Genomic DNA, 112,009 nt, shown 5'->3' with positions numbered 1-112,009 from the left:
GCAGCGCCGGCACCTGGGAGGCGATGCCGCCCATGAAGCCCTGCATCACGCTGCGGCCAGCCGGGGTGAGCAAGCGGGCGTCGCGCTCGGCAGGACCCTTCCAGTCCGGGATCATGCTCGTGACGGCGCTCAGCTGCGCGCGCAGCGGACCGAGGCTGGACCGGATGCCGGCCATGAAGCCGCCGATGATGCGCTGTCCGGCTCCGTAGAGCAGGTTCCCGATGTCGCCGAGCGCGGCCAGGATCTGGCTGGGAAGGCCCTGGAAGTAGGAGGCGGCGCGGTTGACCGCCTGCAGTACGCCGTCGACGAGGTAGTTGCGGATCTTGTTCACCCGGTCGACTACGGCGACCAGAAGCACGCTCATGATGGTGGTCACGGTGCGCTTGAAGTTTTCCCAGCTGGACAGCGCGTGCCGGACGAAAGCGGTGATCGCCTTCGTTGCCTGCCCGAGGGACTGCACGAAGTCGCTCTCGAAGATCTTCCGCAGCCAGGTGACCACCGGGATGACCACGTTCTGCAGGACCCAGTGCACGGCGCGCAGGGCGATCACGAGGACCTGGAGCAGCGTGGTGGTGAGAAGGATCGCGAAGGGCAGCTGCTCCTCCAGGATCTTCGCGATGTCCACGAGGACCGGGCCGAGCTCCTGGATGACGGGGATGAGCTCGGGGCCGATCTTCTCAATGAACTCCCTGACAACCGGCGCCAGCGCCTCGATGACCGGGGCGAGCTGGCGGAACGCCTCCAGCAGCAGCGGCAGGATCGCATCCACCAGAGTGCCAGCCGTCATCGACAGCTGATTGAGGATCGACTGGAATTCCTTGCTGGCCGTCAGCCGCATGAACGCTGCGCTGATCTTCTCCAGGATGTCGAACAGGCCGCCGCCATCCTGCGTAATGCCGGAGAAGATGTTCCTGACGCCCCTGGCGAAGTTACCGACGACGCGCAGCAGCTGCCCGACCGCCCTGATGGCCTCCTCAATGGCCCGCTGCATCGCACCGGACTCGAACGCCTTCTGCATCTTGTCGGCGAACTTGTCGAACGCTTTCCCTGCCGCGCCTGTCAGCTTCGCGAACGACGGGCCAGCCGCAGCGCCAATCTGAACGAGACCCTGCACGATCTGACCCGGAATCCGGGACAAGTTGAACAGCCCCTGGTTGGCCCAAGAAATGGCCGTGCCGAGTGTCCCGGACTTAGACAGGCCAACAGCGGTGTTGCCGACGTTCTTCGCCATCAGGTTCAGCGCACCAGACGCGTTCACGAGCCCATTGCGGAGAACAGGCAGCGTGGTCTTACCCATGTCCTTCAGGACCCCGTCGAGGCCCTTGAACAGACGCTCCTGAACGTCCTGCTGAAGCCGCTTGAACTCGGGCGCGAGGGCCTTTACCTGCTTCGCGAACGCCTGCGCCGACGGGGACAGCTTCTTCAGCGCCTCGTTGAACTCCTTGGTCTTCGACGGGTCCAGCGCAGCCGTCACCGCGTCCTCAACACCGACCATGCCCAGCTTCAAAGCGACCGCGGCCAGGCGCACTGCGATCAGGCCGGAAACCGCGACCCCCGCAGCTGGCCCGATCTCCGCCACAGCCGCAGCCACGCCGGCGGCTCCCTGCAGCACGCCGCCGAGGGCAGCACTGATCTTGGTGAAGTTGGCCAGGATCTTGCCCAGCCCGACCGCCCCGCCGCCGATCTTCCTCCAGTCGATCCTGCTCCAGGCTCGCTCAACCCGGTCGGCAACCCGCTCCAGCGTGCTGCCCATCCGCCGCGCAGCCGCCTGCACCGCACGCACCCGGCCCCGCAGCGTCCGCGACTGGGCATGCGCCACGCTGTCGAAGACGGTCGTGATCCGGGTGCCCTCACGCTCGGCCTCCGTGAACCCGTCCGCGAGCGCCCGGCCCATCACCTGCGCCTCGTCGACGAACCGGCCGCTGATGTCGCGGAGCCGGCCGTCGACGCCAAGCTGGAAGCCCTCCATACTCAGCTGGGAGCGCGCCAGGTTGCGCTCGAAGTCGGAGCCGTCGGCGCGGATGTAGCCGACGAGGTCGCCGATCGTGAGCGACATCCGGGCCTCCTACAGGGTCAGAGGGACCGCAGAGCGGCCCGGATCAGGTCGGGGTCGTCGACGACGGAGAGCTCGTCACCGGCGACGTGCCGGAACACGGACTCCGGCGAGAGGCCGTTGAGGAGGACCCAGAACCGGCGCCGGCTCAGGCCCGCGATGTCCTGCGGGCCGAGCCGGTACTCGCGCGCGAAGTCGGCTTCGACCGCCCACCAGTGCTCTTCGACTGCCCTCTGCGCTCGGCTCGGTTCTGCGGGGTCTGCGGAAACGCTTTTCCCAGGTCGCCGCTGGTGATCGCCTCGTAGGCCTGCTGAAACGTGATCGCGTTGCCGCTCGCGCGCGCCATGCCCCACGTCAGAATCGTCAGCATGCCGATCTGGCCCACGCCCGCTTCGGTGAGCTGGTCGAAAGTGTCGGGGCCGAACAGGACCGCGACGAGTTCTTCGACGTCCTCCTGCTCGGCGGAATCGGTGAGTTCGGCGAGGCGCTGCTCGAACCCGAACGGCACGTCGGCGGGGACGCGCACCTCGACGCCCTCGATGGTCTCCGTGCGGGCGCCGAAGACCTCGCGCTTGAAGTCGTCCCAGGAGCTGTTCGTCACGCGATCGCCACCGACGTCGACGGGCCGGAACGGGTCACGGTGACGGACCACGACGCCTTGTCGTTGTTGCCGCCGCCGGTGTCGCCGAGCTGGAAGTGGGCGTCGGCCCACACGGTCCAGTCGGTGTCCCCGGGCGCGGCGAAGCGGAAGCCGGTCAGGGAGTCGTTGCCGAGCCGGGCGGCCTGCAGCTCAGCCAGACTCTGGGCAGCGTCGAGGGCGCCGGTGGAAGGGTCCTTCAGCCGGAACCCCTCCAGGGTGATCGACATGCCTTCCTGCATGTTCTGCGACTCGGCGCGCCCGTTGCTGCCGAACGTGGTGGTGTCGGTCGTCTCGTACTCGTACGACAGGGTGAAGGTGTTGATGCCGCCCTCGGTGGACCCGTTCAGGGCCGTGCGGAACTCGGTCCAGGTGCCGGGATTGAGGAAGTCCTCGATCTGGAACCGGCAGTCTCGGGCGTTGTATTTCTGAGCGGGCATGTCTCCTCCGGAGCATGACGAAGGGGCCCGCGCCGGTCGGTGGGCGGGCTGAGCTGGGTGGGGTGAGTCAGGGGCGGTGCAGGCTGGTCTGCCGGATCTCCATGCGGAAGTTGCAGACGTGCTCGTGCCGCTGGTTGTTGTCGACACCCATCGACGCGGGCGCGGCCTGAATGGAGACCGACAAGATCAGGTGGGTGCCGTCCGGCAGAATCACCGGGCCGAGGCCGTGCAGATGGGAACGGATCGCAGCGCACCGGAGGCGCGACACCCGCGGATCCGTCGTGCCGCGCACGCGGACCTGGACGCGCGGCTCGTCGTACGGCAGCAGCGAGTCAGGCTCGGTGCGGTCGTCGTAGATCGTGAGGACGACGGCCTCGTCCGGCTCGGCCGGCATGTGCTCCAGGAAGCAGTCGTCGGTGAGATCGCCACCGCTGGTGTAGGTGACGAGGCCCCGCTCGGCGAGGTAGCGGGCGAGACCGTCGAGGAGATCCGTCTCATCCACGCAGCCACCTCCGCAGCGGCACCGCCATGAGCCGCAGAACGACGTCCCGCTCGCGGTTCATCGGGATCTCCAGGTACTTGGCCATGCGGCCTGGCAGGTGCTTCCAGGTGAGCTCCTCGTGCTGCCGGACGGCGTACACGGTGTCGAAGACCACGGCCCCGTTCAGGCCCTCGCGGACGACCCGCCCGGACCGCTCCAGGGTGCCCTCGTCCAAGGGGACGATCTTCTGAGCCTCGAACAGAACGTGCTCGAGGCCGCGTTGGAGGCCCTCCTCCGCCAGACGGCGACCACGGCCGGTCCACTGGCGGCGGGCGTTGCCGGGGGTGAACCGCGTGTACTGGGGGCTCACAGCAGCTGCACCTCCACATGATCCGGGGTGGGCATGCCGCCGCCGGACCGGTCCAGGACCGCGATGACCGTCGTCCGGCGGCCGGAGGGCAGCGTGACGCGGGAGTCGGCCGGGCAGTCCAGGCCCGGGCGGGCGTAGAACGTGCTGCTCGACACGACCTCGCGGCCAGCCGGGTCCCGCACGGTCCGCGTCTGCTCGTCCACGAAGCACGCCACCGTGACCGCCGGCCCGTACCTGGGGCCCACCGAAGTGCGCCCCAGGTACGGCTCCACCACCACCGAGTGGCCCAGCATGAACGCGGGCAGGGGCGTCAGCACGTCGTCACCGCCCCGACCCACAGGATGTCCGGCGTCAGGTCCGGCGACCGCAGCGCGTCCCACACCGCCGGGGCGATCTGACGCCCCGGCGCCTCGTCCCCGGACGTCGAGGTGACCGAGCGGGACAGCTTGGCCGTGCCGATCTCGACCGTGCCCCAGCCGACCCCGGCCGCGCCCGTCACGTCGCCGACCTGGACGCCCCACTCGACCTGCGCGCAGCAGGCGTTGGCGAAGGCCTCCAGAACGAGCGCGTTCGTGGGCATGCCCGTGGTGGCGTCGGTGTCGTACACACACAGCCGGAACACCTGGCTGTCGAGGAACGCCGAGGCGCGGCGGAGGCGCACGTCGATGTCGGTCGGCGGCGCCTCCCCGGTGTACTCCTGGTACTGCGAGCTGGTGGCGTAGACACGCGCCACAGCCACCACCTCCTTCAGGCGGACGCGCCGACGATGACGATGTCGTACGTGACCGACGTCCCGGAACCGGAGTTGGCGACCTTCAGCAGGTCCTCTGTACCGGCGGCCACCGCCATGCCGGTGGCGTCCGTGCTGCCGGCCATCGCGGCGAACGTGGCGCCCGGGCGGAGCGTCAGGGTTCCGGCCGCGTTGAGGAGGCCCACCCAGTCGTTCGACCCGTTCGCGCCGACGACCACGTTGTTGGTGTTGCCGGAGGCGGCGGAGATCGCGATGAACTTGATCCGGGCGAACGTGATCGCCGCCCCGTACGCGTCGGTGAGGACGCCCGCGAGGTCGAGGGTCTCGTCCGCCGACGCGGCCAGGGTCCGCCGGTCGTGGAAGACGAGGTCCGCCTTCCCTGCTCCCGTGCCGCTCTCGAGGTGGACGCCGCGGACGAAGTCGAGCGGATCCGCCGCGGTGGACAGGTCCAGCGCCTTCGTGCTGCGGACGCTGGCCCGGATCCCGAAGTCCGAGGTCACGGTCATCAGGAGTCACCTCCGTACGCCTCGATCAGGTCCGCCTTGGTCATCCCGTCGGCGTCCTCCGGGTCGGCGCCCTGGGCAGCCGCCCAGCCGACCCACTCCGCCTTCGGAGCGCTCTTGGCCGGCGCCTCCGCGGGCGGAGCGGGCACGCCGGCACCGTCCTGCTCGATGTACGGCGTGCCGTCGGCGTTGACGCGGCGGAGCAGGCCCTTGGTGAGCCGGTCCGCGATGCCATCGGGGAGAGGCAGGTCCATCGCGATGACGGCTCCGCCCTCTCCCCGGATGTGGATCGTCTCGGCCATGTCAGGTGTTCCTCGGCACTCGCAGGACGGTGATCGCGCCGGTCGTCGTCGACGACTCGAAGAGCATCGAGCCGTCGGACTGCAGGAACCGGCCGGACTCGAACGGGCCGATGAGCTCGGCCGTGCCGAACGCGACCGTCACGGCCAGGTCGCCCTGTCCGGCAGCGATCGCCGGCGGCATGTCGCCCGCCTTCACGGTGAAGGTCAGGTTGGTGTCGTCGTCGGTGTTCGTGACCCGAAGGACGGTCAGCTCCGGCTTGGCGCCGGCGAGCTGCATGTTGTTCGTCGGCGCCGCGACCAGCGACGTGCCCGCGGGCTGCGTCAGGTTGCTGTTCGGGACGAGCGGCGAGTAGGTGAGCTGGGTGGTTGCCATCGAGGGCCTCCGATCAGGACAGGACGGCGGTGGCGTAAGCCAGCGAGTCGGGGCGGATGAGCTTGGCGCCGTACAGCGCCAGACCCTTGACGGCGTCCGAGAACGAGCTCTCGGGGCGGTAGGCCTCGGTCTTGTTGATCTGCTCCGCGAAGCTGATGGCCGAGTTCACGCCCGCGGTGATGATGTAGTTGTTCGACGTCGGCACGGGCACGTTGTTCGAGGTGAGGATGTCGAACCCGGCCGCGCGGGCGACCATGCCGTTGCGCAGGCCCTGCTCGGTGCCGGACTCGTTGACCTTCACGAACCGCGGGTCGCGGAGCATGACTCCCTCCAGCCAGGGCGGCAGCACACAGTAGCGGCCCTGCTTGGGGACGTTGGCCTCGTCGAGCTTGACCTTCAGCGGGATGAGGATGTCGTTGTACGCCTTGGCGGCCTCGGCATCCCACGACGTGGGGTTCGTGGTGTCGATGGTGACCGAGGAGACGACGTTGGCGGCCTGGACGCCGGTGTACAGGCCGGCGACGTACTGGTCGACGACGTCGGCCAGCCCGTAGGCGGCCTCGGACATCGCCTGCGGCATGACGTCGCCCTTCGCCTGCCGGGCGTCGACGTCGTCGACCTTGAAGGCGAAGTACTTGCACTGGTCGACGACCAGGGTGCGCTGCGCGTCGGTCAGCTCTTCGGGGGTGATGACCGTCGAGTTCGGCACGTAGTCGCCGATCGTCGGCCGGGAGATCGACGTGATGCGGACGATGTCGCCCGCCTCGCTGATCTCGCCCTCGTAGTTGCGGTTGACGATGCCGGGGCCTGCGTAGACGAGCGACTTGCGCCATGCGACGAGCAGGCGCGCGCTCCAGATCTCCGGCCGGAAGCGGGTGATGGCCACGGGGGCCTCCTTCTGGGGTCAGCCGCCCAGCAGGTTCCGCAGCAGGCCCTTGTCCTGGGCCTCCACGATCTGCTCGGGCGTCATTCGTGAGAGGTCGTCCTCGGTGAGCTGCCGAGGTTCGTTGCCGCCTCCACCAGAGAGGTCAGCGCCACCGCGCGCCGGTCCAGCCGGAGCAGCGGAGAGGGTGGGGTTGGCGGTGAGGGCCGCCTTGGCCGCGGCCACCAGGGCTGCGGAGTCGGTGGGGTCGATGTCCTTGATCGATTCGAGGAAGGACACGGAGTCGCGGAGCGCGGAGGGGTTGGCGCCGTGCTCGGACGCGGTCTCGTAGAGGGCGGCGCGCAGGAGCGCTTCACGGCGCTCGGACTGCGCGGCGGTGAGGGAGGCCTGGAGCTGCTCGGCGTCGGGCTTGTCGCCGAGCTTGATGCCGGCGGCCTTCAGCTGGTCCATGAGGCCGGTGAAGCGGGCCTCCTGTGCCTGCTCGGACTCGCGGAGCTTGGTGCGCCACTGCGCGGCTTCCTTGCGCAGGCCGTCGACGTACGCGGCGTCGTACATGCGCGGCTGCTGCCCGTCGCTGGTCGGCTGCGGTGCCGGGTCAGCGGCGGCCGGCGCGGCGGGCGCCTGGGCGGATCCGGAGGCGGCGCCGTCCCCTCCGTCGGCATAGAAGACCGGGGAGAAAGGGGCGCGGCCGTAGGGGTGGGCCCAGCCGGGCGTGTGGGCGCGGGGAAGCGTGCGGGTCTGCATGGGTGCCCTCCTGGGGCGTGAGAGGCCCGCACCTGGCGGGCCGGTGGTCAGCGCGCGGCGCCGATCTGCTCGCGCGCGGGCTTGCGGCGAAGGTGCGGATGCGCGGCCACGTGCTCGCGCTGCGCGGCCTGCCACTTGCGGACGTACGACCCGGCGCGGCGCCGCGCCTTGTCGTCCATCGCGGCCGCCTGCACGCGCTTCCAGCGGCGGATGTGGCGTTCGATCTGCCGCTGCCGCTGCGTGTCCGCGTACGTCGTGCCCGGCGTCGCATGGTGCGGAGGCCGCGTCGTCACCCCGGGCAGATAGGCACCCAGGGAGTGCCGGCAGTTCGGGTGGAAGAGGCCCGCGGCGCGCGCCTCCACGAGGCTCCCGGCGGCGTGGACGACGACCGTCTCCGGCGGACGGACCGCAGCGCGCAGGCCGGTTGGCTGGATCGCGTGCTCCAGGCGCACGGTGTGCGGCCCGGTCTCCGGGCCGAGGGTGAGGATCTCGCCCTCCCACGGCCGGCACAGCGGGCACTCCAGCGGCGCATCCGACACGATCACGTAGCCGACACGGATCTCGGCGAGGGCATCGACGTGCCCGTCGATCGCCGCGCGCGCCGTCACGCTACGCACCGCCATCTCCGCGTACGAGGCCATGTCCCAGCGCCGTCCGGCCGAGTCGACGAACCCGGTCACCCCTGCGGCGGCGAACTCGTCGAGCGCCCTCTGGGACGCCTGCCGCCGGGTCATGCCCGTCAGCAGCTGCGTGCCGGAGACGCGGGCCACGATCCGCTGGTAGATGTCGACGATGGCCCGGGTGATCCGGGTGTACAGCGGGCGGGTGTCCTCCGCCAGCGACGCGGCGAGCCGATCGACCGCGGAGGCGTTCGGCACCGTGTCGCGGGCGACGAGTTCCCGGCCTATGTCGAGGGCCCCCAGCTCGGCCACAGCTGCCTGCCTGCCCCGGTTATAGGCGGTCACCAGGGCGTGCCGTACGGCCCCGTCGGTGTCGGTCTGGAGCGCCTCGGCGACAGCCTCGACGGCCACGCGAAGGTTGCCGATGGCCGCCAGCTTCAGCTCGGCCCACCGCGGGGACTCGATGTCGGCCTCCAGGGCCTGCGCAAGCAGCTCCAGAAGGGCGCCCTCGGCGTCGCGGTAGAGGGCGCCTACCTCACGGGCGAGATCCTCCGCCATCGCTGGGGAAACCGGCATCGGACGGGCCCTCCGCTCCGGTCAGGGTCGGATCGGCGACCAGCTGGCCGGTCTCCTCGAGGATCCGGTCGACCTCCGCCTTCACGTCCGCGTCGTCCCAGTCCGGATGCTGCATTCGCACGAGCGTGTCGCGGGATGCGGCCTCGGCCCGGTTCAGGAGCTCGACGGTCTCGGCGAGAGTCTTCGGGTCCTCGCTGATGGAGTCGCCGAACTCGATCGTCGGCTGCTCCACCGTGACGCCCGACCCGAACACTGCCTTGTCGACCGCGAGGAGGGTCTCGATGGCCTGCGCGAGCGCCGGCCGCCAGTACACGATCTTCCGGTTGCGGGTGGTGAAGCTCTGCCGCTCCCGGGCCACGACCTCCGTCGCGGTGGCCGCGGCCTGCCCCTGCTCGCCGAAAGTCTGCGATGAGTAGCCGGCGCCGCGCAGGATCTGCTCCACGAGGTTCTGCGCCGTGTCGCGGTGCTCGGCAACCCGGATCTCGAACTGCACCGCCTCGATCGTGGCGGCGTCGCCCGAACGAGGCAGCATGTTGAGGGTGGAGTAGATGCGCCGGTCGGGGTCCCAGCTTGCGCCCTTGCCGGGCCCGTTGGACTCCAGGTAGGCGCTCGGGACGATGACACGGCCCTTGCCGAGCTCCACGTCCCGCATCCACGACGAGTACACCTCGTCGAGCGCGTCGAGAAGCGGCTCCGCGCCGGCGATGTCCGGGCGGCCGAGGTGCGCAGCGGCGGGGTTGCCGCGCCACAACCGATTCGGGCGCATGTTCGGCACGTACACGGCGGTGAGCTGCTTGATGCCGGTCGGAATGGCGTCCCCTGCCGGGCCGAGCGCGCGCGCGATGCCCGCGGTGGCCGGGTGCTCGGTGAGCGGCACCCGGACGCCGAGGTCGTCGCGGCTGCCCTCGTAGAGGCCGTGGAGGATGAACCCGGGCTCGTGGCGCTCCAGGTGGCGCACGACACGGTCGCCGTCGGCCTCCAGGACCCGCCAGAACGTGACCGCGGCAAGGCGGCCCCACTGCCATTCGGGGACGGCGTTGCTGGCCGGGTGGGCGTCGAGCCACGGGGCGTCGTAGGCCTCCCTGTCCCAGACGACGCGGAGGTACACCCCGCCCAGCGCTGCCGCGAGTTCGGCGGCCTCCAGGAGGGTGCTGTGCAGGCCGTCGTCGACGAGGTAACCCAGCCGGCTGGCGGTGGTGGTGTCGTCGCTCTTGACTGTCGGCGGCTCCGAGAACAGCAGCGCCGAGGAGGTGGTGGCGATGTCGGAGGCGAGCGGCACGTGCAGCTTGGCGCGCTGCTCTCCTGAGGGCGTGGGCTGGGACCAGAACCACCGCTGCAGGGTGCGGCCGACGGCTGCTCGCCAACCTCCGTGCTCGGAGGAGAAGAACCCGGTGCCGCCGGGGTCGCTGCCGACCTGGCCGCCGTAGACGGCTGAGAGGGCGTTGGGGTCGCCGCAGTACCAGGCGTCCCACACGGTCAGCTTGTCGCGGACCGGGTCGAGCGCGGCCGGCGGCCACTGCTGGTTGCCGGAGGGCAGGGGCATCAGGCGCGCTCCCTTTCCATCAGCAGGTTGGCGATGGCCAGCCATGAGCAGGCGAGTTGGTCGAGGCGCTCCATGAGCGCCAGGTTGGTCTCCGTTTCGGCTGCCCGGAGCAGTCGCACGGCGCTCTGCAGAGCCTCTTCGACGGTCATGCGGCCACCTCCAGGGTTGGGATGTGCGGCCGCCACAGGGCCTCGGTCGTGCGCACCCCGTACCTGAGGGCGTCGCAGGAGTGGTCTTCGAGCTTGATCGGCTTGTCCTCGCCCTTCTCCGCGGCCTCGTCGTCCCACGAGTAGCCGGGCAGTTCGTCGATGAGGCCGGTGGCGGAGGCGTGGATGAACAGCCGTTCGGAGGCGAGCAGGTTGGCGACGCCGCGGATGCCGTCGAGGACGGAGTTGTCGGCGGGGGTGACGCCGGTGACGCCGTCGCGGTGGAGCTGCTCGATGAACGAGGCGGCGGACGGGTCGACGACGGTCCATTCCGGGCGTACGCCGAGGACGTTCCCGGCTTGGGGCTGCGGGACGGACGCGAGCCAGCGGCGGCGGGCGGCGGAGTACTCGGAGTCGGTGAGCTGCCGGCGGGCGGTCCGGGAGTCGTGCCTGTACTCCGACACCACGTACAGCCCGGCGCGGCCCTGGTTGTCGCGGCCGAGGCCGAGCAGCAAGTCGGCGAACGGGTTGACGGTGCCGTAGTCGATCGCGTCGCACAGCCAGCGTTCGATGTGCGGGAGTTCACGGACGACGTGCCGCTCGGCGTCGAACATCTCGTAGATCGCGCCCTCGGACTGCACCCAGTGGCCGAGGATGAACCGCCGGTACCACAGGCCCACGTACTCGGCCTTCAGCGCGGCGACGTACGCCGGGTCGAGCGAGGGGTTGTCGTCGAGGGTGAACTGCCAGTGTCTGAGGTCGAGGTGGCCGGCGCGGTTGATGAACTCCTTGCGGAGCCAGTGCCCAGGGTTGTCGGGGTTGGTGGTAGCGAAGAGGCGTGCCCCAGGGACGCTCAGGCGGCCGAGGAGCTGGTTCCAGAACCCGCGGGGGACGAGGGTGGCCTCGTCGACGTAAGCGAGGCACGCGGTGAGGCCGCGGAGCCTGCCTTCGGCACGGGAGTCGGCGGCGCCGATCAGGTGGATGGTGCGGCCGAGGATGACCGCGGTGGTGGCGCCGCGGGTGTGCTGCACGAGCCGGGCGACGGGGCCGAACAGTACTTCGTCCTGAAGGGGGTCGAGGACGTTGCGCTCGATGGTCTGCAGCGAGCGCCCGACGATCACGATCAGGCCGGATGAGGGGGCGCTCGCGATCGCGATCAGGAAGGCGATCAGGCTCGCGATCGTTTTCCCGGAGCGGATCGCGCCGTGCCACAAGTTGATGCGGGCGGTGGAGTGGGCGATCGATCGGATCTGCTTGGCGGACAGAGGGAGGGAGTCGAGCATCAGCCCTCCCCGGTGTCGTCCTCCACGGGGCCGGCCGCCTGACGGAAGGCATCGGACAGGTTGAGGAGCAGCGAAGTGGCCCCGGCGACGCCCGGGTCGCCTTCGAGCGCTTCGAGGCGGGACGTGGCGGTGATCGCGGTGCTGATGCCGGTGATCAGGGCGCGCCGGTCTTGTGCGGGGAGGCGCTCGGTGGCGAAGTGCACGGCCTTGCCGGCGGACACCTCGACGAGGTCGTAGGTGTCGGGCTTCTTCAGGTAGGCGAGGTCGGCCTCGATGACGTCGTAGAGCTGCTCCATGATGCGGGCGCGGCGGGCGCGGGCGTCGATGACCTTGGCCTCGGTCGCAGCGGCGGTGGCGGTGCGATCGAAGGTGAGGCCCATCTGGTCGGCCTGCGCGCTGATGGTGCGGGCGCTGCGCCCGACGCGGCGAGAGATCTCGTTGCGGCCGTGGCCTTCGGCGTGGAGCCGGCGGATCTCGGCGCGTTCCTCGTCGGTGACGGGGGTGTTGTAGTTGTCCACGCGGTACTGATTCGTCACCAGGCACCTCCGATCAGGCCGGTTCGGGGCCGATGTTCTCCAGGCGGAGCCGCCACGGGTACAGGGTGTGGGCGTAGACCTTGCCGGCGTTCGTGCCTTGGTGGGCGAGCGCCACGGTGACCTGCCCGGCGTTGAGGTGGCCGGCTTCGACGGTGAAGAACTCGGCGGTCGTGTAGCCCTTGAACGCGGTCGACGGGTACATGGTCGGGTTGCCCTCGCCGAGCGGCGTGGTCGTGCCGGACGCCGCGTAGGTGCCGAGGGCGCCCGCGCTGGTGAGCATGTTCCAGTCGAGGAAGTGCGCACCGTCGTACATGAACAGGCCCAGGGCGCGGATCCGGTCGCCGACGGCGGCTGTGATCGAGCACTTCAGCTGGGTGCCGGCCGATGTCTGAACGATGGTCCAGGAGGCGACGTTGGGGAGGCCGGACAGGTCGTCGTCGGTGATGCGGACGCTCGCCGTGCGGATTGTGCTGCTACCGCCGCCCTCGCTGAACCGGGGGTCATCGCCCGCCGCGACGGTGCCGGCGGTGGTGCCGACGTCGAGGGTGGCCGCGTCGCCGAGGCCGAGGTTGGTGCGGGCGGTCGCGGCGCTGGCCAGGTCGGACAGGTTGGCGCTCTTGGCCGCGAACTCGCCGGTGGCCCACGTGCGGTCGCCGTGCGGGTCACTGGCCGCGGCGTGTTCGGCGACGGCGCCCTCGGGCTCGGCGTCCACGTCCGCGTAGGTGAGGACGACCACGCCGGTCTTGCCGTTCACGGATGCCACCGCGCCGCTGCCGGCCGATCCGCCGTCGGGGGCGGGGACCTCGATCAGGGTGGAGATGTCGACGGTGCCGGTGCCCGCGACGTACGCCCAGAAAGCTCGCTTGGGGGCGCCGGTGGGTTCGATGCTGATGAGCCACCGCCAGCCGGATGGACCGATGCCTGCGGCGTCGTTGGGGACGATCGTGGCGGAGAACGCGCCGTCGACGATGGGCTTCTCTCCGCCGCCGAGGTAGATGGCGTCGCGGGTGGTGTCGACGAGGTACGACGAGGGCGTGAGGACGATCTTCCCGTCGTATCCGGTGCCTTCGACGGGGCAGGGCAGGGTGCCGGTGAGGGTGATGGTGGGGGTGCCGTCGGGGAAGGGCATGGGCACCTCCTGGTGGTGGGCCGCCGCCCGGTCGCCGACGTCGCAGGGCCCCATGGACCCTGGAGGCTCTCTACGCCCCATCGCCGGACGGCGGAGTCATGAAGAAGGCCCCGACACGGGGGAGGGTCGGGGCCTGGCGCTTGTTTCCGGGCACGCCGGAGACGGCTTCAATGTAGACGAGACGTCTCGTCCATCGCAACCCTGGCCGCGCGCACGTCAGAACTTTCCGTTGGTGATGAGCTGGCCGTCCTCGCCGTACACCGTCACGAGCCCGTTCTTCGAGTGCTTCCAGTCCGCGAACGCGGCAGCGATCAGCTTCGCCTTCCCAGCGTCGTCGCTCATCAGGCCACCCTTGAAGTCGGTGTAGATGTCGGCGGTGTCCAGGATGTTGTTCTGGTCGTCCGCGCCCGTGACCTTGACGACGTGCTTGATCGCGCCCTTCTCCGCGTCGGTACCGGACTTCGCCACGAACGCCTTGAACTCGTCAGCCTGGCTCTGCGCGGGAGCTGCGGTGGCCGGCGCCTTCGTGGACGGCTTTGCCGCGGGCGCAGCGGCGGTGCTGCGTTCCGGGCTGCTCTTGTCGCTGCTGGCGTGGGTGTCGTCGCTTACGATCGCGCCGATGACCCCGATGATGATGAACAGGCCGAAGAGCGAGCCGAGGACGATCGCGACGATCGCGCCTGCGCCCATGCCCTTCTTCGGCGGGCGGGGAGGCCCGTACGGTGCGCCGGGGTACGGCTGGCCGGGGGACGGGCTCCACTGCTGGTTGGGGCTGGGCTGTTGGGGCGGGTAGGGCTGCTGCGTCACGGTGTCCTCGCTGTGGTCTTGGTGTGGCGGAGTCGTGAACGTATCGCGCGTGCCTGGGGGATGGCGGCGGGTATGCGGAATCGGGACGTGAGGAAGCCCCGTCGGGCGCTGTTCCGGCGGGGCTGGGTCCTCCGTCGAGGCGGCGCAGCCTGGCCGCAATCGATCGGGTGCTGCGGCCACGGTACGCCCGGGGGTTCTGGCGGTCAGTGGCCGCAGTGGGGGCGGCTCCACCAGCCGCAGTGCTCGCAGTAGGTCATCGGGCGCTCCTCGTGGTGGTGGCGTGGCGGCGGCGGGTTTCGGCGGGGTCGTGGACGACGGTTCCGGCGTGGCCGATGTGCTCTACACGGAACCCCTCTCGGGGCTCCTCCTCGGGGGTGTTGTTGGTGTTGTTGTTGCTGGTCACAGCGCACCAACAACCGTCGGGAGGGGCGCCGCAGGAGCGGGGGATGGCGGTCACGTGGATGCCGGGCCCGACCTTCCCGCCCGTGCGGACTTCCTTGATCGGGATGCTGGCTTCGTCGAGGAGGGCCCGGACGGTCCGGGTGTCAGGCAGGCCGATCCCTTCGGCGAGCTGGGTGAGGCGGACGTTCGCGGTGCCGCCGGGGGAGAGCTCGTGGAGGGCGGCGACGATGTCGACGGCGTCCTCGACCTCCGGCTGCTCACCGCCCCGGCGCCCGGCGGCCCAGGTGCGGGCGCGGCGGACGCCGGCGGCGGTGAGGAGCCCGGCCGTGTAGTAGGCGGTCTCGGGGACGGTGTAGGCGATGCCTCCGGCGAGTGCGGCGCCGATGGCGAGGACGCAGCCGCCTGCGAGCTTGCTCGGCTGCTCCCCCGCCACGACGTCGGGCTGCTGTTCGGTGGTCACGAGATCATCCCGGTGAGCCAGGCGCCGGAGAGGTTGACGGCGGAGGCGAGGGGGACGGCGGCGTAGCGGGCGATGCCGGCGGAGAGGCCGAGTCCGACGCCGGCGCCCCAGCCGCGCCACTTCGACGCCTTGGCGCCGCGGTGGCGGCGGGCGAGGAAGCCGACGAGGACGAGCGCGGTCATGAACAGGCCGCCTTGGGTGAGTGGGGCTGCGGTGCTGCCGGGGGCGGTGCCGGTCTGGGCGCCGACGCCGTAGACCAACAGGCCGTCGCCGAAGGTGTTGAGGCCCCACAGGGCGGTGTCGCCGATCCAGCCGACGAGGCCGCCGACGACCATGACGGTGAGCGCGCCGACGCACCAGCAGAGGGTGAAGGGCAGGAGCTCACCGGCGGCGCCGATGAGGTTGGTCTGGAGGGTCTTGAGGCCGGGGAACCAGACGAACAGCTCCCACACGAGGAGCGCGAAGCCGACGAGGACGGCACCGAGGGTGGGGGTCATCGGTAGCCTCCGCGGGCGTCGAGCTGCTGGCGGGCGCGGCGAACGGCTGCGCCGACGGACGGGCGATCGGCGTCGGGCCGGATCGAGCAGATCGCGTCGACGGCGGGTGGGTTGGTCGGGTGGATCGCGACGTGTTCGCGGGCGAGGTCGGCGATGCTCTTCTGCTCGCGATTGGCGATCGTGCTGGTCGGGGCGGGTTCGGGGCGCTCCGAAGCGTGGGGCTGCTCGGGGGTGATCGCGATCGTGCTCGTCTCGTGCTCGGCCGTGATCGGGGCGATCGCGATCGGTGCTCGGCGGGCAAGCTCGCGGTCCTTGTCCTGCCGGGCGAGCTCGATCGTGAAGTCGGTCTCGACCTCGGCGATGAGGCGCTCGGCGGCCATCTCGCGGCGGCGGAGCTCGTGCCGGTGCCGGGCTTCCTCGAACCGCATGGCGCGCTCCTCGTTGGCGAGCAGCGCGCGGTCGTCGTCGGTGAGCGCTGCGGGGTCGCGCATGTCCGCGAGGGCGAGCAGCCATACGACCTTGGCGCCGAGGGGGAGGAACGGGCCGGCGACGGCCATGGCGGTGTGGTGCTGCTGGATGCCGTGCCAGACGAGGAAGGCTGCGACGGCGGCGAGGGCGGTCCAGCCGATGGCGGCGACGGGCCAGCGGTGGCCGCAGATTCGGAGGCTGCGGGCTTCGGCCCAGATGACGGAGGCCCAGATGATGTCGGCTCCGGCGGCGACGGTGATGCCCCAGGGGCCGGCGCCGAGGAGGTCGACGAGGCTCCAGGTGGTCCAGGCGAGGGAGCCGGCGGACAGGGTGACCGCGGGGGCGATGAGCGGGGTGCGCATCAGGCCGAGACCTCCTGGCCGACAAGGCGGCAGCGGGTGGCGTACTCGGCACGGGTGTCGTCCGGGCGGACGGGCGGGAGGGCGTCGATGAGGGCGCGCTCGGCGGCGTCGGCGGCCTCGGTGGGGCCGTAGGTGTGCTCGGCGACAACAAGGGCCTGCGCGAGGACGAGGCGCTCGTCGATGGCCTTGGTGGGGTGCTTGGCCTCGATGCGGTCGGCGAGCTTGCCGAGGAGGCTGTGGACGTTGGGAGGCTGGTCGGTACGCTCGGACACGGACCCGCTCCTTCGTGAGGTTGTGGGTGGGTCTGGCCCCGGCCATGTGGAGCTGCGAACTCCGGCCGGGGCCTTCGTTGTTGCCGGTTCGACCGTAGCGAGAAGTGTGGACAATGTCCACACCTCGCGAGAGGATGTGCCCATGTCCGTGACCCCGGAGAGTGAGGAGCCGCGGGAGACCATGACCATTCCGAAGCTCGCGGAGCGGGTGGGGCGCAGCCGTACGCTGATCCACCGGCTCGCGACGAACCCCAAGGAGGGCTGGCCTGCGCCCGCGTTCCGTCCGGGGAGCAGCCGGCCGGAGTACCCGGTGGCGTGGTTCGACGAGTACTGGGCGAAGCGGCAGGCGGGGATGACCCAGGGCCGCCGCACCGACCTGAAGCCGAAGGAGTAGCAGCGTGGATCTGGTGGAGTTCCTGACGGCCCGCCTCGACGAGGACGAGCGAACGGCTCGCGGTGTCCTGTGGGACGGGTCCGGCAACGAGCTGCAGTGGAGTCTGCCGTTCTCGGCAACCATCCAGGTGGGCACCGAGCTGTTCACGACCGATGACGGCGCGGTCGCCGAGCACATCGCCCGCCATGATCCGGCTCGTGTCCTCGCCGAGGTCGACGCCAAGCGGCGGATCCTCGCCGACTACGAACGTTTCGTTGCCGAACGGCGCCGGATGATGGGCGGCTGGGACAGCTACCCCGAGGTCTCACCAATCCTCGCGGCCCTTGCCCTGCCGTATGCCGACCACCCCGACTACGACGAGGCGTGGCGCCCGTAGCCGCGCCCGTGCAGTGGCCCCCGTCCGGGTGTATCCGGCGGGGGCCTGCTGCTGTCCGGAAGCTTCCCGGCGCCGGGAAGCGTGCAGGTCAGGCCGCGACCACGCCTCGCTCGGTCCACCAGGCGCCGCATTGGCGGCAGCGGGCGGTGGGCTGGTCGCCGGCGCCGCCGGTGATGACGATGCGCCCGCCGCAGGGGCATCGGTGCTGGGCGTCCAACTCGCGCTGCTCGACGGCGAGGTCGAGCGCTTGCTCTACGCGGTGGAGAGCCTCGCGGGCGACGTGCCTCAGGTGGCGCGCCTGAGCGTCGGTGAGGGCGCGGCCGGGCCAGAACACGTTGTCGGCCCTCGCGCTGAGCCAGAGGGCGGTCCAGGCGGCGCCGCGGGGGCGTCCGGTGAAGTGCCAGCGGTGCGGGTGGGATGTCTCGACGGCGTGCTGGTTGGCGGAGGCGATCTGGTCGGCGGTCTCGTGGAGAGCGGCTTCGACGGTCCGCATGGTGTCCATGATCCGGAGGTTGACGGGGACCGGCCGGGCGCCGAGCTGGTCGGGGGAGCGCTCCAGCATGCGGAGGGCGGCCGTCTCGGTGGCGTCGTGCTGCTCCAGGGCGGCGAGGTAGGTGCGGAGGCCGGCGGGCGGCCAGGTCGCGGCGACGGGGGTGCCGAGGGCGTCGTCGAGGTCGGGCCAGAGGGTGGCGATGGTCTGGAGCTGGGCTGCGGCGGTGGTGGTCATCGTGGCTCCGTGGGGCTGGTGTGGGCTGTACGGTGACTGCACCGTGTGGGGCGCGCCCGCAGGTGTCTTGGCGGACTGGGCGCGCCCCTTCGCGCGTTCGGGGTCAGTACTTCTCGCCGCGGGCGAGGCGCTCAGCTCGGAAGCGGGCGGACTGGTCGGCATCCCAGCGGCGCCTCTCGCGGGCCTGGCGCCTCGTCGAGATGGACGACCGCTCCCACGGCTGGCTGGGGAACGGGTCGATCGGCAGGTAGTCGGTGGTGCCGTTCGCGTCCCACGTGTAGTTGCGGTAGCGGTGGTGGCCTGTGTGGCCGCGCTTGAAGGCGCACCGCCAGTGGTGGTAGCCGCCGGTCCCGTCCGGGATCCCGCTCTTGACGGGGTGGTCGTTGCAGTAGCCGCCGAGGACGGCGAGGGCGTCGTACAGCCGGTTGGTTGTGCGGCGGGTGGCGCGCCAGACGAGGGCGCGGAGTCGGCTCACGGCTGGGGCTCCTGGGGTCCGGGGCAGAGGAACGGGTACGGCGGGTTGGTGCCCTCACAGGCGAGGCAGTCCTCGGCGTTGCCGCCGATGTGGGTGGCAGGCCCGGGCTGGGGCTCGTGGCCGGGGCAGCGCCGAATCTCCAGCCCGCCCCACGTGCAGTTGCATACGGGCTCGGGCTCGACGTCGGGCGGGTTGAGCTGCTCGTCCCAGGCGTAGGAGCAGCGCATGCACTCGCGGTGCAGCCGCTCGTTCGGCTGGAATCCGATGGAACCGATCAGGTCGCCATGAACGCAATCGCCGTGCGCCCGGTACTCAGTGAGGGCTTCGTCGTGGCTGCACTTGGGGCAGGTCGGGTTGGGGCCGCTGTACGGCGGGAGGTTGGTCACAGCTGGGGCTCCTGGGGGTCGAGGGCGGCGCGGATGTGGCGGAGGCAGGCGAGGTAGCCGCCGGCGAGATCCTGGTCGGTGGCGCTGTCGCGGACTGCTGCCTCGATCCGGTCGCACTCGGCGCGGACGCGTGCGATGGCGTCCGTGGCCCGGTCTGCGCGTTCCACTGCGCGGACGCGTTCAGTCTCGGAGGTGTTCGAGGTGTCGTTCGCGATGCGGAGGAGATCGTCCAGCTGCTCGGCGCGGGTGGTGGCGGCTTCGAGGTCGGGCACGATCGCGGCGACGTGCCGGCGGTTGCTGCGGGCGACGTGTCGCGCGACCTCGGCCCGGGTGCGGGCGCTGGTCCACGCGGTCCGGTAGCGGTCGGCGCGCTGCTCCTGTTCGACCATGGCGCGCATGTTGCTGCGCCACATGTCGCGGTACTCGTCGATGTGGGTGGCGAGCTTCGTGATCCCGTCGCGGAGTCGTGCGGCTTCGTCCGGGGTGAGTGGCCCGCGTTCGGCGCGGTCGGCGAGGTTGAGGAGCTGCTCGGTGTCGGGCTGGGTCACTGGTCCTCCTCGGCCATGCGACGGAGCTCGTTGGTGGTGGCGTTCACGTCACGCATGTGGTCGTCGGTCAGGTCGCGGAGCGTTTCGGAGTCGTCCAGTGCGTCGGCGGCGGTGCGGAGTACGGCGGCTCGGTAGGCGGTGATGAGCTTGCGGCGGCGGGACATGCTGAGGTTGCCGTCCATGGCGTCGTGGAGGGTCATCCACAGTTCGGCTTCGGTGGCTTCGGGCTGGGTCATCGGGGTGTGCCTTTCAGTCGTCGGACGGCCAGGTTCCAGGCGGGTACGAGGGGGAGTTGGGCGGTGAGCCAGAGGGTGAGGAGCCATGCCCACCAGGTCACGACTCGGCCCCGGCGGCTCGGCGGGCGCGCTCGTAGCGGGCCCGGGCGGCGATGAATGCTTCGCTGCTGCCGCCCCGGTCGGGGTGTGCGTCGGCCATGGCCTTGCGTAGCTCCGTCAGGGATGGCGGCTTGGGCGGACGCGGGATGCCCGGGGGCGTCAGGTGGAGGTGACGGCAGGTGCGGCCGTGGTAGATCTCGCCCTCCGATTCGATCTTCTTCCGGTCGAGATAGCCGGTGCGCCCGTTGTCGAGGGTGAAGTAGATCCGGCGGGCGGTCTTGCGGGTGATCTCGTGGCGGAGGATCTTCCAGTTGCCGAGGGGCCCGTCGTCCCAGTTGACGTCCCACAGTTCGTACAGGTACTCGGGCTGCGGGTTGGCGGTGAGGTCCGTGGTCACGATGCGCTCCCGACGGCGAGACCGCGCAGGCTGGCGGCCGCGTGGGTGCGGGTGGCGCAGGGCTGACAGGGGACAACGCTGTTACAGCTGGCGTTCTCCTGCTCGATCTCGTCGGCGGCGCTGTTGAGGATCGCGGCCCGGTAGGCGGCCATGGCGGCGAGGAACTGCCTCGGCTCGACGGGGTCACTACCGGTGGCGAGCTTGATGGCCATGGCTTCGAGTACGGCGGCCGCCTCTTCCTCGTCGGCGGTCTGGGTGTCCTGCCGCCCGACGGACGGGCTGGAGAAGTCGACGCCGGACGGCTGCGTCGCGCGGATCGCCTCGCCCAGGGCTGCCGCCCCGCGGAGGGCCTGCTCGGTGGTGATGCCCAAGGCCGCGTTCGGGGCGGCGGCACGCTGGCGGTGCCACACGTCGCTGTAGCCGAGCGTGCCGCCCTGGCAGTCCATGTCCGGCGGGCAGGCCGAGTCCGCGTCGACGAGGTTGAGGCAGAGGCAGCGGTGCCAGCGCTTCGAGCCGTGGTTGACGCCGTCCTCGCACTCGGTGCCCGGGGCGTGGGCGGCATGCCCGCAGGCACAGACGGCCTCGGTGGCCGGTTGGGCGGTGGCCTGGCGGGCGGCGTCCCGGACCCCGGCGGCGTACTCGTGCGCCGCGTCTTGATCCCCGGCCGCGGCCCGCACGGCGAGGGGCAGTCCGGACCAGACGTCGCCCATCCACTCCATGGCCCACTCGTCACCGCCCTTGTGGGCGCGGTCCATGTCCTCGTGGATGAGCCGCAGTGCGTCAACGAGGGGCTGCTGGAGGGCGCGGTACTCCTGGATGCTGGCCATGAGGGCGGGGATCGTCTCGGCGGCGGTGGCGTGGAGGTCGGTCATGGGTGGTGCTCCTGTCTGGGTAGGCTCCGGGTGGCCGCCCCCGCATTGCCCGCGGGGGCGGCTGTGTTGCGTCAGGCGGGCAGGGATCAGGCGGCGGGCCACAGGCCGTCTTGGCCGGCGAGGGGACGGTTTGCCCAGACGACCTCGGTGCGGTCCTTCGCCGTCTTGGCGTTGCCGGTCATGGTCTGCTGCTCGTAGCGGTGCCAGTCGGCGTACAGGTCGGCGTACAGGGGGCTGTCGTAGCCGGACAGGACGACGGTGGCCTTGCAGTCCTGGAGTGCGGCCGCGAGGTCGCGGTGGTCCTGCTCGCCCTTCATCTCGACGCGGTAGTTCGACCACGGGCGGGTGCTGCCGAGGTACGGCGGGTCGACGTACAGCAGGGCGTCCCGCGCGGCGCCGTACTTGGCGATCACGTCGAGGGCGGGCAGGGCTTCGAGGGAAACGTGGTGGAGGCGTTCTGCAGCTGCGGCGAGCCGGTCGACGTAGGCGTCCATGTAGCCGGGCATCCCGATCGACGAGCCGGCGGGGGCGATGTAGTGCCGCCACCCGGTCTGCCGTAGGGTGCCGGACCGGCCTTGTGCGAGGCGGGACCAGATGCGGCGGGCGAGCTCCAGCTCGTCGGCGGCGGGCTCGTGCGCGTCCGCGAGCTCGACGCGGGAGTGCGGGGTGAGCGCGCAGGCGCGGATGAGTTCGGCCGGCCGGTCCCGCAGGACGCGCCAGAACGTCATCAGGTCGCCGTCGAGGTCGTTGACGGTCTCCATGTTCGACGGGGTCTTCGCCAGCAGGACGGACAGGCCGCCGCAGAACGGTTCGACGTAGTGCTCGTGGGCGGGCAGCAGCGACACGATCCAGGGGGCGATGCGCTGCTTGCTGCCGAAGTACGGGACCGGGGACTTCACGGGCGGGCTGCTCCTTCGTGGGTGGTGGTGGAACCGGGAGTCAGGCGGTGGGCTGGTTGGCGAGTTCGAGGAGTACGGCAGCGTGGCAGTGGTCGGGTTGGCCGGGCTTGGGGAGGGGGCACCAGCACAGGAGGTCGCGGCCGTGGAGGAGGGCGCGGAACAGGGCCCGGGTCGAGTCCTGTTCGGGCTGGTTGATCCAGGTGCGGTAGAGGTCGGTGGCGTAGCGGCGGGCTTCGATGCCGTCGGCGGGCCAGGTGCCAACGATGCTGCCGGTGGTGCCCCACTGGACGGCGAGGCCGTGGTCGGCGCGGATGAGGCGGGCGGGGTTGGCGAAGCGGGTGGGCCGTCCGACGTAGACGGCTCCGTCGGGTGCGCGCCAGCCCGTGGTGCGGCGGCGGCGAAGACGCTCGGGCATGGGGGTCCTCCTTCAGGTGGTGGGGGTGTTGTGTGCGGTTGTGCGGGCGCGGTGGACGTCGTTGCGGCGGGGGCGGGTGCCGCTGTGGGAGGTGCACAGTTCGCCGGGCTTGGAGCCGCATGCGGGGCATGTGACGGCGAGGGCGGGAAGGGAGAGTGCTGGGGCGGTTGTGGTGGGTTCGGCGGCGTTCATGCGGTGTGCTCCTCGGTGATGGGGCCGTGTTCGGCGACGAGGGTGCGCCAGCGGATGTGGGGGCCGCCTGAGGTCCAGCGGGTGCGGGGCTTGTTGCGGGTCCAGAGGCGGCCGGTGCGGTCTCGTACGGCGGTGACGTCGGGTGGGGCTTGGAAGCTGCCGGGGCCGTCGGGCCGCCACCGGCGGGCGGCGGTGGTCATGCGGCGCTCCTGAGGGCTGCTGTGGCGGCGTCGATGCGGGTGGGGTGGTAGTCGTGGCGGTCGCGGCCGTTGGTGCGGCAGCGCTGCCCTGAGGGGGCGCGGCAGGCGGCCCACGGGCAGGGGACGGACCGCGGGTCGGCGAGGCCGGAGCGGATGAGGCGTTCGCGTTCGACGGCGTCGGGCCGGAACTCGGCGAGGGTTTCCTTGATGGCGGGCGGCATGTAGGCGCCCATCTGCTTCAGGCGCTTGTCGACTTCTTCGGCGGCGGGGCCGGCGGTGATGGCGCGGAGTTCGTTGGGTGGTTGGTGGCCGGTGGCGACGGCGCGGCGTTCGGCCTTGAGGGCAGCAAGGTAGGCGTCGCCGTACTGGTCGTCGGGGTCGACCTCGGGGTGGGCCAGAGGTTCGAAGGTGCCGGTGTGGCGGCCGAGTCGGTCGGCGACGGCGGCGGTCCAGCGGGTGGCGATGTCGGCGGGGAGGATCGGCCACGTGCTCTTGGTGTAGTGCTCGTGGGCGTAGCGGACGGCGGCGTCGTAGGGGACGTCGGCGAGGATGCCGGCCCACATGGCGATCTGCGCGCGGAGTTCGATGGGGTCGGTGCGTCGGACGCGGTGGTCGGCGAGGGCGATCTCGGCGAGGAGTTGGGGGATCTCGGAGGGCTTCACTGCATGCCTCCTTCTGCCGCGCGGAGTTCGGCGGCGATCTGCTGCATCTCGGAGAGGTAGGACTGGGCGGCCGACGGCGGCCCGGTGATGGGGCGGGGCCCGGTGTAGGTGGTGGTCTGGAGGCCGGCCCATCCGGCGAGGAAGTAGCGGGCCGAGTAGGGCTGGGTCTTGGCGGCTTTCCAGGCGCGCTCGGCGTGGTCGACGAGGGCGGCGACCCCGACGCGGCGTACGGCGTCGCGGAGTTCGAGCCACTGCTCGCTGCTGAACGTCCAGGAGACGCGCATGCCGCGGTGCTCCATGGCCTGGATGAGGGGCTCGACCTCTCCTCGTCCGCTGCTGGCGGCCACCACCTCGGTGCTGTGGTTCACGGAGGGGGTAGGGGGAGGAGGTACTTCCGAAGGAAGTACCTGGCTAGGCGTGGATGTGGCTTGGGTAAGCGTGACGCCTGGGAGGCCCGTGCGGTGTGACAGGTGCCCCTGACCAGCGGCGGAGTCGGAAAAGTGGGGTTCGTTTCCGTCTCGATTCGGCTCCGATTCGTTGCCGATTGCACGATGAATGTTCTTCGTTTCGTCGTCGATTCCGGGGCGCTTTCTTGCGGCGCGGCTCTTCGCGGCCCGCTCGGCGGCGCCCTTCCGGCTGGCCTCAACCTGTGCGCGGGTGGCGTTCCGGCCGCCCTCGAAGAAGTCGTGGACGACGTAGTCGCCGGCGGCCGGCTGCGGGCAGCGGGAGCAGGAGTGTTTGGCGCCGTGCCAGAGGCCGACCTTGACGAGCTTGGCGGCCTGCGGGGCGGTGCCGTACAGCTGGGCGATGACGCCGGGCACGATGCCCTCGGTGAGGTGCTGAGCGGAGTAGGCCCCGCACCTCACGAACAGGCCGATCGCCGCGTTCCCCGCGGCCACGAACTTCGGGTGGCTGTGGGAAGCGTCGTCGATCTTGAACCAGGGCATCGTGCCTTCTCTCGTACGTGGGGCGGGTGGTTCAGGCGGCGACGCGCGTGAGGCGGGCGACGTGACTGGGGCGGAGGCGGCAGTAGAGGCGGTAGCGCTGATCGCCGTCGAGGCCGCCGAACACGCCGTACCGAGACTCCCGGCGGCACCCCCCTTCCACAGCCATGGCGTGCTCCAGGCACTGCTGTCGGACGGGGCAGGCCAGACAAATGGCTTGCGCAATCCGAGTGCCCCGCTTGTCGCTGGGGTCGGGGAACATGACGTCGGCGTCCTCAACACGACAGGCGGCCTGGTCGCGCCAGTCAGGCGTCTTGTCCGTACTGATGCCTCGGGTGCTCACAGGACCCCTCCGAAAATTGCGGCGAACGTGCTGTTGAGGGCGTCGCGCATGGGCCGGTCCTCGACGTGGGCCGGTGCGACGCAACGGGCCCGGCCGCAGCCCGGCGTGACCTTGCCGACGGGCTCGCGCTGGTGGCGGATGCGGAAGGCGAGGCGGGCGGCGCTGATGCGGGGGCCGTTGTGCCCGGTTCGGATGCCGACCGAGGCGTTGGGCCACAGGATGTGGCCGTCGATGGTGAATTCGACCCGGCGCCAGAACAGATCCTCAACGGTGCCGGCCGGAGTCGGGCCGGGCTTGTGCGCGGGGAGGTTGAGGGCTTCGCGGGCCTTGCGCACGCTGTTGGTGCTGACCTGGCAGTGAGCGGCGATCTTGCGGCCGGACCAGCCCGCGCGGAGGAGCTCGGCGATGTCGCTGCGGATGTTCATGCGGCCACCGCCGGGATCGTGTTGGGCCAGGCGACGCCGTTCAGGGCGCGGGTGTGGGTGGCGGGGAGGTCGGCGGCCGGGTAGCCCAGCCACGCCGCGCCGAGGCAGGCGAGGGACACGGCGTCGGCCTTGTCGTACCGACCCGCTCCCTCGCACTCGACACCGAACAGCCGCTGCACGCCGTCGCGAACCTCGCCCTTGGAGGCGTTGCCCTTACCGGTGGCGTACATGGCGCGCTGCGCCGGCGGGCACACGGCGTACGGCAGGTCACGGCGCCACAGGTCGTGGGTGATCAGCCACCACAGCCCGGCGAGCTCGTGGTGTCCCGCGAGAGCGCCGTGCCCGTACGAGGGGCCCTCGACGACGACGAGGTCGGCGGCCTTGGTGCGGTCGAAGATCTCCATGCGGAGCCAGGACAAACGGCGGTGGCCCTTGTTGCGGGGCTTGAGCTGGTCGGCCCAGTCGACTCCGGCGATCCCGGTAGAGGTGAGGGACAGGTCGAGGCCGATGACGAGCGGCTTGGTGCCCGCGGCCGGGAGGCGGGTCATCCCGGCCGCGGGGGTCTGGGTGGCGGTCACAGCGCGGCCCCGATCAGCTCGCGCTCCTCGCCAAGGACGGCCTCGGAGATCATGGCGAACAGGTCGCGGGCGGCGTTCGGGGTGACGGCGTTGCCCGCGAGGCGCACGCGCTCCCGCTTGTTGCCGAGCCACACGTAGTCGGAGGGGAACTCCATCGCTGCGGCGTACTCGGCCGGCTCCAGCATCCGGAACCCGAGGTCCTCGACCGTGTCGACGACGGCGCCATGCAACAGGGCGTGCCGGTCGACCGTGGTGACGGTGGGGATGGGCTCGGCGGCGGGGCGCGGGGTGGCGTTGCCGTAGTAGGGGACGATCAGGTCGGGGACCGCCAGGCCGTGGTGGTTGCCGGACGCGCACACGGTGGCGAGCGGGTCGCGGACGGGCCGGTGGCTGGAGCCGCCGCCTCGGAGCTCGACCATGTACGGCGGGACGGCGATGCCGGTCTCGTTGCGGGCCGTGCACGTCCGCATCGGCAGGTCCACGCTCCGGGCCTGCTTACCGTCGCGGCCCTCGACCGGCACCACCAGCGGCTGGCCGTACGCCTCGAACCCGTCGCGGATCCGCTTCATCGTCTTGTCGGCGAGCGGCCGGGCCCGGTCGGCGATCCGCTGCGCGGGCAGCGACCAGTCGATGATGTCGGAGGCCGGCCGGACCGCGGGGAAGACTTCGGTGTGGCAGCGGGTGGTGGGGCAGCGCCACACGTACTGGGCCCGGTACTTGCCGTACTGGCGGGCGGGGTTCTTCCACGCCTGGACGGCGCGGACCGGCTTGTCGCAGCGCGGGCAGTGGGCGGTCGGGCGGGTCCACTTGTCGAAGTCGGGCTCTCGTTCGCCCTCTCGCCACAGGACGGTGTATCCGCGGTCGCGGGACTGGGCGGCGCCGTCGCCGAGGGCCTGGGCGTGCATCGAGTTGAGGCACACGAACTTCGAGCGGTAGCGCAGGGCGTGCGCGGCGGAGATCCACGCGGGCCACAGGATCCAGTCGCGGACGTCGACGACGTTCTCGACGATGATGGCCCGGTAGCGGTGGTGCTCGGCGAAGCGGATGACGTCCCACATCGTGGCGCGGGATCGTTCGGCGGCCTCGTCGGGCAGGACCTCGCCGAACAGGTCCGGGGTGGCGTCGCGGTGACGGCGGGCGCCCTTGGCCACGGAGTGGTTCGTGCACGAGGGTGAGAACCAGGCGAACGTGGTGGTGGGGTACCGCCGGGGGTCGACCTGGGAGATGTCGGCGCAGTCGTGCAGGGTGTCGGGGTGGTTGGCGTTGTGGACGTCGACGGCGAGGCGCCAGTGGTTCAGCGCGGTGCGGACGATGCCGCCGGCCTGCCGGATGCCGGTCGAGGAGCCGCCTGCCCCGGCGAAGCCGTCGGTGGAGTCCGCGGCGAGAGTCCGGCGGTTGAGGAGCGCGTTCACTTCGGGTCCTCCGGGTCGAGGTCGAGCAGGGCGCGGGCGGCGGGGAGGAGCGGGTCGCCCTGGTAGCCGGTGGCGTCGAGGAGTTGGTTGGTGAGGCGGTGCTCGACACGGCGCTGCACGGCGGCCTCGGCCCGCAGCGCGGCGACGGCACGCAACGCGCGGGCCAGGCGGCCGTCGTCCGTGTGGCGCCAGCTCGCGACGGCACGCTGCTTCTTCCGTTCCTGCGTCAGGCTGGTCTCGGCCTTGCGGCGAGCGGCACGTGCGTTGGCGAGGTCGATACGGGCGTCAGCGAGCTCGGCGCGGGCGGCTTCGAGGTCGGCGCGGAGGCCTGCCGTGGCGGCGGCGACAGCACCACGGGCGTAGCGGCGGGAGACGAAGGGGAGTCGCATCACGCCACCTCCCCAACCGGGGCGTTGCCGGTGAGCTCGGACAGGGAGACGAGCGAGGGGAACTCGTCCTCGGCGCTGATCTCGCCTTGCTGGATCGAGCGGAAGCTGATCTGGAGCTGGGCGACGTCGTGGTCGGTCCACTTCGCCGGAGGCCGGCCGAGCTTGGTCTCGATACGGTCGGCGGTGATGCCGATGCCCTCGAAGGCCTTGACCGCGTCCGCGATCCGCAGGTTCAGCGGCTTGCCGCCGCCGTCCCGCAGGGTGCGGGTGCACAGCTCCTTCGCTTCCTCGACGAACCAGGGCGGGAGGATCGCGAAGATCGCCTCGCGGACCCGGCGGGCACCGTTGTTGGCGTTGTTCTCGTAGATGTCCCGCATGTCCGTGAGCTGCTTCGGACCGTTCTTCTGGTCCCTCTTGTGCGGGACGATGAAGGTGGAACTGTTGCGGGTGTTCTTCTCGACGTCCCAGGCGTACGCCTGCATCTCCGACTCGCCGTACTCGTCGTCGCGGCGGAGCTCGGCGAGGCCGTACTGGACGTTGCCCCAGCAGCGGGCGAGTTCCCGGGCGAGGTGGACGGACGGCCCGGACACGGTCTGCCCCGAGCGGGGGAAGCGGTAGAACGCGCGCTCCGCGAGGTACGGCTGCTGGCAGGACTGCCGCATCTCGGCGATCGCGGCGGAGATGTTCCGCGGGCACTGCTGCGCGACGACGATCGCGGCCTGCACCTCGGCGACGGCACGGGACTGCTCGACGGCCGTGCCCTGCCCGACCCGCCCGGGGGCGGCGGCCGGCGTCATGCGTTCGATGTTCTGCTGGGTCACAGGTACTCCTCGGTATCGCGGGCCAGGGCCCACGGGGGCAGGGAAAGGAAGTGGGGCTGGTCGTCCGAGACGTAGCCGGGCCAGCGGCCGGAGGCGGTGCACTCGGCGTAGACCTGCAGGGCGCGCCGGTTCTTCGCGGCGCCGACCCGCAGCGTCAGCAGGTCGAGCTGCACCACGGTGATCAGATACGGCGCGGTCTTCTCCTGGAAGACCAGCAAGAACACGGCGGACTCGTCGCCGAGTTCGAGGGCGCGGACGCCGTCGAGGTACCACGCGGCCTGCTGGTGGTAGCCGTACGTGTCGACCGTGCGGGCCAGCGCCTCCGGCGAGGCGGACACGGTGGTCTTGTAGTCGGCGACGATCAGCCGGCCGCCCCGCGGGTACGGCAGCCAGTCCAGCCGGGCCCGCCGCATGACCCCGGTCGGCCTGTCGGTCCAGAACAGCGACTGCTCCGGACGGCCGGCGCCCGGCGCGAACACCGCGGAGGCGATCGGGTGGCGGCGCAGCGCGTCGGCCATGTCGTGGACGCGGTCGTAGTCGGCGGCCAGCAGCGCGATCCCGCCCGCGGCCTCGACCTCGTCGCGCTCGGCACGGGCCGCCTTCGTCCGCCAGTCCCCGGCGTCGACCGCAACCAGCTCCGGGCCGTCGCCGAGCACGAGCTTGTGCGCGGCGGTGCCGAAGTCGAACACGGCCCGGCGGGGCTGCGGGTGATCCTGCTCGTGGCGGAACAGGGCCGGAGCCTTCAGGATCGTGCGGGCGCCGGTCGACGACAGGGACTCGCGGTGCGCGTGGTACTCCTCGACCGCCAGGTTCGGGTAAATGCCGGGCCCGGTGATCGGGCCGGCGGCCGGGGCCTGGACGGCCCCGGTCTGCACGGTGGTGGTCACAGGGCGCTCCAGGTGGCGATGGCGGTGAGGGCGATGAGCGCCCACAGGACGGCAGAGAGGAGCAGGCCGCAGGCGCAGCCGCGCCAGATCCCGGGCATCACCGGACACCTCCGGTGCAGGTGCAGCCCTCGAAGTTGCGGCGGCACGTCGGGCACAAGCCGCCGGGGTAGACGTGCGTCAGGCAGAGGCCGCCCGCGTAGCCGTCGACCGCCACCACGGGCCTGCCGTGGCCGAGGGTCCATGCCCGGGTTCGGGTGACCGTGTCCAGGCCGCGGGCGAGGTCGGCGTCACGGGGCTCGACGAACCGGCCCTCGGCCTTCGCCCGGCGGACGGCGACCGCGATCGGGTGATCGGGCCGGATGTTGGGGTAGGCGAGCACGCGGGTACCGACCGGGTACAGGGCGTTCCACTCGTCGGCGGTCACGCAGACCACCTCCGGTCCTGCTGACCCGGAACCGAGCGGGCCGCACCCAGCCGGCGCATCTGGTCCGCAATCCCCAACGCCTGCCTGCCGGTCAGCGCCACCTTCGTGGCCAGCCGCTCGACGAGCCGGTCCTTCAGCTCCTCGAACGCCAGGCGGTCGGGGGCGTGGCCGTCGTGCTCGCCGGTCGGCTCGGTGCAGGCGAGTTCCATGAACGCCTCGAACAGGTCCTCTTCCATGAGGAGGTCGAGGAGGTCGTGGACGTTGTTCTCGACGAGCGGGGTGACGTCGGCGGTGATGTGGAGTGCGGTGGCTTCGATGTGCATCGGGCCGCGGACGGGCTTCGGGGTGGTGCTCACAGGGCGCTCCCGGCGTCGGTGGGGTGGGCGATGGGCAGGTCGCGGCCGACCGCGTAGTCGTGGTGCAGCGGCGAGTCGTGCGGGTCCTCCAGCTGCCGGGCCGCGAGCTCGCTGGCGATGCGGGCCTCGAACTCGCAGGTGCTGCACGGCTGGCCGTACGTGTACCCGGCGCCGCAGGTCCGGCAGGTCTGGATCGGCGCGGGCGTCAACGCCTCCAGCTCGGCGACCCGCTCGACCGCCTTGGACAGCTCCTCGTTCGTCGAATGCCGCTCCGCCTCCAGCCGTCGCACCTCGGCAACCAGCCGGTGGTTCTCGGCCCGCAGCCCGTACAGCTGCGACACCCCGGTCTCGTCGTCACGGACCGCGCCGCGGCTCAGCTTGTCGGCCATCCGGCCGACCGCCTCGGACGCCGTCCTGCTGTCGCGGTTCGACGTCCCGTACTCACCGGCCTTCTTCGCCAGCCACGCGACGATCTGCGCGTCCCGCTCGGCGATGACCGTGCGACGCTGCTCGGCCGCCGACTCGGGTGACTGGAGCAGGCACGCCGACTCCAACGCGATCGCGACACCAGCCGCCGTCTGCCTCGTCTTCAGCGCCGCGAGGATCACACCCTCCGCCGCCTGCACACGCCGCGCATTCACGCCGCACGCTCCTCGTGGCGCAGCAGCGCCCACCCGCGCACCGACACACCGTCGACCCGGACCTCAGCCCACGTGTACGTCGACGTGTCCCCGTTGTAGTGCGCGTCCACCAGCACCTCGACGCAGTACCGCGCGGCGAACCGCTGCACCTGGGCGGGCTGGCGGTGGAAGTAGACCTGGACGCGGTACGCGCCGTCGTACTCGTCGATGGTCACGCTCGACGGCCGATCGGCCAGCTCGGCAATGACCTTCTCCGTGACGGCGAAGGCGTGCAGCAGCGCGTCACGCGAGTCGAACGGCGCCGGCAGCACCGGGGTCACCGGGGTCGGACGGGTAAGGTTGATGGACACGGTGTCCTCATTTCTGTGTGGTGAGGTGCCGGGGGTCGTTCCGGTCGGACGGAGCGGCCCCGTATTCGTTTGGTCAGGCAGCGGCCGCAGCGCGGCTCTTCGCGATCAGTCGCTCGTACACGGCCGTCTGCTCGGGGGAGAGGCGGCCGGCGGCGTAGTCCGCTGCAATCCGCTGGCGGGCCTTGTCCAGGACGGCGCGAGCGCCGGTGATGCACTGGGCGCGGGGGATGACGACCTGACTTTTCATGTGGCGGCCTCGGCTGGCTCGAGAAGCTGGGCGAGGGTCAGGCCGTAGGCCTTGGTGACCTTGCTGGCGGTCTCGATGCTCGGGGCGTTCTTGCCGTACCAGAGGCGCCAGGCCGTGGACTGTGCAACCTTCAAGTGGTGGGCGAGGTCTACGTAGTTGTGCTGCCCTTCGGCAGCTGCTGCGGCTCGCAGCAGGGTTCGGTCGTACATGCGTCGTACCTTTCCCGCCTGACAGATCTGTCTGGCGTGAGAGAAAGGTAGCACGTATCTGTCACGCGTGAAAGATGTGGCGGGCTGGGGTTCAGCCTTTACGGTTCCTTCACTGTTGACAGAGTGACGCCGGACTCCTACGTTCTGTAGGGCGTTCGAGGTTCAACTACAGGTCAGGGGCACCTGTTCGATTTTTAATGCGCACGCCCGAGCGATATTCGGTGGCCGAAAGGGGGTGTTCCGTGGCATCGCGTGTCGCGCTATCTTTCAAGCATGAAAAACAAGATCAGCGCCAACGCCGCGTTCGCAGCCTGGGCAAAAGAGCAGATCACCCGCCAGGGCTACGACGTCAGCGGCCTTCGCAGCGGCGGCCGCACCCGCTTCGCCGAGGACTCGGGCATCAGCGCCGCCAGCGTCGGACGTTTGATCAACTCGGGTGACGTCAAAGACATCAAGGTCCTCACCCTCTTCGCCGACGCCATCCACCACCCCCTAGGCGAGGTCCTCGTCAGGGCCGGCATCCTCGAGGAATCCGAACTCCGAGCCGTCCAGAACCCACCGCCAACCCCCCACCCCATGACTACCGACGAAGCCGCCGACGCCCTCGGGATCGACGACGAACTCGATCGGGAGCTATTCCGGAACACGGTTGACACCCTCCGTAGACGACGCCGACGGAGCGGGGGGCAGGCCGCACAGAACTGACCAGCACGGAGGTACGTCAGTGTCCACACGCATCCTGCTCACCCTGCTCAGCACACTGTTCACCATCAGCCTCGGCGTCGGGCTGACCGGCATGATCCTCGACAGCGCAACCGCCATGCGCACCGGGATCCTCGCCACCACCACCACAGCAACCGGACTCATCTGCACCACCCTCCGCCACACCGCCCGCCTCACCGACCGCGAGCGCGAAGACATCCACAACGCCGGCTACAAGCTCGGCCTCCAGCACGTCACCCTCGGCCTCCTGGACACCCCTCCGTCCGGGGGCACCGTCGTACCGATCCGCCCCGCCCTCCCACGGCAGCACGAACGGCAGGCACAGTGACACGGCGCATCCCCGAAACGTTCCAGGGCTCTCACTCCGAAGAGGAGTGGGAGCCCTGGCTCGGCTACATCCGGGTCTCCACCTGGAAAGAAGAGAAGATCAGCCCAGAGCTGCAGAAGGCAGCGATCACCGCGTGGGCTCAGCGCACCCGACGCCGGATCACTGACTGGATCACCGACCTCGACATGACCGGCCGCAACTTCAAGCGCAAGATCATGAGCGGCATCGAACGGGTCGAACGCGGCGAAGCACGCGGCATCGTCGTCTGGAAGTACAACCGCTTCGGGCGCACCCGCGACGGCGTCCCCATCAACCTCAAGCGCCTCGAGGATGTCGGCGGCCAACTCGCCTCCGCCACGGAGGAAGTCGACGCCCGCACCGCCACCGGCCGCCTCCACCGCGGCATCCTCTTCGAGTTCGCCGCCTATGAATCCGACGTCCGCGGCGAACAGTGGCGCGAGACCCATGACCACCGCCGCTACAAGCTCCACCTCCCCGCCACCGGCCGCCCCCGCTTCGGCTACATCTGGCACCCCCGACGTCTACCCGACGGCAAAGGCGGCTTCACCCTCCAGGACGAGAAGTACATCGCCGACCCCGACACCGGCCCCGTCATGGCCGACCGCTACCGGCAGTACCTCGACGGCGAGCCGTTCTACGCCCTCCTCAACGAGATGAACAGCAGCGGCTGGCGCACCACCCGCGGCGGCCTGTGGACCGTGCAGACCCTCATCCGCTACATGGACTCCGGCTTCTGCGCGGGCCTACTCCGCATCCACAACCCCGAGTGCAAATGCTCCACCTCCATGAAGGGGAACTGCCCGAACACCGTCTTCCTCCCCGGCGCCCAAGAAGAACTCATCGACCTCGAGATCTGGCAGCGATACCAGGACCGCCGGCAGCAAATGAAGAAGACCCCGCCTCGCGCCCGGACCGCTCTCTACCCGCTCACCAACCTCGTACGGTGCGCGGGCTGCCGCGGCACCACACCCATCCAGAGCGCGATCCGCATCGTCAACGGCAGCCCCACCTCGATCAAGGGCCACAACTACATGTGCGGGCGCCGCGCCACAACCAGTAAGCATGGCTGCGAAGGGGTGTACGCCGCGCGAGCCGAGGTCGAGAAGCTCGTGCACGAATGGGTGCTGAGCAAGGCTGCCGTCGACATCGACGCGGCGCCCAGCGCGCCGGCGCAGCGCGCACCGGCGGGTGACCGGCGAGCGACAGCGGCCCGCGAGCGAGCGCGCCTCGAGGGCGAAGCCGCCAAGCAGAAGAAGGCGCTGGCCAACCTCCGTGCGGACCGGGCCATGAACCCGGACGACTACGGACCGGGCGAGTACGAGGATGCTGTTGCCCGCATTCGCCAGCAGCAGGCGGCGACCATGGCGGCACTTGAGCGGGTATCCGTGGTGGAGCTCGCGCCAAGGCAGACGGACTACGAGCCTGTCATCGTCGGTCTCGCGGAGGAGTGGGAGCTGCTGAACGCGGTTGAGATGAACGGCATGCTGAAGCAGCTCCTACGCCGGGTGGCTCTGGTGCGGAAGGGGAAGGGATTCGGCGTCGAGCTGCATCCGATGTGGGAGCCTGACCCCTGGGCGTGACACGGGTGCCGCCCCGATGAGGAGCATGTTTTGTTCACACTGACGACCGCGAATGTCAATGGTCTCCGCGCCGCCGCGAAGAAGGGCTTCGTCGAATGGCTGGCCGGGACCTCCGCCGATGTGGTCTGCCTCCAGGAGGTGCGCGCCGAGGCGGCGCAGCTGCCCGCCGAGGTCCGCGACCCTGAGGGCTGGTTCACCGTCCACGCGCCCGCCGCCGCCAAGGGCCGCGCCGGCGTCTCGCTCTACACGCGGCGTGAGCCCGACGCCGTACGGATCGGCTTCGGCGTCGCGGAGTTCGACAGCAGCGGCCGGTACGTCGAGGCCGACCTGCCCGGCGTCACCGTCGCCAGCCTCTACCTGCCCTCGGGCGAGGTCGGCACCGAGCGGCAGGACGAGAAGATCCGCTTCATGGACGCCTTCCTCCCGTACCTGAAGGAGCTCAAGGAGCGCGCCGCCGCCGATGGCCGCGAGGTCGTCGTCTGCGGCGACTGGAACATCGCCCACCGCGAGGCCGACCTCAAGAACTGGAAGGCCAACCAGAAGAACGCCGGCTTCCTCCCCGAGGAGCGGGCCTGGCTGAGCCGAGTCCTCGATGAGGGCGACGGCGGTTACGTGGACGTCGTCCGCGCCCTCCATCCCGAGCAGGACGGCCCGTACTCCTGGTGGTCCTACCGCGGCCGCGCCTTCGACAACGACACCGGCTGGCGCATCGACTACCAGGTCGCCACGCCCGGACTCGCCGCCAAGGCCGTCAAGGCGTACGTGGAGCGGGCCGCCACCCACGCGGAGCGGTGGAGCGACCACGCGCCCGTCACCGCGGTCTACGAGCTCTAGGCGTCCTGGCTCCTGAAGGCCGCGGCCCGGCCCGGATGCGGGAGGCGGCGACCCGCGACACGTGTGCCGGTCGCCCTCGGGTCGGCGTCGACCCGGACCGGGAGCGGCCTGGCTCGTCCGGTACTCAGGAGGTCCCAGGTGGTGGTCTCAGGGGTTCCCAGGAGGTGGTCTCAGGCGGTCTCAGGGGTTCTCAGGAGATGGTCTCAGGGGTTCTCAGGAGGTCCCGCGCAGGCGGCGGTCGAGGGCGAGGGAGAGTTCCGCCTCCACCACGCTCTTGGCCAGCGGGCGCAGCCGCTGGACGTCGTCCTTCGCGTCGGTGTACTTGGCCAGGAGTTCCGTGAAGAGCTCCGCGAGCGCTTCCGCGTGCTCACGGACCCGACCGCCCGCCTCCAGGACGGCAGCCAGCGGAACGCCCTCGCGGACGAGCGCGGAGGAGACGTCGAGCAGGCGGCGGCTGATGTGGACGATGTCCTCGCCGTCGGTGGCCAGGTAGCCGAGGTCGAGCGCGGCCACCAGGTTCTCGGGGGTGACCTCGCCGGCGAAGTGGTCGGCGAGCTGCTCGGGCGTGAGGCGGACGGGCTCCTCCTCGGTGGGAGCGCCCAGTTCCAGGACCTCGCCGACGTCACGGCCGGACTCGAAGGCGGTGGTGAGGTCGGCGATGCCGTTCAGGGTGTGGCCGCGCTCCAGGAGGGCGGAGATGGTGCGCAGCCGGGCCAGGTGGCGTTCGTCGTACCACGCGATCCGGCCCTCGCGGCGGGGCGGCGGGACGAGCCCGCGTTCGCGGTAGAAGCGGAGCGTGCGGACGGTGATGCCGGCCGCGGCGGCGAGGTCGGCCATCCGGTACTCGCGGGGGCTGGGGCGGGAGCTGGGGCCGGGACGGGAGCTGGGGCCGGAGCCGGTGCTGGGGCCGGGGCCGGTGGGTGCGGTGTCCGCTGAGTGGGCGGTCGAGCTGCTGTCTGACGTCTCGTCGGCCGAGCCGCTCGGTGAGTCGTCGGGCGAGCTGTCGGCCGGGCCGCCGGCCGGTGCCTCGCTGCCCGCTCCCGTCCGCCCCGCGGGATCCTTCGTCCCCGCCGTACCGCCGGTCTCGGCCCTCTCCGGCACCGTACCGCCGGTCGCGTCCCTCTCCGGCGCCGTACCCGTCGCCTCCGCCGGATCCGTCTGGTCTCCCGATCGCTCTGCCACGCCGCCAGCCTATGTTGTACCGCCGGTAACTTTCCCCGGCCTTACCCCTACCGCTCGGTATGCCGCTGCTCTACAGTCCCGACTGTGCCAGTGATTGCTGGCGGAATCTTGGCCGGGCGCACGGGAGGCGGCATGGCGAAGCACGAGCACGTACGGGTGGCGGTGATCGGATCGGGATTCGGCGGGCTCGGAGCCGCCGTCCGGCTGCGCCGTGAGGGGATCACCGACTTCGTCGTCCTGGAGCGGGCCGACTCCGTCGGCGGCACCTGGCGCGACAACAGCTACCCGGGCTGCGCCTGTGACGTCCCGTCCCACCTCTACTCCTTCTCCTTCGCTCCCAACCCCGATTGGCCGCGCACCTTCTCCGGCCAGCGCCACATCCGCGCGTACCTGGAGCACGTCACCGACACCTTCGGGCTCCGGCCGCACCTCCGCCTGAACCACGAGGTCATGAGAATGGCCTGGAGCGAGGACGAGCTGCGCTGGGACATCGAGACCAGCGGCGGCACCTTCTCGGCCGACGTCGTCGTCTCCGCCACCGGCCCGCTCTCCGACCCGCGGATCCCCGACATCCCCGGACTCGCCGGCTTCACCGGCAAGGTCTTCCACTCCGCCCGCTGGGACCACGACTACGACCTCACCGGCAAGCGCGTCGCCATGGTCGGCACCGGTGCCTCCGCCATCCAGATCGTGCCGTCCATCCAGCCGAAGGTCGGCAGGCTCACCCTCTTCCAGCGCACGCCCCCGTGGGTGATGCCGCGCGTGGACCGCGCCATCACCGGCCCCGAGCGCTGGCTGCACCGACGGCTGCCGCTCACCGCGGCCGCGCGCCGCGGCATCCTGTGGGGCATCCGCGAGCTCCAGGTCAGCGCGTTCACCAAGCGGCCCGACGGGCTCGGCCTGGTCGAGCGGCTGGCCAAGGCCAACATCGCGCGGGCCATCAAGGACCCGGAGCTGCGCGCGAAGCTGACTCCCTCGTACCGCCTCGGCTGCAAGCGGATCCTGCTCTCCAACGCGTACTACCCGGCCCTCGCCCAGCCCAACGTCGACGTCGTCGCCTCCGGTCTCAAGGAGGTCCGGGGCGACGTCGTGGTCGCCGCCGACGGGACCGAGACCGAGGTCGACGCGATCATCTTCGGCACCGGCTTCCACGTCACCGACATGCCGATCGCCCCGCGCGTCATCGGCGCCGACGGCCGGTCGCTCGCCGAGCACTGGAAGACCGGCATGGAGTCGCTGCGCGGCGCGACCGCGGCCGGCTTCCCCAACTGGATGACGATCATCGGCCCCAACACCGGCCTCGGGAACTCCTCCATGATCCTCATGATCGAGTCCCAGCTGAACTACATGGCCGACTACCTGCGGCAGCTGGACCTGCTCACCCCCTCCGGCCCCGGCGGACGCGCCGCCCTCGCCGCCCGGCCCTCCGCCGTCCACGCCTGGAACCGCCGCGTGCAGTCCCGGATGGAGCGGACGGTCTGGAAGTCGGGCGGCTGCGAGAGCTGGTACCTCGACGCCAACGGCCGCAACACCACGCTGTGGCCGGGCACCACGGGCGAGTTCCGGCGCGAGACGCGGACCGTCGACCTGTCCGAGTACGAGGTGCTGCGCACTTCGGCGAAGGCGCAGCCGGTCGGGGCCTCCGGTCCCGTCTCCGGCCATACCTCCAGCGGTGACAGCGGCGGAGCTGCCGGCAGCGCCTCCCGCCGCACCGCGCGAAAGGAGGAGACCGTCCAGTGAGCCGACATGACCGCCGCCATGACCGTCCAGTGAGCCGACACGACCGTGCGGTGAACCGCCATGACCGTCCAGTGGACCGCCATGAGCGTCCAGTGAACGGCCATGACCGTGCGGTGAACCGCCGCGACATCGCCGTGACCTCCGCCGACGGCTCGTCGGTCCACGTCGAGGTGTACGGCCCCGAGGGCGCGCCCGCCGTGGTCCTGGCCCACGGCTGGACCTGCTCGACCCGCTTCTGGGACGCGCAGATACGCGACCTGGCCGTCGACCACCGGGTCGTCGCCTACGACCAGCGCGGGCACGGCGGTTCGCCGGTGCCCGACCCTCTCGCGGCCGGCAAGGGCTACTCGACGGAGGCGCTCGCCGACGACCTGGAAGCCGTGCTCGGCGCCGCGCTCGGACCCGGTGAGCGGGCCGTGGTGGCCGGGCACTCCATGGGCGGCATGACGATCATGGCCGCGGCCCGGCGCCCGCTGTTCCGGCAGCACGCCGCCGCCGCGCTGCTCTGCTCCACCGGGCCCTCGCGGCTGACGGACGAAGCCCTCGTCGTACCACTGGGCCCCGGGCGGCTGCGGACCCGGCTCAGCCGCGCGGTCCTCGGGTCGAAGGCGCCGCTCGGGCCGGTGACACCGGTCTCGAAGCGGATCCTCAGGTACGCGACCATGGGGGCCGGTTCCGCGCCCGAGCGGGTGGACGCCTGTGCCCGCATCGTGCACGCCTGTCCGCGCGCGGCACGCCACGGCTGGTCGCAGGTCCTGGCGGGGCTCGATCTGGAAGCGGACGTGCGCGAGTTGCGGCTGCCGGTGACCGTGCTCGTCGGCGCCGCCGACCGCCTGACCCCGCCCCGCCACTCACGGGCGATGGCAGAGGCGCTGCCGCACTGCACGGGACTGGTCGAGCTGGCCGGCATGGGCCACATGACGCCGGTGGAGGCGCCCGAGGCCGTCAGCGCGCAGATCCGCGAACTGACGCTCACCTACCTGGGCGCGAAGAAGAACCATCTCGTGAACGACCGGCCCGTCCCGGAGCAGACTGTGAAGGAGGAGGCAGAGGCATGAGCAGGGTGAGCCTGGAAGGACAGGTGGCTGTCGTCACCGGAGGAGCCCGTGGCGTCGGTGAACTCCTCGCCCGCAAGCTCTCCGCGCGAGGGGCGAAGATCGCGCTGGTGGGCCTGGAGCCGGAGCTCCTGAAGGAGGTGGCGGGCCGGCTGCACACCGAGGCGGACTGGTGGCACGCCGACGTCACCGACCACGAGGCGATGGCCAGGGTCGCGACGGAGGTCAAGGAACGGTTCGGCAAGGTCGACATCGTGGTCGCCAACGCCGGTGTCGCGGCCGGTGGTCCGTTCGTGGACTCCGACCCGGTCGCCTGGCGGCGGGTCATCGAGGTGAACCTGATCGGCGGCGCCGTCACGGCCCGCGCGTTCCTGCCCGTCCTCATGGAATCCCGCGGCTACTTCCTGCAGATCGCCTCGCTGGCCGCGATGACACCGGCGCCGATGATGACCGCGTACTGCGCGTCCAAGTCCGGCGTCGAGGCCTTCGCGCACAGCCTGCGCGCCGAGGTCGCCTACAAGGGCGTGAAGGTCGGCGTCGGCTACCTCTCCTGGACCGACACCGACATGGTGCGGGGCGCGGACCAGGACGACGTGATGCGCGAGCTGCGGTCGCGGCTGCCGTGGCCGTCGAACCGCACCTATCCGCTCGGCCCGGCCGTCGACCGCATCGTCGCGGGCATCGAGCGGCGCTCGGCCCATGTGTACGCCCAGTGGTGGCTGCGCGGGATGCAGTCGAGCCGCGGCTATCTGCCGGGCATCATCGCCGCCGTCGGACAGCGCGAGATGCGGAGCTTCGAGCCGCGCCTCGGGTCGGTGTCGAAGGGCCTCGTGGGCGCGGGCGGCGCGGCGGACGAGCAGGCGAGGGGGAAGCGGGTGTGAGGGCTGCCGGGTCCGGGTCTCGGTGGCGTGTGCGGCGGTCGGCGGGTCCCGGTCTCGGTGGAGGGTGTGGCGTGTGCGGCGGTCGGCGGGTCCCGGTCTCGGCGGAGGGTGTGGCGTGTGTGACGGCTGGTGCGACCTGTGGTGCGGCGGTGGGTGTCCGCCGAATGGTGACTGTCCGTAGGTGATCGAAATGCGACGCGTGTGGTGCCGTGTCAGTCTGATCGTGCCCAAGGGGCACTTCCGCCCCGCACCCCTCACACCCTTCTAGGAGTGAATACGCATGGGCATCAAGGACGAGATGCAGAACAAGGCGCAGCAGGCGAAGGAATCGCTGAGGTCGAAGAAGGACGAAGCGTCCCAGCGCGCCACCCAGGCCAAGGAGCGCGGGCAGGAGCGCTCGGGCCGGCCGGACGAGCGGTCGGAACGGTCGGACCGTCAGCGGCCCGAGACCGAGCAGCAGGACCGGCTCGACATGGACTACGACGCCTGACGCCGTTCTGTGAGGAAGGCGCACCCGGGACGCCGGGTGCGCCTTCGCGCATGTGTGTGGGGGAGAGGGAGGGAGGGAGAGAGGAAGGGCGGGAGAGAGGAAGGGCGGGAGAGAGGGAGAGAGGGAGAGAGGAAGGGAGGGAGGGAATGGCGAGGGAAGCCATCCGTGGGAAGCGGGAAAAGTACGAAGATCTGCGCAGCCTGTGGATAACCGGGGGTGCGGAGTCGCCGGGTTACGTACGGTGATGCCATGTCCGTGACTGAGTTCGTACTTGAGCGACTGCGATCCGACCACGCGCCCGCCCTGCTCGCCTTCGAGCGGGAGAACCGGGCCTACTTCGCCGCGTCCGTGCCCGACCGCGGGGACGCGTTCTTCGAGGACGACCACTTCGCCGCCCGGCACCGGGCCCTGCTCGACGAGCAGGAGGTCGGGACGATTCTCTTCCATGTGCTGGTGGCGGGCGACGGGGAGATACTCGGCCGCTTCAACCTGCTCGACGTGGACCGGGAGACCGGCAGCGCCGAGCTGGGCTACCGGATGGCCGAGAAGGCCACGGGCCGCGGGCTGGCGACCGTGATGGTCCGGGAGTTGTGCATACGGGCGCGCGAGGAGTACGGCCTGAGCCGGCTGACCGCCGTGACGACGGTGGACAACGGGCCGTCCCGGGCGGTGCTCGCCCGGGTCGGCTTCGGTGCGGTGGGCAGTGTGACGCTCGACGGCGGCGAGCCCGCTACGGCTTACGAGCTGGACCTCGGCGGCAGTTTCGGCCGGGAGTGGTCCGGCACCGACTCATAACCGGGCGGACCCGCGGGCGGGTTCTCCTCCAGGAGGGCGAGGGCCACGTGGACGGCGTCGTCGAGCTGGGCGTGCCGGCCCTCGGCCCAGTCGAGAGGGGTCCGCAGGACCGCGAGGTCCGGGGCGACGCCGTGGTTCTCGATGGACCAGCCGTATTCGGGGAACCAGGCCGCGTTCATCGGGACGGTGATCTGGGTGCCGTCGCCGAGCCGGTGGCGGCCCGTCATGCCGACGACTCCGCCCCAGGTACGGGCGCCGACGACGGGGCCGAGGCGGAGCAGTTTGAAGGCGGCGGTGATCATGTCGCCGTCGGAGGAGGTGGCCTCGTCGGCGAGGGCGACGATGGGGCCGCGTGGAGCGTTGGAGGTGTAACTGACCGGCTGGGCGTTGCGAGTGAGGTCCCAGCCGAGGATCTTGCGGGTGAGTTTCTCTATCACCAGCTCGCTGATGTGGCCGCCGGCGTTGCCGCGGACGTCCACGATGAGGGCCGGCCGGGAGACCTCCATCCGCAGGTCGCGGTTGAACTGGGCCCAGCCGGAGCCGCCCATGTCAGGGATGTGGAGATAGCCGCAGCGTCCGCCGCTGATCTCGTGCACGACGGTGCGGCGCTTGGTCACCCAGTCCTGGTAGCGCAGCGGGCGTTCGTCGACGAGCGGGACGACGGCGATGCGGCGGGAGCGGCCTTCGCCCTCGGTGGGGGTGAAGGTGAGTTCGACGGTGGTGCCACCGGTCCCGGAGAGGAGGGGATAGGGGCCGGCGACGGGGTCGACGGGTCGGCCGTCGACATGGGTGAGGACGGCGCCTTCGCGGATGCCGGTGCCGGCGAGCGGCGAGCGTGCCTTGGAGTCGGAGGAGTCGCCGGGCAGGATCCGCTTGACCTGCCAGCCGCCTTCGCGGGGCACGAAGTTGGTGCCGAGCAGGCCCTGGGGGCGCTGGTAGTGCGGCGGTCCCTCGTTGCGCCGGGCGGGCGTGACGTACGCGTGGGAGGTGCCGAGCTCGCCCATGACCTCGCGCAGCAGGTCGGCGAACTCGTCGGGGGAGGCGACCCGTTCGACGAGCGGGCGGTACTGGTCGAGGACGGCCGCCCAGTCGAGGCCGCCCATGTCCGGCTCCCAGAAGTAGGCGCGGACGATCCGCCCGGCCTCGTCGAAGGCCTGCCGCCACTCGGCGGCCGGGTCGACCTCGTGCACGATCCGCCGCAGGTCGAGGTAGACGGTGGAGTCGCCGTCGCCGGACTCGGTGGCGGGGACGGCCCGCAGGTCGCCCTCGTCGACCACGACGAGCCGGGTGCCGTCGCCGCTGACGGCGAACGAGTCGAGGTGGTCGACGAGTTCGGTCTTGCGGCCCTTGGTGATGTTGTAGTGCTCCAGCGTGGGGCGGGGGGAGGGGTCGTTGGGGTTGGCGAAGGTCTCGCCGAGGGCGCCGGAGATCGGCCAGCGCAGCCACACGAGTCCGCCGCCGGCGACCGGGTGGAGGGAGGAGTACTTGGAAGCGGTCACGGGGAAGGGCGTGACCCGGTCGGGAAGCCCCTCGGTCTCGACGGTGACCGTGCCGTCCCCGGCGCCCGCCTCCTCGTCGGCGGGGTCCAGGCCGCCGGCGGCGGGCCGTCCGTCGGGGAGCAGGGCGAAGGGAGAGGGGGTCGCGGAGGAGAGCGGTACGAGATAGGGGCGGCAGCCCAGCGGGAAGGAGAGGTCGCCGGTGTGCACGTCGTAGACGGGGTCGAAGCCCCGCCAGGAGAGGAAGGCGAGATAGCGGCCGTCGCGGGTGAAGACCGGGTTCTCGTCCTCGAAGCGGCCGTTGGTGACGTCCACGACGACGCGGGCACCGGGGCCGGAGATGCGGGCCATCTTGATGGAGCGCAGTGAGCGGCCGATGCCCGGGTGGGACCAGGTGAGCCAGCTGCCGTCGGGGGAGAAGGCGAGGTCGCGGACGGGGCCGTTGACGGAGCGGATGAGTTCGGTGACCTCTCCGTTCGACTCCTCGGTGACGTCGATCAGGAGGAGCCGGCCGTCACTGGAGGCGATGGCGAGGCGTTCGCCGTCCGGGTCGGAGACCAGTTCCTCGACCCGGCCGAGTTCACCGGAGGCGAGCCGGCGCGGTTCGCGGTCGCCGGTGGCCCGGGGCAGATAGGCGATCTCGACGGCGTCCTCGCCGTCGGCGTCGGTGACGTAGGCGACCTGGCCGCCGCTGCCGAGCATCTCGGGCAGCCGGACGCGGACGCCGGGGGTGTCGATGATGGTGCGGGCGGGGCCGTCGCGGTGGGTGAGCCAGTAGAGGCTGCCGCGCACGGTCACGGCGCTGGCCCGGCCGGTCTCGTCGACGGACAGGGCGTCCACGTGGTGGGCGGCGGGCACCTGGTAGGGGCGCCGGCCGGTGCGCGGGCCGCCGAGGCGGACGTCGAGGCGGCGGGGCCGGGAGTCGGCGGTCAGTTCGTCGACGATCCACAGCTCGCCCGCGCACTGGTAGACCACCCGGCGCCCGTCGCTGGAGGCGTTGCGGGCGTAGAACTCGTCGTGGTCGGTGTGGCGGCGCAGGTCGGTGCCGTCGGGGAGACAGGAGTAGAGGTTGCCGATGCCCTCGTGGTCGGAGAGGAACGCGATCCGGCACCCGCCGCCCTCGCCGGCGGGGGCCGCGACGAACATGGGCGCGTCCAGGTGGCCGCCGATGTCGGGGAGCAGCTGTTCGCCGTGCAGCCAGAGGCGGCCCATGGCGCCGCCGCGGTAGCGCTTCCAGGAGGCGGGCTCGTGCGGCGGGGTGCCGGTGAGGAGCAGGGTGCGCCGGTGCGCGCCGGAGCTGTCGTGCGGGGAGATCCGGGCCTCGCCCGTGTCCTCGTCGAGGTCGGCGACGGCGATGTGGGAGACCGGGCCCCAGGGCATCCGGCCGCCGGGCGAGCCGTCGGTGGGCACGGTGTAGGCCCAGGAGAAGTAGGAGAAGGGCTGGCCGTGGGAGGAGACGGCGAGGATGTCGGACCGGCCGTCGTTGTCGGGCGGGGACCAGCCGCAGACCCGGGTGTCCGTGGAGCCCCAGTAGGTGAGCCGCCGGGACGGCCCGCCGTCCACGGGCGCGAGGTGGATCTCCGGGTCGAGGCTGCGCCAGCTCGTGTAGGCGATGTGCCGTCCGTCCGGGGAGAAGCGCGGATGTCCGACCCGGGTCCGGTCGGCGGTGATCCGCCAGGCGCGGCCGGGCCGGTCGCCCTCGGGCGCGAGAGGGGCGACCCACAGGTCGTCCTCGGCGGCGAAGCACAGCAGTTCGCCGTGGAGGTGCGGGAAGCGGAGATACGCGACGTCGTCACTCACCTCCTCATGCTTTCCGCGCGAAGGGGGTGAGGCAACTCGTACGTCAGTACAGAAGGGGTGGAGAGGGGGTGGGATTGTGGTCCAGGACACGTACGAAACGGTTTCGTTTCGTTGAGGGCGGGGGTATGGTCGTGGTGTACGAAACCGTTTCGTTCGGTACGGAGGTCAGGCATGGCGCGCAGCAGGCTCACCCCGGAGCGGGAGGCCGAGCTGTACGAGGCCGTGCTCGAACTCCTCCGCGAGGTCGGTTACGACGCCCTCACCATGGACGCCGTCGCCGCCCGCACCCGGTCCAGCAAGGCCACCCTCTACCGCCAGTGGGGGAGCAAGCCGGAACTCGTCGCCAAGGCGCTGCGCCACAACAAGCCGGTCTCGCTCGCCGAGATCGACACCGGCAGCCTGCGCGGCGACTTCCGGGCGATGCTGGAGCGGACCGACGACTGCCAGATGGAGAAGGACTCCGCGCTGATGCGGGGTCTGGCCCATGCCGTCCACGACAACCCCGAACTGCTCCAGGCGCTGCGCGAGCTGCTCATCGAACCCGAGATGACCGGCCTCGGCGAGGTGCTGGAACGAGCAGTGCGGCGGGGCGAGGTCGACGCCGGAAACCCGGCGCTGACACTCGTCCCGCACATGCTGATCGGAGCGTTCGTCGCCCGCCCGCTGATCGACGATCAGCCGGTGGACCACGAGTTCCTCAGCAGCTATCTCGACGCCGTCGTGCTCCCCTCACTCGGCGCCTGACCCACCGCGCCCCGCGGTCCCGCACCTCCCGCACTTCCCGCACCACCTGACGTCGCACCGCTCACGCCGTCGGGCCGGCTCCCCATGTCCTGTCCCACTCAACACCGGGAGTACGCCCCCGTGGCCACGTTCCTCTACAAGCTCGGCCGTTCCGCCTTCCGGCGCCGACGGCTCGTCGCCCTGCTGTGGGTGGCGCTCCTCGCGCTCGCCGGAGTCGGCGCCGCCACCGCGCCCGCCGCGACCTCCAGCTCGTTCTCCATTCCCGGCACCGAGGCCCAGCGCGCCTTCGACCTGCTCGAACAGCGCTTCCCCGGCGGCAGCGCCGACGGCGCCACCGCCCGCGTGGTCTTCAAGGCCCCGGCCGGCCAGAGCATGCAGGACCCCGCCAACAAGGCCAAGGTCGAGAAGACCGTCGCCCAGCTGAAGTCCGGCTCCGGCCAGATCGCCCGCGTCACCGACCCGTACGCCGGGCAGGCGGTCTCCCGCGACGGCTCGACCGCCTACGTCTCCGTCGCGTACAAGGTCAACGCGATGGAGCTGACCGACGAGACCCGTGACGCGCTCAAGAAGACCGGTCGCGACGCGCAGGGCCAGGGCCTGACCGTCGAGATCGGCGGCGACGCCCTGCAGAGCATGCCGGAGCAGGGCGCGGGCGAGATCATCGGCGTGGTCATCGCGGGCTTCGTGCTCGTCATCACCTTCGGCTCGCTGGTCGCCGCCGGACTGCCGCTGCTCACCGCGATCATCGGCGTCGGCATCGGCATCTCCACGATCACCGCCCTCGCCAGTGTCCTCGACCTCGGCACCACCACCTCCACCCTCGCGATGATGATCGGCCTCGCGGTCGGCATCGACTACGCCCTCTTCATCGTCTCCCGCTACCGCGCGGAGCTCGCCGAGGGCCGTGAGCAGGAGGAAGCCGCCGGCCGCGCGGTCGGCACCGCAGGCTCCGCCGTGGTCTTCGCCGGCCTCACCGTCGTCATCGCGCTCGTCGGCCTGGCCGTCGTCAACATCCCGATGCTGACGAAGATGGGCTTCGCCGCCGCCGGCACGGTCGTCATCGCCGTACTGATCGCGCTCACCCTCATCCCCGCCCTGCTCGGCTTCGCCGGCAACAAGGTCGTGGCCCGCAAGGAGCGCAAGGGCCCGCAGAAGGACACGGACGGCAAGCCCAACGCCGGCACCCGCTGGGCCCGGTTCGTCATCCGCCGCCCCGTGATGGTCCTCCTCGTCGGCGTCCTCGGCCTCGGCGCCGTCGCCGTACCGGCCGCGTCCCTCGAGATGGGCCTCCCGGACGACGGCGCGAAGCCGGTCTCCGCCACCGAGCGCCGCGCCTACGACCTGCTGTCCGACGGCTTCGGCCCCGGTTTCAACGGCCCGCTGCTCGTGGTCGTCGACGGCGACAAGGCCGCTGCCGACAGGACCGTCTCCACGATCAAGGGCCTGGAGGGCTGGGCCGCCGTCACCCCGCCGACCCCGAACAAGGCCGGCGACGCCGCGATGATCACCGTGATCCCGAAGGACCGCCCGTCCTCCGTGGAGACCGAGGAGCTCGTCCACGGCATCCGCGGCGCGACCGGCGACGACGTCCTGGTCACCGGCGCCACCGCGATGAACATCGACTTCTCGCAGAAGATGAACGACGCGCTGCTGCCCTACCTGGCGCTGGTCGTCGGCCTCGCCTTCCTCCTCCTCATGGTGGTCTTCCGCTCGGTCCTGGTCCCGCTCAAGGCGGCCCTCGGCTTCCTGCTCTCCGTGGTCGCCGCCCTCGGCGCGGTCGTCGCGGTCTTCCAGTGGGGCTGGCTCGGCAGCCTGTTCGGGGTCGAGCAGACCGGCCCGATCATGTCGATGATGCCGATCTTCATGGTGGGCGTCGTCTTCGGCCTCGCGATGGACTACGAGGTCTTCCTGGTCACCCGGATGCGCGAGGCGTACGTTCACGGCGCGCGCCCCGGCGAGGCGATCGTCACGGGCTTCCGCCACGGCGCCCGGGTCGTCACCGCCGCCGCGGTGATCATGATCGCGGTCTTCGCCGGCTTCATCGGCTCCAGCGAGCAGATGGTGAAGATGATCGGCTTCGGTCTGGCCGTCGCCGTCCTCTTCGACGCGTTCGTCGTCCGCATGGCGATCGTCCCGGCCGTGCTGGCCCTGCTCGGCCACAAGGCCTGGTGGCTGCCGAAGTGGCTCGGCCGCGTCCTGCCCAACGTGGACGTCGAGGGCGAGGGCCTGGTCACCGCGCGGGACGGAGCCGCCGGCAAGGGCGACGGCAAGGGCCGGGACGGGGGCAAGGACGAGGACCGCGAGCTGGTCTCCGTCTGACCCGCGCCGACCGGGCCGGTCAGGCAGATCCGGCCGGTCGGCGTCCGGCCGGGCGTCCCGTTCCGGCCGGGCGCCCCGTTCCGGCCGGGTGTTCCGTTCCGGTCGGACGCCCGCCTCGTGAGACTCCGGGGCCGCCGCTTGAGCGGGTGGCGGGCCCCGGACCGCGCCGGAACCCGTGGGGACGGGGAGCCGACGCGGCGCGTACGCCGTCAGCGTGCCGACATCGGCGCGCCGACGGCGTACGTGTGCCGGAGGAAGCGCAGCAGGGCGGTGGTGTCGAACTGGACGACCGCGACCCCGTCGTCCGTGTGGAACTCCACCACCGTCTGCACCCGGCCGCACGGCCACACGCCGATGTCGCCGCGCCGCGCGGGCGCGCGCAGCCCGGTCTCCAGGAGGGTGCGTGGGAACGACCACTCGATGTTGCCGGGGAAGACGAAGCGGACGGTCGCGGGTTCGGCGCCGGGGTCGAAGCGGAGGGCCACCGGTACCGGGCGCGAGAGCGGGGCATCGCTGATGATCCGGCCTCTGGCGTGGTCCTCGACCGCACGGTCCGCACGGTCCGTACGGTCCGCGCGGACCGCGCGTACGTCATGGTCACCGGCGGCGTGGGGCATCGGACGGCTCCTCACACTCGGACGCGTCACACTCATTCGCGCTGTTAGTCCCTAATGTCCCACTATTTCCAGGCGTGCGCCCGGGCGGACGAGGGCTTCTCGTCCCCCTCCTGACCCCTGAGCGCTCTTGCAAACGGTTCGCAGGAGCGCCGTATCATGCGGGCGTGCATGTACCTGACGGATTCATCAACGCTCCCGTATCGGCCGCCGCCGGTGTCGTCGCCGCCGGCGCCGTCGCCGTCAGCCTGCGCGGAGCCCGCAAGGAGCTCGACGAGCGGACCGCGCCGCTGGCCGGTCTCGTCGCCGCTTTCATCTTCGCCGTGCAGATGCTCAACTTCCCCGTCGCGGCCGGCACCAGCGGACACCTCCTGGGCGGCGCGCTCGCGGCGATCCTCGTCGGGCCGTACACCGGCGTGCTCTGCATAGCCGTCGTCCTGCTCATGCAGGGCATCCTCTTCGCCGACGGCGGTCTGACCGCGCTCGGCGTGAACATCACCGTCATGGGCGTGGTGACCGTCCTCGTCGCCTACGCGCTCTTCCGCGGCCTCGTCCTCGTGCTGCCGCGCACGCGCCGCTCGGTGACCGTGGCCTCCTTCGCCGCCGCGCTGGTCTCCGTACCGGCCGCCGCCGTCGCCTTCACCGCGGTCTACGCGATCGGCGGCACCACCGACGTGCCGATCGGCAAGGTCCTCGCCGCCATGGCCGGCGTCCACACACTCATCGGCATCGGCGAGGCCGCCATCACCATGCTCACCGTCGGCGCGGTCGTCGCCGTCCGGTCCGACCTGGTGTACGGCGCCCGCGGCCTGACCGCGCCGCTCAAGCTGCGCGTGGACGGCGAGCTCGTCGACGCGGCGCCCGCCGCCGGGCCCGGCGCCGGCGACGCCCCCGCCCGCTCCCCGAAGAAGCTGTGGACCGGCGGTGTCGTCACCGCGCTGGTCCTGGCCGGCTTCGTCTCCTTCTACGCCTCGGCCAGCCCCGACGGCCTGGAGAAGGTCGCCGCCGACAAGGGCATCGACGCGAAGGTCCGCCCGCACGCCGCCGCCGACTCCCCGCTCGCCGACTACGGCGTCAAGGACGTCGACGACGCCCGCCTCTCCGGCGGCCTGGCCGGCGTGATCGGCGTGGGCGCGACCCTCGCCGTCGGCACCGGCGCCTTCTGGGCCGTGCGGCGGCGCCACGCGACCGGCGCGCAGGTCTGACATGGGAGCGGGGCACGCGCACAAGCTCTACCGGCAGGGGCACTCGCCGGTCCACGCCCTGCCCCCGCACACCAAACTCGCCGCCGTCCTCGCCTTCGTCGTCGTGGTCGCCGCCACGCCCCGCGAGGCGATGTGGGCCTTCGCCCTCTACGCGGTCCTGCTCGGCGCCGTCGCCGTGCGGGCCCGCGTCCCGGCCGGCTTCCTGCTGAAGCGGCTGCTCATCGAGATCCCGTTCGTCGCCTTCGCGCTGCTCATGCCCTTCGTGGTGCCCGGCGAGCAGACGACCGTCCTCGGCGTGTCGCTCTCCGTCCCGGGCCTGTGGGGCGCGTGGAACGTCCTCGCCAAGGGCACTCTCGGCGTCGCCGCGTCCGTGCTGCTCGCCGCCACCACCGAACTGCGCGAACTGCTCCTCGGCCTCCAGCGGCTCAAGCTGCCGCCGCTGCTCGTCCAGATCGCCTCCTTCATGATCCGCTACGGCGACGTGATCACGGACGAGATGCGGCGCATGTCGATCGCCCGCCGCTCGCGCGGCTTCGAGGCGAGGGGCGTACGGCACTGGGGCGTCCTCGCGAAGACCGCCGGAGCCCTCTTCATCCGCTCGTACGAGCGCGGCGAGCGGGTGCACCTGGCCATGGTCAGCCGCGGCTACACCGGCTCGATGCCGGTCATCGACGAGGTGACCGCGACCGCGGCCCAATGGCGCAGGGCCGCCGCCCTGCCCGCGGCCGCCCTCCTCATCTGCCTCCTGGGATGGACCCTGTGACCGAGCACCAGCCTTCCGCCGAGCCCCCCTCGCTGGACGTACGCGGCCTCGCGTACGCGTACCCCGACGGCCACCAGGCACTCTTCGGCGTGAACCTGGCCGTCGGGCGCGGCGAGCGCGTCGCGCTGCTCGGTCCCAACGGCGCCGGCAAGACCACCCTGGTGCTCCACCTCAACGGCATCCTGACCGGCGGTGCGGGCGGCGTCACCGTCGCCGGCCTGCCGGTCGGCAGGAAGCACCTCGCCGAGATCAGGCGCCGGGTCGGCATCGTCTTCCAGGACCCGGACGACCAGCTGTTCATGCCGACCGTCCGCGAGGACGTGGCCTTCGGCCCGGCGGCGGCCGGTGTCCGGGGCGCCGAGCTGGAGACCGTGGTCCGCAAGGCGCTCGCCCGGGTCGGCATGGAGGAGTTCGCCGACCGGCCGCCGCACCACCTGTCCTTCGGGCAGCGGCGGCGGGTGGCCGTGGCGACCGTGCTCGCCATGGAACCGGAGATCCTCGTCCTCGACGAGCCGTCCTCCAACCTCGACCCGGCCTCCCGGCGCGAGCTCGCCGACATCCTGCGCTCCCTGGACGTCACCGTCCTCATGGTCACCCACGACCTGCCGTACGCCCTGGAGCTCTGCCCGCGCTCGGTCATCCTCAGCGAGGGCGTGATCGCCGCCGACGGGCGGACCGCCGACATCCTGGCCGACGAGGAGCTCATGGCCCGGCACCGCCTGGAACTGCCGTACGGCTTCGTGCCGAGCTCGGTCGCCTGACGACGGGAGACCCTGAGGGTCCCGACCCGACCCCCACGGTCCCCGGGCCCCTGACCGCGGCCCCCGGAATCGGGGATGTCGGTCCCACGTTGCACCATGGGAGCAGTTCGGTCGTACGAGAGGAAGCGTGGGTTCAGGTGGACGTCCGGGGCACGGTGGCGGCGGGATTCGAGCCGGTCAGGGACGCGTTCCTGCGCAACTTCGAGCAGCGCGGGGAGCGCGGCGCTGCGGTCGCCGTCTACCGGGACGGCACCAAGGTCGTGGACCTGTGGGCGGGCACGCGCGACGTGGACGGGGACGCCCCGTGGGCGGTGGACACCGCGCAGGTCGTCCGCTCGGCCACGAAGGGCGTCGCCGCGGCCGTCCCCCTGCTCCTGCACCAGCGCGGCCGGCTCGACCTGGACGCGCCGGTCGCCACGTACTGGCCGGAGTTCAAGGCGGCGGGCAAGGAACGCGTGACCGTACGGCAGCTGCTCGCGCACCGGGCGGGCGTGCCGGTCCTCGACCGTCCGCTGAGCCTCGCCGAGGCGGTCGACCTGGACACCGCCACGCAGGCGATCGCCGCCCAGGCCCCCGCCTGGGAGCCGGGCACCGCCCACGGTTACCACGCCCACACCTTCAGCTGGCTGCTGTCCGGCCTGGTCCACCGGGTCACCGGCCGCACCATCGGCCGCTGGGTCGCCGAGGAGGTCGCCCGCCCGCTGGGCCTGGACCTGTGGATAGGCCTGCCGGAGGACGAGGCGCACCGGGTGGGGAGGCTCGGCCCGGTCGAGGAGATCGAACCGCCGGACAGCCCGGCGCTCCGGCTCCGCCCCAAGCCGGCGGTCGTCGCCGCCTACCAGGACCCGGAGTCGCTGACCCGCCGGGCGTTCGGCGTGATCGAGCCCAAGCCGGACGAGAACGACCCGGTGTACCGCGCCGCCGAGCTCCCCGGCTCCGCCGGTGTCGCCACCGCGCGCGCCCTCGCCCGCTTCTACGCCTCGACCCTGGGCCCCGTCGACGGCGGCCCCCGCCTCTTCGCCCCCGCGACCCTCGCCCTGGCGCGCACCGAGGAGTCCGCGGGTCCCGACCGGGTCCTCGTGGTCGGCACCCGCTTCGGCCTCGGCCACATGCTGCACGGCCCGGCGTCCCCGCTGCTCGGCCCCACGTCCTTCGGCCACCCGGGCCGCGGCGGCTCCCTCGGCTTCGCCGATCCGGACTCGGGCGTCTCCTTCGGCTACGTCACGAACGGCATGCGCAAGACGGTCACGGCGGACCCGCGCGCCCAGGCCCTGATACGCGCGGTGCGGGCGTCGCTGGCCGCCTAGGTGTCGCCCAGGTGTTCTGTCCCGGGAGGTTGCGGACGGGTGATGCAGGTCTCGGCTGAGGGACCTTGAACGGGTGAGGGCCTTCCGGGTTCGGTGTGGATGGCGACATCTGCACCGGCGACCAGAAAGGCCCTCGTGCCCCACCGTATGCACCCCTGACCGAGACCGCACGGCCACGCCTGGCCAGGCGCCGTCGGGGCACCCACCGCACGGCGGGTCAGACCTCCTCCGCCTGCCAGCGGAGCAGGTCGCCCGGCTGGCACGCCAGGGCCTCGCAGAGGGCTTCGAGGGTGGTGAAGCGCACCGCCTTCGCGCGGCCGTTCTTGAGGACCGCCAGGTTCGCCGGGGTGATGCCGACGCGTTCCGCGAGCTCGCCCACGGACATCTTGCGCCGGGCGAGCATCACGTCGATGTCGACGACGATCGGCATCAGATCACCTCGTCGAGCTCGGCCCGCATCCGCGTCGCCTCGACGTCGCGGTCGACCGCCTGCGCCAGCAGCATCCGCAGCACCAGCACGATGAGCGCGACCCCCAGGACCGCCACGCCCACGCCGCCGATCAGCAGGACCACGCCCGGCGCGACGGCCTCGCCCGGTGCCAGGATCACTCCGAGCGCGAACACCAGCAGGGCCGCGGCCACGAGCGCGCCGATCACGATGTGCACGTACCGGAAGGCCCTGGTCGAGAAGACCGTCCCGCGCCGCACCATCGTCACGAGCCGCCACACGCACACCAGGACGACCTGGGCGCTCACGACTCCCAGCAGGACGACCGCCAGGAGCGGCGTCCTGAGGTGGGCGAGATCGCCTTCGAGGCCGTCGAGGTCGGCGGCCAGCAGCGGCACCATCACCGCCTGCACGAACACCGAACCTCCCAGCAGGGCCACGAGCACGCCCCGCAGGGCCAGCACCGTCATGTTGCCCATCGACACCACTCCTCCACTCGATTCACGATAGGAATCTATCGAAAAACGATAGGCAAGGGAAGGGGGAGGTACGGGCAGGGGGCTTCCGGCCCCCGTCAGCTCGCGTACAGCATCAGCCCGATGCCCACCACCATCAGGCCCGCCGCCGCGACCCGGGGCCCGCCGAAGCGTTCCTTGAAGAGGAGGGCGCCGATCGCGGCGCCCACGATGATCGAGGACTCGCGCAGCGCCGCGATCGGCGCCAGCGGCGCCTGGGTCTGGGCCCACAGGACCAGGGCGTAGGCGGCGACGGACAGGGCCGCGCCGAGCAGGCCGCGGACGGCGTACGGGCGGAGTTCGGCGGCCAGCCGGCCGCGGCGGCGGTGGAGCGCGTACGCCGGGATGACCAGCCCTTCCAGCAGCATCAGCCAGGCGATGTAGCCCAGCGGCGTGCCGGAGGCGCGGACGCCGACACCGTCGACCACCGTGTACGCGGCGATCGACAGCCCGGTCGCCCCGGCGGCCAGCAGCGCCGGCCAGTGCGGGCGCGCGCCCTTGCCGCGAATGCCCCACAGGGCCAGGCCGGTGAGGCCCGCGCTGGCGACCGCGACGCCCGCGAGCTGCCCGCCGCCGGGGACCTCGCCGACGAACACCGCGGCGAGCAGCGTCACGACCAGCGGCGCCGTGCCGCGCGCGATCGGGTACATCTGCCCGAAGTCGCCGAGCTCGAAGGACTTCATCAGGAGCGCGTAGTAGGCGACATGGAGGACGGCCGAGGCGATCAGGTACGGCCACGCCCCGGCCTCCGGCAGCGGGGTGAGGCACGCGCCGACGGCGCCGATGAGGGCGCCGCCGCCGGCTATCAGGGTGAAGGACAGCAGCTGGTCGAGGATGCCCGCCGCGATCGCGTTCCAGCTCGCGTGCGTCACCGCGGCGAGCAGCACCGCCGCCGCGACCAGCGGCGTCACGCCGCACGTCCGTCGGGGCCCGCCGGCGTGCCGCCCGCGCGGGCGGCACGCGGCTCCGGGCCCGGCGCGAGGGGGCCGCGCGGGGCCCCGGCTGTCGTGGCGGAACGGGAAGCGGCATCAGCGGGTGACGTGGTCATGACCCCGCACGCTAGCGGTACGTGTACAGGGCACGCGAGGGAGCGCGGGCGGGGGCCCGGGGAACCCCGGGTGTCACCTCCCGGGACCTACGGCGCCGCGTTCAAGCGTGCTGACGGCGCCGCGGCCGGGGGCCGGCTTGGCGTCACGTCCCAGGCCTACCGCGCCGCGGCCGGGGGCCGGCTCGACGTCACGTCCCAGGCCTACCGCGCCGCGGCCCGGGGACGGCTCGACGTCACCTCCCGGGCCTACCGTGCCGCGGCCGGGGGCTCGACGTCACCTCCCGGGCCTACCGCGCCGCGTCCCGAGGAGCTGACGGTGTCGGCTTCCGCGGCCTACGGCGCCGCTTCCGAACAGTTACCGGCGTCGCTCCCGCGACTACTCCCGCGACTACGTCGCCGCACACCGCCGCACGTCGAGCCGTCAGCCCGCCCTCAGGACCTGCGCCACCACCGGGCCCGCCGCCGTCGCCCCGTGGCCCGCGCCCTGGACGAAGGCCGCTGCCGCGAGGTCGTCGGAGAAGCCCGTGAACCAGGAGTCCGACACGCCCTGGCCGTCGACCTCCGCCGAGCCGGTCTTCGCGCCCTTGTCCCCGCCCACGGACGCCATGGCGTCCGTGGCCGTGCCGTAGCGCGCCGTCGCCGTCGTCCGCATCATCTCGCGCAGCTGCTTCGCCACCTGCGCCGGCAGTTTCCGCTCGGCCTCCGCGAACGCGCGGTTGTCGACGTCCGCCGCCACCAGATACGGCTGCTTGAACTCGCCCGCCTTCGCGGTCGCCGTGATCGACGCGACGTTCAGCGGGTTCATCGTGACGGTGCCCTGGCCTATGTACTGCTCGGCCGCCGCGGCTCCCGAAGCCTCCGGGACGCTGCCGTCCTCCGACACGATGCCGGTCTTCCAGTCCAGGCCGATACCGAAGACCTCCCGCGCCTCCCGCGCGAGTCCGAAGTCGTCGCCCTCGATGTCCTCCACGTCGTCGATCTTCTTGATGAAGGCCGTGTTGCAGGACATGGCGAAGGCGTATCCGAAGGTCTTGCCCTGCAGGGAGAAGTCGTCGAGGTTGCGGATCGTCCGCCCGTTGTACATCGCCTCGGACGGGCAGTCCGTGACGGCGTCCGCCTTCACCAGGCCCTTCTCGAGGAGCAGCGCCGCCGTGACGATCTTCATCGTCGAGCCGGGCATCTTCTTGCCCTGGAAGGCCGTGTTGAACCCGTTCGCCGGGCTGTTCGCCACCGCCCGCACCGCGCCCGTCGACGGCTGGATCGCCACCACCGACGCCGTCCCGTAGCGGGCCACCGCCTTCTCGGCCGCCGCCTGCACGTCCGCGTCGATCGTCGTCTGCAGCCTGCCGGGCTCGCCCTTGGCGAGGGTCAGCAGGGTGGTGTCGGGGACGCCCTGTTCGCCCGAGTCGACGTAGACCTCGACGCCCGGCTTGCCGCCCGTCGTCGAGCCGTACCGGTCGCGCAGCTGGGCCAGGACCGGGCCGAGCGACGGGTACTTCTCGGCGGTCAGGACCCGGCCCTTGCGGTCCACGGCCTGGATCTCGCCGGTCTTCGCGCCGCCCGTGCGGAGCGTCGCCGTCTTCGTCGTCAGCTTCGGGTGCAGCACGGCCGGCTCCCAGTCGACCAGTGGTCGGCCGGTGGTGAGGCCGCGTACCACGGTCAGCTCGGAGGCGTACGTCCACGGCTTGGAGACGCCGTCGTGGGTGACGGTCGCCTTCACCGTGAACGGCACCGAGCCCGACCCGGTCGGCGCGCCCGGGGTGATGGTCACGGCGGAGACCTTGGCCTCCTCGCGGAAGCCGAGCAGCGCGGGACCGGCCTCGACCGGGTTGTTGGTCAGTTGCGCCGCCCGGTCCGACTCGCCCGTGGCCCAGGCCGCCAGGAAGTCCTTCGCGGTCGACGTCACCTCCTCCGAGGTGACCGGGCCGGTCTTCCTGCTCTCGCTGCCCGACGTGCCCACCGCGCCGCCGGAACCGCCGGTGATCCCGCTCCAGAGGTTGTATCCCCCGTAACCGACCCCGCTCGCGACGACGACGAACGCCCCGCCCACGATCGCGACCTTCGCACCACTGCGCATGGCTGCGCCTCCCTCCCCCAGGTGTGGCCTCGAGGCAGCCTAAGCGACAGGAGTGACAGCCGACGGCGATCGTTACAGGAAAGCGACCAGAGCGTCTGTTTCCCGCCGCGCCCCGGTGTCGCCTTCCGTCACACCCACGTGTCGAGCCACATCCTGTTGCGCCATTGGTCCATCGGAATCGCCTGCCCCGTGTAGATCGGCCAGAAGTAGATGAAATTCCAGACGATGAGGAGAACGAGCACACCCGCGGCCACCGCCCCGAAGGTGCGCCGCCTTTCCGAGGAACCCGCCGGGCCCACGATCGCCCCCAGCATCATCGCCACCGCGAGGCACAGGAACGGGACGAACACCACCGCGTAGAAAAGGAAAATGGTGCGTTCCTGGTAGAGCAGCCACGGTGCCCAGCCGGCCAGGAAGGCGCAGGCGATGGCGCCCGCGCGCCAGTCGCGGCGGAAGGCCCAGCGCCACAGGACGTAGAGGAGCGCGAAGCAGGCCGCCCACCACAGCAGCGGGGTGCCGATGGCCAGGACCTCCTGGGCGCACTTCTCCTTGGCGTCGGCGGGGCAGCCCGCGGTGCCGGGGGCGGGGGACTCGTAGAAGTAGGAGACCGGGCGGCCCAGGACGAGCCAGCTCCACGGGTTGGACTCGTAGGTGTGCGGCGAGCTCAGGCCCACGTGGAACTTGTAGACCTCGGTCTCGTAGTGCCACAGGCTGCGCAGCCAGTCCGGCAGCCAGCTCCAGGCCCCGCCGCCGTTCAGCTTGTCCTGCTCGGCGGCCCAGTTCCGGAAGTAGCCCCTGTCCGTGAAGATCCAGCCCGACCAGGAGGCGAGGTACGTGGCGATGGCGACCGGGACCGTCGACACGAACGCCGGGACCAGGTCACGGCGGGCCACCGCCGCGTACGGGCGGATCGCACCGGCCGTACGCCGGGCGGCGACGTCCCACAGCACCGTCATCAGGCCGAACGCGGCCATGATGTAGAGGCCGTTCCACTTGGTGCCGGCGGCCAGGCCCAGCATCACGCCGGCCGCGAGCCGCCACGGCCGCCAGCCGAGCCCGAACCGCTCCGCGACGTCCGCGTCCGGCCGCAGCACGCCCTCCTCGTCGACGGGCAGCGCCCCGGCGAGCCGGGCCCGTGCCCGGTCCCGGTCCACGACCAGACAGCCGAAGGCGGCCAGCACGAAGAACATCAGGACCTGGTCGAGCAGCGCCGTGCGGCTCATCACGAAGTGCAGGCCGTCGACCGCCAGCAGCAGGCCCGCCAGGCAGCCCAGGAACGTCGAGCGGAACAGCCGCCGGCCGATCCGGCACAGCATCAGCACCGACAGGGTGCCCAGCAGCGCCACCATGAACCGCCAGCCCAGCGGCTCGAAGCCGATCAGCTTCTCGCCCAGACCGATGATCCACTTGCCGACCGGCGGATGGACCACGTAGCCCGGGTCCGTGGGCACCAGGACCGAGCCCGGGTCGGACAGGATCGTCTTGTCGATGTCCTTCGGCCAGGCGCCCTCGTAGCCCTGGTTGATCAGCGCCCAGGAGTCCTTGGCGTAGTACGTCTCGTCGAATATCACCGCGTGCGGCTTGTCCAGCTTCCAGAACCGCAGCAGGCCCGCGACCAGCGCGACGAGCAGCGGCCCGCCCCAGGCGGCGAGCCGCCACACCCGGTGGGCGGCCTTCGGGGACATCCCGAGCAGCGACCACAGCCGCGGCGAGGGCCGGGTGTACGGCGGCACGAGCCGCTCGCGCAGCCCGACGGCCAGGGAGCCCGTGGTGGCGGGGCGGTAACCGAAGCGCCGCAGCCTGCGCAGCCACGCGGTGCGCCCGGGCCCGGCCGGTCCCGCGAGGTCCGCGCGGTCCCAGTCGTCCCGGTCGTCCCGCGCGTCCTTGACGGCCGTGAGGTCTTCGGCGTCCCTGGGGTCCATGGGGTGCTGACCCTCCAGGGCCTCGGGTGCGGTTCTGGTCACCGCGCCATCGTAGGGAACGCGTCTGTGCGCGTCGCCTGTCCGGGCTGGGTGGACCGCCGGCGGGCTGGGAGGATGACCCTTGTGACAGGAACGCTGGTACTCGCAGGCACCCCCATCGGCGACATCGCGGACGCTCCGCCGAGGCTCGCCACCGAACTGGAGAACGCGGACGTCGTGGCCGCGGAGGACACCCGCAGGCTGCGCGGGCTCACCCGCGCGCTCGGCGTGCACACCCGGGGGCGGGTGGTCTCCTACTTCGAGGGCAACGAGTCGGCCCGCACGCCCGAGCTGGTCGAGGCGCTGGCCGGCGGCGCGCGGGTGCTGCTGGTGACCGACGCGGGCATGCCGTCCGTCTCCGACCCCGGCTACCGCCTGGTCGCCGCCGCCGTCGAGCGCGACATCAAGGTCACCGCCGTGCCCGGCCCGTCCGCGGTGCTCACCGCGCTCGCCCTGTCCGGACTGCCCGTCGACCGCTTCTGCTTCGAGGGCTTCCTGCCGCGGAAGGCCGGCGAGCGGCTCTCCCGGCTCCGCGAGGTCGCCGAGGAGCGCCGCACCCTCGTCTACTTCGAGGCCCCGCACCGGCTCGACGACACCCTCGCCGCGATGGCCGAGGTCTTCGGCGCCGACCGCCGGGCCGCCGTGTGCCGGGAGCTGACCAAGACGTACGAGGAGGTCCGGCGCGGCGCGCTCGACGAGCTCGCCGCCTGGGCGAAGGAGGGCGTGCGCGGCGAGATCACCGTCGTCGTCGAGGGCGCCCCGGAGCCCGGACCCGCCGAGCTCGACGCGACGGAGCTGGTGCGCAGGGTGCGGGTGCGCGAGGAGGCGGGGGAGCGGCGGAAGGAAGCCATCGCGGCGGTCGCCGCGGAGGCCGGTGTTCCCAAGCGCGAGGTGTTCGATGCCGTCGTGGCGGCAAAGAACGCGGAGGGTCCTGGCATGGGAAAGGACCGGTAGTTTCCGTGTAGGCCCCACGTACGGTAAAGGACTAATCTTGAAGGCAAAGCGGAAACCCGGCGGCGGGCCCGCTCGAAGGCCTTCGGGGCAAGGAAACGCCAAATGGCGTCCATGGTTTCTCCGGCGCTGATGCGTTCCGGCCCGAAAAGGCGTCCACTGGTCTCAGTGGAGAGGAGCTGGAATGAGCGAGATCACCGGCACCGGCACCGGAACGCCCGTCGCCCATGAGGCGTACGCCTTCGCCTGCATGAGATGCGGCTACGGCTGGGAGCAGGCCTACGAGATCGAGCACCACGTGGACGCGCGTGGGCACGCCTATGTCGTGTACAAGGCGGACGGGGTCCGCGTCCCGTCGCCGCTGTCCCGGCCGACCTGCATGAACTGCGGCAGTCACGTCGTACGGATCATGCGGGCGGGCCAGGTCGCCTCGGTGCTCGACACGATCGCGGCGACCGAGCACCACAGCCACGCGGCCCGGTCGGCGAAGCCCGTGTCGATCGCCGGACCCATCGGACAGGAACTGACCGAGGACATCCCCGTCGCGGGCGAGGAGCCCCCGCCCGTCCCGCACCACTGGCACCTCTCCGACCTGCTGCACCCCTTCCGCTCCAGGAAGTAGGACCGCGGTATCGCTTCGCGGCGGAACTCATGGCCCTCGTACGATCGGGCCATGAGTTCCAAGGACGCCCCGCCGCCGCTGCCCGAGCCCCTGCCGGTCCCGGTCGCGGACTCGCACACCCACCTCGACATGCAGTCCGGCACCGTCGAGGAGGCCCTCGTCAAGGCCGCCGCCGTCGGCGTCACCACGGTCGTCCAGGTCGGCTGCGACATCAAGGGCTCCCAGTGGGCCGCCGAGACCGCCGCCGCCCACGAGAACGTGCACGCGGCCGTCGCCCTGCACCCCAACGAGGCCCCCAGGATCGTCCTGGGCGACCCCGACGGCTGGTCCCGCCAGGGCGCCCGCGAGGCGGGCGGCGACGCCGCCCTCGACGACGCGCTCGCCGAGATCGACCGGCTGGCCGCCCTGCCCCACGTCCTCGGCGTCGGCGAGACCGGCCTCGACCACTTCCGCACCGGCCCCGAGGGCATGGCCGCGCAGGAGCGTTCCTTCCGCGCCCACATCGAGATCGCCAAGCGGCACGGCAAGGCCCTGGTCATCCACGACCGCGAGGCCCACGCCGACGTGCTGCGGATCCTCGACGAGGAGGGCGCGCCCGAGCGGACCGTCTTCCACTGCTACTCCGGCGACGCCGACATGGCCCGGACCTGCGCGGCCAAGGGCTACTACATGTCCTTCGCCGGCAACGTCACCTTCAAGAACGCCCAGCCGCTGCGCGACGCCCTCGCCGTCGCCCCGCTGGAGCTCGTCCTCGTCGAGACCGACGCCCCGTTCCTCACGCCCGCGCCCTTCCGCGGCCGCCCCAACGCCCCGTACCTCATCCCGGTGACCGTCCGGGCGATGGCCGCGGTGCGCGGGATCACGGAGGAGAAGCTGGCGGAGGCCCTCGCGACCAACACCGCCCGCGCCTTCGACTACTGAGCCACGGAGCCGCCGCGCTCCGAACGCCGGACCGGCCGCCGCCCGAGCCGCGCTGGTCACCGATCCATAACGGTTACGCAAGGTAGTCGCGTCGTTTTGGAGAGTGACCGGGCGCGGGGCTAGGGTCCCGGCCTCGTGAGCACTTCGCATCGATCCGGAGCCCGCCGGGCCGCCCGGCGCCGCAAGGCGAACCCGCCCGTCGCCGAGGGCCTGCGCCGGATCGTTCCGCAGGCCCTGGTCGTGGCGTTCCTCGCGGGCGGCACCACCGCCTTCGTCGCCGACGACAAGGCCGTCCGGCTATCGGTCGACGGCGTGCCGCGCACCCTGCACACCTTCGCCGACGACGTCGAGGAGCTGCTCGCCGACGAGGGCCTGGCGGTCGGCCCGCGCGACATCGTCGCACCCGCCCCCGGAGCCGCCCTGGCCGACGGCGAGGAGGTCGTCGTCCGCTACGGACGCCCCGTCGCCCTCACCCTCGACGGCCGGCGCCGCCAGGTGTGGACCACCGCCCGCACCGTCGACGGCGCCCTGCGCCAGCTCGGCGTGCGCGCCGAGGGCGCCTACCTCTCGGTCTCCCGCTCGGCGCCCATCTCCCGGCAGGGCCTCGCCCTCGACGTCCGCACCGAGCGGACCGTCACCCTGCTCGCCGACGGCCGCGAGCGGACCGTGCGCACCAACGCGGCCACCGTCCGCGAGGCCGTCGAGGCGGCCGGGATCACCCTCACCGGCCAGGACACCACCTCCGTGCCGCTCGGCTCCTTCCCGCGCGACGGCCAGACGATCTCCGTGCTGCGGATCACCGGCACCCAGGAGATCCGCGAGGAACCCGTGCCGTTCGCCGTCGAGCGGACCACCGACGCGCGGCTCTTCGCGGGCACCGAGCTCGTCGAGCGGCAGGGCGTGCCGGGCGTGCGCCGGGTCACGTACACGCTGCGGACGGTCAACGGCGTCCGGCAGCGGCCGCGCCGGGTCCGCGAGGAGACCGTCCGGGAGCCCGTCGCCCAGCGCGTCCGGATCGGCACCCGCCCGCTGCCCGCCTCCGTCGCCGGCGCCGACGGCCTGAACTGGGGCGCGCTCGCCGCCTGCGAGTCCGGCGGCCGGCCGAACGCCGTCGACCCGTCCGGCACCTACGGCGGGCTCTACCAGTTCGACCCCGGCACCTGGCGCTCCCTCGGCGGCAGCGGCGTCGCCCAGAACGCGCCCGCGGCCGAGCAGACCTTCCGCGCGAAGAAGCTGTACGTCCAGCGCGGCGCGAGCCCGTGGCCGCACTGCGGCCGGCGGCTGTACGGATGACACGGGTGAGCCGTCCGCCGGGCCCGTGGGCGCCCCGTAGGCTGTACCGGTGAGCACCACCACCGGACCCGACAGTCCCGACGCCCTCCTCGGCCCCGCCGACATCCGCGAGCTGGCCGCCGCCCTCGGCGTGCGCCCGACCAAGCAGAAGGGCCAGAACTTCGTCATCGACGCGAACACGGTCCGGCGGATCGTCCGTACGGCCGGCGTGCGCCCCGACGACGTGGTCGTGGAGGTCGGTCCCGGCCTCGGCTCCCTCACCCTCGCGCTCCTGGAGGCCGCGGACCGGGTGACGGCCGTCGAGATCGACGACATCCTCGCCGCCGCCCTGCCGTCGACGATCGCCGCGCGCATGCCGGAGCGGAAGGACCGCTTCGCGCTGGTCCACTCCGACGCCATGCTCGTCCAGGAGCTGCCGGGCCCGGCGCCGACCGCGCTCGTCGCCAACCTGCCGTACAACGTCGCCGTGCCGGTGCTGCTGCACATGCTCGACCGCTTCCCGACCATCGAGCGGACCCTCGTCATGGTGCAGGCCGAGGTCGCCGACCGGCTCGCCGCGAAGCCGGGCAACAAGGTGTACGGAGTCCCCTCCGTGAAGGCCAACTGGTACGCGGAGGTCAAGCGGGCCGGCGCCATCGGCCGCAACGTCTTCTGGCCCGCGCCCAACGTCGACTCCGGCCTGGTGTCCCTGGTGCGGCGCGCCGAGCCGCCGAAGACCACGGCGACGAAGGCCGAGGTCTTCGCGGTCGTCGACGCGGCCTTCGCCCAGCGCCGCAAGACCCTGCGCGCGGCCCTCGCCGGCTGGGCGGGCTCGCCCGCCGCGGCCGAGGCGGCCCTGGTCGCGGCCGGGATCTCGCCGCAGGCACGCGGCGAGGCCCTGACGGTCGAGGAGTTCGCCCGCATCGCCGAGAACAAGCCGGAGGCCCGGCAGTGAGCGAGGCCGTGAACCCGCGGACGGGCACGGGTACGGGTACGGAGGCCGCCGCCGGTGCCGCCGCGGGCGTGACCGTACGGGTCCCCGCCAAGGTCAACGTCCAGCTCGCGGTCGGCGGCGCCCGGCCCGACGGCTTCCACGACCTGGCCAACGTCTTCCTCGCCGTCTCCCTGTACGACGAGGTCACCGCCACGCCCGCCGCGGCGCTGACGGTCACCTGTGAGGGCCCCGACGCCGACAAGGTGCCGCTCGACCGCACCAACCTGGCCGCGCGGGCCGCCGAACTGCTCGCCGCCCGGCACGGCATCGCCCCCGACGTGCACCTGCACATCGCCAAGGACATCCCCGTCGCGGGCGGCATGGCCGGCGGCAGCGCCGACGGCGCGGGCGCGCTGCTCGCCTGCGACGCGCTGTGGGGCCTGGACTCCTCGCGCGAGGAACTCCTGGAGATCTGCGCCGAGCTGGGCAGCGACGTGCCGTTCAGCCTGGTCGGCGGCGCCGCCCTCGGCGTCGGCCGCGGCGAGCGACTCACGGAGCTGCCGGTCGGCGGTGCCTTCCACTGGGTGTTCGCGGTCGCCGACGGCGGACTGTCGACGCCGGCCGTGTACGGCGAGTTCGACCGCCTCAACGAGGGCATGACCGTGCCCGGGCCGGTCGCCTCGCCGGTGCTCCTCGACGCCCTGCGCACGGGCGACGCCACGGCGCTCGCGGGCGCCCTCGCCAACGACCTCCAGCCGGCCGCGCTCTCGCTGCGGCCCTCACTGGCCGCGACGCTGGCGGCCGGCACGGACGCGGGCGCGCTGGCCGCGCTGGTCTCCGGCTCGGGCCCGACCACGGCGTTCCTGGTGAAGGACGCCGAGTCCGCCGAGTCGGTCGCCGCCGCGCTCGTCGCCTCCGGCACCTGCCGGACGGCCCGCGTGGCGACCTCCCCGGCGGCCGGGGCGACGCTGCTCGGTTAGGGCGTGTGCCGAAAGTCCCGCCTGCCGACGCGGTCTACAGCTTGTTCTTGGAGATCCTGGCCAGGAGCAGGTTCGGGTCCGGGTTCACCGCGGTGAAGAGGGCGGCGCTGTTCACGTAGACCTTCTTGGCGTGCACCGCGAGGGAGGTCGGGCCGTCGAGGCCGTCCGCCTTGGTGAGCACGGTCTTGTGGGTGCCGTCGGGGCGGACGAGCTCCACCTTGTCGTCCATGATGAGCGCGGCGAGGACCGTGTCGCCGTGTCCGGTGAACGTGAAGTCGTCGATGAACGGGAGCCCGGTCGCCCGGGTCTCGATCGGGCCCGCCGCCTTCTCCGGCTCGGGGCCGACCGGGATGCGCAGCAGCGTGCCCCTGGCGGTGTTGGACACCCAGACGGCACCGTCGTGGACCTTGATGCCGTTGGCCCCGAACGGTGTCTCCGGGGTGGGTTCGAGCGCGGTGCCGCTCGCCCAGGCGGTCGGCGTTCCGCCGGTCACCGGCAGGCTCCACACCACGCCGCTGCCGGAGTCGGCGGCGTAGAGGGTGCCGCACTCCTCGTCGAGGGCGAGCCCGTTGGGGAAGGCGTCGGCGGGGAAGAACCCGATCTGCTCCGGCTCGCCGCCACCGGGCGCGATGCGCCAGACGCCCGTCTCGTCGGTGCCGGTGATGTAGTTGACGTACAGCGTGCCGTCCTTGGCGCGGGCGATGCCGGTGGCGGCGGGTCCGCCGACGGGCGTCGACCCGCCCGGCACGTCCGGGAGGGCGGCGATGACCGTGGTCGTGCCGTCCTTGGCGACACGGGCGACCTGGTGGGCGAAGGACCAGGTGATGTCGGCGGAGCCGTCGGGCTCGAGCGCGATGTTCTCCGCGTTCTGGCCGGCGGCGAAGTCGAAGTGGGCGACGACGTGCGGATCGGTGACGGTCGGGTCGCCGGCGGACGCGGGTCCGGCGGCGAGCACGCTGAGCGCGGCGCCTGCCGCGGTGACGGCGGCGAGGCGGGTGGTGCGGCGCATGGGTCTCTCCTTGTGGGGGGTCACCCCGTGGGGTGCGACTGCAGACGAACATGACGGACCGCCGGCCCGCCCGTCCGGCAGCCCGCGCCGCGAGGTCGCCCACGCGGCGCACCCCGGCCCGCCATCCGCCCACCCACGAGGCCCGTTCGCGTGACGGACCCGCACGGCGGCCTCACACGGGCCGCCGGGCCCGCCGGTTCGCGTGCGGGGGTTCGCGTGCGGGGGTTTGCGCTCGGCCGGTTCGCGCGCGGGGCCGGTGCGCGGGGCCCGGTGCGTACGGCTGGGTTCGCACGGGCGGTCCGCACGGGCGGTCCGCGCGGCCGGTGCGCGGGTCGGGCTCGCGTCGCTCGTACTCACGCGCGAGTTGAGTATCCGAGCGCTGACGGGGCGTCGGGCCGGGACGGGACCGTGGCCGCATGGGAATGAGTGCGCGTGACCTCGCCGCCGCGACCCCGGTGACCCGCGACCGGTACGTCGACCTGCTCCGCGTCGCCTCCCTCGCCGTCGTCGTCCTCGGCCACTGGCTGATGGCCGCCGTGACGCCCGGCGGGCAGGTGGGCAACCTGCTCGCGGTCGTGCCCGGGCTGCAGGTCCTCACCTGGGCGCTCCAGGTGATGCCCGTCTTCTTCTTCGTCGGCGGCTTCTCGCACGCCCTCGCCCACCGCTCGCGGCCGCGGTACGCGGAGTTCCTGCGCGCCCGGCTGCAGCGGCTGCTGCGGCCGACGATGGTCTTCATCGGCGTGTGGGGCGCGCTGGCGCTGGTCCTGCAACTGCTGGGCGCGGACGGCGGACTGACCGGCGTCGCGCTGCGGCTCGTCACCCAGCCGCTGTGGTTCATCGGCGTCTACCTCGCGATGGTCGCCTTCACGCCGCCGCTCCTGAGGCTCCACGGGCGGTACGGCTGGGGCGCCTTCGCCGCCCTCGCGGCCGGCGCGGTGGCGGTGGACGTGCTGCGCTTCGCGGCGGGCGTGCCGTACGTGGAGTTCCTGAACTTCGCGCTCGTCTGGCTGGCGGTCCACCAGCTCGGCTTCCTGCGCGCGGACGGCATGATCCGCCGCCCGGCGCTGCTCGCGGGCGCCGGTCTGCTCGGCGCCGCCGCGCTCGTCGCGTTCGGGCCGTACCCGCTGTCCATGGTCGGCATGCCCGGCGAGGAGGTCTCCAACATGGCCCCGCCGACCCTGGCCCTGCTCTGCCACGGCCTGTGGCTGGTGGGCGCGGTCGAGCTCCTGAAGGGGCCGGGCGCCCGCCTCACGGCCCGGGCGCGGGTGTGGCGCGGGGTCGTCGCCGCGAACGGGCTCGCGATGACGGCGTTCCTGTGGCACCTGACGGCGATGCTCGGCGTGTACGGGGCGCTGCTCGCCCTCGGCGTCCGGCTGCCGGAGCCGGCGACGGCGGCGTGGTGGGCGCAGGTCCCGCCGCGCCTCGCGGCGGCGGCGCTGGTGACCGCTCTGCTGGTCGCCGTGTTCCGGCGCTTCGAGCACCCGGTTCCGCCGGGCCCGGCGACCGCCGCGGGCGGCCCGCTCGCCGCGCTCGGCATCACGCTGGCGCTCCTCGGGGTCCTCGGCCTGTCGATGACCGGCCTCGGCGGCCTCCTGGAGGGTCACACGGCCGCCCTGATAGCCGTACGGGTGACCGCCCCGGCCGCCGTGGCCATGGCCCTGGCGGGCTGGTTCCTGGTGGAGCACGCGGGACGCTGGGGCGGCCGGGGGGCCGGCGACGTCACCTCTCGTCGAACTCGGTGAGGTCGATGGCGATGTCGATGTCGATGGCGATGTCGAAGGGGACTCCCGGCTTCAGCCGGTCGCGGTGGGTGCCGCTGCAGGTGTAGGCCTTGTCGACCGGGTCGAGCTCGTAGACCCGGACGACCGGGTGGTGGTCGTCGCCCTCCGTCTCCACGAGCCAGAAGTGCCGGATGCCGGCCGCCGCGTACTTGTGGGGCTTTTGGTGTCGCGGTCCCGTGACGCGGAGTCGGGTGGGCAGGGTGTCCGGGTCGTCCACCGTCCAGCCCTCGGGAGGAGGCACCGGCCCTTCGGGAGCCGGCCCGCTGGTCGGCCCGGTCGCCGGCTCGGCGGTCGTGGTTCCTCCCAGGGGCGGGATCCTGTGGCCTGCCGTCCACGGTGGCCGCCGGTTCCCGATCATGTCCTCACCAAGAGTGACCGCGTCGCTCCGTCGGTTCCGCCGTCTACCCTGGACCTCGTCCGATCCCCCGGTACAGGAGTGAAATGGCCGTCAACCTGGTCAATGTCGAGTCCGTCAGCAAGGTGTACGGCACCCGTGCGCTGCTCGACGGGGTCTCGCTCGGCGTCTCCGAAGGGGACCGGATCGGTGTCGTCGGGCGCAACGGCGACGGCAAGACCACCCTCATCCGGATGCTCGCCCGGCTGGAGGAGGCCGACTCCGGGCGCGTCACGCACAGCGGCGGGCTGCGGCTCGGGGTGCTCACGCAGCACGACTCGCTCGACCCGGCGGCGACGATCCGGCACGAGGTCATCGGCGTCATGGCCGACCACGAGTGGGCCGGCAGCGCCAAGATCCGCGACGTGCTCACCGGCCTCTTCGGCGGGCTCGACCTGCCCGGCTTCGAGAAGGGCCTCGACACCGTCATCGGCCCGCTGTCCGGCGGCGAGCGGCGCCGCATCGCGCTCGCCAAGCTGCTCATCGAGGACCAGGACCTGATCGTCCTCGACGAGCCCACCAACCACCTCGACGTCGAGGGCATCGCCTGGCTCGCCGGGCACCTGCAGAGCCGGCGCTCCGCGCTCGTCTGCGTCACCCACGACCGCTGGTTCCTCGACCAGGTCTGCACCCGCATGTGGGACGTGCAGCGCGGCTCCGTCTACGAGTACGAGGGCGGCTACTCCGACTACGTCTTCGCCCGTGCCGAGCGCGAGCGGATCGCCGCCACCGAGGAGGCGAAGCGGCAGAACCTGGTCCGCAAGGAGCTGGCCTGGCTGCGCCGCGGCGCGCCCGCCCGCACCTCGAAGCCGCGCTTCCGGATCGAGGCCGCCAACGCGCTCATCGCGGACGTGCCGGAGCCCCGTGACACCAGCGAGCTGATGAAGTTCGCCAACGCCCGGCTCGGCAAGACGGTGTTCGACCTGGAGGACGTGACCGTCACCGCCGGCCCGAAGACGCTGCTGCAGCACCTCACCTGGCAGCTCGGCCCGGGCGACCGCGTCGGCCTGGTCGGCGTCAACGGCGCCGGCAAGACCTCGCTGCTGCGGGCGCTCGCCGACGCCGCCGTCACCGAGGGCGACATCCAGCCCGCCGCCGGCCGGATCGTGGTCGGCAAGACCGTGCGGCTCGCCTACCTCTCGCAGGACGTCACCGAACTCCCCGCCGAGCTGCGGGTCCTGGAGGCCGTGCAGCAGATCCGCGACCGGGTCGACCTCGGCAAGGGCCGCGAGATGACCGCCGGGCAGCTGTGCGAGCAGTTCGGCTTCGGCAAGGAGAAGCAGTGGACGCCCGTCGGCGACCTGTCCGGCGGTGAGCGGCGCCGGCTCCAGCTGCTGCGGCTGCTCATGGACGAGCCCAACGTGCTCTTCCTCGACGAGCCGACCAACGACCTCGACATCGAGACCCTGACCCAGCTGGAGGACCTCCTCGACGGCTGGCCCGGCTCGATGATCGTCATCTCCCACGACCGGTTCTTCCTCGAGCGCACCACCGACCGCACCTTCGCACTGCTCGGCGACCGGGCGCTGCGGATGCTGCCGCGCGGCATCGACGAGTACCTGGAGCGGCGGCGGAGGATGACCGAGGCCGCCGCCCCGGCGCCCGCGGCGCCCGCCGACCGGCAGAAGCCCGGCGTGTCCGCCGCCGACGCGCGCGCCGCGAAGAAGGAGCTGCAGAAGGTCGAGCGACAGCTCGACAGGATCTCCGAGAAGGAGAACAAGCTGCACGCCCAGATCGCCGAAAACGCCACGGACTTCGAAAAGGTGGCCAAACTGGACACCGAGCTCCGGGAACTCGCCGGTGAGCGCGAGGAGTTGGAAATGCGGTGGCTGGAGCTCGCCGAGGACGCGTAGAGATGTCGTAGAGGACGCGTAACGGTGGCATCACGGGCCGGTCCTCCCTTGGGAACAAGGGACGGACCGGTCACTTTTGCGCCAGCGGGTGAGTGGTAGAAAGAAAACCCGCTCACATCAAGGGGGAAGCGCTGATGACCCAGCCGCCCAGCAACCAGCCGCCGGGAGGCTTCGGCGCGCCGGACCCGAACCCGGGGGCCAACGTCCCGCCGATGCCTCCGCAGGCTCCGCCCGTACCGCCGCAGGCTCCGCCGGCCGGTCCGCCGCAGGCCCCGCCCGCGCAGCCCGGCCCCTACGGATACCCGCAGCAGGCGCCCCAGCAGCCCGGCCCCTACGGCTATCCGCAGCAGGCCCCGCAGCAGCCGGGCCCGTACGGCTATCCGCAGCAGCCCGGCCCCTACGGCCAGCAGCCCGGCCCGTACGGGCAGCAGCCGGGGCAGTACGGCTCCTACCCGGCGGCCCCGATGCCGCCGGCCCCCGGAGGCGGCGGCAAGAACCCGTTCAAGGGCAAGCCCGGCCTCGTCGTCGGCGCGGCCGTCGCCGCGGCGCTCGTCATCGGCCTCGGCACCTGGTTCGTGGTCGGCGGCGACGAGGAGAAGGAGCCGGTCGCCCAGCCGACCAACTCCGCCTCCACCGGGCCGAAGCCCACCGCGTCCGTCGACAAGGGCGACGGCAAGGGCGACGGCGAGGACGGCGGCCCCGAGGACCTCAACTCCGGCCGCAAGGACGGCGAGGCGAAGGTCGCCTGGCTGCTCAAGAACGACGTCGACCTGCCGCGCAACGGCGCCGACGCCTACGGCCCCTGGATCGTCGGCGACACCGTCGTCAAGGCCATGTACAAGGGCATCGACGGCTACAGCCTCGCCGACGGCTCCCGCAAGTGGCACATCGACGTGCCCAACCAGCTGTGCGCCGCCCCGCCGCAGCCGTCCGCGAACGGCCTCATGGTCTTCGGCTACAAGGACAGCGCGGGCGACAAGGGGAAGTGCCTGGAGATGCAGCAGGTCGACCTCAACACCGGCAAGGCGGGCTGGAAGAAGTCCATCCCCAAGCCGACCGGCCTCTTCGCCTTCTCCGACAACACCCTCGCCATCGGCGGCAACACGGTCACCGCGGCCGGCTCCAGCTCCGCCTACGGCTTCTCGCTCACCAACGGCCGTCAGCTCTTCACCGGCCCCACCAGCGGCTGCAAGCCCTACGCGTACGCCGGCGGCAGCACCAAGCTGATCGCCGCCTCCCAGTGCCGCACGGGCGACGTGAACAAGGAGCAGCACGAGGTCAGCGAGGTCGACCCGAACACGGGCAAGGCCAAGTGGACCTTCAAGCTCCAGGCCACGTGGGAGGTCGACAAGGTCTACTCCGTCGACCCGCTGGTGGTCTCCGCCACCCAGCGCGAGCAGAAGAAGTGGGCGATCTTCTCCCTCACCGCCGACGGCAGGATGCGCTCGCAGATCCAGGGCGGCAAGGACAAGTTCGCCCCGCGCTGCGGCGGCACCTTCGTCATCTTCGGCAAGAACCTCTCGGGCTGCACCGGCGTCGCCGCCGACCAGAACACCTTCTACATGGCGACCGACACCTCCTACGGCACGCCCAACGAGGTCGTCGCCTTCGACCTCGGCAACGGCAAGGAGAAGTGGCGTTCCAAGGCGCCCGGTGAGCAGCAGATGACCCCGCTGCGCATGGAGGGCTCCGACGTCCTGGTCTACGTCGAGCCGCGCTACGACACCGGCGGCGCGGTCGCGACCATCGCTCCGACGGGCGGCGCCCCGAAGACGCTGCTCCAGCACCAGGCCGCCGTCTCGTCGCTGGAGAGCTCCTTCTTCTCTGCCAGGTACGCGTACGCGAACGGCTCGTTCGTGATCGCGGCCGGCCGGGTCTCCGCCAGCAACGACAAGGCGGAGAAGGAGACCAAGACGATGATGGCGTACGGCAAGTGACCCACCCCGTGACGGCCCGCGCCGCGAGCGCGCGGGCCGTCACGGCCCGTACGCCCCGCCCGTCCCGTACGCCCCGCCCCCTTCCCGATCCGACCGAGGTATCCACGTCATGACGCAGCCGCCGCCCCCGCCGAACCAGCCCCCAGGGCCTCCTCCGGGCGGGTTCGGCGCGCCGCAGGACCCTCCGCCCGGGGGCTTCGGCGCGCCGACGCCACCGCCGGCCCAGCCGCCGTACGGCTACCCGCAGCAGCCGCCCACGCAGCCGCAGCAGCCGTCGGTCCAGCCGCCCGCGCAGCAGCCGTACGGGTATCCGCAGCAGCAGCAGCCGGCTCAGGCGCAGGACTACGGCTACCCGCAGCAGCCGCCCACGCAGGCGCAGGACTACGGCCAGCCGCAGCAGCAGTACGGCCAGCCGCAGTACCAGCAGCCGCAGCAGCCGCCGTACGGCTACCCGACGCAGCCGCAGTACCCGCAGGTCCAGCAGACGCCTCCGGCGGCCCCGGGCGGCGGGAAGCTGTCCGCGCAGATGCAGATCGTCATCGCGGCGGTCGTGGCCGTCGCGCTGATCGTCGGCGGCGGCATCTGGTACGCGAACTCCGGCGGTGACGACAAGACCGACAAGGCCGGCGGAAGTTCCGGCGCCGCGAGCGCCGGCCAGGACGGCGGCAAGGGCGACGGCGTCGGCGGGGGCGGCAAGGAGAAGGCCCCGGCGAACCCGAAGTCCGCCGTGTCGTTCAAGCTCGACCTGCCGACCGTCCCGGACATCACCGACGTCACGGGCTCCTGGATCACCGACAAGGCGTACGTGAAGCCGGGCGTCGACTCGGTCGTCGGCTACGACCTGGACAAGGGAACGGTCCTGTGGACCATCCCGCTGACCGGCCAGGTCTGTGGTGCCTCGCGCCACATGACGGCCGACCACAAGGTGCCGGTGCTCTTCGAGGCCGCCAAGCGGACCCCGCCGCGCTACATCCAGCCGTGCACCGAGGTGGGTCTGCTCGACCTGTCCACCGGCAAGCTGGTGTGGTCAGCGTCGATCGGCGGGGCCAACGCCGGTGACAAGAAGCTGACGTTCGACGAGGTCACGGTGCACGGCCAGACCGTGGCGGCCGGCGGCTGGGACGGTGGCGCCGCCTTCGACCTGGCCAACGGCAACGTGCGCTGGAAGCCGCAGCCCAACGCCGGGCAGTGCAAGGACCTCGGTTACGGCGGTGGCGAGGGCGGCCTGGTCGCCGTGCGCAGGTGCGGGCCGACCGACAACGAGACCGTGACCATCCAGAACCTCAACCCGACGACCGGCGCGCCGATCTCGCAGTTCAAGATGCCGCCGGGCGTCGACGGGGCGGCCGTCGTCTCCGCCAAGCCGCTGGTGGTCGCGGCCGACGTCGGCGAGACCGCCGGCGACGGCAGCAACATCTCGGACTTCTTCTCCATCGACGAGAAGACCGGCAAGCTGAAGGCGAAGATCACGGCGGACGCCGACCGCTACGCGGCCCGCTGCCGCTCGACGGTCGAGTCCTGCTCGGGGGTCGTCGTCGGCAACAACCGGCTCTACGTCCCGACCGAGGAGCACGAGGGCAGCACGGGCGAGTACAGCGACGAGACCAACGAGATCGTCGCCTTCGACCTGAACACCGGCCAGCTGGCGCCGAGCAAGTCCGACGCGGGTGACGGCTACACCCTCATCCCGCTGCGCATGGACGGCGGCAACATCATCGCGTACAAGTGGCCCCCCTACGCCAAGGGCGGGCAGATCGTCTCGATTGACGGCGGCACCATGGAGCCCACGCTGCTCATGGAGAACCCGTCGGACAAGGACACCCGGTCCGCCGAGACGAGCTTCAGCTCGGTCGGCGCCGAGTACCGCTACGAGAACGGACGGTTCTTCGTCTCGCAGCGCCTCGTCAGCAAGACGAGGAAGGAGACCTCCTCCTACCTGAAGTCGTACCTGGCGATGAGCTTCAGGACGACCGGCTGACCGCCGGCCGCGTCACGGTGACCGTGGGGTCCCTCTCTTCCGGAGGGGCCCCGCAGTCGTCTCCGGGTCGTTTCCGGGCCTTCCCCGGGGAGTTCACGGACGGGTGACGTTTCCCGTGGGTGTCCCGGCGATTGGGGCAAAGCGGGGCGGGGGAGTGTGCGGGGAGTGTGTAGCTTGCCGGGAGGGTGGCCGGGGGAAGGCCGGCCCGGGGATGGGGGAGGAACGATGGGCGTACGGCTCATGGTGGTCGACGACCACCGACTGCACGCGGAGGCGCTCGCCTCGGCGCTGAAGCTGCGGGGGCACCGGGTGCTCGCCGCGGCGGCGCCGGTGGCGGGGGCCGCGGAGCTGGTGGTGAGCCGCGCGCCGGAGGTCTGTCTGCTCGGCACGGCGGCGCCCGCGGAGCCGGGCACCTTCGACCCGGTCGTCCGGATCAAGCGCGAGCGGCCGCAGGTGGCGGTGGTCGTGCTCGGCCCGGTGCCCTCGCCGCGCGGGATCGCGGCGGCCTTCGCGGCCGGCGCCTCGGGATACGTGCGGCACGACGAGCGGATCGAGGGCGTCGAGCGGGCCCTGGTGAAGGCGCGGGCGGGTGAGGCGGCGGTGGCGCCGCAGCTGATCCAGGGCGCCTTCGCGGAGCTCCTGAACCCGGCGGCGCAGCCCGACGACGAGGGCCAGCGGCTGCTGCGGCTGCTCACGCCGCGCGAGGCGGAGGTCCTGGTCCGGGTGGCGGAGGGCGAGGACACCCGGCTGATCGCGGCGGGCATGGCGATCGCGCCGAGCACCGCGCGCACCCATGTGCAGCGGGTGCTGATGAAGCTGGGCGTCGGTTCCCGCCTGGAGGCGGCGGCGCTGGCGGCGCGGACGGGGCTGCTCGACCGGGTGCCGGTGCAGCGGGCGTAACGGCGGAGCGTCCCGGCACCGGGCCGGCCGATCCCTGATGACTCCGGCCGGCTTCCGGCCCGATGGTGATTCCGGCCGGCTTCCGGCCGACTCCCACGGATGACACCACGCGGGGGCGCGTGGCGAGGGGTGTTGACCTTCGATGTTCGATTGTGGTTTGTTGTGGGTGGTTCTGTTCGATGGAAGCCCCCGTTCCCCGAGAAGGCCCCTCGTGAAGAAGACCGTCACCCGCCTCGCCGACGGGCGTGAGCTCCTCTACTTCGACGCGCACGACGGCACCGTCCGCGACGCCGTCGACCGGCGGACGCTCGACCCCGTGGCGTCCGCCTCCGAGATCCGGCACGACCCGCTGCTCGACGAGAGCGTCGCCATCGCCTCGCACCGGCAGGGCCGCATCCACCACCCGCCGGCCGACAGCTGTCCGCTGTGCCCCTCCACGGAGGCCTGGCAGAGCGAGATCCCGGCCCCGGACTACGAGGTCGCCGTCTTCGAGAACCGCTTCCCGTCGCTCTCCGGCGACAACGGGCGCTGCGAGGTCGTCTGCTTCACCTCCGACCACGAGGCGTCCTTCGCCGACCTGACCGAGGAGCGGGCCGCCCTCGTCCTCGCCGCCTGGACCGACCGCACCGCCGAACTCTCCGCCCGCGGCGGCGTCGAGCAGGTCTACTGCTTCGAGAACCGCGGCACCGAGATCGGCGTCACACTCGCCCACCCGCACGGCCAGATCTACGCCTTCCCCACCGTCACCCCGCGCACCGCGGCCATGCTGCGCAACGCCCTCGTCCACCGCGCCCGCACCGGCCGCAACCTCTTCGACGACGTGCTGGCGCGCGAGCGGGCCGCGGAGCGGGTGGTCCTGGCCGGCGAGCACTGGACCGCCTTCGTGCCGTACGCCGCCCGCTGGCCGTACGAGGTGCACCTCTACCCGCACCGGCGGGTCGCCGACCTCACCGGCCTCGACGCGGCGGCCCGCGCCGAGTTCCCCCGGATCTACCTGGAACTCCTGCGGCGCTTCGACCGGATCTTCGGCCCCGGCCGGCCGCCGACGCCGTACATCGCCGCCTGGCACCAGGCGCCGGTCACCGGCCCCGGCCGCGACGAGTTCGCGCTGCACCTGGAGCTTTTCACCGTCCGCCGCGCCTCTGGCAAGCTGAAGTACCTCGCGGGCACCGAATCCGGCATGGGCGCGTTCATGAACGACGTGTCGCCGGAGTCCGCGGCCGACAGACTCCGAGAGGTGGCAAGCAGTTGAGTAAGTACCTGGTGACGGGCGGAGCCGGCTATGTGGGCAGCACGGTCGCCGCCCACCTGCTGGAGGCGGGGCACGAGGTCACCGTCCTCGACGACCTCTCCACCGGATTCCGCGAGGGCGTGCCCGCCGGCGCAGCGTTCGTCGAGGGCCGCATCCAGGACGCCGCGCGCTGGCTCGACGCCTCGTACGACGGCGTGCTGCACTTCGCCGCCTTCTCGCAGGTCGGCGAGTCCGTCGCCAGGCCCGAGAAGTACTGGGACAACAACGTGCGCGGCACCATGGCGCTGATCGCCGCCATGCGCGAGGCCGGCGTGCGCAAGCTCGTCTTCTCGTCCACGGCCGCCACGTACGGCGAGCCGGAGACCGTGCCGATCACCGAGTCCGCGCCGACCGCGCCGACCAACCCGTACGGCGCGACCAAGCTCGCCGTCGACCACATGATCACCGGCGAGTGCGCCGCGCACGGTCTCGCCGCCGTCTCGCTGCGCTACTTCAACGTCGCCGGCGCCTACAAGGAGTGCGGCGAGCGGCACGACCCCGAGTCGCACCTCATCCCGCTGGTCCTCCAGGTGGCGCTCGGCAGGCGCGAGGCCATCAACGTCTACGGCGACGACTACCCGACGCCCGACGGCACCTGCGTCCGCGACTACATCCACGTCGCCGACCTCGCCGAGGCCCATCTGCTGGCCCTCGACGCGATGACGCCCGGCGAGCACCTGATCTGCAACCTCGGCAACGGCAACGGCTTCTCCGTGCGCGAGGTCGTCGAGACCGTCCGCAAGGTCACCGGCCACCCGGTGCCCGAGGTCATGGCGGAGCGCCGCGCCGGTGACCCGGCCGTGCTCGTCGCCTCCGCCGAGGCCGCGCGCGAGCGGCTCGGCTGGACCCCGTCCCGCCCGGATCTGGCGGCCATCGTCGAGGACGCGTGGGCGTTCGCGCGGAAGAAGGAGCAGGCGTAACGGATGAGCGGTGTCGCGGCGGAGTTCGGCGAGCTGTACGGGACCGCCCCCGACGGGGTCTGGGCGGCGCCCGGACGGGTCAACCTGATCGGTGAGTACACCGACTTCAACGAGGGCTTCGTCCTGCCGTCGGCTCTGCCGCACACGGCCGTGGCCGCGGTGTCCCGCCGGGACGACGGCGTGCTGCGGCTGCACTCCGCGGACGTCCCCGGCGGGGTCGTCCGGCTCGACGTCGCGGGGCTCGCACCGGGGCGGCCGGACACCGCGGCGGGTGGCTGGGCGGCGTACCCGGCGGGTGTCGTGTGGGCGCTGCGGGAGGCCGGGCACGAGGTCGGCGGCGCCGACGTGCACCTGGCCTCGACCGTGCCCACGGGCGCCGGGCTCTCCTCGTCGGCCGCCCTCGAGGTCGTCACCGCGCTCGCGCTGAGCGAGTTGTACGGGCTCGGGCTCTCCGGGCCCGAGCTCGCCCGGACCGCGCAGCGCGCCGAGAACGCGTTCGTCGGCGTGCCGTGCGGAATCATGGACCAGATGGCCTCGGCGTGCGCCGCCGAGGGACACGCGCTGTTCCTGGACACGCGCGACCTGTCGTACCGGCAGGTGCCGTTCGACCTCGCGGCCGTGGGGCTGCGGCTGCTCGTCGTCGACACCCGGGTCAAGCACGCCCTCGGGGACGGCGCGTACGCGGAGCGGCGCGCCGGGTGCGAAGCGGGTGCGCGGGCGCTCGGCGTGCGCGCGCTGCGTGACGTGGACGTCGAGCATCTGCCCGCCGCGCTCGCGCGTTTGACCGACGAAACGGTTCGTCGCTACGTCCGGCACGTCGTCTCCGACAACGACCGCGTGGCGCGGACGATCGCCCTCCTGGACGCCGGCGACCCGCGCGCGGTGGGACCGCTCCTCGTCGAGGGGCACGCCTCGCTGCGGGACGACCTGCGGGTGTCCTGCCCCGAGTTGGACCTCGCGGTCGAGACGGCCGTGGCGGCGGGCGCGCTGGGGGCGCGGATGACAGGGGGCGGGTTCGGGGGTTCCGCCGTGGTGCTGGTGGAGGACGGGCTCGCCGAGGACGTGGCCGATGCCCTCGGAAAGGCCTTCCGGGACGCGGGGTTCGGGGCGCCCGGGGTCTTCGGCGCAGTGCCGTCCGCCGGTGCGCGGCGCGTGGGGTGACGCGGGAGCCGTTCCGGGGGACTTCCGTGATTTTGCCGCCTGACCCCGGGCGCGCCCCTACTCTTGTGCGCAGCGCCGGTGGGGGCCGGTGCTGATCAGGGGTATCGAGACCCGCCGGGTACGGCGTCCGGGGCGGGGGTATCTGTCCGGGCACGGCGGCGGCCGTGTGTCGACGGGACCCGCCCCCGGCGCCGTATCCGTGCCGGGACGTTCCTCGACCGACTGGGGGTGTCCGTGGCGCGTATCCGGGTTCTTGTGGTGGACGACCACCGTGTCTTCGCCGAGTCGCTCGCTGCCGCTCTCGCGGCCGAGCCCGACGTCGACGTCGCCGCGGCGGGCAGCGGGCCCGCCGCTCTGCGCTGTCTGGACCGCGCCGCGGCGGACGGGCGGCGGTTCGACGTCATGCTCGTCGACGCCGATCTGGCGGGTGCCGACGGGGTGGAGCTGGTGGGGCAGGTGCGGGAGGGGCGGCCGGGGCTGCGCAGCGTCGTGCTGGCGGAGCGGGACGACGCCCACCGGGCGGCGCTCGCGCTGCAGGCGGGCGCGTGGGGCTGGGTGGCCAAGGACTGTTCGCTGCAGCGGCTGCTCGCGGTGGTGCGGGGTGTGCTGCGCGACGAGACGCATCTGCCTCCGGCGTTGCTGACCGGGGTGCTGCGGGAGCTGACGGAGGTGCGGCGGCACCGTACGGAGAGCGAGCGGCTGGTGGAGTCGCTGACGCCACGGGAGCGCGAGGTGCTGCGCTGCATGGTGGCGGGGCTCGGGCGGAAGGCGGTCGCGGAGCGGCTGTTCCTGTCGCCGCACACCGTGCGGACGCACATGCAGAACGTGCTGGGGAAGCTGGGCGTGCACTCGACGCTCGCGGCGGTGGCGCTGGCCCGGCGGGCGGGTGTCGCGCCGGCGGAGGACCTGGTGCCGGTGCGGGAGTCAGCCGGGGATGTTGTCGAACGGGGCGGTCAGCTGGCGTAGCAGATCGGCCAGTTCGCCGCGCTCGGTGCGGGAGAGGCGGCCCAGGATGGCGCGCTCCTGGGCGAGCAGTCCGGCCAGTGCCTGGTCGGCGCGGTCGCGGCCCTCGGGGCTGAGCCGGACGAGGACGCCGCGCCGGTCGCTGGGGTCGGGGAGGCGCTCGACGAGGCCCTTCTTGGCGAGCCGGTCGATGCGGTTGGTCATGGTGCCCGAGGTGACCAGGGTCTGGGTGAGGAGCTGGCCGGGAGAGAGCTGGTAGGGCGCGCCGGCGCGGCGCAGGGAGGTCAGGACGTCGAACTCCCAGGGCTCGAGCTGGTGCTCGGCGAAGGCGAGTCGACGGGCGCGGTCGAGGTGGCGGGCCAGGCGTGAGACGCGGCTGAGCACCTCGAGCGGTTCCACGTCGAGGTCCGGGCGCTCGCGGCGCCATGCAGCGACCAGTCGGTCGACCTCGTCCTCCATGGCGATCAGTGTAGAGGGTCTGTTGACATAAAGTCTCTTGAGTTCGTCAATCTCGATATCAAGTTTCTTGATATCGAGATATACTCTTCTGGACTATGGGGAAGGGACCGGCCGGAACTCCGTTCCGTTTCGGCACCTCATGCCAGCAAGGGGGCTTCGAACATGCATTCCGTGGACTCCGCCGCACCGACGTGGGACCCACAGCAGTACCTGCGCCACTCGGGTCACCGGACCCGGCCGTTTCTCGACCTGCTCGCCCGAATACCGCACCTGCCCGACCGGCGCCGTCCCGCCCGCATCGCCGACATCGGCTGCGGCCCGGGCAACGTCACCGCCCTGATCGCCGACCGCTGGCCCGACGCCCACATCACCGGCTTCGACCTCTCCCCGGAGATGCTGGAGCGGGCCGACAAGGACTGGGCGGGCACCACGGCGGGCGGCGGCTGGCTCGACTTCCGGCCGGCCGACGCGGCGCACTGGACGCCGGACGAGCCGTACGACGTGATCGTCTCCAACGCGGCGCTGCAGTGGGTGCCGAACCACCCGGAGTCCTTCGCCGTCTGGATCGACGGGCTGCGACCCGGCGGCACGCTCGCCTTCCAGGTCCCCGGCAACTTCACGTCGCCGAGCCACGCCCTGCTCGGCGAGCTCTGCGAGACGCCGGAGTGGCGCGACCGCGTGGGGGACCAGGGGCGGCGCTACGTGCACATCCTGGAGCCGGCCGACTACCTGCAGCGGCTGACCGACCTCGGCTGCGAGACGGACGTCTGGGAGACCACGTACATCCAGCTGCTCCAGGGCGAGGACCCCGTCCTCGACTGGGTGAAGGGCACCGCGCTGCGGCCCGTGCTGACCGCGCTCCGCGACGACGCCGAGGCCACCGAGGCCTTCCTCGCCCAGTACCGCGACCTGCTGCGCGCCGCCTATCCACCGGGCCCGCACGGGACCGCGTTCCCGTTCCGCCGGATCTTCGCCGTCGCGAGGAAGGGAGCCTGATGTTAGTCGCCGTCGATCATGTCCGGCCGGCCGGGAGCGAACCGAGGCTGCGGGCGTTCCACGAGGGCGTGCCCGGGATGACCGAGATCCCGAAGCCCCCGGTGCTCGCCGCACGCGGCGGCTGCCGGTTCGCGGCCGGTCGGGTGCGGCTGCACCTGGGCGTGGAAGCCGGCTTCCGCCCCGCCCGGAAGGCGCATCCGGGCCTCAGAGTGAGCGGAATCCACGACTACGCGGCCCGCCTGGAGAAACGTGGAGCCCCGGTCGTCCGGGACGACAACCTCCCGGGCCACCGCCGCTTCTCCACCCAGGACCCGGTGGGCAACCGCCTGGAATTCCCGGAACCCCTGGAGTAGAGCGCCGGCCCCGTCGGCGTGCGGCCACCCGAACCCGGCCGCACGCCACCGGCGACCCGGCGACCCCCGTGAACGGGCCGGGGCCCGGCCGGCGGCGGCCGGGCCCCGGGTGGGCCGTGTCGGGGGCGGGCGGGTCAGTTCTTGCGGTGGCCTATCAGGCGGGGCTTCTGCTCCAGGCCGTCCAGGCCGTGCCAGGCCAGGTTGACCAGGTGGGCGGCCACCTCCGCCTTCTTCGGCTTGCGGACGTCCAGCCACCACTGGCCCGTCAGGGCGACACTGCCCACCAGGGCCTGGGCGTACAGGGGGGCCAGCTTCGGGTCGAAGCCCCGGGCCTTGAACTCCAGGCCCAGGATGTCCTCCACCTGCGTGGCGATGTCGCTGATCAGGGAGGCGAACGTGCCGGTCGACTGGGCCACCGGCGAGTCGCGGACCAGGATCCGGAAGCCGTCCGTGTACCGCTCGATGTAGTCGAGCAGCGCGAACGCCGCCTGCTCCAGGAGCTCCCGCGGATGGCCCGCGGTCAGCGCGCCCGTCACCATGTCCAGGAGCTGACGCATCTCCCGGTCCACCACGACCGCGTACAGCCCCTCCTTGCCGCCGAAGTGCTCGTACACCACCGGCTTGGACACCCCGGCCTTCGCCGCGATCTCCTCCACGGACGTGCCCTCGAAGCCCTTCTCCGCGAACAGCGTGCGACCGATGTCGAGGAGCTGCTCACGGCGCTCCGCACCCGTCATCCTCACCCGGCGTCCACGCCGGGGCTTCTGCTCGCTCGTGCTGCTGGTACTGCCGTCGATCGCCACGTCTTCCATCATGCCGCGTCGGCGCCCGCGTCCCGGCGCCGGGCGTCGATCCGCGACCTGGCCGGCCAGCGCACGTCGTACGCCCAGCCCAGCTGCTCGAACCAGCGGATCAGCCGCGCGCTGGAGTCCACCTGGCCGCGCAGCACACCGTGCCGGGCCGAGGTCGGGTCCGCGTGGTGCAGGTTGTGCCAGGACTCGCCGCAGGACAGCACCGCCAGCCACCACACGTTGCCCGAGCGGTCACGCGACTTGAACGGGCGCTTGCCGACCGCGTGACAGATCGAGTTGATCGACCACGTCACGTGGTGCAGCAGCGCCACCCGCACCAGGGAGCCCCAGAAGAACGCCGTGAACGCGCCCCACCACGACATCGTCACCAGGCCGCCCACCAGCGGCGGGATCGCCAGCGACATGACCGTCCACAGGACGAACTGGCGGGAGATCGCGCGGATCGCCGGGTCCTTGATCAGATCGGGCGCGTACTTGTGCTGCGGCGTCTGCTCCTCGTCGAACATCCATCCGATGTGCGCCCACCACAGCCCCTTCATCAGCGCCGGGACCGTCTCGCCGAACCGCCACGGCGAGTGCGGGTCGCCGTCGGCGTCCGAGAACTTGTGGTGCTTGCGGTGGTCCGCCACCCACCGCACCAGCGGCCCCTCCACCGCCAGCGAACCCATGATCGCGAGCCCGATGCGCAGCGGACGCTTCGCCTTGAACGAACCGTGCGTGAAGTAGCGGTGGAAACCGATCGTGATGCCGTGGCAGCCGATGAAGTACATCGCCGTCAGCAGACCGAGATCCAGCCAGCTCACCCCCCACCCCCACGCCAGCGGCACCGCCGCGACCAGGGCCAGGAAGGGCACCGTGATGAACAGCAGCAGGGTGATCTGCTCGATCGAACGCTTGTTGTCCCCGCCGAGCGTGGCGGAGGGCAGGGCCTGAACGGTGTCGGCCGCCTCGGGCGTCGAGGACTCCGAGGTCAGCTCGGGGCTTGTGGTCATGGGGGTCCCCCGGGGGGTGAGGGTAGGGAAAGGACGCCCTTGGCTACGGTTCCGTAACCTACGGCGACGTAAGTATGGCAGCGCCGCGGCGCGCGGCAAGAGAGCCAAAGCCGGGGCATGCTCCGTGCCGCGAGCACGGACACCTATCCTGGGTGCGTCGGACAGCGCGGTCCGCAAGCCTCCAGTACCCCTCCAGACGTGCTCAAACACTGCAAGGAGCCGCACCTGTGAGCAGTGCCGACCAGACCTCCACCGCCAGCGCCGAGCTGCGCTCCGACATCCGCCGACTGGGCGACCTCCTCGGCGAGACGCTCGTCCGCCAGGAAGGACCGGAGCTCCTGGAGCTCGTCGAGAAGGTCCGCCGCCTCACCCGCGAGGACGGCGAGGCCGCAGCAGAGCTGCTGCGCGGCGTCGAGCTCGAGACCGCCGGCCGCCTCGTGCGCGCGTTCTCGACCTACTTCCACCTCGCCAACGTCACCGAGCAGGTCCACCGCGGCCGCGAGCTCCGCGAGCGCCGCGCCGCCGAGGGCGGCCTCCTCGCCCGCACCGCCGACATGCTCAAGGACGGCGACCACGCCCACGTACGCGAGACGATCAAGAACCTCAACGTACGGCCCGTCTTCACCGCCCACCCCACCGAGGCAGCCCGGCGCTCCGTCCTCAACAAGCTGCGCCGCATCGGCACCCTCCTGGAGACCCCGGTCATCGAGGCCGACCGGCGCCGCCACGACCTGCGACTCGCCGAGAACATCGACCTCATCTGGCAGACCGACGAGCTCCGCGTCGTCCGGCCCGAGCCCGCCGACGAGGCCCGCAACGCCATCTACTACCTCGACGAGCTCCACGCCAACGCCGTCGGCGACGTCCTCGAGGACCTCGCCGCCGAGCTGGAGCGGGTCGGCTTCGACCTCCCCGCCGGCACCCGCCCGCTCACCTTCGGCACCTGGATCGGCGGCGACCGCGACGGCAACCCCAACGTCACCCCGCAGGTCACCTGGGACGTGCTGATCCTCCAGCACGAGCACGGCATCACCGACGCCCTCGAACTCGTCGACCACCTCCGCGGACTCCTCTCCAACTCGATCCGCTACGCCGGCGCCACCGACGAGCTCCTCGCCTCCCTCCAGGCCGACCTCGAGGCCCTGCCCGAGATCAGCCCCCGCTACAAGCGGCTCAACGCCGAGGAGCCCTACCGGCTCAAGGTCACCTGCGTCCGCCAGAAGCTCCTCAACACCCGCGAGCGCCTCGCCAAGGGCACCCCGCACCAGGACGGCCGCGACTACCTCGGCACCGCCGAGCTGCTGCGCGACCTCACCCTGATCCAGACCTCGCTGCGCGAGCACCGCGGCGGCCTCTTCGCCGACGGCCGGATGGACCGCACCATCCGCACCCTCGCCGCCTTCGGCCTCCAGCTCGCCACCATGGACGTCCGCGAGCACGCCGACGCCCACCACCACGCCCTCGGCCAGCTCTTCGACCGGCTCGGCGAGGAGTCCTGGCGCTACGCCGACATGCCGCGCGACTACCGGCAGAAGCTCCTCGCCAAGGAACTCCGCTCCCGCCGCCCGCTCGCCCCCACCCCCGCGCCGCTCGACGCCGCCGGCGAGAAGACCCTCGGCGTCTTCCAGACCGTCAAGAAGGCCCTGGAGGTCTTCGGCCCCGAGGTCGTCGAGTCGTACATCATCTCGATGTGCCAGGGCGCCGACGACGTCTTCGCCGCCACCGTCCTCGCCCGCGAGGCCGGCCTCCTCGACCTGCACGCCGGCTGGGCGAAGATCGGCATCGTGCCGCTCCTGGAGACCACCGACGAGCTGCGCGCCGCCGACGTCATCCTCAACGACATGCTCGCCGACCCCTCCTACCGGCGCCTCGTCTCCCTGCGCGGCGACGTCCAGGAGGTCATGCTCGGCTACTCCGACTCCTCCAAGTTCGGCGGCATCACCACCTCCCAGTGGGAGATCCACCGCGCCCAGCGCCGCCTCCGCGACGTCGCCCACCGCTACGGCGTCCGCCTCCGCCTCTTCCACGGCCGCGGCGGCACCGTCGGCCGCGGCGGCGGCCCCTCCCACGACGCGATCCTCGCCCAGCCCTGGGGCACCCTCGAAGGCGAGATCAAGGTCACCGAGCAGGGCGAGGTCATCTCCGACAAGTACCTCATCCCGTCCCTCGCCCGGGAGAACCTCGAACTGACCGTCGCCGCCACCCTGCAGGCCTCCGCCCTGCACACCGCGCCCCGCCAGTCCGACGACGCCCTGGCCCGCTGGGACGCCGCCATGGACACCGTCTCCGAGGCCGCCCACTCCGCGTACCGGCGGCTCGTCGAGGACCCCGACCTGCCCGCGTACTTCTTCGCCTCGACGCCCGTCGACCAGCTCGCCGACCTCCACCTCGGCTCGCGCCCGTCCCGCCGGCCCGACTCCGGCGCCGGACTCGACGGACTGCGCGCCATCCCGTGGGTGTTCGGCTGGACCCAGTCCCGGCAGATCGTCCCCGGCTGGTTCGGCGTCGGCTCGGGCCTCAAGGCCCTGCGCGAGGCCGGACTCGACGCCGTCCTCGGCGAGATGTACGAGCGCTGGCACTTCTTCCGCAACTTCCTCTCCAACGTCGAGATGACGCTGGCCAAGACGGACCTGCGGATCGCCCGCCACTACGTCGACACCCTCGTCCCCGACGAGCTCAAGCACGTCTTCGCGACCATCGAGGCCGAACACGCCCTGACCGTCGCCGAGGTCCTGAAGGTCACCGGCGGCGAGGAACTCCTCGACTCCCACCCGGACCTCCAGCGCACCTTCGCCATCCGCGACGCCTACCTGGACCCGATCTCCTACCTCCAGGTCGCCCTGCTCGACCGCCAGCGCACCGCCGCCGAACGCGGCGAGGAACCCGACCCGCTGCTCTCCCGCGCGCTGCTGCTCACCGTGAACGGCGTGGCGGCCGGCCTGCGCAACACCGGCTGACCGCCCGACGCGTACGCACGACGGTGCCCCCGCCGGAGCCAGGCTCCGACGGGGGCACCGTCGCGTGCGGGCGCCGTCACGGCGCCTCGGCGTCAGCTCAGTGCTGCTGCGCCTTCTTGCGGCGGGTCACCAGGAAGGCACCGGCACCCGCGAGGGCGACGGCGACGGCCGCGATGATGCCGACCGGGGCGCTGGAGCCGGTCTCGGCGAGGTCACCCTCGGAGCCCGCGGAGGTGGAGGCCCCCGGCGTGGGCTGACCCGAGGCGCTCTCCGTGGAGGACGGGGTCGGGGACACCGACGAGCTCGGGGACTCCGAGGCCGACGGCGACGTGGACGTCGACGGGGAGGTCGACGTGCTCGGGGACGTCGAGGTCGACGGCGAGGTCGAGGTGCTCGGCGTGCCCGTGGGGGTGGGGGTGGTGGACGCGGGGCAGGTGTGGGACAGGTTGAACCAGCCCTGCTTCACCTTCGCGGACACCTCGGCCTCGGCGGAGACCAGCTTCGCGCCGGGCGCGGAACCCACGTAGGCGTGCTTGTCCGACGGCGGACCGAAGTCCGTGATGACCTGCGTGCCGCCCGGCTCGAAGGTCACGGTCAGCTTGGTGAACACCGCGCTGTCGCCCTTGCCGCTCCCCGGGAGGACGAAGTGCCAGCCGTCCTGGCCGGTCGGGATGTCACCGCAGACCTTCTTCTTGCCGCCGGTCCAGCCGTCGGCGGTCACCGGAAGGTCCTCCACCTGGTGAAGGGGGAGCGTGATCGGGTCGTCGGTGGCCGAGGCGGCCGGCGCCAGAACGAGAGAGCCCGCCACGGCAGCGACGAGCGCGCCGGCGGAGATGAGAGAACGTCGCATTGTCGTCCAACTTGTCGGATGAGGGATGCCGTGGGGGGCGGCGAGGGCAGCCTATCCGTCGCCTTAAGTCACCCTTAACCCAAGGGACGATAACGATTCGGCGGGAACCAGCCACACTGTCCGAAAAGCGTCAGAGTGCGAAGAACGCGCCCAGCAACAGCGCCGCACCCGCGCCCGCCACCGACCATCCCGTACGCGCCATCCGCAGACCGCCACCGACCAGCGGCGCCGCCAACAGCAGCGCACCGCCCAGCGGAAGCCACGCGTGCAGACCCCCGCCCCAGCCCGAACGCACCGCCTCGCCCGTACCCGGCTTCACCACCACCGGCAGCGTCTGGCCCTTCTGCGCCGCCACCGAATGCGCGATCGTCAACGTGTGGTGTGCCGAACCCGGAACATCCGGCACATAACGCCCGCTGCACGTCTCCTCGTTGCAGCCGGTCACCGTCAACGTGCCGTGCTCACGCCCCTTCGACAACAGCACGTGCTGCGCCGTGTCCCAGGAGGACCAGGCACCCGCCACGAGCAGGAGCAGGACGACGAGGGCCATGGCCGCGTTCCGGACGTGCGTCATGACCCGCGATCGTACAGTCGTACCGCGGCGTGTCTACGCGTTGTACGCCGACTGCGCCCGCTCCAGACCCTCCGTCACCAGGCACTCCACCGCATCCGCCGCCCGGTCCACGAAATAGTCGAGCTCCTTGCGCTCGGTCGACGAGAAGTCCCTCAGGACGAAGTCCGCCACCTGCATCCGGCCCGGCGGCCGGCCGATGCCGAACCGCAGCCGGTGGTAGTCCGCACCCATCGACTTCGTCATCGACTTCAGACCGTTGTGACCGTTGTCGCCACCGCCGATCTTCAGCCGCAGCACCCCGTAGTCGATGTCCAGCTCGTCATGGATCGCCACCACATGCGCCGTCGGCACCTTGTAGAAGTCCCGCAGCGCCGTCACCGGACCACCCGACAGGTTCATGTACGACAGCGGCTTCGCCAGCACCACCCGGCGGTTCGCGGGACCGGGCGGGCCCATCCGGCCCTCCACCACCTGCGCCTGCGCCTTCTGCGCACGCTTGAACCTGCCGCCGATCCGCTCCGCCAGCAGGTCCACCACCATGAAGCCCACGTTGTGCCGGTTGCCCGCGTACTCGGGTCCCGGATTGCCGAGGCCGACGATCAGCCAGGGCGCGTTCGCGTCGTCCGTCATCTGCGTCTCGTCTCCTCGTACCCCACGCGCATGGACAGAAAGAAACGGGGTGACCGGCCCGTGGGCCCGTCACCCCGTCACGTCAGGCAGAGCCTACGGCTCAGGCCTCGGCGCCCTCGGCCTCGCCCTCGGCGGCCTCCGCGGCCGGCTCCTCGGCCTGCGCGGCCAGGACCTGCAGGACGACGGCGTCGCCCTCGGTCACCAGGGTGATGCCCTTCGGCAGGGTGATGTCCTGCGCCAGAACGGACGCACCGGCCTCGAGACCCTCGACGGAGACCGTCACGGACTCGGGCAGGTGGGTGGCCTCGGCCTCGACCGAGAGGGTGTTCAGAACGTGCTCGAGCAGGTTGCCACCGGCGGCCAGCTCGCCCTCGGCGACGACCGGAACCTCGACGGTGACCTTCTCGCCGCGCTTCACGAGAAGCAGGTCGACGTGCTCGAGGAAGCCCTTCAGCGGGTCACGCTGGGCCGCCTTCGGGATGGCGAGCTCGGTGCCCTTGCCCTCGATGTCCAGGGACAGCAGGACGTTCGGCGTACGCAGCGCCATGACGGTCTCGTGGCCCGGGAGGGTCAGGTGGATCGGGTCCGAGCCGTGGCCGTACAGCACGGCGGGAACCTGGGCGCTGCGGCGGATCTTGCGGGCGGCGCCCTTGCCGAACTCGGTACGGACGGACGCGGCGAGCTTCACCTCGGACATGTGCACTCCTCGTAGATTGCGGTGACGAACGTGACTGTCACCCGGCCACGACTGGCGTGGGCCTGCTACGAAGAGCGCGTCGATAACGGACCGCCGGCACCACGTGCGACACGCACGGGCACGGCCTCCCTCGCCGAGCAACCACGACAGTCTAGCCGCAGGCCACCGGACCGCCCAAATGGATCACCCGAACCCGCGCACGCCCCCTGCGCGCCCGACGCATGCCCCATCCCCACGCACGCCCAGGCACACCGACGCACGCCCAGGCACACCCCGCCCCGTACCCCACGGACACATGAGTAAGGGCCGCCTCCCCAGGGAAGCGGCCCTTACTCACCACACCTCGCGCACAGCAGGGCCGTACGGCTCAGCGGACGCTCAGTGCTCCTCGAAGTCAGTGCTCCTCGAAGTCAGTGCTCCTTGAGCTCAGTGCTCCTCGAACAGGCTCGTCACCGAACCGTCCTCGAACACCTCACGCACCGCACGCGCGATCGTCGGCGCGATCGACAGCACCGTGATCTTGTCGAGCTCCAGCGAGCTCGGGTCCGGCAGCGTGTCCGTGAACACGAACTCGCTCACCTTCGAGTTCTTCAGCCGGTCCGCGGCCGGACCGGACAGGATGCCGTGCGTCGCCGTCACGATGACGTCCTCCGCACCGTGCGCGAACAGCGCGTCCGCCGCCGCACAGATCGTGCCCGCCGTGTCGACCATGTCGTCCACCAGGACACACACACGGCCCTTCACATCACCGACGACCTCGTGCACCGTCACCTGGTTGGCGACGTCCTTGTCACGGCGCTTGTGCACGATCGCCAGCGGCGCGTCCAGACGGTCGCACCAACGGTCCGCCACCCGCACGCGGCCCGCGTCCGGCGACACGATCGTCAGCTTCGTGCGGTCGACCTTCGCGCCCACGTAGTCCGCCAGAACCGGCAGCGCCGACAGGTGGTCCACCGGACCGTCGAAGAAGCCCTGGATCTGGTCCGTGTGCAGGTCCACGGTCAGGATCCGGTCCGCACCCGCCGTCTTCAGCAGATCGGCGACCAGACGGGCCGAGATCGGCTCACGACCACGGTGCTTCTTGTCCTGACGGGCATAGCCGTACGACGGGATGATCACGGTGATGCTCCGGGCCGAGGCCCGCTTCAGCGCATCGATCATGATCAGCTGCTCCATGATCCACTTGTTGATCGGAGCCGTGTGGCTCTGGATCAGGAAGCAGTCCGCGCCGCGCGCGGACTCCTGGAAGCGGACATAGATCTCGCCATTGGCGAAGTCGAACGCCTTGGTCGGCACGATGCCGACACCCAGCTGGTGTGCGACCTCCTCGGCCAGCTCGGGGTGGGCGCGGCCGGAGAAGAGCATCAGCTTCTTCTCGCCGGTCGTCTTGATCCCGGTCACAGCACTGTCTCCTCGACGGGTCTCTGGCCGCGAATCCCCGCGCTCCCGTGCGCGTGTGCGAGCCAGCCGAAATTGTGTGCACGTATCACGGTACGCCGAGTTCGACGTACCTGTTTCCGGTCAGCTTTCGCCTGCGGACTTCTCCATAGCGGCGGAGGCGGCCTGCGCGGCCGCGCTCCCCGGACGCTTACGGGCCACCCAGCCCTCGATATTCCGCTGCTGGCCACGGGCGACGGCCAGCGCGCCGGCCGGCACATCCTTGGTGATGACGGACCCGGCAGCGGTGTACGCGCCGTCCCCGACCGTGACGGGAGCCACAAACATGTTGTCCGAGCCCGTCTTGCAGTGCGAACCGATCGTCGTGTGGTGCTTCGCCTCGCCGTCGTAGTTCACGAAGACGCTCGCCGCACCGATGTTGGTGTACTCGCCGATCGTCGCGTCGCCGACATACGACAAATGGGGGACCTTCGTCCCCTCACCGATGACGGCGGCCTTCATCTCGACGTACGTACCCGCCTTGGCCTTCGCACCCAGAACCGTCTTCGGACGCAGATACGCATACGGGCCCACCGACGCGCCCTCGCCCACCACGGCCGAATCCGCCACCGTGTTGTCCACCCGGGCGCCACGGCCCACCGTGGTGTCCCTGAGCCGCGTGTTCGGCCCCACCACGGCATCCTCCGCCACATGCGACGCGCCCAGCAGCATCGTGTTCGGCAGCACCGTCGCGTCCGCCTCGAACGTCACCGTCACGTCCACGAACGTCGACGCCGGATCCACCACTGTCACACCGGCCAGCATCGCCCGCTCCAGCAGACGCCGGTTGAGCAGCACACGGGCCTCGGCGAGCTGCACCCGGTTGTTGATCCCCAGGATCTCCCGGTGGTCCACCGCCACCGACGCACCCACCCGGTGCCCCGCCTCGCGCAGGATCGACAACACGTCGGTGAGGTACTCCTCGCCCTGGCTGTTGTCCGTCCGCACCTTGCCCAGCGCGTCCGCGAGCAGCGCGCCGTCGAACGCGAACACACCGGAGTTGATCTCCCGGATCGCCCGCTGGGCGTCCGAGGCGTCCTTGTGCTCCACGATCGCGGTCACCGCGCCGGTGGCCTCGTCGCGCACGATCCGCCCGTAGCCGGTCGCGTCCGGCACCTCGGCGGTCAGCACGGTCACGGCGTTCCCGTCGGCCGCATGCGTCGCCGCCAGCGCCCTCAGCGTCTCGCCGGACAGCAGCGGCGTGTCGCCGCACACCACGACGACGGTCCCCTCCGGCGCCCGCCCGAGCTCACCGAGCGCCGTCCGCACGGCGTGCCCGGTGCCGTTCTGCTCCTCCTGCACGGCCGTCCGCGTCCCCGCGTAGTGCTCGTCCAGATGCCCCTTCACCAGCTCCCGCGCATGCCCCACGACCACGACCAGGTCCTCGGGCTCCAGCTCACGGGCGGCGGACACGACATGCCCGACGAGCGAACGCCCGGCGATCTCGTGGAGGACCTTGGGGGTCTTCGACTTCATGCGGGTGCCCTCACCCGCTGCGAGGACGACGACGGCTGCCGGGCGGTTGGCGCTCACGGGAATGCCCTTCGGCTTTCGGGTGGTGGACTTCCGAAGGATACCGGGGGGTTACGGGCGGGGAACGAGCACGGGTCCCGACCTGGAAGGTCGGGACCCGCGGGCAACTGGCTCCCCTGCCAGGACTCGAACCCGGACATAGGACTCCAAAGGTCCCAGTGCTGCCGATTACACCACAGGGGATAGCGAAGTCGACTAAATCGGACATCATGCCCTGTTGATCGAGTCGACGGCACCTACTATGCCGCACCACCAGCCTTCAATGCGACGGTACAACTCCGCACCTTGCAGGACGCGGATGACGAGACACCCCCGATAGTCGGGGCCGACGTTCTTCCGCACGGTCTTCGGGTTGTGCTTCTTGATCGTGGTCTTCTGGAAGGAGCTCGGGTCGACGCCGATCAGGTCGGCCCAGTACCGCTTCGCCCCCTCGGCGTCGGCGCTCGTGTGGATCATGACGCGGAAGGCCAATCGCCCGGGTTCGACCTTCAGCAGGCGCAGCCAGGCCAGGTACAGCCGGATGACACCCGGGTCACTGTTCACGAACTGGACGTTCTCCCGGCGGGCGTACGGCTTGTCCTTGGCTCCCTCCGCCCAGTAGAGGGCGGTGCCGACCAGCAGGAGCTCGCGCTCGCTCAGTGAGCCGATCTCCAGGGCGGCCGTCCTCTTGGTCTCCTGGCGCTTCGCGTCGCGGACCGCCAGCTCGTGCTCCCAGCGCTGTCGATTGGCGAGATCCTCGCCTGCTCGGCCGGGTCGCGGCGCTCCGGCTTCGGAAGGTCCCGTACCCACAGTGAGATCGAGCTCTTCGAGCAGCCGAGTTCGACCTGGATCTGGTCGTAGGTCATCCCTTGGAGGCGCAGCTCGCGGGCGCGGGCGCGGAGCTCGTCCTTGGCGCGGGGCCGGCGGGTCCAGTCCGGTGGGGGCTCGCCCTTGACCAGGCGGTGGAGGAGATCGTTGTTGTAGACCTGCAGGCGGTTGCGGATCTGGCGGAGGCTGAGGCCTTCGCGCCGCAAAGCGACGGCCTGGCGGCGGAGGCCCTCGAAGTCGGCATAGCGACTGGTTTCGGATGTCATGGGACGAGCGTCGTCCGGAATGCGGACGTCCGGGTCGAAAATGATGCCGATTCAACTGTTCGAGGGACTGGTGTCCACTCGTGTTGACGGGCGGCGCTCCCGGGGCGGTGGGAGGCGGGAAAATGGGTGGCCCTCGATCGTAGGGTGGGAGGCATGACCACAACGGGGGCGGACCGGGGCGCAGTGGGCGCGGGGAGTGCCGGGCGGAGCTGGTGGTGGTGGGGGAGACGGCGCGGTGTCGTGCTGGATGTCTCGCTGGCCGTGGTGTCGGCGCTGGAGTGCGGGCTCGAAGGGGTCGGGTTCGCGCAGGAGGCGTCGTTGCCTGTGCCGGTGGGCGTGCTGTTCGGGCTGGTCGTGGGGTCCGTGCTGTTGGTGCGGCGGAAGTGGCCCATCACCGTGGTGCTCGTCTCGATCGCCGTGACGCCGGCCGAGATGGGCTTCCTTATGGGGATCGTCGGTCTCTATTCGCTGGCCGCGTCCGAGGTGCCCCGTCGTTTCACCGCCGGTTTGGCCGGTATGTCGACGGTGGCCGTGTACATCGTGACCATGGTGCGGCTGCGCCAGGATGTCGCGCAGGCCGACGTGGACCAGCAGGACTTCGATCCGAGTGGCTGGTACGTGCCGGTCGTGTCGTTGTTCATGACGCTCGGGTTCAACGCGCCGCCGGTGCTTTTCGGTCTTTACATAGGGGCCCGGCGGCGGCTCATGGAGTCGTTGCGGGAGCGCGCCGACAGTCTGGAGCAGGAGCTCTCCCTTCTTGCGGACCGGGCGGAGCAGCGGGCGCAGTGGGCGCGGCAGGAGGAGCGCCGGCGGATCGCGCGGGAGATGCATGACGTGGTGGCGCACCGGGTGTCGTTGATGGTGGTGCATGCGGCGGCGTTGCAGGCGGTGGCGTTGAAGGATCCGCAGAAGGCGGTGAAGAACGCGGCGCTGGTGGGGGACATGGGCCGGCAGGCCCTGTCGGAGCTGCGGGAGATGTTGGGTGTGCTCCGGGAGGAGGTTCCCGCGGTGGTTCCGGTGGCCGGGCCGGCCTCGGTGGTGCCGCTGGCGGCGGTGGGTCGGGCGGCCGCGGCGGCTGCGGAGGCGGCTGCGGAGGGTGGGGACGGCGGGGACGGGGGTCGTCAGGGCGGGGCCGGTGGTGACGGGCCTTGTCTGGATGCCCTGGAGGCGTTGGTCGAGCAGTCGCGTCAGGCGGGTGCGGTCGTGGAGCTGCTGGTGACGGGTGAGGCCCGGCCGTACGGGGCCGAGGTGGAGCAGACGGCGTACCGGGTGGTGCAGGAGGCGTTGACGAACGTCCACAAGCATGCGGCGGGTGCCAGGGTCGTCGTCCGTCTCGCGCATCGGGAGGCGGAGGTCGCGATGCAGGTGGAGAACGGTCCGTCGGACGCGACGGTTGCCGACGCGGATCTGCCGAGCGGTGGCAACGGCCTGGTCGGGATGCGGGAGCGGGTGACCCGTCTGGGCGGTGTCTTCGTGTCGGGTCCGACGGAGGCGGGTGGCTTCCGGGTGAGTGCGGTCCTGCCGGTGCGGGAGGCCGCGGCGGCGGCCTCCTGAGCGTCCGGCCGGGTGGTTCCGGTCCTGCGGGGTCCCGGTCCTACGGGCCTGCCGCCGGGTCTCCTGGGTGGGCGGGGTGTTCCGGTCTTACGGGCCTGCCACCAGGCGGGTGGGTTGGGTGCCGGTGATCAGGGTGGCGAGGGCCGTGTCGATGTCGCGGCCGAGGTACCAGTCGCCGGTGTGGTCGATGCTGTACACCCTGCCCTCGGCGTCCATCGCGAGGACCGCCCGCTGTCCGTCGTCCTCGCCCTCCTCGCCCAGGGGGGCCAGCTCGGTGTCGAGGGCGCGGCCGAGGTCGCCGAGGGTGCGGGCCAGGTGGAGGCCGGCGAGGGGGTCGAAGCGGACGGTCGCGGGGGCTATCTGCCGGCCGTGGCCGGGTGCGGTGACGCGCAGCCCGCCGAATTCGGCCCAGGCCTCGACGACGGCGGGGAAGACGCTGTGCCGGTGGCCGCCGGCGGAGACGTGGCCGCGCAGGGCGTCGGCCCATTCCTCGGCGAGCTTGATGTCCCAGCGGCCGGGCTGCCAGCCGGCGTCGCGCAGTGCGGCGTCGACGTTGACCGGGAAGCGGGTGCTGTTCAGATCGGGCATGGGTGTCGGTCAGCTGTTCTGGGTGGTGGTCGGGTCGACCGTTCGGACTCCGAAGTGGGCCAGCATCGCCGTACAGGAGCGGCAGGGTGCGGCGTAGCTGCCGTGCAGCGGGTCGCCGTCCTCGCGGATGCGGCGTGCCGTGAGCTTGGCGTGCTTGAGGGAGCGGCGGGCCTCGCTGTGGGTGAGCGGCTTGCGCTGGGCGCGCTTGGAGCGGTTGTTCTCGGCGGCGCTGAGGTGCCGGGACAGCAGGATCGCCTCGGGGCAGCGGCCGGTGAACCGTTCGCGCTGTCCGCTGGTGAGGGTGTCGAGGAAGTCCTGGACGAGCGGGTGGAGGGTGGGCGGGAGGTCGCCGCGGGCGGCGGTGCAGGTGAGGGTTTCGCCGCGGACGGAGAGGGCCGCGCCGACGGTGGGCAGGATTCCGTCGCGGCGGTGACGCAGTAAGGGGGCCCGGTGGGTGTCGGCGTCGTGGCCCCAGCTGAGGCGTGGGTCACCCTGCGTGGGCGTTGGTGCTGGTGTGGCGCTTGCGTGCATGGTGCTGGTCTTCCCCTCCTGCAATCCCCCGAGTTGCGTGAACAGCCTGCCAAACTCGCTGCCCGATGGGGAAGCTGGGGCGCGGAAACATGCTTTCGGTGTGTCGGAATCATGGCGGTGCTGTCATGCCGTCGTGACAGTTGGTCACGATGGAGGCGGTGCAGGTGGCGGGCTCGGGGCGGGCCGGGCCGGGAGTTCCGGGCAGCGCTTAGGCTGTGCGGACCAGCCAGGGAAACAGAAGCAGTCAGGCCCTAGGCCGTTTCTTTCGGATCCGGGTCGGATAGGCCGCGGACCCGGGCGAGATCCAGAGGAAACGGCCTGGCAGCCACAGCCACTCAGGGGGCAACCGCCATGACGACAGGTCGGCTCGGCCAGGACACCGCGCCGCCGCCGAACGCGGCGTACGCCGGGCAGGTCGTGCACTTCCCGGACCCGGTCCGGGCCTCCCGTCACCCGCGAGGGGTACGGGTGGACGAGCGCGGCTACCCGGATTTCTCTCCGTACGCGCGCGCGGCGGCGGAGATCGCCGATCCGCCGGAGGGTTTCGGCGTCGACGAGCTGCGTCTGACGGACTACGTGTCGGCGAACGCGGCGCTCGCGGCGACGGGGCACGAGCTGTGGGACACGATCCCGGCGGTGGCGACGCCGCACGGCTGGACGTGGCACCACGTGGCGCACTCGCGCCGTCTTGAGTTGGTCCCGGTCGAGGTGAAGGCGCTGCTGCGGCACCACGGCGGGGTGGCGACGGCGTCGGGCGTGGACCAGTACAAGCGCGGCACGCGGCCGCTGCAGGAGACCCGGCCGGTGCACTTCGGGCTGCCGAAGCGTGTGGTGTCGGTGTCGGAGCAGCAGGTGCAGGGCGTGGAGGAGGACCTGGGCTACCGGCTGCCGGGGGCGTACCGCTCGTTCCTGAAGGCGGCGGGTGGTGCCGCTCCGGTGGGTACGGCGCTGGACGCGGAGCTGGGGCTCCTGGTGGACCAGCCGTTCTTCACGTTGCGCGAGGAGGCGGGGGTCAACGACCTCGTCTACGTCAACAAGTGTCTGCGTGACCACCTGACGAAGGACTACCTGGGCGTCGCGTTCGTGCAGGGTGGTCTGCTCGCGCTGAAGGTGCGCGGGGAGTCGGTCGGCTCGGTGTGGTTCTGCCCGTACGACGACGCGCGGGACGCCGGTGAGCTCGCGGCCGGCTGGACGGTGAACGAGCGGGTGGAGCGGTTGCTGCTGCCCTGCGGCGCGGATTTCGACGAGTTCCTGCAGCGTCTTGCGGGCAGTCCGCCGGAGCTGGAGACGGTGGCGAACCTGATGGTGGACGGCGGCTTCGCGCGTGCCGTGCCCGTGGTCCCGGTGGGGGAGTGAGCTGGCGATGGTGACGTTCGCGCAGGCGCAGGAGCGCGCCGAGGAGTGGATCAACGGCGACGTGCCCGCGTATCTGCACCGTGAGGTGCGGGTGCGGGAGTTCGCACGGGGTTTCGTGGTGTGGGCGGAGGACCGTGAGGAGGCGCCGACCTCGGACGGGGGACGGCAGCGCCTGGTCATCGCGCGGGACAGCGGTGAGGCCACGCTGTGGCCGGGGTTGCCCGTGGGCGAGGTGATCCGCCGTTACGAGGAGGAGTACGGGGCGGCCGTCGAGGCGGCTCCGGTTCCGGCGCAGTCGGCGCGGATCGACCTGAACCAGACGTCGTTCCTGCTGACTCCGCCGGAGTGGCTGCAGGAGGCGGCGGACAAGATCGGTCTGCCGCCGGTGGAGTCGAACGCGTCGCAGGCGAGCGCGGAGGCGTCGCCGGAGAGCGCGTCGTCGACGCCGGTGGGTGGGATTCCGGTGGCGTCGGGGTCGGATGAGGCTTCGGTGCCGGCTGCGGCTGCTGCTGGTGCGGGTGTGCCGGGTGTGTCGGATGTGCCGGGTGTGTCGGGGGCGGAGGCGGAGGCGGAAGCTTCGACGGTCGGCTCGGACGGCTCGGACGAGGCCGTCGCCCCGGCTTCGGCTTCCGCTCCGGCTCCGGCTTCGGCGTCCGCTTCGGCTTCGGATGCGGCGATCGATGCGGTGGCGGCGGGCGATTCCGCGTCGGCGACGGACTCGGTCGACGGCGGGGCCGCATCGGCCCCTGCCGCTGACGCGGCTCCGGAACCGGAACCGGAACCGGTCCCGGCGTCCGGTCCGGTTGCGGATTCGACGTCGGGGCCGGTGTCCGAGCCGGTCTCCCAGCCTGTTTCCGAGCCTGTGTCCGAGCCGGCTCCGGCCGGTGCTCCGTCGGCCGAGGCGTCCGACGCGCCGTGGTCGGTTCCGTCCGCCGCCGCGGCGGGTGGGCCGGTCGGCTACGAGCCGACCGCGAACGACGGCGTGCCCGCCCAGACCCCGCCGAGCCCCCAGGCTCCGCCCGCCCCCTCGGCTCCGTCGAGCCCGTGGGCGGATGCCAACGCGAGTTCGGGCGGTGCCGACGGTGCCGTACCGCTGCCGGCGACGGTGTTCGCGCCGCCGCTCTCGGGCGCGGACGACGAGGACGCGCCGCCGCCGGTGGTGGGTGCGGACGCGCCCACGGCGCTGATGAAGGGCGGCAGCGCGCTGCCGGCGACCGCCATCGCCCCGCGGCTGAACCTGGACGCCCCGCACGGTCAGGGCGGCGGCCCGGCGCTCCCGCCCCAGCCGTCGAACGCCCCGCACACCCCGGCCGCCCCTCCGGCGCCGCCCGCCCCGGGGACCCCGCCGCCGGCGCCGGCCGCTGGTCCCGGCGCGGCGGACATCGCCGACGCCGCGACGAGCAAGGCCACGACGCCGCCGCCCGGCGGCTACGTGCGCACCCAGCTGGTGTCGCAGCTGCCCGACGGCAGCTTCCCCGGCCTGGACCCCGCCCCGGCCCCGGCGGGTCCCGGTGCGCCGACGCCTCCCGGTCCGCCCGGGCCCCCGCCGCCGCCCGGGTCGACGCCTCCGCCGGCCGTGCACCACGCGGCGACGATGCTCGCCCGTCCGGACCAGATGGGTCCCGGCGGACCGGGTGCCCCGGGTGGCACCGCCGGTGGCCCTGGCGTGCCGCCTCCGCCTCCGCCGCCGGGTGTGCCCGGTGGCGGTACGCCGGCGGGCGGTGTCGCGCACGCGGCGACGATGCTGGCGCGTCCGGACCAGATGGGCCCGGGGGCGCCGGGTGCGCCAGGCACGCCGGGTGCCCCGGGTGGTACCGCCGGTGGTCCCGGTGTGCCGCCTCCGCCTCCGCCGCCGGGTGTGCCCGGTGGCGGTACGCCGGCGGGCGGCATCGAGCACGCCGCGACGATGCTGGCGCAGCCGAGCCAGATGGGCGGTCCCGCCGGGCCGCCCCCGCCGCCGCCTCCGGGTGTGCCCGCGGCCATGCAGGCACCGGTCGCGCCGCAGCCCGCCGCGTACGGCTACCCGCAGCCGCAGCCGTCGGGGATGCCGACGGTGGGGCCCGGCTACCAGGCCGTGCTGCGCTACCGCGCGCCCGACGGTTCGGAGCAGCAGATCATCCGCCGCTCCGCGCCGGGCACCCCGCACCCCGAGTGGCAGATCCTGCACGAGCTGCGCGCCATGAACGTGCCGCCGCAGCAAGTGCTGGAGCTGCACACGGAGTTGGAGTCGTGCGAGCTGCCGGGCGGCTACTGCGCGCGGATGATCCGGGAGACCTGGCCGCAGGCGCGGATCACCAACATCGCGCCGTACGGCCGTGATCACGCGGGCCGTCAGCAGGGCATGCGGCAACTGCTGACCCATCAGGGCGAGTTGCACCAGGTCGCGGACGGTCCGGCGCGGCCCGCGCCGGTGCGGGCGCCGCTGCCGCAGGTGCAGCCGGCCCCGCCGCTGCCGCCGGACGGGGTGGCGCAGGAGCTGGCCGGTGCGTTCGGTCCCGGCATCCTGCGCTTCGACCAGCGTGCGGTGTCGCGGCAGGGCGTGCCGGAGCTGGTGGCGGTGACGCTGGTGTGGTCGGGGCTGCCCGCGGACTTCGGGCCGTTCTTCTGGGCGCAGCCGGCGATGCCGGTGGTGCCGACGCTGGCGGAGCTGGCGGCGCAGCGGCAGGTGCAGCCGGCGGCGGACGCGGGCTCGTACCTGGTGCTCGGTTCGGACTTCGGGCGGGCGATCTGTGTCCAGTACGGGACGGCGAACATCGTGGCCGTCCCGGTGGAGGCGGGGCCCGGCGGGCAGTCGGTGCCGCCGCAGTTCGTGAACACCGGGCTGCCGGAGTTCGTGCGCTGTCTGGCGCTGCTGGGGCGGATGTGGCGGCTGCGGTTCGGTCTCAGCCCGGAGCAGGCGGGCCGCTGGACGGTCGATTTCCAGGCGCAGCTGGCCATGCTGGACCCGGCGGCGCTGGCGTCGCCGGAGAACTGGTGGTCGGTGCTCCTGGAGCAGATGTGGGACGGGCTGCTGTAAGGCGGCCGAACCGACCGGATGTGACGAAAGGCGCTCGACGTGTGTTCACGTCGGGCGTCTTTTGTCCGTTCTGATGGCGCATCCTTGATGTTTGAGGACATAAGGAGTCGAAGGGGCGTCAGGGATGAGTTTCTCCGTCGGACTGTTCTCCGGGGGACGCGGGCGCGGCTACCGGCCCGATCAGGTCGACCGCTACCTGTCCGCGCTGTCCGCCGAGCGGGACGGCGCACGGGAGCGGGCGGCCCGACTGGCCGTCGTCGCCGAGGAGATGGAGGCCGAGGCGATCCGGCTGCGCGAGGTGGTCGCCTCGCTCGCCCCGCAGCGCTACGAGTCCCTGAGCGAGCGGGCCCGCCGCATCCTGGAGCTCGCGGAGGCGGAGGACGAGGCGCTGGTACGGGCCGCGGAGGCGGATGCGCAGGCCCTCGCGGAGGCGGCGGCCGCGGCCGGCAAGGAGGCGGCCGAGGCGGCGGAGGCGTACGCGCAGGGCGTGACCGCGGCCGCCGAGGCGGCGGCGAAGGCCACCCTGAAGGAGGCCGCCGAGCGGGCCGAGGCGATCGTCACCGCCGCCCGCCGCGATGCCGAGGAGCAGCGCACCGCCGCCCGCACCGCCTTCGAGGCCGCCGAGCACGAGGCCGCGGCGCAGCTCGCGCGGCAGCGGGAGGAGCAGGCGGCGCTGCGGGACGAGGCCGAGCGCGCGGCGGCGGCGCTGCTCGCCGAGCAGCAGGCCCGGCACGACGGGCTCGTCGCCCGGGCCGAGGCGGCGCTCGCCGAGGCCGAACGGGCACGCGCCGAGGCCGAGGAGGCCGCCCGGCACCGCAGGGAGGACGCCGACGCGGAGGCGGCGGAACTCTTCGCCGCGGCCCGGCTGCGGCAGGAGCGGATCGAGCGCGAGACGGAGCGGGTGCTGCGCGAGCACGACGAGGCGCGCGACGAGATCCACTCCCACATGGAGCACATCCGCTCGTCGCTGTCCGCCCTGACGGGCCGCGTCACGGGCTCCGGGCCGACGGAGGACGACGACGTCTAAGGCCGCTCCGAGGCGGGGGCTCCCGCCTGCTGCTCCGTCCCCGCCGCCGCTCCCGTTCCTGCTCCCGGCCCCGTCCCCCTTTCCGCTCCCGGCCCCGTCCCCCTCTCCGCTCCTGCTCCCGTCCCCGTCACCGTGCCTGGCTCCGCCTTCGCTTCCGGCTCCGCCGTCGTTTCCGCTTCCGGCTCCTGGCCCAGGACCGGGAAGCGGCGCGGGGCGAGCGTGAGCAGGGCCAGCAGGGCGAGGGCGGCGGCGCCGGCCGCGCCCAGGTAGACGTAGTCGACGGCCGTGTCGACGGCGCGGCGCAGATGGTCGGCGGCCGGGCCGGTCAGCGCGCCGGGCGTCTCCAGGGCACGGAGCAGCCCGTCCAGGTCGGCCGCGGCGTCACCCGTATCCGTACCCGCACTCGCGCCCGTACCCGTACTCGCGCCCGTACCCGTGCTCGCATCCGCACCGCTTCCGCCGCCGAGACGGGCGGCGAGGACGCCGTTGGCGACGGCGCCGAACAGGGCGGCGCCGACGCTCTGGCCGACCTGGCGGACGAAGAGCACCGAGGCGGTGGTCGTGCCCCGCTCCTCGTACGGGACGGTCGACTGGACGCCGACGACCAGCGGCAGCTGGAAGAGGCCGAGGGCGCCGCCCAGCAGCAGCATCAGGAGCGCCGGCTGCCAGGGCTCGCCCGGGAACGGCAGCAGCGGGAAGGCCAGCAGGACCAGCAGGGCCAGGCTCATGCCGAGCAGGGCGGTCTGCCGGAAGCCGATGCGGCGGTAGATCCGGTTGGAGAACGCGGCCGACACCGGCCAGCTCAGGGTCATCGCCGACAGCACGAACCCGGCCGCGATCGGGCCGAGGCCGAGGACGGCCTGCGCGTACGTGGGCAGGAAGACGGTCGGCGCGACCATGAGGAGGCCGAGCGCGCCGAGCGCCAGGTTGACGGCGGCGATGGTGCGGCGGCGCCAGACCCAGCCGGGGATGATCGGTTCTGCGGCCCGCCGTTCGACGACGACCGTGACGGCGGCGAGCGCCGCGGCGCCGCCGAACAGGCCGAGGGACGGTGCCGAGAGCCAGGGCCAGGCGACGCCGCCCTGGACCAGGGCGGTGAGCAGGAGCGTCCCGGAGGCGAAGACGCCGAGGGCCCCGGCCCAGTCGACGGTGACCCGCGGCCCTTTCCCGGCCCCGGCCGCACCCCCGCCCCCGGCCACACCCCCGCCCCCGGCCACACCCCCGCCCCCGACCCCGCCCTTGGTCCCGACCCCGCCCTTGGTCCTGACCCCGGCCTTGGTCCTGACCCCGGCCCCGGCCGCGTCTCCGGAGACGCGGCCGCCCCGCCCGCCCTGCCCGCCCCGCCCCAGGCCGCCGCCCCCGCCCCGTACCGCCGTCGCCGTGCCCGGTTCCACCAGGTAGCGTGCCACCAGCCACAGGGCCGCCGCTCCGACCGGCAGGTTGACCAGGAAGATCCAGCGCCAGTCGGCGTAGCCGGCGAGCAGGCCGCCGGCCGCAGGGCCCGCCACCGACGCGGTGGCCCAGACCGAGGAGAGCCTGGCCTGGATGCGGGGGCGTTCCTTCAGTGGGTAGAGGTCGGCGGCGAGGGTCTGGACGGTGCCTTGGAGCGCGCCGCCGCCGAGGCCCTGGACGACCCGGAAGGCGATGAGCGAGCCCATGTCCCACGCGCAGGCGCACAGCACCGAGCCGGCCAGGAAGAGCACGATGCCCGCGAGGAGGACGGGCTTGCGGCCGAAGGTGTCGCTGAGCTTGCCGTACACGGGCAGGGTCACGGTCACGGCGAGGAGGTAGCCGGAGAACAGCCAGGAGAAGACGGACAGGCCGCCGAGGTCGCCGACGATCTGCGGGACGGCGGTGGACACGATCGTGCCGTCCAGTGCGGCGAGCGCCATGCCCAGCATCAGCGCGGCGACGACGGGTCCGCGTCGTGTGGTGTCCGTCCTCGGCGGTGCCGTCGCTCTCGTGGTCGCCTCGGACACCCCGGAACCCCTCTCCCGCCCTGGTGGGTTCTCTCCACCGTGACGGATGCCTCGTACATCCAAGTGCGCCCGGCTCAGCCTCTCACCCGTACCCAGGTCGGAGGAACCCCTAGGGGTTCCTCCCTCATTCAGCCCAGGGATGCTTCGTCCCGGCGGAGGACGAGACCGGGCCCCTCGCGTCCTTAGCTTGTTCTTACGGCGGCCCGGGCGGGTCCGGGGCCACGGCCCCGGAGGCCGGGCCCTGCGGATAACCCCCGGGCGAAGAGTGCGCCTGGCCCCAGTGCCAGGGCCCCGCCCGGCGACCAGACTCGAACGCGCCACCAGACGCGTACGACGACATAGGAGACGAACGGTGACTTCGGCTGTGACCATCCCCACGCACGGGGGCACGGGAGAGCAAACGGCCGTCGCCGCGCGGGCACGGCAGGTCGTCAAGGCCTACGGGTCCGGCGAGACGCGGGTGGTCGCGCTCGACCACGTCGACGTGGACATCGCGCGCGGGCGGTTCACCGCCATCATGGGGCCCTCCGGCTCCGGCAAGTCCACGCTCATGCACTGCCTCGCCGGGCTCGACACCGTGACCTCCGGGCAGATCTTCCTCGACGAGACCGAGATCACCGGACTCAAGGACAAGAAGCTCACCCGGCTCCGCCGCGACCGGATCGGCTTCGTCTTCCAGGCGTTCAACCTGCTGCCGACGCTCACCGCGCTCGAGAACATCACGCTGCCCATGGACATCGCGGGCCGCAAGCCCGACCAGGAGTGGCTGCGGCGGGTCGTCGACACCGTCGGTCTCGCCGGGCGGCTCGGCCACCGGCCCAACCAGCTCTCCGGCGGACAGCAGCAGCGCGTCGCCGTGGCACGCGCGCTCGCCGCCCGGCCCGAGATCATCTTCGGCGACGAGCCGACCGGAAACCTCGACTCGCGTGCCGGTGCCGAAGTCCTCGGTTTCCTGCGGCAGTCGGTCGACGAGCTCGGCCAGACCATCGTCATGGTCACCCACGACCCCGTCGCCGCCTCCTACGCGGACCGCGTGCTCTACCTCGCCGACGGCCGGATCGTCGACGAGATGCACCGCCCGACGGCCGAGGCCGTCCTCGACCGGATGAAGGACTTCGACGCCCGGGGGCGGACCTCGTGACCGTGCTCAAGACCTCCCTGCGCAACTTCCTCGCCCACAAGGGCCGCATGGCGCTCTCCGCCGTCGCGGTGCTGCTGTCGGTCGCCTTCGTCGCCGGCACCCTGGTGTTCAGCGACACCATGAACACCACCTTCGACAAGCTCTTCGCCACCACCGCGTCCGACGTCACGGTGAGCCCGAAGGACGCCGCCGCGGACGACGAGATCCCGCAGACCGGCCGCCCCGCGACCCTGCCCGCCGCCCTCGTCGAGCGGGTACGGAAGGCCGAGGGCGCCCGCAACGTCCAGGGCGCCGTCGTCTCGATGTCCGTCACCGTCGTGAACTCCCGCGACGAGAACGTCGGGCCCACCTCCGGCGGCCCGACCATCGCGGTCAACTGGACGCCCAACGAGCTGCGTTCCGTCGAGATCGCCTCCGGTCACGAGCCGCGCGGTCCCACCGAGGTGCTGATCGACGCCGGAACCGCCGAGAAGCACCGGCTGAAGATCGGTGACGAGCTGCGCACCATCGCCGTCACCGGCGACTTCACCGCGAAGATCTCCGGCATCGCCTCGTTCAGGATCACCAACCCCGGCGCCACCGTCGTCTGGTTCGACACCCCCACCGCGCAGCGCGGACTCCTCGGCAAGGAAGGTCTGTTCACGCAGATCGCGGCCGACGCCGCGCCCGGCGTCAGCGACGAGAAGCTGAAGGAGGCCGTCGCCGCCGAGATCGGCGCCGGCTACAAGCTGCAGACCGCGGCCGAGGCCACCGACGCCGGCCGTGAGGACATCGCCGGCTTCCTCGACGTCATGAAGTACGCGATGCTCGGCTTCGCCGGGATCGCCTTCCTCGTCGGCATCTTCCTCATCGTCAACACCTTCTCCATGCTGGTCGCCCAGCGCACCCGCGAGATCGGCCTCATGCGGGCCATCGGGTCGAGCCGCGGCCAGATCAACCGCTCCGTCCTCGTCGAGGCGCTGCTGCTCGGCGTCGTCGGCTCGGCCGCCGGTGTCGCGAGCGGCATCGGCCTCGCCGTCGGCCTGATGGAACTGATGTCCTCGATGGGCATGGAGCTGTCCACGCAGGACCTCACCGTCCGCTGGACGACCCCGGTCGTCGGCATCGTCCTCGGTGTCGTCGTCACCGTCCTCGCCGCGTTCGTCCCGGCCCGCCGGGCCGCCAGGGTCTCCCCGATGGCCGCGCTGCGCGACGCGGGCACGCCCGCCGACGGCAAGGCCGGCGTGGTGCGCGGCGTCCTCGGCCTCGTCCTGACCGGCGCGGGCGCCGCCGCGCTGTGGGCGGCGACCCGGGCCGACGAGGCCGGCGCGGGCTCCCTGTGGCTGGGCCTCGGCGTGGTCCTGTCGCTGCTCGGCTTCGTCATCGTCGGCCCGCTGCTGTCCGGTGGGGTCGTCCGCGTCCTCGGCCTGTTCGTGCTGCGGGTCTTCGGTCCCGTCGGCCGGATGGCCGAACGCAACGCGCTGCGCAACCCGCGCCGTACGGGCGCCACCGGCGCCGCGCTGATGATCGGGCTCGCGCTGGTCGCCGCCCTGTCGGTGGTGGGCTCCTCGATGGTCGCCTCGGCGACGGAGGAGCTCGACCGGTCCGTCGGCGCCGACTTCATCGTGCAGTCCGCCAACGGCCAGCCGGTCGTGCCGCAGGCGCAGGCCGCGGTCGAGAAGGTGCCCGGGCTCGACCACGTCACCGAGTACCGGTGGATCGACGTCACCGTCACCGACCCGCGCGGCAAGGCCGAGAAGACCGGCCTGGTCGCCGCCGACCCGACGTACGCGCAGGACGTCCGCCGTGACACCACGAGCGGCACGCTCTCCGAGGCGTACGGGCCGGACGCCATGTCCGTCGGCAGCGACTACGCGGCCGAGCACGGCGTGAAGGTCGGCGACAAGCTCACCGTGGCCTTCGCCGGCGGCGGGCGGGCGGTGCTGCGGGTCGCCGCGATCACGTCCGACGCCAACAACATCGACAAGACGGTGAAGTACACGAGCCTCGCGACGGCGGAGAAGTACGTGCCGGCGGAGAAGATGCCCAAGAGCATGATCGTCTTCGCCACGGCGAAGGACGGGCAGGAGGCGGCCGCGTACCAGGCCCTCAAGGACGCCCTGAAGCCGTACCCGCAGTACAAGGTCGCCGACCAGGCCGACTACAAGAAGGACCTCCAGGACCAGGTCGGCCAGCTCCTCAACATGGTCTACGGCCTGCTGGCCCTCGCGATCGTCGTGGCGGTCCTGGGCGTCGTGAACACCCTCGCCCTGTCGGTCGTCGAGCGGACCCGCGAGATCGGCCTGATGCGTGCCATCGGCCTCTCGCGCCGCCAGCTGCGCCGCATGATCCGCCTGGAGTCGGTCGTCATCGCCCTCTTCGGCGCCCTCCTCGGCCTCGGCCTGGGCCTGGGCTGGGGCACGGCGGCCCAGAAGCTCCTCGCCCTGGAGGGCCTGGGCGTCCTGGAGATCCCCTGGCCCACGATCACGGCGGTCTTCGTCGGCTCGGCCTTCGTCGGCCTCTTCGCCGCCCTGGTCCCGGCCTTCCGGGCGGGCCGGATGAACGTCCTGAACGCGATCGCGAGCGAGTAGCGAACGGTGGGCTTCCCGGGGGCCACCCGGGAAGCCCACCGGCAGCCGGGCGCCCCACGGGGGTGGGCGCCCGCGATGACGACGGCTCCGGACCCGGACGCGCACGGGCTTCGTCCTGGGGGATGCCGACGACTGTGCCTTCGGCCTGGCGGGCCTGGAGGACGGGCCGGCGCCGGCCCGTCCTCCAGGCCCGCCCATCGCTGCTCCAGCTCGTTCAGCTCCGTCGGGTCGACGAAGACGGCCGCGGCCTGACCGTGGTCCGTGACGGTGACGCGTTCGCGGGCGTACGCCGTCCGGCGGACAAGGGAGCCGCGTGTGCACGGGCCCCGGCGATGGGGAACGTGGCACTCGTGTACACGACTGAACGTGGCACTCGCGTACACGACTGTACGGTCGGCCGTGTCGTGGCGATCCCGCCGACGAGTGACCGTCCGTGCGTCGTCGTAGGCTGGAGGCCCCGGCCCGTGAGACGTGTCGGGTCGTTCGCGTTGCCCTCTCGCCGGGATGGACCCCTTCATGAGCCTGCACGGTCTGCTGGACGCCGTCGTCAAGGACGCCGCACTCACCGAAGCGGTGAAGGCCGCCAAGGACGGCAACCGCACCCATGTCGACCTGGTCGGCCCGCCCGCCGCCCGGCCCTTCGCCGTCGCCGCGCTCGCGCGCGAGGCCGGCCGGCCCGTGCTCGCGGTCACCGCGACCGGCCGCGAGGCCGAGGACCTCGCGGCGGCGCTGCGCTCGCTGCTCGACCCGGACACCGTCGTCGACTACCCGTCCTGGGAGACCCTGCCGCACGAGCGCCTCTCGCCCCGCTCCGACACCGTCGGCCGCCGCCTCGCCGTGCTGCGGCGCCTGGCCCACCCGTCCGCCGACGACCCGGCCGCCGGGCCCGTCAGCGTCGTCGTCGCGCCCGTCCGCTCCGTGCTGCAGCCGCAGGTCAAGGGTCTCGGCGACCTGGAGCCCGTGGCCCTCAGGAGCGGCCAGACCGCCGACCTGGAGGAGATCGTCGCCGGGCTCGCCGCCGCCGCGTACTCGCGCGTCGAGCTCGTCGAGAAGCGCGGCGAGTTCGCCGTGCGCGGCGGCATCCTGGACGTCTTCCCGCCCACCGAGGAGCACCCGCTCCGCATCGAGTTCTGGGGCGACGACGTCGAGGAGATCCGCTACTTCAAGGTCGCCGACCAGCGCTCCCTCGAAGTCGCCGAGCACGGGCTGTGGGCGCCGCCCTGCCGCGAGCTGCTGCTCACCGACGACGTCCGCGCCCGTGCGCGGGAGCTCGCCGAGGCCCACCCGGAGCTCGCCGAGCTGCTCGACAAGATCGCCGAGGGCATCGCCGTCGAGGGCATGGAGTCCCTCGCCCCCGTTCTCGTCGACGACATGGAACTGCTGCTCGACGTCCTGCCCGCCGGCTCCATGGCCGTCGTCTGCGACCCGGAGCGGGTCCGTACCCGGGCCGCCGACCTCGTCGCCACCTCGCAGGAGTTCCTGCAGGCCTCCTGGGCGGCGACGGCCGGCGGCGGCGAGGCCCCGATCGACGTCGGCGCCGCCTCGCTGTGGGGCATCGCGGACGTCCGGGACCGGGCCCGCGAGCTCGGCATGATGTGGTGGACGGTCTCGCCGTTCGCCGCCGACGAGGCCGGCACGACCGTCGACGAGGCCGACACGCTGAAGCTCGGCATGCACGCCCCGGAGTCGTACCGCGGCGACACCGCCCGGGCGCTCGCCGACACCAAGGGCTGGCTGGCCGACGGATGGCGCACGGTGTTCGTGACGGAGGCGCACGGTCCGGCGTCCCGCACCGTCGAGGTCCTCGGCGGCGAGGGCATCGCCGCCCGGCTCGACGCCGACCTCGCCGATCTCTCGCCGTCCCTGGTCCACGTCGCCTGCGGCGCCATCGACCACGGCTTCGTCGACGAGCACCTCAGGATCGCCGTCCTCACCGAGACCGACCTGTCGGGCCAGAAGGCCGCCGGCAAGGACGGCCAGCGGATGCCGGCCAAGCGCCGCAAGACGATCGACCCGCTGACCCTGGAGGCCGGCGACTACATCGTGCACGAGCAGCACGGCGTCGGCCGCTACATCGAGATGGTGCAGCGCACCGTGCAGGGCGCCACGCGCGAGTACCTGCTCGTCGAGTACGCCCCCGCCAAGCGCGGCCAGCCCGGCGACCGCCTCTACATCCCGACGGACCAGCTGGAGCAGGTCACCAAGTACGTCGGCGGCGAGGCCCCCACGCTGCACCGGCTCGGCGGCGCCGACTGGACGAAGACGAAGGCCCGTGCGAAGAAGGCGGTCAAGGAGATCGCCGCCGACCTGATCAAGCTGTACAGCGCCCGCATGGCGGCGCCCGGCCACGCCTTCGGCCCGGACACCCCGTGGCAGCGGGAGCTGGAGGACGCCTTCCCGTACGCGGAGACGCCCGACCAGCTGTCGACGATCGCCGAGGTCAAGGAGGACATGGAGAAGTCGGTCCCGATGGACCGGCTGATCTGCGGCGACGTCGGCTACGGCAAGACGGAGATCGCGGTCAGGGCCGCGTTCAAGGCGGTCCAGGACGGCAAGCAGGTCGCCGTCCTCGTGCCCACCACGCTGCTCGTGCAGCAGCACTTCGGCACGTTCAGCGAGCGCTACGGCCAGTTCCCGGTCAACGTCCGCGCCCTGTCCCGCTTCCAGACCGACACCGAGGCGAAGGCGACGCTGGAGGGCCTGAAGGAGGGCTCCGTCGACATCGTCATCGGCACCCACCGCCTGTTCTCGTCCGAGACGAAGTTCAAGGACCTGGGCCTGGTCATCGTCGACGAGGAGCAGCGCTTCGGCGTCGAGCACAAGGAGCAGCTGAAGAAGCTCCGCGCCAACGTCGACGTCCTCACCATGTCCGCCACCCCCATTCCCCGCACCCTGGAGATGGCGGTGACCGGCATCCGCGAGATGTCGACGATCACCACGCCGCCGGAGGAGCGGCACCCGGTCCTCACCTTCGTCGGCCCGTACGAGGAGAAGCAGATCGGCGCCGCCATCCGCCGCGAACTGCTGCGCGAGGGCCAGGTCTTCTACATCCACAACCGGGTCGAGTCCATCGACCGTGCCGCGGCCCGCCTCCGCGAGATCGTCCCGGAGGCGCGGATCGCGACGGCCCACGGCCAGATGTCCGAGCAGGCCCTGGAGCAGGTCGTCGTCGACTTCTGGGAGAAGAAGTTCGACGTCCTCGTCTCGACGACGATCGTCGAGTCCGGCATCGACATCTCCAACGCCAACACCCTGATCGTCGAGCGTGGCGACAACTTCGGCCTCTCGCAGCTGCACCAGCTGCGCGGCCGCGTCGGCCGTGGCCGCGAGCGCGGCTACGCGTACTTCCTGTACCCGCCGGAGAAGCCGCTCACGGAGACGGCCCACGAGCGCCTCGCGACCATCGCGCAGCACACCGAGATGGGTGCGGGCATGTACGTGGCGATGAAGGACCTGGAGATCCGCGGCGCGGGCAACCTGCTCGGCGGCGAGCAGTCCGGCCACATCGCGGGCGTCGGCTTCGACCTGTACGTCCGGATGGTCGGCGAGGCCGTCGCCGACTACCGCAAGTCCCTGGAGTCCGGCGGCGCGGAGGAGGAGCCGCCGCTGGAGGTCAAGATCGAGCTCCCGGTCGACGCGCACGTGCCGCACGACTACGCGCCGGGCGAGCGGCTGCGCCTCCAGGCCTACCGCGCCATCGCCTCCGCCGACTCGGAGGACGACATCAGGGCCGTACGGGAGGAACTCACCGACCGCTACGGCAAGCTGCCCGAGCCGGTGGAGAACCTGCTCCTGGTCGCCGGCCTGCGCATGCTGGCGCGGGCGTGCGGCGTCGGCGAGATCGTCCTGCAGGGCCCGAACATCCGCTTCGCTCCGGTGGAGTTGCGCGAGTCCCAGGAACTCCGCCTGAAGCGCCTGTACCCGCGCACGGTCATCAAGCCGGCCGTCCACCAGATCCTGGTGCCGCGCCCGACGACGGGAAAGATCGGCGGGAAGCCGGTGGTGGGCCGCGAACTGCTGGCGTGGACGGGGGAGTTCCTGGCGGAGATCCTGGGGTCGTGAGGGTCACCCGGTCGTTGCGGCCGTTCGGGCCGCAACGGCCGTTCGCGCCGGCTTACAGCTCGTCGAGGTCGAGGGCCTCGGCCATGGCGCGGTAGCCGGCGTCGTTCGGGTGGAGGTGGTCCTCGGAGTCGTACGCCCTGCGGATGCGGTCCGGGTCGGCCGGGTCGGCGACGGCCCGGTCGAAGTCGACGACGGCGTCGTACGCGCCCGAGGTGCGCACCCAGGTGTTGAAGGCCTTCCGCTTGGCCTCGTTCTCCGGGGTGTCGTAGAAGGAGCCCTTGATCGGGGTGAGGGTCGCGCCGACGACCTTCAGGCCGTGGGCGCGGGCCTGTCGGATGAGGGCGCGGTGGCCGTCGATGAGCCGGTTGACCGACACCTCGGGCGTCGGGCCGCCGGGGAAGGCCGGGCCGCTGCCGCCGAAGTCGTTGATGCCCTCCAGGAGGATCACCGTGCCGACGCCCTTCTCGGTCAGCACGTCCTTCCGGAAGCGCGTGACGGCGGCCTCGCCGGCCCAGGTGGTGTCGTTGGTGACCTGGTTGCCGCCGATGCCGTGGTTGAGGACGGCGTGCGGGCGACCGGTCGCGGCGAGGCGCTCGGCGAGCTCGTCGGGGTAGCGGTTGTCGGCGTCGGGGGCGGAGCCGACGCCGTCGGTGAGGGAGTCGCCGAAGGTGACGATGCCGTCGCGGCGGGCGGCGCCGCGCGGGCCGCCGGAGACCTCGACGCCGGAGAGGTAGTACCAGGAGGTGCTGGTCTCGGTGAACGCCTTGCCCGAGGTGTCGGCCCGGTGGTCGCCGGCGGCCCGGTGGCTGGTGGCGGACGCGAAGTGGTGGAAGGTGGCCGGGCCCGTCGGGCCGGCCAGGTAGAGCGTGACGGTGACCGATTCGAGCGCCTTGGTGCGGAACGGCACGCCGTCGCTGAGCAGGGTGCCGCCGGCCGGCACGGTGACGGAGCCGCGGCCCGCGAAGGTGAGCGTCCGGACCGAACCGGGCACCACGGCGCCGCCCTCGGCGGTACGGGCGACCGTCGCGCCGGTCACGCGCAGCGGGGTGCTGCCGTAACGGTTGGTCAGCTCGATCCGTGCCTTGGTGCCGCCGGAGGTCAGCCGCACCGACTGCCGGACGGTCTGGTCGGCGAAGCCCCGCAGGGACCAGTTCTTCGCGTCCTCGAAGGGCTGGGTGGGCGCCTGCGGGGACGCGGCCCAGGCGCCGCGCCAGGCGCCGGCGGCGGTCGGTGCGGTGGCGGCGCTCGCGGTCTCGGCGGTGGCGGTGGCGGTGCCGGCGGTGGCCGGGATGGTGGCGAGGGCCAGGGTGGCGAGCAGGGCGATGCCTGCTCGCCGGAGGGTGCTGGTGGTCATGTGCTGATCGCTTCCCCGTGGTCGTCTGTGCGGACGACAGGGCTCAAGTTCGTATCAGCTTCAACTATTCCCGGGTGAGTAGGTAATCTGGCGGAGGGTCAGATTCCGTTACGGTGCTGCCCGTTGAACGTGCCGTCCCGGCCGAAGGTCAGGCCCGCGAGCGCGTGGAAGAGCTCGCCCGGGTCGCGGCCGGCCAGGGGCTCGTCCAGGTTGTGGGTGAGGAGCAGGGTCGCGAAGCCGTGCGCCAGGGACCAGGCGGCGATGCCCGTGGTGCGCGGGTCGGTGCCGGCGCCGTCGGCGAGGTCGGTGACGCCCGCGCGGAGTTCGGCGGAGGCGCGCTCCTTGGCGGCGAGGAGTCCGGGGTCGTCTGCGCGGTGGAGGGCGGGCTCGAACATCACCCGGAAGTGTGCGGGGTGCGCGGCGGCGAAGCGTACGTAGCGGACTCCGCGTTCGCGCAGGTCGGGGGCGTCGGCGAGGGCGCGCGCGAGGAGGTCGTAGCCCTCGGCGGCGATGGCGGTCAGCAGGCCGGTGCGGTCCTTGAAGTGGTGCGCGGGAGCGGCGTGCGAGACGCCGGCGCGGCGCGCGAGGTCGCGCAGGCTGAGGGCGCCGGGACCGTCGCTCGCGATGACGTCGAGCGCGGCGGCGAGGACGGCCTGGCGCAGATCGCCGTGGTGGTAGGCGCGGCGGCCGGCGGTTCCGGGGGAGTGCTCGGTGGTCATGCTCAGCAGCGTACGCGCAATCTAGGCATTGACAAGTTCGGTCGACGCGAGGAATCTAGTCACTGACAAGATGAGTGTGAGGGACCGAAGAACCGAGGGAGAACGTCATGGACGCCGCGATGGGTGAGACCTCGACCGCGAACACCTCGACCACGGAGGGCCTGACCGTGGAGGGCCTGACCACGGAGGGCCTGACAGCGGAAGGCCAGGCCGCGGGCGGGAACACCGTCGCCGCCGCCCCCGCCCCGGCCCGAGACCAGGCTCCCGCCGCCGCAGCCGCGGATTCCGCGACCGCCCCCGCCCCCGCCCCGGCCCGGATCCGCCAGATGTGGCACCTGCTCGAACCCCTGCACGCGGTGCTCTACTACGCGCCCGAGGCCGTCGACGAGGCCGCCTCCCTCGGGTACGACGTCTCCGAGCGCTGGCCCGGCTACTTCGCCCTCCGCGCCGCCGCCCTCGGCCCGGCCGGTGCCGAGCGGGTCGCGTCCGCCTTCTACAGCTTCAGCCCGGCGATGGTCGGCCGGTACGTCCCCGCCGCCTGGGAGGTGGCGGCTCCCGCCGACGTGCTCGCCGCCCGGCTGCGCGCCGCCGACCGCACGTACCGCGCGCTCCTCGGCGACGACGTCCTCGCGAGCCCGGAGCTCGCCGAGGCC

The 112,009-nt window shown here is 72.1% G+C and carries 115 protein-coding genes, 1 tRNA gene and 2 pseudogenes (1 of these 118 cut by a window edge); 43 read left to right on the top strand and 75 right to left on the bottom strand.

Translation table 11 applies throughout. From position 1 onward, the window contains the following. The 23 genes from ESG85_RS07730 to ESG85_RS07625 form a co-directional block, all read right to left on the bottom strand. A protein-coding gene (locus tag ESG85_RS07730) for a phage tail protein (protein ID WP_128977286.1) crosses the window boundary here: on the bottom strand, positions 1-2,056 show its 5' portion. The gene continues 194 nt to the left of window position 1, outside the view; 2,056 of the gene's 2,250 nt are visible here — the first part of the coding sequence; its start codon is at positions 2,054-2,056; its stop codon lies off the left edge, out of view. A gap of 145 nt (positions 2,057-2,201) precedes the next feature. Next, positions 2,202-2,654, bottom strand: a complete 453-nt coding sequence (locus ESG85_RS07725) for a hypothetical protein (RefSeq protein WP_128977285.1) — start codon at positions 2,652-2,654, stop codon at positions 2,202-2,204. Further along, entirely contained in the window at positions 2,651-3,130 is a 480-nt protein-coding gene (locus tag ESG85_RS07720; RefSeq protein ID WP_128977284.1) for a phage tail tube protein, read from the bottom strand. The genes ESG85_RS07725 and ESG85_RS07720 overlap by 4 nt, the downstream gene beginning before the upstream one ends. A gap of 67 nt (positions 3,131-3,197) precedes the next feature. Continuing rightward, on the bottom strand, positions 3,198-3,632 hold the full coding sequence (locus tag ESG85_RS07715) for a minor capsid protein (protein ID WP_128977283.1): 435 nt from the start codon (positions 3,630-3,632) through the stop codon (positions 3,198-3,200). Beyond that, on the bottom strand, positions 3,625-3,981 hold the full coding sequence (locus tag ESG85_RS07710) for a minor capsid protein (protein ID WP_246094870.1): 357 nt from the start codon (positions 3,979-3,981) through the stop codon (positions 3,625-3,627). Before ESG85_RS07710 ends, ESG85_RS07715 begins: the two co-directional genes overlap by 8 nt. Next, a complete protein-coding gene (locus ESG85_RS07705; RefSeq protein WP_246094869.1) occupies positions 3,978-4,298 on the bottom strand; it encodes a hypothetical protein in 321 nt (106 codons plus the stop codon). The genes ESG85_RS07710 and ESG85_RS07705 overlap by 4 nt, the downstream gene beginning before the upstream one ends. After that, positions 4,292-4,714, bottom strand: coding sequence for a hypothetical protein (locus ESG85_RS07700; RefSeq protein WP_128977282.1), 423 nt, complete (start codon positions 4,712-4,714; stop codon positions 4,292-4,294). The genes ESG85_RS07705 and ESG85_RS07700 overlap by 7 nt, the downstream gene beginning before the upstream one ends. Before the next feature lie 14 nt (positions 4,715-4,728). Next, complete coding sequence (locus ESG85_RS07695; RefSeq protein ID WP_128977281.1) at positions 4,729-5,238, bottom strand: hypothetical protein; 510 nt, start codon at positions 5,236-5,238, stop codon at positions 4,729-4,731. Beyond that, positions 5,238-5,537: a hypothetical protein gene (locus ESG85_RS07690; RefSeq protein WP_128977280.1), complete on the bottom strand. Its 300-nt coding sequence runs from the start codon at positions 5,535-5,537 to the stop codon at positions 5,238-5,240. The genes ESG85_RS07695 and ESG85_RS07690 overlap by 1 nt, the downstream gene beginning before the upstream one ends. A gap of 1 nt (position 5,538) precedes the next feature. Continuing rightward, positions 5,539-5,910, bottom strand: coding sequence for a hypothetical protein (locus tag ESG85_RS07685; RefSeq protein WP_128977279.1), 372 nt, complete (start codon positions 5,908-5,910; stop codon positions 5,539-5,541). 13 nt (positions 5,911-5,923) lie between these two features. Then, positions 5,924-6,796 (bottom strand): phage major capsid protein, encoded by an 873-nt coding sequence (locus tag ESG85_RS07680; protein ID WP_128977278.1) that lies wholly within the window; start codon positions 6,794-6,796, stop codon positions 5,924-5,926. A gap of 18 nt (positions 6,797-6,814) precedes the next feature. Further along, on the bottom strand, positions 6,815-7,537 hold the full coding sequence (locus ESG85_RS07675) for a hypothetical protein (RefSeq protein ID WP_128977277.1): 723 nt from the start codon (positions 7,535-7,537) through the stop codon (positions 6,815-6,817). 47 nt (positions 7,538-7,584) lie between these two features. Then, positions 7,585-8,733: a phage minor capsid protein gene (locus ESG85_RS07670; RefSeq protein WP_128977276.1), complete on the bottom strand. Its 1,149-nt coding sequence runs from the start codon at positions 8,731-8,733 to the stop codon at positions 7,585-7,587. Next, positions 8,693-10,276, bottom strand: a complete 1,584-nt coding sequence (locus ESG85_RS07665) for a phage portal protein (RefSeq protein ID WP_128977275.1) — start codon at positions 10,274-10,276, stop codon at positions 8,693-8,695. The genes ESG85_RS07670 and ESG85_RS07665 overlap by 41 nt, the downstream gene beginning before the upstream one ends. Then, the gene (locus ESG85_RS34885; RefSeq protein WP_164986186.1) at positions 10,276-10,425 is read right to left on the bottom strand and encodes a hypothetical protein; all 150 of its coding nucleotides are present in this window, start codon (positions 10,423-10,425) and stop codon (positions 10,276-10,278) included. Before ESG85_RS34885 ends, ESG85_RS07665 begins: the two co-directional genes overlap by 1 nt. After that, the gene (locus ESG85_RS07660; RefSeq protein WP_128977274.1) at positions 10,422-11,705 is read right to left on the bottom strand and encodes a PBSX family phage terminase large subunit; all 1,284 of its coding nucleotides are present in this window, start codon (positions 11,703-11,705) and stop codon (positions 10,422-10,424) included. Before ESG85_RS07660 ends, ESG85_RS34885 begins: the two co-directional genes overlap by 4 nt. Then, the gene (locus tag ESG85_RS07655; protein ID WP_219825167.1) at positions 11,705-12,241 is read right to left on the bottom strand and encodes a helix-turn-helix domain-containing protein; all 537 of its coding nucleotides are present in this window, start codon (positions 12,239-12,241) and stop codon (positions 11,705-11,707) included. Before ESG85_RS07655 ends, ESG85_RS07660 begins: the two co-directional genes overlap by 1 nt. A gap of 13 nt (positions 12,242-12,254) precedes the next feature. Continuing rightward, a complete protein-coding gene (locus ESG85_RS35285) occupies positions 12,255-13,370 on the bottom strand; it encodes a hypothetical protein (RefSeq protein ID WP_181018986.1) in 1,116 nt (371 codons plus the stop codon). A gap of 216 nt (positions 13,371-13,586) precedes the next feature. After that, complete coding sequence (locus ESG85_RS07645) at positions 13,587-14,177, bottom strand: hypothetical protein (RefSeq protein ID WP_246094868.1); 591 nt, start codon at positions 14,175-14,177, stop codon at positions 13,587-13,589. Positions 14,178-14,430: 253 nt separating this feature from the next. Continuing rightward, entirely contained in the window at positions 14,431-15,039 is a 609-nt protein-coding gene (locus tag ESG85_RS07640; RefSeq protein ID WP_128977273.1) for a hypothetical protein, read from the bottom strand. Next, positions 15,036-15,536 carry a hypothetical protein gene (locus ESG85_RS07635; RefSeq protein WP_128977272.1) on the bottom strand — a complete coding sequence of 167 codons (501 nt, stop codon included), beginning with the start codon at positions 15,534-15,536 and terminating at the stop codon, positions 15,036-15,038. The genes ESG85_RS07640 and ESG85_RS07635 overlap by 4 nt, the downstream gene beginning before the upstream one ends. Further along, complete coding sequence (locus ESG85_RS07630; RefSeq protein ID WP_128977271.1) at positions 15,533-16,366, bottom strand: hypothetical protein; 834 nt, start codon at positions 16,364-16,366, stop codon at positions 15,533-15,535. The genes ESG85_RS07635 and ESG85_RS07630 overlap by 4 nt, the downstream gene beginning before the upstream one ends. After that, positions 16,366-16,638: a hypothetical protein gene (locus ESG85_RS07625; protein ID WP_128977270.1), complete on the bottom strand. Its 273-nt coding sequence runs from the start codon at positions 16,636-16,638 to the stop codon at positions 16,366-16,368. Before ESG85_RS07625 ends, ESG85_RS07630 begins: the two co-directional genes overlap by 1 nt. A 181-nt stretch (positions 16,639-16,819) precedes the next feature. Here ESG85_RS07625 and ESG85_RS07620 point away from each other — a divergent pair, with 181 nt between their 5' ends. Both ESG85_RS07620 and ESG85_RS07615 read left to right on the top strand, forming a co-directional pair. Next, positions 16,820-17,032: a hypothetical protein gene (locus ESG85_RS07620; RefSeq protein ID WP_128977269.1), complete on the top strand. Its 213-nt coding sequence runs from the start codon at positions 16,820-16,822 to the stop codon at positions 17,030-17,032. A 4-nt stretch (positions 17,033-17,036) separates the two neighbouring features. Beyond that, on the top strand, positions 17,037-17,408 hold the full coding sequence (locus ESG85_RS07615; protein ID WP_128977268.1) for a DUF6221 family protein: 372 nt from the start codon (positions 17,037-17,039) through the stop codon (positions 17,406-17,408). An 88-nt stretch (positions 17,409-17,496) separates the two neighbouring features. On the opposite strand, the gene ESG85_RS36555 is transcribed toward ESG85_RS07615, so the two are convergent. From ESG85_RS36555 to ESG85_RS07490, 26 genes are all read right to left on the bottom strand, one after another. Beyond that, positions 17,497-18,135: a hypothetical protein gene (locus ESG85_RS36555; RefSeq protein ID WP_128977267.1), complete on the bottom strand. Its 639-nt coding sequence runs from the start codon at positions 18,133-18,135 to the stop codon at positions 17,497-17,499. 103 nt (positions 18,136-18,238) lie between these two features. Further along, positions 18,239-18,610 (bottom strand): hypothetical protein, encoded by a 372-nt coding sequence (locus ESG85_RS07605; RefSeq protein WP_128977266.1) that lies wholly within the window; start codon positions 18,608-18,610, stop codon positions 18,239-18,241. Further along, positions 18,607-18,996 (bottom strand): hypothetical protein, encoded by a 390-nt coding sequence (locus ESG85_RS07600; protein ID WP_128977265.1) that lies wholly within the window; start codon positions 18,994-18,996, stop codon positions 18,607-18,609. The genes ESG85_RS07605 and ESG85_RS07600 overlap by 4 nt, the downstream gene beginning before the upstream one ends. Then, entirely contained in the window at positions 18,993-19,544 is a 552-nt protein-coding gene (locus ESG85_RS07595) for a hypothetical protein (RefSeq protein WP_128977264.1), read from the bottom strand. Before ESG85_RS07595 ends, ESG85_RS07600 begins: the two co-directional genes overlap by 4 nt. After that, a complete protein-coding gene (locus ESG85_RS07590) occupies positions 19,541-19,780 on the bottom strand; it encodes a hypothetical protein (RefSeq protein ID WP_128977263.1) in 240 nt (79 codons plus the stop codon). Before ESG85_RS07590 ends, ESG85_RS07595 begins: the two co-directional genes overlap by 4 nt. Positions 19,781-19,877: 97 nt before the next feature. Beyond that, entirely contained in the window at positions 19,878-20,276 is a 399-nt protein-coding gene (locus ESG85_RS07585; RefSeq protein ID WP_128977262.1) for a hypothetical protein, read from the bottom strand. Next, positions 20,273-21,148: a hypothetical protein gene (locus ESG85_RS07580; protein ID WP_128977261.1), complete on the bottom strand. Its 876-nt coding sequence runs from the start codon at positions 21,146-21,148 to the stop codon at positions 20,273-20,275. The genes ESG85_RS07585 and ESG85_RS07580 overlap by 4 nt, the downstream gene beginning before the upstream one ends. Before the next feature lie 86 nt (positions 21,149-21,234). Further along, positions 21,235-22,047: a DNA adenine methylase gene (locus ESG85_RS07575; protein ID WP_128977260.1), complete on the bottom strand. Its 813-nt coding sequence runs from the start codon at positions 22,045-22,047 to the stop codon at positions 21,235-21,237. A 40-nt stretch (positions 22,048-22,087) separates the two neighbouring features. Continuing rightward, a complete protein-coding gene (locus tag ESG85_RS07570) occupies positions 22,088-22,462 on the bottom strand; it encodes a DUF4326 domain-containing protein (protein ID WP_128977259.1) in 375 nt (124 codons plus the stop codon). Between the two features lie 12 nt (positions 22,463-22,474). Then, on the bottom strand, positions 22,475-22,654 hold the full coding sequence (locus tag ESG85_RS07565; protein WP_128977258.1) for a zinc finger domain-containing protein: 180 nt from the start codon (positions 22,652-22,654) through the stop codon (positions 22,475-22,477). Then, positions 22,651-22,854 (bottom strand): hypothetical protein, encoded by a 204-nt coding sequence (locus ESG85_RS07560; protein ID WP_128977257.1) that lies wholly within the window; start codon positions 22,852-22,854, stop codon positions 22,651-22,653. The genes ESG85_RS07565 and ESG85_RS07560 overlap by 4 nt, the downstream gene beginning before the upstream one ends. Beyond that, positions 22,851-23,516: a zinc finger domain-containing protein gene (locus tag ESG85_RS07555; protein WP_128977256.1), complete on the bottom strand. Its 666-nt coding sequence runs from the start codon at positions 23,514-23,516 to the stop codon at positions 22,851-22,853. The genes ESG85_RS07560 and ESG85_RS07555 overlap by 4 nt, the downstream gene beginning before the upstream one ends. Continuing rightward, the gene (locus tag ESG85_RS07550) at positions 23,513-24,463 is read right to left on the bottom strand and encodes a mucin-2 (RefSeq protein ID WP_128977255.1); all 951 of its coding nucleotides are present in this window, start codon (positions 24,461-24,463) and stop codon (positions 23,513-23,515) included. Before ESG85_RS07550 ends, ESG85_RS07555 begins: the two co-directional genes overlap by 4 nt. Positions 24,464-24,494: 31 nt before the next feature. After that, on the bottom strand, positions 24,495-24,803 hold the full coding sequence (locus tag ESG85_RS36885) for a WhiB family transcriptional regulator (RefSeq protein WP_219825166.1): 309 nt from the start codon (positions 24,801-24,803) through the stop codon (positions 24,495-24,497). Beyond that, positions 24,800-25,228 (bottom strand): hypothetical protein, encoded by a 429-nt coding sequence (locus ESG85_RS07540; RefSeq protein WP_128977254.1) that lies wholly within the window; start codon positions 25,226-25,228, stop codon positions 24,800-24,802. Before ESG85_RS07540 ends, ESG85_RS36885 begins: the two co-directional genes overlap by 4 nt. Continuing rightward, positions 25,225-25,806 (bottom strand): RuvC family protein, encoded by a 582-nt coding sequence (locus tag ESG85_RS07535; protein WP_246094867.1) that lies wholly within the window; start codon positions 25,804-25,806, stop codon positions 25,225-25,227. Before ESG85_RS07535 ends, ESG85_RS07540 begins: the two co-directional genes overlap by 4 nt. Beyond that, positions 25,803-27,218 carry a DNA cytosine methyltransferase gene (locus tag ESG85_RS07530; RefSeq protein ID WP_128977253.1) on the bottom strand — a complete coding sequence of 472 codons (1,416 nt, stop codon included), beginning with the start codon at positions 27,216-27,218 and terminating at the stop codon, positions 25,803-25,805. Before ESG85_RS07530 ends, ESG85_RS07535 begins: the two co-directional genes overlap by 4 nt. Beyond that, positions 27,215-27,610, bottom strand: coding sequence for a hypothetical protein (locus tag ESG85_RS07525; protein ID WP_128977252.1), 396 nt, complete (start codon positions 27,608-27,610; stop codon positions 27,215-27,217). Before ESG85_RS07525 ends, ESG85_RS07530 begins: the two co-directional genes overlap by 4 nt. Then, positions 27,607-28,428 (bottom strand): hypothetical protein, encoded by an 822-nt coding sequence (locus tag ESG85_RS07520; RefSeq protein WP_128977251.1) that lies wholly within the window; start codon positions 28,426-28,428, stop codon positions 27,607-27,609. Before ESG85_RS07520 ends, ESG85_RS07525 begins: the two co-directional genes overlap by 4 nt. After that, on the bottom strand, positions 28,425-29,315 hold the full coding sequence (locus ESG85_RS07515) for a PD-(D/E)XK nuclease-like domain-containing protein (RefSeq protein WP_128977250.1): 891 nt from the start codon (positions 29,313-29,315) through the stop codon (positions 28,425-28,427). Before ESG85_RS07515 ends, ESG85_RS07520 begins: the two co-directional genes overlap by 4 nt. Before the next feature lie 97 nt (positions 29,316-29,412). Further along, the gene (locus ESG85_RS07510; RefSeq protein ID WP_128977249.1) at positions 29,413-29,739 is read right to left on the bottom strand and encodes a hypothetical protein; all 327 of its coding nucleotides are present in this window, start codon (positions 29,737-29,739) and stop codon (positions 29,413-29,415) included. After that, entirely contained in the window at positions 29,736-30,095 is a 360-nt protein-coding gene (locus ESG85_RS07505; protein ID WP_128977248.1) for a hypothetical protein, read from the bottom strand. Before ESG85_RS07505 ends, ESG85_RS07510 begins: the two co-directional genes overlap by 4 nt. After that, positions 30,092-30,736, bottom strand: coding sequence for a hypothetical protein (locus ESG85_RS07500; RefSeq protein ID WP_128977247.1), 645 nt, complete (start codon positions 30,734-30,736; stop codon positions 30,092-30,094). The genes ESG85_RS07505 and ESG85_RS07500 overlap by 4 nt, the downstream gene beginning before the upstream one ends. Continuing rightward, positions 30,733-31,086, bottom strand: coding sequence for a hypothetical protein (locus tag ESG85_RS07495; RefSeq protein ID WP_128977246.1), 354 nt, complete (start codon positions 31,084-31,086; stop codon positions 30,733-30,735). The genes ESG85_RS07500 and ESG85_RS07495 overlap by 4 nt, the downstream gene beginning before the upstream one ends. A 73-nt stretch (positions 31,087-31,159) precedes the next feature. Then, positions 31,160-31,333, bottom strand: a complete 174-nt coding sequence (locus ESG85_RS34880) for a hypothetical protein (RefSeq protein WP_164986185.1) — start codon at positions 31,331-31,333, stop codon at positions 31,160-31,162. Continuing rightward, on the bottom strand, positions 31,330-31,542 hold the full coding sequence (locus ESG85_RS07490; RefSeq protein ID WP_128977245.1) for a helix-turn-helix domain-containing protein: 213 nt from the start codon (positions 31,540-31,542) through the stop codon (positions 31,330-31,332). Before ESG85_RS07490 ends, ESG85_RS34880 begins: the two co-directional genes overlap by 4 nt. Before the next feature lie 273 nt (positions 31,543-31,815). Here ESG85_RS07490 and ESG85_RS07485 point away from each other — a divergent pair, with 273 nt between their 5' ends. From ESG85_RS07485 to ESG85_RS07470, 4 genes are read left to right on the top strand one after another with little or no spacing between them, the layout of a single operon-like run. Next, positions 31,816-32,247 carry an XRE family transcriptional regulator gene (locus tag ESG85_RS07485; protein ID WP_128977244.1) on the top strand — a complete coding sequence of 144 codons (432 nt, stop codon included), beginning with the start codon at positions 31,816-31,818 and terminating at the stop codon, positions 32,245-32,247. A gap of 19 nt (positions 32,248-32,266) precedes the next feature. Further along, positions 32,267-32,593 carry a hypothetical protein gene (locus ESG85_RS07480; protein ID WP_128977243.1) on the top strand — a complete coding sequence of 109 codons (327 nt, stop codon included), beginning with the start codon at positions 32,267-32,269 and terminating at the stop codon, positions 32,591-32,593. Continuing rightward, positions 32,590-34,194: a recombinase family protein gene (locus ESG85_RS07475; protein ID WP_246094866.1), complete on the top strand. Its 1,605-nt coding sequence runs from the start codon at positions 32,590-32,592 to the stop codon at positions 34,192-34,194. The genes ESG85_RS07480 and ESG85_RS07475 overlap by 4 nt, the downstream gene beginning before the upstream one ends. 30 nt (positions 34,195-34,224) lie before the next feature. After that, positions 34,225-35,028 carry an exodeoxyribonuclease III gene (locus ESG85_RS07470; RefSeq protein WP_128977242.1) on the top strand — a complete coding sequence of 268 codons (804 nt, stop codon included), beginning with the start codon at positions 34,225-34,227 and terminating at the stop codon, positions 35,026-35,028. A 213-nt stretch (positions 35,029-35,241) separates the two neighbouring features. Here ESG85_RS07470 and ESG85_RS07465 read toward each other — a convergent pair whose 3' ends face one another. Further along, positions 35,242-35,865, bottom strand: a complete 624-nt coding sequence (locus ESG85_RS07465) for a MerR family transcriptional regulator (RefSeq protein ID WP_128977299.1) — start codon at positions 35,863-35,865, stop codon at positions 35,242-35,244. Positions 35,866-36,342: 477 nt separating this feature from the next. Here ESG85_RS07465 and ESG85_RS07460 point away from each other — a divergent pair, with 477 nt between their 5' ends. From ESG85_RS07460 to ESG85_RS07435, 5 genes are all read left to right on the top strand, one after another. After that, positions 36,343-37,950: a flavin-containing monooxygenase gene (locus tag ESG85_RS07460; RefSeq protein WP_128977241.1), complete on the top strand. Its 1,608-nt coding sequence runs from the start codon at positions 36,343-36,345 to the stop codon at positions 37,948-37,950. 113 nt (positions 37,951-38,063) lie between these two features. Then, on the top strand, positions 38,064-39,008 hold the full coding sequence (locus tag ESG85_RS07455) for an alpha/beta fold hydrolase (RefSeq protein ID WP_246094865.1): 945 nt from the start codon (positions 38,064-38,066) through the stop codon (positions 39,006-39,008). Continuing rightward, entirely contained in the window at positions 39,005-39,886 is an 882-nt protein-coding gene (locus ESG85_RS07450) for an SDR family oxidoreductase (protein WP_128977239.1), read from the top strand. The genes ESG85_RS07455 and ESG85_RS07450 overlap by 4 nt, the downstream gene beginning before the upstream one ends. A 280-nt stretch (positions 39,887-40,166) precedes the next feature. Continuing rightward, a complete protein-coding gene (locus tag ESG85_RS07445) occupies positions 40,167-40,376 on the top strand; it encodes a hypothetical protein (protein ID WP_128977238.1) in 210 nt (69 codons plus the stop codon). Between the two features lie 249 nt (positions 40,377-40,625). Then, positions 40,626-41,171 (top strand): GNAT family N-acetyltransferase, encoded by a 546-nt coding sequence (locus tag ESG85_RS07435; RefSeq protein ID WP_128977236.1) that lies wholly within the window; start codon positions 40,626-40,628, stop codon positions 41,169-41,171. Here ESG85_RS07435 and ESG85_RS07430 read toward each other — a convergent pair. Continuing rightward, positions 41,114-44,467 carry a S41 family peptidase gene (locus tag ESG85_RS07430; protein ID WP_128977235.1) on the bottom strand — a complete coding sequence of 1,118 codons (3,354 nt, stop codon included), beginning with the start codon at positions 44,465-44,467 and terminating at the stop codon, positions 41,114-41,116. The genes ESG85_RS07435 and ESG85_RS07430 overlap by 58 nt on opposite strands. A 171-nt stretch (positions 44,468-44,638) precedes the next feature. On the opposite strand from ESG85_RS07430, the gene ESG85_RS07425 reads away from it, so the two are divergent. Both ESG85_RS07425 and ESG85_RS07420 read left to right on the top strand, forming a co-directional pair. Beyond that, complete coding sequence (locus ESG85_RS07425; RefSeq protein ID WP_128977234.1) at positions 44,639-45,211, top strand: TetR/AcrR family transcriptional regulator; 573 nt, start codon at positions 44,639-44,641, stop codon at positions 45,209-45,211. A gap of 120 nt (positions 45,212-45,331) precedes the next feature. After that, positions 45,332-47,530, top strand: a complete 2,199-nt coding sequence (locus tag ESG85_RS07420; RefSeq protein ID WP_128977233.1) for an MMPL family transporter — start codon at positions 45,332-45,334, stop codon at positions 47,528-47,530. A gap of 209 nt (positions 47,531-47,739) precedes the next feature. Here ESG85_RS07420 and ESG85_RS07415 read toward each other — a convergent pair whose 3' ends face one another. Then, positions 47,740-48,147 (bottom strand): SsgA family sporulation/cell division regulator, encoded by a 408-nt coding sequence (locus ESG85_RS07415; protein WP_128977232.1) that lies wholly within the window; start codon positions 48,145-48,147, stop codon positions 47,740-47,742. Positions 48,148-48,311: 164 nt separating this feature from the next. On the opposite strand from ESG85_RS07415, the gene ESG85_RS07410 reads away from it, so the two are divergent. The 4 genes from ESG85_RS07410 (at position 48,312) to ESG85_RS07395 (ending at position 52,180) form a co-directional block, all read left to right on the top strand. After that, a complete protein-coding gene (locus ESG85_RS07410; RefSeq protein WP_128977231.1) occupies positions 48,312-49,349 on the top strand; it encodes an energy-coupling factor ABC transporter permease in 1,038 nt (345 codons plus the stop codon). Between the two features lies 1 nt (position 49,350). Further along, positions 49,351-50,112, top strand: a complete 762-nt coding sequence (gene cbiQ, locus ESG85_RS07405) for a cobalt ECF transporter T component CbiQ (RefSeq protein ID WP_128977230.1) — start codon at positions 49,351-49,353, stop codon at positions 50,110-50,112. After that, complete coding sequence (locus ESG85_RS07400) at positions 50,100-50,873, top strand: energy-coupling factor ABC transporter ATP-binding protein (protein ID WP_181018985.1); 774 nt, start codon at positions 50,100-50,102, stop codon at positions 50,871-50,873. The genes cbiQ and ESG85_RS07400 overlap by 13 nt, the downstream gene beginning before the upstream one ends. A 137-nt stretch (positions 50,874-51,010) precedes the next feature. Continuing rightward, positions 51,011-52,180, top strand: a complete 1,170-nt coding sequence (locus ESG85_RS07395; RefSeq protein ID WP_128977228.1) for a serine hydrolase domain-containing protein — start codon at positions 51,011-51,013, stop codon at positions 52,178-52,180. A gap of 217 nt (positions 52,181-52,397) precedes the next feature. Here ESG85_RS07395 and ESG85_RS07390 read toward each other — a convergent pair whose 3' ends face one another. From ESG85_RS07390 to ESG85_RS07370, 5 genes are all read right to left on the bottom strand, one after another. Next, positions 52,398-52,610, bottom strand: coding sequence for a helix-turn-helix domain-containing protein (locus tag ESG85_RS07390; RefSeq protein WP_128977227.1), 213 nt, complete (start codon positions 52,608-52,610; stop codon positions 52,398-52,400). After that, positions 52,610-53,107 carry a DUF2975 domain-containing protein gene (locus ESG85_RS07385; RefSeq protein WP_128977226.1) on the bottom strand — a complete coding sequence of 166 codons (498 nt, stop codon included), beginning with the start codon at positions 53,105-53,107 and terminating at the stop codon, positions 52,610-52,612. Before ESG85_RS07385 ends, ESG85_RS07390 begins: the two co-directional genes overlap by 1 nt. A gap of 95 nt (positions 53,108-53,202) precedes the next feature. Continuing rightward, positions 53,203-54,054 carry a DMT family transporter gene (locus tag ESG85_RS07380; RefSeq protein WP_128977225.1) on the bottom strand — a complete coding sequence of 284 codons (852 nt, stop codon included), beginning with the start codon at positions 54,052-54,054 and terminating at the stop codon, positions 53,203-53,205. A gap of 558 nt (positions 54,055-54,612) precedes the next feature. Beyond that, positions 54,613-56,268: a penicillin-binding transpeptidase domain-containing protein gene (locus tag ESG85_RS07375; protein WP_128977224.1), complete on the bottom strand. Its 1,656-nt coding sequence runs from the start codon at positions 56,266-56,268 to the stop codon at positions 54,613-54,615. A 128-nt stretch (positions 56,269-56,396) separates the two neighbouring features. Further along, positions 56,397-58,232, bottom strand: coding sequence for a dolichyl-phosphate-mannose--protein mannosyltransferase (locus tag ESG85_RS07370; RefSeq protein WP_246094864.1), 1,836 nt, complete (start codon positions 58,230-58,232; stop codon positions 56,397-56,399). 81 nt (positions 58,233-58,313) lie between these two features. On the opposite strand from ESG85_RS07370, the gene rsmI reads away from it, so the two are divergent. The 6 genes from rsmI (at position 58,314) to ESG85_RS07340 (ending at position 63,909) form a co-directional block, all read left to right on the top strand. Then, the gene (gene rsmI, locus ESG85_RS07365; RefSeq protein ID WP_128977223.1) at positions 58,314-59,183 is read left to right on the top strand and encodes a 16S rRNA (cytidine(1402)-2'-O)-methyltransferase; all 870 of its coding nucleotides are present in this window, start codon (positions 58,314-58,316) and stop codon (positions 59,181-59,183) included. Positions 59,184-59,364: 181 nt separating this feature from the next. Further along, entirely contained in the window at positions 59,365-59,802 is a 438-nt protein-coding gene (locus ESG85_RS07360) for a hypothetical protein (protein WP_128977222.1), read from the top strand. A gap of 51 nt (positions 59,803-59,853) precedes the next feature. Further along, positions 59,854-60,723 (top strand): TatD family hydrolase, encoded by an 870-nt coding sequence (locus ESG85_RS07355; RefSeq protein ID WP_128977221.1) that lies wholly within the window; start codon positions 59,854-59,856, stop codon positions 60,721-60,723. Between the two features lie 135 nt (positions 60,724-60,858). Further along, on the top strand, positions 60,859-62,016 hold the full coding sequence (locus ESG85_RS07350; protein WP_128977220.1) for a resuscitation-promoting factor: 1,158 nt from the start codon (positions 60,859-60,861) through the stop codon (positions 62,014-62,016). Positions 62,017-62,065: 49 nt separating this feature from the next. Beyond that, complete coding sequence (gene rsmA / locus ESG85_RS07345; RefSeq protein WP_128977219.1) at positions 62,066-62,950, top strand: 16S rRNA (adenine(1518)-N(6)/adenine(1519)-N(6))-dimethyltransferase RsmA; 885 nt, start codon at positions 62,066-62,068, stop codon at positions 62,948-62,950. 68 nt (positions 62,951-63,018) lie between these two features. Further along, positions 63,019-63,909, top strand: a complete 891-nt coding sequence (locus ESG85_RS07340) for a 4-(cytidine 5'-diphospho)-2-C-methyl-D-erythritol kinase (protein ID WP_128977297.1) — start codon at positions 63,019-63,021, stop codon at positions 63,907-63,909. A gap of 34 nt (positions 63,910-63,943) precedes the next feature. On the opposite strand, the gene ESG85_RS07335 is transcribed toward ESG85_RS07340, so the two are convergent. Continuing rightward, positions 63,944-64,918: an NHL repeat-containing protein gene (locus ESG85_RS07335; protein WP_128977218.1), complete on the bottom strand. Its 975-nt coding sequence runs from the start codon at positions 64,916-64,918 to the stop codon at positions 63,944-63,946. 416 nt (positions 64,919-65,334) lie between these two features. Between ESG85_RS07335 and ESG85_RS07330 the strand changes: the two genes are divergently transcribed. Next, positions 65,335-66,660, top strand: coding sequence for an acyltransferase family protein (locus tag ESG85_RS07330; RefSeq protein ID WP_128977217.1), 1,326 nt, complete (start codon positions 65,335-65,337; stop codon positions 66,658-66,660). Here the strand turns inward: ESG85_RS07330 and ESG85_RS07325 are convergent. After that, a pseudogene (locus ESG85_RS07325) lies at positions 66,638-66,891 on the bottom strand (Uma2 family endonuclease); the annotation flags it as partial. The gene ESG85_RS07330 and the pseudogene ESG85_RS07325 sit on opposite strands and share 23 nt — an antisense overlap. A gap of 249 nt (positions 66,892-67,140) precedes the next feature. Here ESG85_RS07325 and ESG85_RS07320 point away from each other — a divergent pair. The 8 genes from ESG85_RS07320 to ESG85_RS07285 all read left to right on the top strand — a co-directional run bounded on the left by ESG85_RS07320 (position 67,141) and on the right by ESG85_RS07285 (position 78,099). Further along, positions 67,141-68,946, top strand: a complete 1,806-nt coding sequence (locus tag ESG85_RS07320; protein WP_128977216.1) for an ABC-F family ATP-binding cassette domain-containing protein — start codon at positions 67,141-67,143, stop codon at positions 68,944-68,946. A gap of 134 nt (positions 68,947-69,080) precedes the next feature. After that, positions 69,081-70,883, top strand: coding sequence for an outer membrane protein assembly factor BamB family protein (locus ESG85_RS07315; RefSeq protein ID WP_128977215.1), 1,803 nt, complete (start codon positions 69,081-69,083; stop codon positions 70,881-70,883). 109 nt (positions 70,884-70,992) lie between these two features. Then, positions 70,993-72,861, top strand: a complete 1,869-nt coding sequence (locus ESG85_RS07310) for an outer membrane protein assembly factor BamB family protein (protein WP_128977214.1) — start codon at positions 70,993-70,995, stop codon at positions 72,859-72,861. A gap of 225 nt (positions 72,862-73,086) precedes the next feature. Beyond that, a complete protein-coding gene (locus ESG85_RS07305; protein WP_128977213.1) occupies positions 73,087-73,761 on the top strand; it encodes a response regulator transcription factor in 675 nt (224 codons plus the stop codon). A 211-nt stretch (positions 73,762-73,972) separates the two neighbouring features. Continuing rightward, on the top strand, positions 73,973-75,013 hold the full coding sequence (galT, locus tag ESG85_RS07300; protein ID WP_128977212.1) for a galactose-1-phosphate uridylyltransferase: 1,041 nt from the start codon (positions 73,973-73,975) through the stop codon (positions 75,011-75,013). After that, positions 75,010-75,972 (top strand): UDP-glucose 4-epimerase GalE, encoded by a 963-nt coding sequence (gene galE, locus ESG85_RS07295; protein ID WP_128977211.1) that lies wholly within the window; start codon positions 75,010-75,012, stop codon positions 75,970-75,972. The genes galT and galE overlap by 4 nt, the downstream gene beginning before the upstream one ends. 3 nt (positions 75,973-75,975) lie before the next feature. After that, positions 75,976-77,133 carry a galactokinase gene (gene galK / locus ESG85_RS07290; RefSeq protein WP_128977210.1) on the top strand — a complete coding sequence of 386 codons (1,158 nt, stop codon included), beginning with the start codon at positions 75,976-75,978 and terminating at the stop codon, positions 77,131-77,133. Positions 77,134-77,355: 222 nt separating this feature from the next. Then, the gene (locus ESG85_RS07285) at positions 77,356-78,099 is read left to right on the top strand and encodes a LuxR C-terminal-related transcriptional regulator (RefSeq protein ID WP_181018987.1); all 744 of its coding nucleotides are present in this window, start codon (positions 77,356-77,358) and stop codon (positions 78,097-78,099) included. Here the strand turns inward: ESG85_RS07285 and ESG85_RS07280 are convergent. Next, entirely contained in the window at positions 78,058-78,555 is a 498-nt protein-coding gene (locus ESG85_RS07280) for a MarR family winged helix-turn-helix transcriptional regulator (RefSeq protein ID WP_128977208.1), read from the bottom strand. The two genes, ESG85_RS07285 and ESG85_RS07280, sit on opposite strands and share 42 nt — an antisense overlap. A gap of 162 nt (positions 78,556-78,717) precedes the next feature. Here ESG85_RS07280 and ESG85_RS07275 point away from each other — a divergent pair, with 162 nt between their 5' ends. Together ESG85_RS07275 and ESG85_RS07270 are read left to right on the top strand one after the other, a co-directional pair. Then, complete coding sequence (locus ESG85_RS07275) at positions 78,718-79,551, top strand: trans-aconitate 2-methyltransferase (RefSeq protein ID WP_128977207.1); 834 nt, start codon at positions 78,718-78,720, stop codon at positions 79,549-79,551. Beyond that, positions 79,551-79,904 carry a VOC family protein gene (locus ESG85_RS07270; protein ID WP_128977206.1) on the top strand — a complete coding sequence of 118 codons (354 nt, stop codon included), beginning with the start codon at positions 79,551-79,553 and terminating at the stop codon, positions 79,902-79,904. Before ESG85_RS07275 ends, ESG85_RS07270 begins: the two co-directional genes overlap by 1 nt. Before the next feature lie 134 nt (positions 79,905-80,038). Here the strand turns inward: ESG85_RS07270 and ESG85_RS07265 are convergent, their stop codons facing one another. Both ESG85_RS07265 and ESG85_RS07260 read right to left on the bottom strand, forming a co-directional pair. Further along, positions 80,039-80,719 carry a TetR/AcrR family transcriptional regulator gene (locus ESG85_RS07265; RefSeq protein ID WP_181018984.1) on the bottom strand — a complete coding sequence of 227 codons (681 nt, stop codon included), beginning with the start codon at positions 80,717-80,719 and terminating at the stop codon, positions 80,039-80,041. Next, positions 80,716-81,708, bottom strand: coding sequence for an acyl-CoA desaturase (locus ESG85_RS07260; protein ID WP_128977205.1), 993 nt, complete (start codon positions 81,706-81,708; stop codon positions 80,716-80,718). Before ESG85_RS07260 ends, ESG85_RS07265 begins: the two co-directional genes overlap by 4 nt. A gap of 227 nt (positions 81,709-81,935) precedes the next feature. On the opposite strand from ESG85_RS07260, the gene ppc reads away from it, so the two are divergent. Beyond that, on the top strand, positions 81,936-84,665 hold the full coding sequence (gene ppc / locus ESG85_RS07255; protein ID WP_128977204.1) for a phosphoenolpyruvate carboxylase: 2,730 nt from the start codon (positions 81,936-81,938) through the stop codon (positions 84,663-84,665). 97 nt (positions 84,666-84,762) lie between these two features. Here the strand turns inward: ppc and ESG85_RS07250 are convergent, their stop codons facing one another. The 8 genes and pseudogenes from ESG85_RS07250 to ESG85_RS07215 form a co-directional block, all read right to left on the bottom strand. After that, positions 84,763-85,515 carry an LPXTG cell wall anchor domain-containing protein gene (locus tag ESG85_RS07250; RefSeq protein WP_128977203.1) on the bottom strand — a complete coding sequence of 251 codons (753 nt, stop codon included), beginning with the start codon at positions 85,513-85,515 and terminating at the stop codon, positions 84,763-84,765. A gap of 130 nt (positions 85,516-85,645) precedes the next feature. After that, on the bottom strand, positions 85,646-86,089 hold the full coding sequence (locus tag ESG85_RS07245) for a hypothetical protein (protein ID WP_128977202.1): 444 nt from the start codon (positions 86,087-86,089) through the stop codon (positions 85,646-85,648). A 33-nt stretch (positions 86,090-86,122) separates the two neighbouring features. Continuing rightward, complete coding sequence (pth, locus tag ESG85_RS07240; RefSeq protein ID WP_128977201.1) at positions 86,123-86,719, bottom strand: aminoacyl-tRNA hydrolase; 597 nt, start codon at positions 86,717-86,719, stop codon at positions 86,123-86,125. A 100-nt stretch (positions 86,720-86,819) separates the two neighbouring features. Beyond that, complete coding sequence (locus ESG85_RS07235) at positions 86,820-87,416, bottom strand: 50S ribosomal protein L25/general stress protein Ctc (protein ID WP_128977200.1); 597 nt, start codon at positions 87,414-87,416, stop codon at positions 86,820-86,822. A gap of 426 nt (positions 87,417-87,842) precedes the next feature. Continuing rightward, positions 87,843-88,817, bottom strand: a complete 975-nt coding sequence (locus ESG85_RS07230) for a ribose-phosphate diphosphokinase (RefSeq protein ID WP_128977199.1) — start codon at positions 88,815-88,817, stop codon at positions 87,843-87,845. A 120-nt stretch (positions 88,818-88,937) separates the two neighbouring features. Then, on the bottom strand, positions 88,938-90,386 hold the full coding sequence (gene glmU, locus ESG85_RS07225; protein WP_128977198.1) for a bifunctional UDP-N-acetylglucosamine diphosphorylase/glucosamine-1-phosphate N-acetyltransferase GlmU: 1,449 nt from the start codon (positions 90,384-90,386) through the stop codon (positions 88,938-88,940). Between the two features lie 108 nt (positions 90,387-90,494). After that, positions 90,495-90,569, bottom strand: a tRNA-Gln gene (locus ESG85_RS07220). 24 nt (positions 90,570-90,593) lie between these two features. Beyond that, a pseudogene (locus ESG85_RS07215) lies at positions 90,594-91,459 on the bottom strand (hypothetical protein). Between the two features lie 153 nt (positions 91,460-91,612). On the opposite strand from ESG85_RS07215, the gene ESG85_RS07210 reads away from it, so the two are divergent. Beyond that, the gene (locus ESG85_RS07210; RefSeq protein WP_128977197.1) at positions 91,613-93,013 is read left to right on the top strand and encodes a sensor histidine kinase; all 1,401 of its coding nucleotides are present in this window, start codon (positions 91,613-91,615) and stop codon (positions 93,011-93,013) included. A gap of 87 nt (positions 93,014-93,100) precedes the next feature. Here ESG85_RS07210 and ESG85_RS07205 read toward each other — a convergent pair whose 3' ends face one another. Both ESG85_RS07205 and ESG85_RS07200 read right to left on the bottom strand, forming a co-directional pair. Continuing rightward, positions 93,101-93,601 carry an SUKH-3 domain-containing protein gene (locus tag ESG85_RS07205; protein ID WP_128977196.1) on the bottom strand — a complete coding sequence of 167 codons (501 nt, stop codon included), beginning with the start codon at positions 93,599-93,601 and terminating at the stop codon, positions 93,101-93,103. Between the two features lie 9 nt (positions 93,602-93,610). Continuing rightward, complete coding sequence (locus ESG85_RS07200) at positions 93,611-94,132, bottom strand: YwqJ-related putative deaminase (protein WP_128977195.1); 522 nt, start codon at positions 94,130-94,132, stop codon at positions 93,611-93,613. Positions 94,133-94,483: 351 nt separating this feature from the next. Between ESG85_RS07200 and ESG85_RS07195 the strand changes: the two genes are divergently transcribed. The 3 genes from ESG85_RS07195 (at position 94,484) to ESG85_RS07185 (ending at position 99,531) form a co-directional block, all read left to right on the top strand. Further along, complete coding sequence (locus ESG85_RS07195) at positions 94,484-95,488, top strand: SMI1/KNR4 family protein (RefSeq protein WP_128977194.1); 1,005 nt, start codon at positions 94,484-94,486, stop codon at positions 95,486-95,488. Positions 95,489-95,495: 7 nt separating this feature from the next. Beyond that, positions 95,496-98,504 (top strand): SUKH-4 family immunity protein, encoded by a 3,009-nt coding sequence (locus ESG85_RS07190; protein WP_128977193.1) that lies wholly within the window; start codon positions 95,496-95,498, stop codon positions 98,502-98,504. A 124-nt stretch (positions 98,505-98,628) separates the two neighbouring features. Next, positions 98,629-99,531: a cellulose-binding protein gene (locus tag ESG85_RS07185; RefSeq protein WP_128977192.1), complete on the top strand. Its 903-nt coding sequence runs from the start codon at positions 98,629-98,631 to the stop codon at positions 99,529-99,531. On the opposite strand, the gene ESG85_RS07180 is transcribed toward ESG85_RS07185, so the two are convergent. Then, a complete protein-coding gene (locus tag ESG85_RS07180) occupies positions 99,528-101,510 on the bottom strand; it encodes an MFS transporter (protein ID WP_425471180.1) in 1,983 nt (660 codons plus the stop codon). The two genes, ESG85_RS07185 and ESG85_RS07180, sit on opposite strands and share 4 nt — an antisense overlap. A 352-nt stretch (positions 101,511-101,862) precedes the next feature. On the opposite strand from ESG85_RS07180, the gene ESG85_RS07175 reads away from it, so the two are divergent. The 3 genes from ESG85_RS07175 (at position 101,863) to mfd (ending at position 109,283) form a co-directional block, all read left to right on the top strand. Next, positions 101,863-102,651 carry an ABC transporter ATP-binding protein gene (locus tag ESG85_RS07175; protein ID WP_128977191.1) on the top strand — a complete coding sequence of 263 codons (789 nt, stop codon included), beginning with the start codon at positions 101,863-101,865 and terminating at the stop codon, positions 102,649-102,651. Then, complete coding sequence (locus ESG85_RS07170) at positions 102,648-105,221, top strand: ABC transporter permease (RefSeq protein ID WP_128977190.1); 2,574 nt, start codon at positions 102,648-102,650, stop codon at positions 105,219-105,221. Before ESG85_RS07175 ends, ESG85_RS07170 begins: the two co-directional genes overlap by 4 nt. 516 nt (positions 105,222-105,737) lie before the next feature. Further along, positions 105,738-109,283 (top strand): transcription-repair coupling factor, encoded by a 3,546-nt coding sequence (gene mfd, locus ESG85_RS07160; protein ID WP_128977189.1) that lies wholly within the window; start codon positions 105,738-105,740, stop codon positions 109,281-109,283. 52 nt (positions 109,284-109,335) lie between these two features. Here the strand turns inward: mfd and ESG85_RS07155 are convergent, their stop codons facing one another. Beyond that, a complete protein-coding gene (locus ESG85_RS07155) occupies positions 109,336-110,637 on the bottom strand; it encodes an SGNH/GDSL hydrolase family protein (RefSeq protein ID WP_128977188.1) in 1,302 nt (433 codons plus the stop codon). Between the two features lie 98 nt (positions 110,638-110,735). Next, complete coding sequence (locus tag ESG85_RS07150) at positions 110,736-111,356, bottom strand: TetR/AcrR family transcriptional regulator (protein ID WP_128977187.1); 621 nt, start codon at positions 111,354-111,356, stop codon at positions 110,736-110,738. A gap of 107 nt (positions 111,357-111,463) precedes the next feature. On the opposite strand from ESG85_RS07150, the gene ESG85_RS35780 reads away from it, so the two are divergent. Beyond that, positions 111,464-112,009 (top strand): SCO6745 family protein (locus ESG85_RS35780; RefSeq protein WP_425471179.1); only part of this gene is annotated, 546 nt, incomplete at its 3' end.

It is taken from the genome of Streptomyces roseicoloratus (assembly GCF_004117935.1).
Classification (GTDB): domain Bacteria; phylum Actinomycetota; class Actinomycetes; order Streptomycetales; family Streptomycetaceae; genus Streptomyces; species Streptomyces roseicoloratus.
Note: the sequence above shows the minus strand (reverse complement) of the source record. Positions and strands in the feature narration are given on the sequence as shown.

Coding starts and splice junctions, on each gene's coding strand:
- ESG85_RS07390 (WP_128977227.1), bottom strand. CDS start 52,610: ATGCCGATCGTCGTCGACATCGACGTGATGCTCGCCCGGCGCAAGATG.
- ESG85_RS07460 (WP_128977241.1), top strand. CDS start 36,343: ATGGCGAAGCACGAGCACGTACGGGTGGCGGTGATCGGATCGGGATTC.
- ESG85_RS07620 (WP_128977269.1), top strand. CDS start 16,820: ATGACCATTCCGAAGCTCGCGGAGCGGGTGGGGCGCAGCCGTACGCTG.
- ESG85_RS07355 (WP_128977221.1), top strand. CDS start 59,854: ATGAGTTCCAAGGACGCCCCGCCGCCGCTGCCCGAGCCCCTGCCGGTC.
- ESG85_RS07580 (WP_128977261.1), bottom strand. CDS start 21,148: ATGACCGACCTCCACGCCACCGCCGCCGAGACGATCCCCGCCCTCATG.
- ESG85_RS07690 (WP_128977280.1), bottom strand. CDS start 5,537: ATGGCCGAGACGATCCACATCCGGGGAGAGGGCGGAGCCGTCATCGCG.
- ESG85_RS34885 (WP_164986186.1), bottom strand. CDS start 10,425: ATGACCGTCGAAGAGGCTCTGCAGAGCGCCGTGCGACTGCTCCGGGCA.
- ESG85_RS35285 (WP_181018986.1), bottom strand. CDS start 13,370: ATGCCCTTCCCCGACGGCACCCCCACCATCACCCTCACCGGCACCCTG.
- ESG85_RS07330 (WP_128977217.1), top strand. CDS start 65,335: ATGGGAATGAGTGCGCGTGACCTCGCCGCCGCGACCCCGGTGACCCGC.
- ESG85_RS07570 (WP_128977259.1), bottom strand. CDS start 22,462: ATGCCCGAGCGTCTTCGCCGCCGCCGCACCACGGGCTGGCGCGCACCC.
- pth (WP_128977201.1), bottom strand. CDS start 86,719: ATGACGGACGACGCGAACGCGCCCTGGCTGATCGTCGGCCTCGGCAAT.
- ESG85_RS07490 (WP_128977245.1), bottom strand. CDS start 31,542: ATGTACGACCGAACCCTGCTGCGAGCCGCAGCAGCTGCCGAAGGGCAG.
- galK (WP_128977210.1), top strand. CDS start 75,976: ATGAGCGGTGTCGCGGCGGAGTTCGGCGAGCTGTACGGGACCGCCCCC.
- ESG85_RS07670 (WP_128977276.1), bottom strand. CDS start 8,733: ATGCCGGTTTCCCCAGCGATGGCGGAGGATCTCGCCCGTGAGGTAGGC.
- ESG85_RS07150 (WP_128977187.1), bottom strand. CDS start 111,356: ATGACCACCGAGCACTCCCCCGGAACCGCCGGCCGCCGCGCCTACCAC.
- ESG85_RS07275 (WP_128977207.1), top strand. CDS start 78,718: ATGCATTCCGTGGACTCCGCCGCACCGACGTGGGACCCACAGCAGTAC.
- ESG85_RS07485 (WP_128977244.1), top strand. CDS start 31,816: ATGAAAAACAAGATCAGCGCCAACGCCGCGTTCGCAGCCTGGGCAAAA.
- ESG85_RS07560 (WP_128977257.1), bottom strand. CDS start 22,854: ATGACCACCGCCGCCCGCCGGTGGCGGCCCGACGGCCCCGGCAGCTTC.
- ESG85_RS07185 (WP_128977192.1), top strand. CDS start 98,629: ATGAGTTTCTCCGTCGGACTGTTCTCCGGGGGACGCGGGCGCGGCTAC.
- ESG85_RS07260 (WP_128977205.1), bottom strand. CDS start 81,708: ATGACCACAAGCCCCGAGCTGACCTCGGAGTCCTCGACGCCCGAGGCG.
- ESG85_RS07200 (WP_128977195.1), bottom strand. CDS start 94,132: ATGCACGCAAGCGCCACACCAGCACCAACGCCCACGCAGGGTGACCCA.
- ESG85_RS07425 (WP_128977234.1), top strand. CDS start 44,639: ATGGCGCGCAGCAGGCTCACCCCGGAGCGGGAGGCCGAGCTGTACGAG.
- ESG85_RS07265 (WP_181018984.1), bottom strand. CDS start 80,719: ATGATGGAAGACGTGGCGATCGACGGCAGTACCAGCAGCACGAGCGAG.
- ESG85_RS07250 (WP_128977203.1), bottom strand. CDS start 85,515: ATGCGACGTTCTCTCATCTCCGCCGGCGCGCTCGTCGCTGCCGTGGCG.
- ESG85_RS07630 (WP_128977271.1), bottom strand. CDS start 16,366: ATGCGCACCCCGCTCATCGCCCCCGCGGTCACCCTGTCCGCCGGCTCC.
- ESG85_RS07450 (WP_128977239.1), top strand. CDS start 39,005: ATGAGCAGGGTGAGCCTGGAAGGACAGGTGGCTGTCGTCACCGGAGGA.
- ESG85_RS34880 (WP_164986185.1), bottom strand. CDS start 31,333: ATGAAAAGTCAGGTCGTCATCCCCCGCGCCCAGTGCATCACCGGCGCT.
- ESG85_RS07270 (WP_128977206.1), top strand. CDS start 79,551: ATGTTAGTCGCCGTCGATCATGTCCGGCCGGCCGGGAGCGAACCGAGG.
- cbiQ (WP_128977230.1), top strand. CDS start 49,351: ATGGGAGCGGGGCACGCGCACAAGCTCTACCGGCAGGGGCACTCGCCG.
- ESG85_RS07205 (WP_128977196.1), bottom strand. CDS start 93,601: ATGCCCGATCTGAACAGCACCCGCTTCCCGGTCAACGTCGACGCCGCA.
- ESG85_RS07400 (WP_181018985.1), top strand. CDS start 50,100: ATGGACCCTGTGACCGAGCACCAGCCTTCCGCCGAGCCCCCCTCGCTG.
- ESG85_RS07665 (WP_128977275.1), bottom strand. CDS start 10,276: ATGCCCCTGCCCTCCGGCAACCAGCAGTGGCCGCCGGCCGCGCTCGAC.
- ESG85_RS07465 (WP_128977299.1), bottom strand. CDS start 35,865: ATGGCCGACCTCGCCGCCGCGGCCGGCATCACCGTCCGCACGCTCCGC.
- ESG85_RS07310 (WP_128977214.1), top strand. CDS start 70,993: ATGACGCAGCCGCCGCCCCCGCCGAACCAGCCCCCAGGGCCTCCTCCG.
- ESG85_RS07360 (WP_128977222.1), top strand. CDS start 59,365: ATGAGCGAGATCACCGGCACCGGCACCGGAACGCCCGTCGCCCATGAG.
- ESG85_RS07435 (WP_128977236.1), top strand. CDS start 40,626: ATGTCCGTGACTGAGTTCGTACTTGAGCGACTGCGATCCGACCACGCG.
- ESG85_RS07235 (WP_128977200.1), bottom strand. CDS start 87,416: ATGTCCGAGGTGAAGCTCGCCGCGTCCGTCCGTACCGAGTTCGGCAAG.
- ESG85_RS07305 (WP_128977213.1), top strand. CDS start 73,087: ATGGGCGTACGGCTCATGGTGGTCGACGACCACCGACTGCACGCGGAG.
- ESG85_RS07720 (WP_128977284.1), bottom strand. CDS start 3,130: ATGCCCGCTCAGAAATACAACGCCCGAGACTGCCGGTTCCAGATCGAG.
- ESG85_RS07315 (WP_128977215.1), top strand. CDS start 69,081: ATGACCCAGCCGCCCAGCAACCAGCCGCCGGGAGGCTTCGGCGCGCCG.
- ESG85_RS07320 (WP_128977216.1), top strand. CDS start 67,141: ATGGCCGTCAACCTGGTCAATGTCGAGTCCGTCAGCAAGGTGTACGGC.
- ESG85_RS07565 (WP_128977258.1), bottom strand. CDS start 22,654: ATGAACGCCGCCGAACCCACCACAACCGCCCCAGCACTCTCCCTTCCC.
- ESG85_RS07385 (WP_128977226.1), bottom strand. CDS start 53,107: ATGGGCAACATGACGGTGCTGGCCCTGCGGGGCGTGCTCGTGGCCCTG.
- ESG85_RS07695 (WP_128977281.1), bottom strand. CDS start 5,238: ATGACCGTGACCTCGGACTTCGGGATCCGGGCCAGCGTCCGCAGCACG.
- ESG85_RS07540 (WP_128977254.1), bottom strand. CDS start 25,228: ATGAACATCCGCAGCGACATCGCCGAGCTCCTCCGCGCGGGCTGGTCC.
- ESG85_RS07280 (WP_128977208.1), bottom strand. CDS start 78,555: ATGGAGGACGAGGTCGACCGACTGGTCGCTGCATGGCGCCGCGAGCGC.
- ESG85_RS07550 (WP_128977255.1), bottom strand. CDS start 24,463: ATGCCCTGGTTCAAGATCGACGACGCTTCCCACAGCCACCCGAAGTTC.
- ESG85_RS07190 (WP_128977193.1), top strand. CDS start 95,496: ATGGTGACGTTCGCGCAGGCGCAGGAGCGCGCCGAGGAGTGGATCAAC.
- ESG85_RS36555 (WP_128977267.1), bottom strand. CDS start 18,135: ATGACCACCACCGCCGCAGCCCAGCTCCAGACCATCGCCACCCTCTGG.
- mfd (WP_128977189.1), top strand. CDS start 105,738: ATGAGCCTGCACGGTCTGCTGGACGCCGTCGTCAAGGACGCCGCACTC.
- ESG85_RS07195 (WP_128977194.1), top strand. CDS start 94,484: ATGACGACAGGTCGGCTCGGCCAGGACACCGCGCCGCCGCCGAACGCG.
- ESG85_RS07445 (WP_128977238.1), top strand. CDS start 40,167: ATGGGCATCAAGGACGAGATGCAGAACAAGGCGCAGCAGGCGAAGGAA.
- ESG85_RS07590 (WP_128977263.1), bottom strand. CDS start 19,780: ATGACCCAGCCCGAAGCCACCGAAGCCGAACTGTGGATGACCCTCCAC.
- ESG85_RS07635 (WP_128977272.1), bottom strand. CDS start 15,536: ATGACCCCCACCCTCGGTGCCGTCCTCGTCGGCTTCGCGCTCCTCGTG.
- ESG85_RS07335 (WP_128977218.1), bottom strand. CDS start 64,918: ATGCGCCGCACCACCCGCCTCGCCGCCGTCACCGCGGCAGGCGCCGCG.
- ESG85_RS07155 (WP_128977188.1), bottom strand. CDS start 110,637: ATGACCACCAGCACCCTCCGGCGAGCAGGCATCGCCCTGCTCGCCACC.
- ESG85_RS07685 (WP_128977279.1), bottom strand. CDS start 5,910: ATGGCAACCACCCAGCTCACCTACTCGCCGCTCGTCCCGAACAGCAAC.
- ESG85_RS07210 (WP_128977197.1), top strand. CDS start 91,613: ATGACCACAACGGGGGCGGACCGGGGCGCAGTGGGCGCGGGGAGTGCC.
- ESG85_RS07675 (WP_128977277.1), bottom strand. CDS start 7,537: ATGCAGACCCGCACGCTTCCCCGCGCCCACACGCCCGGCTGGGCCCAC.
- ESG85_RS07375 (WP_128977224.1), bottom strand. CDS start 56,268: ATGCGCAGTGGTGCGAAGGTCGCGATCGTGGGCGGGGCGTTCGTCGTC.
- ESG85_RS07415 (WP_128977232.1), bottom strand. CDS start 48,147: ATGCCCCACGCCGCCGGTGACCATGACGTACGCGCGGTCCGCGCGGAC.
- ESG85_RS07660 (WP_128977274.1), bottom strand. CDS start 11,705: ATGCTCGACTCCCTCCCTCTGTCCGCCAAGCAGATCCGATCGATCGCC.
- ESG85_RS07245 (WP_128977202.1), bottom strand. CDS start 86,089: ATGACGCACGTCCGGAACGCGGCCATGGCCCTCGTCGTCCTGCTCCTG.